The organism is Vibrio paracholerae, assembly GCF_037672085.1.
Classification (GTDB): domain Bacteria; phylum Pseudomonadota; class Gammaproteobacteria; order Enterobacterales; family Vibrionaceae; genus Vibrio; species Vibrio cholerae.
In genome coordinates, this window is record NZ_JBBHLM010000002.1 from 1,394,402 (window position 1) to 1,509,744 (window position 115,343).

Below are 115,343 nucleotides of genomic sequence, written 5' to 3' on the forward strand. Positions count from 1 at the left end.
GGTGTTGAGCTAGAGCCTATCCCTTGGGATAAAGTGAATAAAGTCTACTCGAGATATGAGATTAAAACGCTTGATTAATAAAGGTGAGTTACTGGTAAGCGCAAGGCAAAAAATAGCCTTGTTATTGTCAGTGCTTTTACTTAACTCATGTTCTACTAATGCTGCGTATCAAACCGAGCAGCCATGGACTTGGCGAGTTGGTGTAACAATGCCTTCATTTTACCCAGTAAAAATTACCCAAATCTATGGTGTTAATGAAAAAGAAAACTGGACTGTATTAATTCATAATATTATCCCCCGTATGAGTGATAGCGATATTGAATATATACGTAATAGATTTCCAGAGTATGACGGATTTGGGCTTCCACATGCATTAGGTATTACAAGCAGAAACCAAATTGGTATTGGTACTAATCATCTTCCTGATACGCTCTACGTACATTGGGTTTCTTTATTTGATAATAAGTTTTATGTTACTAAATATGATATTCCTGACAACGTAAAACAGTTGAGTGCGACAGAGGTCAGTTACACTCGAAGCGATGGAGCTGTCTTTGAATCTTGTTATCGTACCCGATTTGTCTTTGGTTTACTGCCCAATGGGCGAGCGAAGGTATGGTTGAGTGATTGCGGAGAGACTATTTATCTTACGGAGTTAGCTCCTGACCAAACTCCTGATCGTGATAGCAATGGGTTTAAAGCCGATACATATAAAGAATCTTCTTATCTTAGAAATATCCAACAACGCGCTAAGGATGCAGGTGTTGAGCTAGAGCCTATCCCTTGGGATAAAGTAAATAAAGTCTATTCCATCAATGAGATTAAAACGCTTGGCGAGTAACTTAGCGTGAGTTGAAAAATCTTCATAAGACACATGAGAGGCTTTGCGGTATAAGAAAGGCTTGCTGATTTTCCTTCAAGGATTGATATGGTTATCCAGAATTTCGAGGCTTTTCTTATCGCTATTACTATTTTGACCTTAACACCGGGGCTAGATACTGCTTTGGTGATCCGTAACACTTCGCGGGCTGGGTTTGCCGATGGATGCACGACCAGCTTGGGTATCTGTTTTGGCTTATTCGTTCACGCCACTTTTTCTGCTATTGGTATCTCTGCGATTCTTGCTCAATCGGCTGAGCTATTTCAAATCGTTAAAATGGTAGGAGCGGCTTATCTGATTTGGTTGGGTATTTCGAGCTTACGATCATTAATGAAAACAGGGCAGGGCATTGAGGTTGCGAGCCTAGCTCATGCACAATTTCGTTTAACCCGATCGCTGCGTGAAGGTTTCCTCTCGAATGTGCTGAATCCGAAAACTGCCGTCTTTTACTTAGCTTTTCTGCCTCAATTTATTAATCCTGACTATTCACCGTTAGCGCAATCTTTGCTGATGGCGTTGATTCATTTTGCGATCGCGATGGTATGGCAATGTGGTTTAGCCGGTGCTTTGAGCAGCGCTAAAAACCTTCTGAAAAACGCTTCTTTTATGCGTTGGATGGAAGGTACAACGGGTGTTGTTTTGGTCGCATTAGGTATCAAACTTCTCTTAGAGAAACCTCAAGCCTAGCTTTTAATAAAGGTTTAAAAGTAGAAAAAGCGCCGTTGGGCGCTTTTTCTTTGTGCTTAGGCCGACTAGGTGTTATTGCACTTGGGCTTCGGCTTCGGTGTATTGATAACGCGCGGCAAAATATTGCTTCGTTTCTTCCACAACCACATGACGTAAGGCTACAAGGCCAATAAGGTTCGGAATGGCCATTAAACCATTTACAATGTCGGCGATAATCCAAATCAAATCGAGGTGTAGGAATGCGCCTGAGGCAATCAAACCAATAAAGACGATTTTATAAGGCAATACCGCTTTGGTACCGAATAAGAACACCATGCAGCGTTCGCCGTAGTAGTTCCAACCCAGAATGGTCGTAAAGGCAAAGAACATCAAACCAATCGAAACCAGCATCGGGCCGATAGTTTGTGCATTTAAGCCTGTGGCAAAGGCGTAGGTGGTCATCGCAGCACCGGAAAGGTCGCTTTGCCAAGCGCCCGTTAGAATGAGAGCCAAGCCAGTCATGGTACAGATGATGATGGTATCGAAGAAGGTCCCCGTCATAGAGATAAGGCCTTGCTCAACGCAGGAGTCAGTTTTCGCCGCCGCCGCCGCCATAGGCGCACTGCCTAAGCCAGATTCATTGGAAAACACGCCGCGAGCAATACCCGATTGAATCGCGAGCATAATGCTCGCACCTAAGAAGCCACCAGTTGCAGCAGTTGAGGTGAACGCAGATACCAGCACCAATTCCACGGCGTCTACGAGTTTGTCTGCATTGGTAACAATCACACTTAAGCAGGCGACGATATAAAACAGCGCCATCGCAGGAACCACTTTTCCTGCCACTTTAGCGATGGATTGAATACCACCGATAGTGACAATGGCAACCAGTACGGTCAGTACCACCGCAGAGGCTTCACGAGGGACGCCAAAAGATATTTGAGTGGCATCTAAGATCGCGTTCACCTGCGGGAAAGTACCAATCCCGAAGCAGGCAACCCCGACGGCAAACACAGCAAATAATACTGCCAGTGTTTTTGAACCCACACCATCACGCAGGTAGTACATTGGCCCGCCGACCATTTGTCCTTTGTCATCGATTTGGCGATATTTCACCGCGAGTAAGCATTCTGCGTATTTGGTTGCCATGCCAAACAGGGCGGCGAGCCACATCCAGAACAGGGCACCTGGGCCGCCGAGCTTGATTGCGGTCGCAACACCTACGATGTTTCCAGTACCAATGGTGGCAGAAAGAGCAGTACACAATGCGGCGAAGCTTGATACATCACCTTGTTTGTCTGAAGATTTGTCGCGGCCAAATACCATAGCTAAAGCCGTCGGCAGGCGTCGAAATTGCAGTAAGCCCAAGCGGAAGGTGAAATAGACACCAGTGCCGACCAGAAGAATTAACAGTGGTGGACCCCACACTAAACTATCAACAGTTTGCAGAAAAGATTGCAGGTTATTCATGATTTCCCCTTAAAAAATAAACATAAGGAGAAGAGAGAAAGGATGCAAAAATGCACAGCAGAGCTCTAGCGAGCTCACTAAAAGATTGGCCTTTCACTCCTCTGTCCTTTTGCCTGAGAGTTTCACTCTGCGTATGCGCAGAGCTTGCTCCTTCGGCGACCGATTAAACGGTTCTCTCCAGAGGTTCCTCCAACTACAGTCCTCGCCTATTCGTTGCCAATAAATGGCTAAGAATAATGCACCTGAAAGATTTACTTCTTCGGCGGGTTATTTGGCTCAGATGTTAAAATCTGGTTAACAACCACTCTCCTGCAGTCTTCAACGGAACAATCGTCTTGAATAAAACGATTTGCAAGGCGGATACTAGCGAAAAGAAAATGTGATGTCACCAACAAAAGAAATCAACTGATGAAATGTTGCGCAAGTCTTTTATGAATCCACTTTTCTCTGACGTTAAACTACGTATAAGTGTTATAAGATAATCACGCTTGGAGGCGGGAGATGGTGAGATTAATTGCAATAGCCTTACTAATAGCATTAGCGTTTCTGTTGATTCGCTACCGTACCAATGAAAAATTGCAGAAGGGGGTCGTTATCGTCATTTTGGCGACCTTTGTCACCTATACGGCCTTCTTGATGATTTCTGAACTGATTCGCTGATGCAAGAGGAGCGAGCGTGAATAAACATAATGAGTTTGACGACAACGAAGAAGTTGTTGTTATCGAACGAAGAGATAAACAGGGCTATATCTATATCGCGATTGCTACGGTATTAGGTATTGCCTTGGGCGGTCTGATTGGTTCTTCTGTCACAACCAGTCGTTGGGAGGCGTCTTACCAAGCGCTACAAAACCAGATTGAACAACTCAATAATGCGAAAACAGAAGTGTCTAAAGCGGCTGAAATCTCTGAGCAGAATCAAGAGGAAGCATGGCAGCATAAAATGGAACAAGCCCTTGAGAAGCAAAGAGAAGAGTGGCAGGCAGAAGCGGTACAGCGTGATAAATACGTTGCTGAACTCGAAAAGCGAAACCTGAATTTAGAACAGCAACTGAATGAGCAAAAAATGGCATTGGAACTGGCCAATGCACAAAACAATCAGCTTAATCGTCAAGCTGACATGCAAGTGACCATGCTTGAGCGTTCTCGAGAGTTGTTCCAGCGTGAGCTAAAAATCAAACAAGAACTTGAGGGATTACAAAAAGAACGCGATTCTTTGGTTCCTAAACTTAAAGTGCTAAAAAAAGAGTGTGATATTTATCTTGAAGGAAAATCTTGGGATGCACAGTCAGATGCTTGTGATAAACAGGATGAGGCGAATTCACGGGTAAGCCAAATCGATCAGATGATCCGTGTGCATCAAATGGATCTGGAAGAAATTAAGGCGCTCTCAGAAGAGATAGGTTTATAAGTGATTGAATCTATCAGGCTGAATTAAATAGATTTTTTGTCACATGACTTGAGCGTTCGCTTTTTCACTCTCTAGAGTGAATCACAGTCTGAAGATACAAAAAAAGCCACCGTCGTCGGTGGCTTTTTAATGGGTGTTAGAAACGGCTTAATCGTTCACTTTTAGCTTTTGGAAATACTCATCGTAAAGAATGCTAGCTTCTCCAACTTCATCTTGCCACTCGCCGTTGTCGATCACCGATTGTGGTGGGTAGATACTTGGGTCATTAGCAAACTCTTTGGGCAGTAGGTCATGCGCAGTTTTGACTGGTGTTGGATAGCCGATTTCTAAGGCGATTTTTGCAGCATTTTCTGGACGCAGTAAGAAATCAATCATCTTGTGAGCAGCTTCTATATTTTTCGCACCAGTAGGAATCGAGATGCTATCCATCCAAAAAATGGTGCCTTTTTCAGGCCAGATAATCTGAATTGGTGCGCCTTCTTGGCGGGCCATATACGCTGAGCCATTCCATAACATACCTAGTGACACTTCACCTGCGAGATAAGGATTTGCAGGGAAATCAGAGTTAAACACTAAGACATTTGGCATCAGCTTTTTCAGTTCACGGTAAGCGGCTTTAATCTCTTTGGGATTGGTCGTATTAGGCGAGTATCCCAGCTTACTTAGGGCTATATGAAAGACTTCACGAGAGTCATCCATCAGCATTAATTGACCTGCCCACTTGGCATCCCACAGATCGCCCCAGTTTTTGAGTGATTTTTTATCCAGCATATCGGTGTTAATGCCGATACCCGTCGCTCCCCAGATATAAGGGATAGAGAATTTATTGCCGGGATCAAAAGGCTTATTGAGATAATTTGGATCCAAGTCTTTGAAATGTGAAAGTTTTGAATGGTCAATTTCTTGCAGCATACCTTCTTTGCGCATCTTAGAGACAAAATAAGTGGAAGGAACCACAAGATCATAACCAGCGCCTTGCGTTTTGAGCTTGGCATACATGCTTTCATTGGATTCGTAGGTAGAGTAGATAACCTTGATTCCGGTTTCTTTGGTAAAGTCTTCTAGGACTTCGCTCGGGATATATTCAGACCAGTTGTAGAAATAGAGTTCTTGGTCTTTAGCCATTGCATTGGTGGTGAACAATGCTGCTGCGCACAGAGCACTCGCAAACAGTTTATTTTTCATTACGTTCCCATAGTGTATAGAAAGAACCTAACTAGGCGTTGGAGAGAGGGAGTATAACAAGATAAAAAAAAATAGGCAGCAATCGCTGCCTATTTGATGCTTTTCTTAGACCTTATTGGCCAGCTTTCAACTTCATAAAGTACTCTTCGTACTTCACTGTCTTATCGCCAACGGCAGATTGCCATTCAACACGGTCCAGATCTTCTTGAGATGGGAACAGTGGAGCGACATCTTGGAATTTGTCGTTTGAAGCTTTAACGCCAGTCAGGTAGCCTGTATCACGTGAAATTTGCTCTGCAATTTCAGGACGTAACAAGAAATCGATCATCTTATGTGCTGCATCGACGTTTTTGGCACCAGAAGAGATGGCGAAGTTATCAACCCAACCGATACCGCCTTCTTTCGGGAAGACCAGCTTGATTGGTAAACCTTCTTTCTGTGCCGCCGCTGCTGAGCCGTTCCACAGCATGCCAAGACCTACTTCACCTGAAAGGTAAGGAGCAGCAGGGTTATCAGAGTTGAAAACCAGTACGTTTGGCATCAGCTTTTGTAGCTCGGCATACGCTTCATCAATCTGCTTGTCGTTCGTTGAGTTACCTGAGTAACCTAGTTTGCGCAGAGCGATATGGAATACTTCACGCGTATCATCCATCAACATCAGTTGACCTTTTAGCTCAGGCTTCCATAGGTCGCCCCAGCTTTGGAAGTCATTAGGATCATACATGTCGGTATTAACCGCGAGACCGGTAATCGCTACAACGTGTGGAATTGAGTAGTCGTTGTTTGGGTCGTAAGGTTTATCTAGGTAGTTGGAATCTAGGTTTTTGAAGTTGCTCAGCTTAGATTTGTCAATCTTTTGCAGCATCCCTTCATCACGCATTTTTGCCACGAAGTAGGTAGAGGGAACTACCAAATCATAACCTTTATTGTGCGTTTTGAGTTTTGCATACAAAGTTTCATTTGACTCATAAGTTGAGTAAATCACTTTGATTCCCGTTTCCTTGGTGAACTGCTCTAGGATGCCGCTATTGATATACGGTCCCCAGTTCATAAACACCAGTTCCTTATCTTCCGCTGCCGCTGTGCCAGACAACAGAGAAAGCGCACATGCGCTACCTGCTAAAAGAGTAGCCAGTTTTTTCATCGACGTTAGCTCCAAACTAAACGTTGCCCTTTTGGGCGTTGCAAAGAAAAACAGAATGACTTCCGTCATTCTGTTTCGCGTGTTTCCAAACGGACGTGGATTTTACTTCACTTTTTCTCTTGCTAACAACTGTGAAGCGACAACAAGTACCAAAGAAACCACAAGCATGACGGTCGCCAGTGCGTTTACTTCAGGTGAAATACCCACTTTCACCATTGAGTATATCTTCAATGGCAGAATTTCGTAGGTTGGCCCTGTCACAAATGAACTGATGATCACATCATCCAGAGATAGGGTAAAGCTCAGTAACCAACCTGCGGCAACCGCAGGTTTCGCCAGTGGCAGGATAATTTTCTTTAAAATCACCCATTCGCCAGCGCCGAGATCTTTTGCTGCTTCAAGCATCTTAACGTCAAAGCCGTTGAGTCGAGTGTAAACCGTCACCACAACGAAAGGCAGACAGAAAGTGATGTGCGCAATCAACAGAGTGAAGAAGCCCAGTTTCGCCCCCATCACTAAGAATAGAGCAAGCAGCGAAATAGCCATCACGATATCGGGTGACATCATCACGACAAACAGCATGCCACTCACCACTTTCTTACCTTTAAATTGGTAGCGGAAGAGGGCAACCGCCGTCAAACTACCGATCAAGGTTGCTGCAGTAGCAGAAAACACTGCTACGTTGATGGAGTGCCAAGCGGCTTGCATTAAGCTGTCGTTATTCATCAAAGCGTGGTACCACTTGGTGGTAAAACCGCCCCATTTGATACCAAACTTGTTTTCGTTAAATGAGTTTGCAATCAGAACGATGATCGGTAAGTACAAAAATAAGTACACCAAACTCATAAAGCTAAATCTAATTGAACGTCCCATTAGTCTAGCTCCACCTTCTTATTCAAAAGTTTACCTGCACGATAGTAGGCGTACAGCATGATCGCCATGGCCAGAGTCAGTGCAATACTGGTTGCGGCACCAAATGGCCAGTCACGGGCGTTGAGTACTTGGCTCTTAATCACGTTACCGATCAGTAGGTTTTTCGCACCGCCAAGTAGGTCAGCGATGTAGAACATACCGAGGGCAGGGAGCAGAACCAGCAAACAACCACCAATAATGCCAGGCATAGTCAGGGGTAAAATCACGCGAACCAAAGTTTGAAACTTGTTGGCACCGAGATCGCGCGCTGCTTCAATATAAGTGCCATCCAACTTTTCGATAGCCGAATAGAGCGGAAGGATCATAAATGGCAACAAAATGTAAACTAGACCGATCATGACGGCTGTTTCGGTAAACATAATGCGCAGTGGTGCATCAATCAGACCCAGTGACATTAGCGCTTGATTAAGGATACCTTGCGTACCGAGTACGATTTTTAAACCATAGGTGCGAATTAGCGAGTTGGTCCAGAAAGGAACAATAATCAAAAACAGCATAAATGGACGCCATTTTTCAGGCATTTTCGCCACGATGTACGCAAAAGGATAGCCAATCACTAGACAGATTAATGTTGCAACAATCGCCATGTAGAACGAGTGCAGCATCACTTTTCCGTATAGTGGATCAAGCAGACGCGTATAGTTTTCAAAGGTGAATGCAAACTTAATCAGGTTTGCTTCATCACGAGTCAGAAAACTGGTACCAATAATCATCAGGTTGGGGATCAGTACAAACAGCACTAACCAACCTACGATTAAGGTAACAATCGCATTTTGTAGATTAAGCTTTTTGCTCATCATTGAGGACTACCTCCCAGCTTTCAACCCAAGTGACGGCAACTTTCTGTCCGATAGAGTGATCGACATCTGGATCATCTTCGTTAAAGAATTCGCTAACCATCACACACATACCGGATTCCAGTTCTACCACTGATTCCAGAGTCATGCCTTTGTAAGTACGGTCAGTCACGTGACCTACAATGCCTTTTTCTTCTGACTCTTTAATTTCTTCGATACGTAAGTCTTCAGGACGGAGGAGCACTTGCAGCTTGTCACCAGCCTTCACTTCATCTTCATAGTAAACAATCGACTCGATACCTTCGATGTCAACGCGGATGCGTTTTTCATCGATACGATCGATAGTCGTTGCTTGGAAGACGTTGATTTCGCCGATAAAACGAGCAACAAAGAGATTTTTTGGATCTTCGTAGATTTCACGAGGAGAGCCGTCTTGTTCAATTTTGCCTGAACGCATAACGATGATGCGATCTGACATAGACAGTGCTTCTTCTTGATCATGAGTAACGAAGATAAAGGTAATGCCTAATTGACGTTGCAGTTGTTTGAGCTCGCTCTGCATTTGTTTACGTAATTTGTAATCCAAAGCAGAGAGCGATTCGTCGAGTAGCAGTACTTTAGGTTTGTTAACCACCGCGCGCGCAATAGCAATACGTTGCTGCTGGCCACCAGAAAGTTGATGCGGTTTACGCTGTGCCATTTCGGCAAGGCGTACCATGCGTAAAGCTTCCATAACACGAGGTTCGATATCGCTTTGAGGCACTTTTTGCATGCGCAAACCAAAAGCAACGTTTTCGAACACCGTCATATGAGGGAAGAGAGCATAGCTTTGGAAGACCGTATTGACGTGTCGTTGTTCAGCAGGAACTTGAGTAACGTCTTGATCATCTAGCAGAATCTGACCTTGATCTGCAGTTTCAAAACCAGCAATCATTCTTAACACCGTCGTTTTACCACAGCCCGATGGACCTAGGATGGTTAAGAACTCGCCATGATTCACATCAAGATTTAGGTTACCAATGATTTCCTTACCATCGAAACTTTTGCTAATGCCAGATAAACGAATGACTGGCTTTCCTACTGAATGTTGTTCGTTCAACGTCTGTATTTCTCCCACCTCGGCCTGTAGGTAATCCTACTTGTTGGACCTGTAGTTAAACAAAAATAAGGGGCGCATCATAAACACCAAGAGCACGATTTCAAAGTGTTTTTCTTACCTTGAAACAGAAAATTTTTTGCCAGTTTTAATGAAGTTTGTCTAGCATACTGATTTTGCTTAACTCTTAATGCTATCAAGCGGTTAATTATCAATCATATCGACAATAAAGCAAGATGATATTGGTAATCAGATTTTAGCCTGCGCTGCATTTCAGTATAATGAATACAATTTTCACGTTGAAGCGTGACGTTATCCGCGCATTCGACCGAACTAGGGAATTTTATGAATAACGATATCGAAAGAGAGTTCAATCTTGGCGGCTCGATAGAGAAAGCATTATCGGGAAGTTATGAATTAAAAGTGGGAGATGTGCTCAAGGAAGCTTGGGGCATCACAGTCAAGCACTTTATTAATTTCACGCCCGCCATTTTTGCGCTGATTTTGGTGCAATTGGTGATCTTTTATTTTGCGTTCAAATTGCAGATCGGCGATCTCTCCGTGATTCTGTCTGTGTTTCAGGAGGGGGGCGCGCTCCCCGAAGGCCTTGTCCAAGCCATGTTTATCGCTAACTTTAGCTATGAAGTGATCAGCGCGCCGATTTATGCAGGGATCAGTTTAATGGCGATGAGTCACGCTGCAGGGCTAAAAACCCAAACTCGGCATATCACGAAAGGATTACAGTTTACAATTCCTGTTATCCTCGCCACTCTGTTCAGTTTATTGTTACAAGGTGTGGCAGGGATGATTTTGCCATTCCTTTCTATGTATTTATCTGTCGCTTTTAGTAACGCACTACTACTGATTTGTGAAAAGAAAGTTCCTCCTATGCAATCTTTGTTATTGTCATTACGAGCAGTGAATAAAAAGATTTTCCCGTTAATCGCTATCTATTCGATCTTAATGGTGCTGTTCATGATGGCCGTACTTCTGTACGGTATTGGGTTAGTGCTGTTCTTACCTTTCTTCTTTCATGTCAAAGGTATTATTTATCGCAATATGTTTGGCATTCGCTTGAAAATCATCGCAACGGATCAAGCTAAGTCTGACCAACCAGATAGCAATAACTCTTCTGGAATTTTTGATGCATAAGCGAATAAGCATTACCCTAGTTTGGTTAATCATTGTCATGATTGCCATCTTTGGTGTGTATCAATTCGAGAAACCTAAGAGGTTTAAATTACCTCTGCTTAGAGGTGAAGTGGTAGGTTCTGCCCCTGATTTTTCTGCAATTCGCGATATTTCTGAGCGGAAAGAGGCTTTTTTTAACTACCTAAAACCTGGGGTGATGTATGAAAATTCGCGAATTATTCAAGAGCGAACTATTTTGAAGCGGATAAAAAAGGATTTTTCCGACGGCCAACTCTCATCTCACAATCTGGCACAAGCACAACGTTTGGCTAACGCGTATTCGGTCGCGCTCACTGAAAACAACGTTGATACCACATGGTTAAAGGAAATGTTTCATCGCGTTGATGTGATACCTGAAGCCTTAGTCTTAACTCAAGCTGCGAATGAATCGGCATGGGGAACCTCAAGGTTTGCCAAAGAAGCCAACAACTATTTTGGTCAATGGTGCTATAGCGCAGGATGTGGCTTAGTACCGTTAGCGAGAGCGGAGGGAGCATTTCATGAAGTGGCTAAATTTGACAGCGTTCAAGACTCAATTCAAAGCTATTTTATGAATGTCAATCGTAATCCGGCTTATCGAGAATTACGTGAAATACGCTTCCAGCTTCGTCAGCAGAAAATCAATCCCAACAGCGATGAAAGTGCTAAAGCGATGAGCAATGGCCTTTTAAAATATTCCGAGCGTGGTGAAGCCTATGTGCGTGATTTACAAGCCATGATGTTAGCGAATCAAGAATATTGGAACGATAATTAAAATGAAATCAAAATCTTACCTCCTACTTGCTCCTTTGTTTTTAAGCCTAAGTGCTCCAGCTTCGGCGCAGCAATATATGTTTACCTACAGCAAGTTGTTCTCTCAAATGAAAAGCAACACGAAAGAAGACCATCCTGATGTAAAAATGGGGATTTTCTTTGTTGATGCACAGAGTAAGCAAAACTGCGTGATAGAAAAAGCGTGGATGGAAAAGGAAGCACACTACGAAGAGTTACCTATTGGCCCTAGTAATGAGCTGGTGATCCCACTCGATAATAATCTGAGACAGGCGAATCCATTAGTTTTTGTGAATACACCTCAAGATAAACGCTGTGATTATTCTATGGTGGTGATGGCGAAAGAGTCGTTTGAGGGTAAAGTGACTTATCAGGAAGTCGAGATCTTGTTGCCGCAGATGCAGGTAATGCTTGAACAGCTTGGCGGTATGTTCGCCAGTTGGTTTACGCCCGCGGTTGAAGGCGTTACCTTAGAATTCGCCCCAGAGACAGAGGGCATGATTACGTTCAGTAATGGCCAATCCATTGCTATTGTGAATCACAAGGCACAAGTTGCGTTAACGCAAATTGGTAAAGAAGGGTGGATGCAACTGCCCGCTCCAGCTTTGCGAGTTTTACCTTACTTACCTTCTGCAAAAAAGTAAGCTTTAGCGATTGAAAGACATAAAACAAAGGCTGTCAGTATACAGCCTTTGTTTGTTTTTATTCTTTTGAAGCCACTTAGATATTAGTGACATTGAGTTGGAGTGATGGGTCAAACTCCATCACTAAGTCTTCATCTTCCACGACTTGCGGTGCAATTTCTTCTTTATCAAAGCCAATATCGCCACCATTAATGACGCCAGAGTTTTTATCAATCGATTTAAAATCGAACAAAGAGAAGTCTGCTAGGTGGCTTGGCACCACGTTTTGCATGGCTCTAAACATGGTTTCAATGCGGCCTGGGAAGCGTTTATCCCAGTCATTGAGCATCTGTTTTACCGCTTGGCGCTGTAAGTTAGGCTGTGAGCCACACAAGTTACATGGAATGATCGGGTAGCCGCGCATATCTGAATATTTGATGATGTCTTTCTCACGGCAGTAGGCCAGCGGGCGAATAACCACATGTTCGCCGTTGTCTGATACTAGCTTAGGTGGCATACCTTTCATTTTGCCGCCGTAGAACATATTCAGGAACAGAGTTTCTAAGATGTCATCACGATGGTGACCCAAAGCAATCTTGGTTGCTCCTAATTCTTTGGCGGTACGGTATAAGATACCGCGACGCAGGCGAGAGCACAGTGCGCAGGTAGTTTTGCCTTCAGGCACTTTATCTTGCACGATGGAGTAGGTATCTTCTTCAACGATCTTGTACTCAACCCCCAAACTCTCTAGGTATTCAGGCAAGACATGCTCAGGAAATCCCGGTTGTTTTTGATCGAGATTAACAGCAACCAATTCAAAAGAGATAGGCGCACTTTTTTGCAGGCTCATCAAAATATCCAGCATGGTAAAGCTGTCTTTACCGCCAGATAGACATACCATAATCCGGTCGCCATCTTCGATCATATTAAAGTCTGCAATTGCTTGACCAGTATTACGACGAATACGTTTTTGCAACTTATTGAAATTGTATTGTTGGGCTTTGGTCAACTCTTGAGTTTGCGCTGTCATTGCTTGCTATCTTAAATCTCAGAACAAAATGAAGTGCGTATGATACGGATAAATAGAAGAGATACCAGATCTATAGTGTGAAGAGATAAAAAATCCCTGCCATACGGCAGGGACTGCTGAGAAGTATTAAATGCTTGTCTGTGGATCGAGAGGGCTTACGTAGCCATTGGGTTTGAGGGCAAGAACATCACAGTTAATTTTATCGATGACATGTTCTGCAGTGTTGCCGATAAATACCGCCGAAAGTCCCGTTCTACCTGTCGTGCCCAAAATCACCATGGCAGCATTAAGCTGCTTGGCCGCTTCTGGGATCACATCTTCGGGCAATCCTTGCTGGACAAGCGTTTGCTCTTCACTTAAACCATGCTTTTGGCGAAGAGCCTTCATCGCCGTAAGGTGATGTCCTCGAACCGCATCGGTATAGGTGGTTGGGTCAAACTCCGGCAGCTCAATAGTGATGTTGGCTGGAGTGACTGGATAAGCGTTGACAAGATAAGGGCTCGCTCCTAAGCGTTTGCTCAAATTAAGGAGCTGTTCGACCATACGATCATTCAAATCGATATGGGTATCTAGCTCAGAGCCAACATGCACAGAGGCAATGATATTGGCATTTTCTGGCCAGTTAGCATTTTTGACTAACAAGACCGGTGTCGGGCATTTACGCATCAAGTGCCAATCGGTTGGAGTGAAAATAACGGACTCTAGCATGTCGTGTTTGCGGGTCGCTTTGATCAGGATATCGTGTTCACCCGCAAATATTTCACCAATAATCGCTTCGTAAGGGCGGTTGTGCCACACCACTTTAATGTCAAACTGAACGGATTTATCTAGGTAAGGCTCTGCAATAGAGCGCATCCACTGTTCTCGTTGATGGATCACCCCTTTGCGCATGGCATCACGCTCTTCGAGAGAAAGCATGGAGGTCATGTCATAAGAAAAATCGTAAATCGATAGGAAAAAAGTGATATGGCTGACGGAGGTGCTTTTTTGCGCCAGTTGCATTGCCCGAGCCAAAGCAGGTTGTTCATCATGGTTGATATCAGCCACGACAAGAATTTTACTGTAAATGCTCATGAGAAACTCCTTGTTCAGTGAGGAGGTTTGTTAGCTTCACTTTAGCTTAGTTATGAGCAGAGTTTTAGTAAAAATAAGAGGTATTTGGAAGAAATATGATGCATATCCGTCCTACTTGAAGCTGCAGCGGTGTTGGCTACGTTCGTTCACCCCAATCACATAGTCTGTCTATGCTCATGGGGATTCACTCACTTGCCGCCTACCTGCAACTCCAAGTAGTTTGGGTATAGCTCATTAAGAGCTACATCATTGAAGTTATTTAGATTCTTTAGAGACGCCAGCCAATTCCATCAATTCTGCATGGTTGAGAATAGTGATGTATTTGCCTTTAACACTTAGGATTTCTGATTTTTGGAAACGACCTAGCAAGCGGCTGATGGTTTCAACAGTAAGGCCAAGGTAGTTACCAATATCACCACGTGTCATGGTGAGACGAAACTCTCTTGGGCTAAAACCGCGTTGAGAGAAACGAGTAGAAAGGTTGTACAAGAAGGCCGCTAAACGTTCTTCAGCGTTCTTCTTTGAAAGCAGCAGGATCATCTCCTGATCGCCTTTAATTTCGTTACTCATCAAACGCATGATTTGTTGACGTAGTTTCGGCATTTTACCAGACAGATCATCTAAGATTTCATACGGGATTTCGCAAACCATTGAAGTTTCAAGTGCTTGAGCAAAGCTGGGATGTTGATCATCGGTTATTGCATCAAAACCAACCAAATCGCCCGCTAAGTGGAAGGCTGTGATTTGCTCATCACCTTGTTCGGTGATGGTGTAGCTTTTGATCGTACCAGAACGAATTGCGTAAAGAGATCTCAGTTCGTCACCTGCTTTAAACAGTTCCTGACCTTTCTGAATGGGTTTTTTACGCTCGATGATCTGGTCAAGCTGGTCAAGCTCAGACTCATTCAAGGTAAAGGGGATACAGAGTTGACTAATGCTGCAATCTTGACAGTGAATAGCACAACCACCCGATTGAATGCGCTTCGCAGCAGGCTTTTCAGAAATCATAACAACCTTCACTAATTGATGTACGTCAATATTTTAGCATTGCTTAACCCCAAAGGGTAGTCAAAATAAATCATCAATGATTGAGCATCAGCTCATATTGCACATTAATTTTACGGCATCGTAAGCAGTATACAAACCGTAAGTAATGATCAGTAATGCAGCACCACGGCGAACAAAAATCGATTTTTGCCAATAGGTTATTTTAGTAACCCCCCAACCAGTAGCGAGCATGGCTGGCAGTGTACCAAGACCAAAAGCGAGCATTATAGCGGCGCCTTGAGAAAAACTTCCCGCGACCGCAGCCCAAGTCAACATCGAGTACACTAAACCGCAAGGTAGCCAGCCCCAAATAAGGCCAAAAGGTAAGGCATGCCACTGTTTTTTTAATGGCAAAAACGATTTGCCAAGTGGAGAGATCAACGGCCAAATTTTTTGTCCGATTTTTTCCAGCCATAATAGGCCAAACCACCAACGGCCTATATATAAACCGAGCACCACCATAAGCAGTGCGGCTAGTATTCTTAGCCAAGTCAGCGCTGATTGAATATCGATCAATGCGGTTAATGAAGAGGTGAGGCCTCCGACAATGCCGCCTATTATGGCATAGCTCAGCAAACGGCCGAGGTTATAGTAAAGTAATAATCTTGGCGAACGATGAGGTTGATTGAGTGAAAGAAGGCCACTGATCCCACCACACATACCCAGGCAATGACCTGCGCCCAGTAATCCAACCACCCAAGCACCGATATAATCAGGGGTCACTCTTTATCCTTGTTAGGCTTTTCATCATCATCAAATAAAATGTTATGTCCTTGCCGCTCAAGGTCTTCAAACTGATCTTTTTTGACTGCCCAAATAAATATTACGCAGGCTAAAGCGGTAAAGAGTATCGCGGCAGGCACAAGTATAAAAAAACTATCCATGGTATTTAAGTAACCTCATTGAGTTGGCAATCACAACCACAGAGCTGAGAGACATACCGAGTGATGCGATATAAGGGGGAACATAACCCATGATCGCTAGTGGTAAAATCAATATGTTGTAAAAAAAGGACAACCACAAATTTTCTTTGATTACACTTCGTGTTTTAAAGGCTAATTCTCTTGCTTTTAATAAGTTCATCAACTTGTCATTGAGTAAAACCATATCTGCTGAAGCCTTTGCGATATCTGTACCACCGCCCATAGCGACTGATAGGTGAGCGCCGGATAATGTGGGAGCATCGTTGATGCCGTCACCGACCATTAGAGTGATATCCGATTTTGGTAAGTTGCTGACGTACTCCAGTTTTTGCTCGGGACTGACTTGAGCAACCACCTGGGAGATCCCAAGCTGCTGCGCGACCTGCTCAACATTAGCAAGGTTATCACCAGAAAGGAGTGTGATCTTAATCCCTGACTTTTTGAGATGAGTGATCAGATCTAAGCTGTCTTTACGGATTGGATCTTGATAGAAAAAAGTCGCCAGAGGCTGTCCATTACGGCTCAAATAAACGCAATCTGTTGTGGCCAAATCAATGTCACTGTGCTGAGTGTTAAGAGCATACTGCGCTGAACCCAAACGGAGTTGCTGGCCTTGCCATAGCCCTTCAATTCCAGATCCTATTACATTCGTTACATGACTGACTTGGATTGAACTGTCGAAAAAGCGTCTAAAAGCGTGTGCGATAGGATGGTTAGCATGCTGTTCTAGACTTGCTGCAATTTTCAGACAGAGTTCAGCATCAAAGGCTTTCTCGTGAATAACCGTATTAGTAATTTCAACACGCCCCTCAGTTAAGGTGCCAGTTTTATCCATTATGATATGGTTAACTTTACATAAAGTTTCAAAAATATGCCCTTTACGAAGCAGTAGACCAAAGTGACTCAGCCGAGAAGTGGCACAAGTAATCGCCGTTGGAGTGGCAAGAGCTAACGCACACGGGCATGTGGCGACCAACACGGACAGCATGATCCAAAATGCATCTTCAGGGCGATAAAAATGCCAAAATAGCCAGGTTCCAGCACCAACGACTAAAGTGGCGATGACAAAATACTGTGAAACTTGATCAGCAATTCTAGCGATTTTGGGTTTATTAATTTGCGCATTATTTTGGATACGGACAATATTTGAAATCATCGAATTGAGTTTGCTTTTTTCCACGCGCATGATGAAGGCTTCATCCCCATTGACTGTACCCGCATACACATGATCACCCACTCCTTTCGTAATGGGTATGGATTCTCCCGTGAGCATGGCTTCATTCAAATAACTCGCTCCTGAGGTGATGACTCCATCGGCGGGGATTGCGTCACCGGGTAACACTCTGACCGAGTCACCCACATTAAGGTGCTTCACTGCAACTTGGGTACCATCTTCTAAATGGGCAAAATGAGGTACAAGTTTGAGTAAGTTGGCACTGTGTGCGGTGGCCTCTCGGCGAGCTTTCATTTCAAAATAGCGACCTAACAACAAGAAGAATGCAAACATGGTGACGGCTTCATAGAACACTTCGCCGGACTGATTGATTGTTGCCACAATACTGGCCACATAAGCTAGGATCATAGCAATAGAAACGGGTACATCCATACTTGGTGCTTTAGCTTTTAAACTACGCCACGCACTTTGATAAAATGGCCAGGCAGAATAAAGCATGACAGGAGTTGCAAAAAATAGGCTGACAATTCGGAAGTAGTGTTTAAAGGCGTCATCAAGATCAGAAAACACTTCGAGATAAAGAGCGACGGCGACCATCATGACTTGCATGGAAGCAATACCCGCAATACCTATGCGGTATAAATATTGACGAGTGGCTTGATGATAAGCTTGCTCTTGTTCATCTTGTTCAAAAGGTGAGACTTTGTAACCTAATTTATGAATTTGAGTAATAAGCTGACTCAATTTTGTTTTAGTCGGATCCCACACTAATCTTGCTCGGTGGGTAAGAGTATTCACATTAACCTCACACACGCCGGATTGCTTGACCATATGTTTTTCAATCAGCCAAGCACATGCGGCACATGAGACTCCATCAATACTTAACGTAACTTCGTTATTGTTTTGATTTTTTAAAACAAAATCTTCTTGAATCGCTTCATCATCATAGCGATGGAGGTTTTGCAGCTCGTCTGGAACTAGGTCGTACTTTTCAGCTTTCTTTTGGCGAAACTGATAATAAGACTCTAGGTTATTTGCCACAATCATTTTAGCTACAGCATGACAGCCTGGGCAGCACATATCTCGGCTTTCACCAAGGATATCAACGCGGTAGTTCGTGTTGACTGGTACATCTTCACCACAGTGATAACACGTTTTGTCCATGAGCTTAGTTCATTAACGCAGTTGAAGAAGAGGGAAAGGTGACGCGACCTTGAACAAGCCATTGACCATCATGAGGGGCAAGTTCAATAAACCAAGGTCCTTGCAGTTCATTATCAAGAGTTAATCGATAAATCCCTTTTGCATCTGCTGTAATAAGTTGGGAAAAATCGCGATCAGGCAGTGTGCGATGAGCAAACATGGCTTGAATAGCAGGGAAGTGAGCAAGTTGACCTTTGTCGAATTCAATGATGACCGTACTACCCTCAGAGTGAACGGTAGCATTCAATCCCAACTCTTTGGCGACATTGATTTTGGTGAGATCAATATTAATGCCTTTGCCTTTTTTATAGTAATCCTCAGTGACTAATGAAACGGAGTTATTTGCAAAGACAATAACGGTGATGACCGTCCAGATCACTACGGTAAGAGGTAGTATGATCAGGAACCAAGGCCAAAATTGTTTATACCAAGGCTTTACCATAATAAAGTTCTCTACAACGAAAAGAGGTTAAAAAATATAAGGAAGACAGCCCCTTGGAAAGGGGCTGTTATTAGAATGTTACTTATTCTCTGAGTTGCTTAAACTCCATACGTAGGCTGCGACCAATTGCACTTTGTCTTCACCTAAAATGTCGTTCCATGCTGGCATTACCCCAGAGCGGCCATTCATCACCACATCTGTTACTTCTGCGCGTGAATCGCCAAATAACCAGTCATTATCCGTTAGGTTTGGCGCACCAAAGGCTGGGTTACCTTTACCGTCAGTACCATGACACGCAGAGCAAACTGCAAAACGAGCTTTACCTGCTTCTGCCTCTTTAGCATTCACAGAACGACCCGATAGGCTTAAGGTGTAACTAACGACTTCCTTCACACCTTGTTCGCCTAAAATATCTTTCCATGCTGGCATTTGGCCAATACGACCATGGCGAATGGTGGTCACAATCGCTTGTGGTTCACCACCGTACAGCCATGCATCATCAGTCAAGTTAGGAAAGCCTTTTTGACCACGAGCATCGGAGCCGTGACATTGAGAGCAGTTCTGTAAAAACAGGCGTTGACCCACTTTTAATGCATCACTATCGGCAGCGATATCGGGGATTTCGCGTAAGTTAGTGGTGCCTTCTTGATAAGCCAAACGTTTAAAAGCTTCACCGTAGTAAGTTTCAGCATCGTCCAGTTCTTTTGAATACTGAACCAGTTGCTTGTTTTGCTGTGCAGCAGCAATAGAAGCTCGTGATTCTTCAATAGAACGTACGGTTTGATCCGAACTTTGCCAGCCTAGAACGCCTTTAAAGCTGCCTAAGCCTGGGTAAAGAGTTAAATATATGGCAGCAAAAATGAACGTTCCGATAAATAGGTATGTCCACCACTTAGGTAAAGGGTTGTTCAGTTCACGAATACCATCATATTCGTGTCCCATATCAATGCCTTCCTCGACACCCATTTTGTCTTTCAAGCACCAAATGAGCAGAATTGCGCAACCTAACAAAGTACCAACGGTTATGACAATAATCCAAAGACTCCAGAATGTAGTCATGACTTGGTTACTCCTTTTTGATCCTGTTGTGCTGGATGTTCATCAGCGAAAATAGAATTTGCTGCCTCATCGAAACGCGATTTGCGTTTTTTACTGTAAGCCCAAATCACAATGCCAATAAAACTTATGAACAGCACAACAGTGTAAATACTGTGAATTATGCCGAAATCCATAGATAACTCCCTGTTATTTCATTGCATGGCCAAGTGATTGCAGATAAGCAATGATGGCATCCATCTCTGTTTTACCTTCAACATCTTTAGCTGCATTAGCAATCTGTTCATCCGTATACGGGACGCCAAATTGATTGCGGAACAGGTCGAGTTTCTTCTGGGTTAACTGGCCATCTAACACATTTTTTTCAAGCCATGGAAAACCTGGCATGTTCGATTCAGGAACCAGCTCTCTAGGATTGATTAAGTGAACACGATGCCATTCATCAGAATAACGACCGCCGACACGTGCTAAGTCAGGGCCTGTACGCTTAGAACCCCAAAGGAATGGATGCTCCCAAACGCCTTCACCTGCTACTGAATAATGACCATAGCGTTCCGTTTCTGAGCGGAATGGGCGAATCATTTGGCTGTGACACACATTACAGCCTTCGCGGATGTAGATATCACGACCTTCCATTTCAAGAGCCGTATAGGGGCGTAGATTGCTCACAGGTTCAGTGGTTTGCTTTTGGAAAATCAAAGGCGTGATTTCGACCAAAGCCCCCCAACTGATTGCGAACACAATAAAGATAACCAACAGACCGACATTACGTTCAATAATCTCATGGCGATTATTAGAATTAGAACTCATTGCTTCATTCTCCTTATGCCGGTTGAGGGATAGCTTTCAAGCTATCTTTAGGTGCTGCAATCGTCTTATAAGCGTTGTACGCCATTAAGAACATGCCGATCAAAAAGATGAAGCCACCGATGAAGCGCACGGTATAGAACGGATATGACGCTTGCACTGACTCGACAAAGCTATAGGTTAATGTGCCGTCAGAGTTGACTGCACGCCACATCAGACCTTGCATTACACCGGAAATCCACATCGAGACGATATACAGAACCGTACCGATAGTTGCTAACCAGAAGTGAGCATTGATCAGACTGACAGAGTACATGCGCTCTTGTCCAAAAAGACGTGGGATAAGATGGTAAACAGAACCGATCGATACCATAGCTACCCAACCAAGAGCACCAGAGTGAACGTGACCAATCGTCCAGTCGGTGTAGTGGGATAGTGCATTGACGGTCTTGATTGACATCATCGGGCCTTCAAACGTAGACATGCCGTAGAAGGACAGAGAAACGATCAAGAAACGGAGAATCGGATCATAGCGCAGCTTATGCCATGCACCAGAAAGAGTCATGATACCGTTGATCATTCCACCCCAAGAGGGGGCGAACAGCACGAGAGACATTACCATGCCCAAAGACTGAGTCCAGTCAGGTAGTGCGGTGTAATGCAAATGGTGCGGACCTGCCCAAATATAGAGAGAAATCAGAGCCCAAAAGTGAACGATAGACAGACGGTAAGAGTAGACTGGGCGTTCAGCTTGTTTAGGAACAAAGTAGTACATCATGCCTAGGAAGCCAGCCGTGAGCAGGAAACCTACAGCGTTGTGACCATACCACCATTGCACCATGGCATCGACGGCACCTGCGTAGATTGAGTAAGACTTACCCATCGAAACGGGGAGGGCCATACTGTTTACAATGTGCAATACCGCAACGGTAATAATAAAGGCACCGAAGAACCAGTTAGCCACGTAAATATGAGATGTTTTACGTTTTACTAGGGTTCCAAAGAACACAACCGCATAAGCGACCCAAACCGCTGCGATGGCGATGTCGATTGGCCATTCCAGTTCTGCGTACTCTTTACCTGAGGTATAACCCAAAGGTAAGGTGATTGCAGCGGAAACGATAATCGCTTGCCATCCCCAAAAGGTAAAGGGAACTAACGGTCCACCGAACAGACGAGTTTGGCAAGTACGCTGTACAACATAATATGATGTTGCAAACAGGGCGCTTGTACCAAACGCAAAAATTACCGCATTAGTATGCAGAGGACGTAAGCGACTGTACGTCAACCACGGCGTATCAAAGTTTAGCTGTGGCCAAACTAATTGAGCGGCAATCAAAACCCCTACAGCCATACCGACGATACCCCAGAGAATTGTTACCAGGGTAAATTGGCGGACCACGGTATAGTTGTAGTTTTGTTCAAGCTGCTTTTCTTGGCTCATTTGCATGCTTCCAATGTTTAATTAACTACACTTTTACTTCCAACACGACTTTCGTCGTAACACCACCCAAATCCACAACAAAAACAATGACATCTAAACTGTTAATTCTTGTTGCTGACTTTATGAAAAAGTGGCATTTTCAACGTCCAACTATACTTCAATTAACAATTCAATGACAGTGTAGTAACCTTACACTCCATCAGGTTTTGGCCTTTTATTTCAAAAATTTGAAGTTTGTTACACGAGGAACCCGCGTTCATGGCAGCCGAAAAACTCACAAAAGCCCGACTTGTTCAAATCCTAGTCACCTTGCTGGTTTTGATTAGTGCTTTTCTATGGCGAACCTTCTCACATGAAAGTGTTACACTCATCACCTGTGGAATGGAAAAGCCTTGTCAATTTGATATAGAGGGGAAGCGGGTGACTGTCTCTCAACTCGTGTCACAAGATGTCCCCAAGTTCTCCATTGAGCCATGGGATGAGCAATGGTCAATCGACGTAAATGGTTCGACGGAATACCAGTCTGGAGTGCTATTCTTTTCCCCAAAAGCTCAAAACAACATCGAACTTAAAATTAACCATGGCATCACACTAAAACTGCGTTACCTACCGTAGAATCATCAGTCAAAGCCTAAACCATAGATTGGCGCTATTTAAACACTTCAATATATCAGGTATAAATAGTGCCTTCTCCCATATGAAAAACTCGTTCAATGCGGCTAAAGACAACCGTTTCTACTCAAGTTGATGTCTATTCTTGCATCCATGAACTACAACAGTCTATGGATAGCAATGGCTTATCGAATTTAATCTGCTATTTCACCGAAGAATATGATGCGCAACTTTTATCTTCAGCGTTAAAGACTGCATTTCCCAGCATTCCAATTATCGGATGCTCTTCTTGTCGTGGCGTGATGACACAGGATGGCTATTTCCCCAACCCAGTAGTGGGAATTATGGGGATGTATGATAGTCCTCAGGCCGCTTACGGCACGGCATTGATCTCTCTCAGTGATAATGGCTCCATCCCTGAATTAATTGATCAAGCGATTGATAGTGCACTAGAAAGTGCCGATAGAACGGGAGAGTTACCTAGCCTTGTGCTTTTGCATGCCACCCCCGGTATTGAAGAAGTTTTGATTGAAGGAATCGATAACAAGTTTGGCTCTCAAGTCCCCATTATTGGCGGGAGTGCTGCGGATAATTTCATCAGTCAAAATTGGTCTATCTTCACGCAGGAAGGTGCTACCGATAAAGGTATTGCATTGCAACTGATGTTTCCATCGCAGTCGGTTTTTGGTGGATTCAGCGCTGGATATTCTCCAACCGAATTTTCTGGTGTGATCACGAAAGCCAAAGGTCGAGTGATTGAGGAAATCGATAACGAATCGGCCAGTGGACTCTATAAAGAGTGGATTGGGGATCACTCAGGAATTCAAATCACGGAACAGTACCTTTTCGAACATGTGACTCGGTTTCCTTTAGGAAGAGTGGTGGGAAAGGAGGAGAGCTGTTCACCGCAATATAAGCTTACTCACCCCGTGAGAAGGACTGAAAATGGCGGGCTAGAAATGTTTGCGAATGTGGAAGTCGGAGAGCAAGTAAGCTTGATGACGGGATCGCAAAGTCAGCTTATTGAACGTGTGACGCGCGTTATTCAGGAAGCGAGTTATAAAAGTTACCAAGATCGGGCGTTATTTGGTTCTTTAACTATATTCTGTGCTGGTTCCATGTTGAGGCTTGGTCAAGATATACATAAGGTTCAACAGAAAATAATGGAGCAGCTCAATGGTTGCGCTTTTATTTGTCCCTTCACTTTTGGAGAGCAAGGCCGTTTTATTAATGGTGAAAATGCGCACGGTAACTTAATGATTTCTTCTGTTGTATTTTATGAGGCATGAAAATGGATTCTGAATACACAGAGAAAGTCAATGAATTGACTCTTGAGTTACAAAGAAGTATTGAACGAGGAAAACAGCTTGCAGAAGAGAATAGGGTAATTCTTGCTGCTATCTCTGCATTCAGTGTTGCTACCAACAAAAATCATATCTTTGAGGAATTAAAAACATTATTGAATCGATATATTCAGTTTGATGATTTTATTGTTATTTCCAAAGATAAAAACGGTCACCAGTTTCGTACGGCGATTGCCTCAAACGCCTCATTTAATGATGTTGTTTGGCCAAACGGAGTTAAATTTCAGCGTGTGCTGAATGGTGAGTGCATTCTGTTATTTGAACCTTGTAAGTTAGATGAGTTTGCCTGCTTAATGGGGACGATTGAGAAGCCGATTTATTCCGCTTTGATTACTGGGATTCAAGCTCAAATCAGCGATTCCGTCCTCATCTTATTAGGACAGAATAAAGGTCAGTTTTCTCTCGAAGCAAAGGAGACGTTGTCACGTTTTAGGCCGCTGTTAGAAAGAGCTATCTCAGATATTGAACATAAAGAAGAGTTACAAAAACTCGTAGAAATAAGAACGCGTGAGTTGCGTTTGGCGCAAAAACTGGCAGAGCAAGCTAACCAATCTAAGTCCAACTTCCTCGCGATGATGAGCCATGAGCTCAGAACCCCGTTGAATGCGGTGCTTGGGTTGATTGATATTTTGCGTGGAGAGTCAACGAGTTACCAAGTTGAGTTGCTTGAGCAGATGGAAAATTCTGCCGAGCTTCTTCTCATTATCATCAATGATATTTTAGATTTGAGCCGAATCGAGTCCGGGCACTTTTCATTACACTGTCACTGGTTGGATCTGGAAAAGAAACTCGCCCAATCTTTGGTTTATCACAGACAGATTGCGCAAGATAAAGGTGTGCATTTTTATGTTCAATCGAATAAGAATCCAACATTAGAGTACTACACCGATTCGGCAAGACTCACGCAGATACTCTTTAATATTGTTGGTAACGCCATCAAGTTCACTAAACAAGGTCAAGTGGATGTAGTATTAGACTACACCAAGGATGGCGTCGTATTTCGAGTCAAAGATACAGGAATTGGGATTGAAAAGAATCGGGTAGAACAATTATTTACTCCCTTTATTCAGGCGGATAATTCAATTACAAGAAATTATGGTGGTACAGGGTTAGGCCTTGCGATTACCAAACATTTGGTTGAATTGATGGGAGGCACAATCCAAGTTGAAAGCGAGTTCGGTATAGGCACAACCTTTACTCTATATATTCCACTTCAATCTCGCTTGAAAAATATTAAACAGAGTACGTCCTCATCCCAACAAATCGTAAATGTAAAAAATCATCACATTCTTGTTGTGGAAGACACAAAGACCAATCAAATGGTCATTCAATTACTACTGAATAAGTTGGGCTATGATGTCACGATTGCAGAAAATGGGCTGCAAGCGGTGGAGCTTTTAGAAAGAAAACACGCATTTGATCTGGTGCTAATGGATATTTCCATGCCGATTATGGATGGTATTGCTGCAACCAAAATACTCCGAGAGAAACATATTGATATCCCCATTATCGCACTCACTGCTCACACCGCCGGAAGTGACAAACAAAACTGTATTGATGCGGGAATGAATGACATTGTACTAAAACCGATCCGCAGCAAAGACATCATGGAGGTTGTAAAGCGTTTCCTTAATCCATAGCTAGATTGCTAGACAAAAACCTGCATTAACCTGCGGATTCTCTACCGAATTCTTAACCTGCTATTCTCCCACTTGTTGCCTCCAAAGTTTGGCGTACAGCCCTTGTTGGGCAAGCAGTTCCTCATGTGTACCGCTTTCGGCAACTTGTCCTTCATCCAAGACAAAGATGTTGTCAGCATGGCGGATGGTATTGAGGCGATGAGCAATACTGATCACCGTTCGACCACGACATATTTCATCCATATTGCTCATGATTGCCGCTTCAGAATTGTAGTCGAGAGCGGAGGTCGCTTCATCCAGAAGTAAGATTCTGGGATTGACCAGCAAGGCTCTCGCTAAGGCGATACGTTGCCTTTGACCTCCCGAAAGCGCCGCACCTTTTTCCCCAACCGGCTGGTTAAAACCGTGGGGAAGTCCTTCAATAAATGCTAACGCACCTGCTAATTGAGCGGCATGACGGATTTCTTCATCGCTGGCTTGCGGTTTACATAAACGAATATTGTCCGCCACACTTCCGGAAAAAAGAATGCTCTCTTGTAGTACCACACTCATATTGCGGCGCAGAGACACGGGATCCGCAATCGCAAGATCCATTCCATCCACCAGCACTTGGCCATGTTGCGGAACGTACAAGCGTTGCAGCAGGCGAGTGAGTGTGCTTTTGCCTGAACCTGATGGTCCAGTAACGCCGATAAATTGCCCCGGTTTGATCTTGAGTGATAGATTGGCCAGTACCTCAGGGGTATCTTGGTGGTAACGAAAGCGAATGTTACTAAACTCAATGCCACCATCGAGTTCAGGCACGGACGCTAAGCCTTGTTTACTGTTTTCTCTCGGTTCATCGAGAATATCGCCAACCCTTCTCAGTGCGATAAGAGTGTGCTGAAAATCCTGCCAAATTTGTGCCAGTCGCAGAACGGGCTGAGTCACATGGCCTGCGAGCATATTGAAGGCCACTAGCTGACCGGGAGTGATTTCACCTTTGAGTACCGCGCTCACGCCCCACCAAAGCAGCAGTGCCGCCGTCAGCTTCTGCACCAGAGCGATAGCTTGCCCAGCGATGAGCCCCGATTTTTGTGCATCAAAGCTACGGTTTAGTTGCTGGCTAAGAATGCGTTGCCACTGCTTGAGAAAGCGATGCTCCGTTGCGGTCGTTTTGATGGTTTCAATACCGGTAACGGCTTCGGTCAAAAATGTCGTGGCATTAGCGTCGGACTCGTATTCAGATTCCACTTTTTTGCGGATCAGCGGTCCTGCAATCAACCACAACACAAAATAAATCACAAGCGAGCCAATCACTAACCAAGTCAGTGTACTGGCGTAATGGAACATGACAGCGAGAAAAACCGTCACAAAAATCAGATCCAGCAATAGCATCAAAGTCGAACCCGTCAGAAACTGACGGATTTGCGCCATTTCACGCACTCGCGCAATGATTTGCCCAGTTTGGCGCTGCTTGAAATAGGTTAATGGCAGACCGACTAAGTGACGATAGAGTCGGCCTGAAAGCTCGGCATTTACTTGGCTTGCAAGATGGCCAAATACGGTATTGCGTAAATAGCTGTATGCTGGCTCAGCTATCGCTAACGCTAACATCGCCAGCGCTAGCACATGCAAGCTTGATAGGCTTCGTCCCACGAGCACTTTATCGATAACATTTTCAAACAGCATCGGGCTAACCAGCGCAAATATCTGTAGCGCGATGGCGTAAAGAAACACATCTCGCAGTTGGCTTTTTTGACGAAGAATGGAAGGGGCGAACCAGCTTAAACCAAATTTGACCTCTTTGACGCTCAGAGACTCATCCGCAATCAGCATGACTTTGTGATGCGCGTTGGATTCAGCCGATGTGAACGAGAGTGTGTGCAGAGAGGCGGTTGCAGGATCGTAGGCCGTCCAACCGTTATCATCGGTTTGGATCATCACTTTCCAGCCACCCTGATATTCGATAAGAGCGGGGAGTGGCAGCGTATTGAACTCTGGAATACTGAGCTTTGTTATTTGGCTTTTCAGGCCAATATAGTCGGCGGCCTCTCTCATTTCCATATCAGTGAGATTGGCGTGGCTTACCCCTAGCGCGTGTTTCAGTTGAGAGCTGGTCGTTTTTTTGTGAAATTGCTGACCTGCGTAGACCACAGCTTCGATACCCCAATTAGTTCTTGGAGACCCTTGTGGTAACGTTTGTTCAGCAAGCCTGTGAGCGTCGGTTGTAAAACGGGTGTTCATTGCTATCTCTCCCTCAACGCTTCAGCTTGGTATTCCTGAATAGGGCTAAGCAGATAGTCAATCACACGTCGTTTATCGGTTTTGATTTCCGCGATGACCGACATACCGGGAGTGAGTTCGACCGTTTGTCCATCAATCATAATATGGTTGGTTTTTAGCTGAATTTGAGCAGGGAATACCAGCCCTAACTGTTCATCTGTTGTTGAGTCTCGCGAGATACTGAGTAGCTCTGCGTCGATTGTGCCGTATCGTGTATAGGGAAAGGCATCGACTTTGACCGTGACCGATTGGCCTGGGTACACGAAACCGACATCTTTATTAAGAATTTGCACTTCTGCCTGTTGCACACGGTTCTCAGGCACAATGATCATCAAGTTTTGTGCCGGTTGCAGTACTGCCCCAAGGGTATAGACACTCAACTGTTGCACGGTGCCGTCAACGGGCGAGCGGATGATTTCGAGTTGCTCACGCTCACGAACCTTAGAAAGCTCTTGATTTAAAGAGGCCAATTGCAATCTGGCCTGTCTGCGCTTTTCCAACCACTCTCGCTGCTTTTGCGCTTTGAAGCCTGTTAGCCGCTCTTCAAGGCTTTCGTATTGCGATTTAAGCACTTCCAGCTCGGCTCGCTGTTGGGCCACTTGGCGCTGCACTTCGAGCAGCTCTTTTTCTTGTTCAAGGTACTCGACATGGCCGATCACTTTGACCTGGTTAAGTTTTTTGCGGGCTGCAAGGCGCTGACTGATGTTTTCTGTGAGCTGCAACAACGCATGGATATCGCTTTGGCGCGCGGCTTGCGAGGTGCGGTTCACCTTCATCTCAGCGGTGATGCTTGCCAGCGTTGAGTCGAATTCGTTTTTTTCGCTGAGATAGTTTTCATGGATCAAAGCTTGTTGCTCGGCTGGCAGAGCGGTAAACATTGGGTCTTGAGACAAGAGCTGGCCATTAAGTAAGGTGCGATAGCGGATCAACTCATTCGTTTGAAACTCCGCTTGGCTGACCAAACGCGTAATGTCTTGATTGACGCCCAAGGTATCAAGAGTCAGTAATGGGGCGCCTTTTTCAACTCGTTGACCGTCTCTGACGTGGATGCTTAACAGTCGGCTTTGCTCATAAGACTGGATCACTTGCGAACGCCCAGATACAACAAGGCGGCCAGTGGCGGTGGCCTGTACATCTAATTTCCCCCAATACGCCCAGAGTAAGGCTGCAAGCACACCTAAGCTGAGCGTAAGCGCAGTGACGCGAGCAAAAGGCGAGGGTGGACGCTGAGCCAAAGCAAGATGTGCGGGCAAAAACTCATAGTGATGCTCCGTGGGTTGATGCGGTGACTTTTGACCTAAGAAACGCTTCATGATGGTGTTCATGCGGAGGCTTCCTCTTGTTTGAGCTCTTGCTGAAGCTGCCATAACTGTTTGTATTGTTTGCCGTAGGCGAGTAATTGTTGGTGTGAGCCTTGCTCAACAATCGTGCCCTGATGAAGCACTATGATGCGATCGCAATCACGCACTGTAGACAAGCGATGAGCAATCGTGATCACCGTACGGCCTCTGGCAATGCTGGCCATATTGGCTTGAATGACGGCTTGAGATTCGTCATCCAGCGCACTGGTTGCTTCATCCAAAATCAGCACTTTCGGATCTGATAAAAGGGTGCGTGCAATCGCGAGACGCTGCCGTTGACCACCTGAAAGCGATTGACCACCTTCCGCTAATACCGTGTCGTAACCCATGGGGAGTTTGAGGATGAAGTCATGTGCGCCCGAGAGTTTTGCGGCCTCAATGATCTCCTCCAAACTTACCTCAGGCTTAGATTGGGCAATATTTTCACTCACGCTTTTGTGAAATAAAAAGTTCTCTTGCAATACCACACCCACTCGCTGTCTGAGTTGTTGAACATTGATGTGATTGAGTGGAATGCCGTCAATGGTAATACTGCCTTGCTCAGGGCTATAAAGTCGCAACAACAGACGGGCGAGGGTGCTTTTGCCTGAGCCCGAGGTGCCGACAACCCCCAATTTTTCACCTGCACGGATGTCTAGCGACAAATCATTAATGGTAGGAGGAATATCCGGTTGATAACGAAAGAGGATGTTTTTGAAACTGATAGCGCCGCTTATAGTGACATTGTCACTCCCTGTGTGTTGTTCTACCGGCAGGTTAAGCATATCGCCGAGCTTCTCGATGGCGACCCGAGTTTGAATAAATTGTCCCCACAGCTCTACCATCCGCGCTAAGGGCTGCGCAATGTGGTTGGTCATCATGTTGAAAGCGATCAGTTGACCAATGGTCATCTCAAGTGAGAGCACTTCCGTCGCCCCCAACCATAAAATGGCGACGCTGGTGATTTTTTGCAGCAACTGCACTAAATGGTTAGAGCGGTTATTAAGCTGCTGGACGTCATAACCCGTTGTGACCATTTTTTCGGTTTGTTCGTCCCAGCGTCGGATAAATCGCGGCTCAACCGCCAAACTTTTCAGCGTTTCACTACCGGCTACGGATTCAGTGAGAAATGAGGTATTTGCCGCAGCATGTGAAAACTGCTTTTCAATCGCCGCCTGCATTCTTGGTGTGAGCCACCAAGCGAGAAGGACATAACAGGGCACAGTAGCAATAAATAGCCCTGTGAGCGGAGCAGAAAGTAAGCTCATGACGTAAAGAAAGACGAACATAAACAGTAGCTCGACCGTTAAGGTAAACATAGAGCCAGTCAAAAACTCGCGAATGGTGTCGAGCTCGCGCACACGCGTGACAATCGCGCCGACTTGGCGTGATTTAAAAAACATGAGCGGCAGTCCAAACAGATGCTGCACCAGTTTAAGTCCAAGCTGTATGTCAATTCGGTTGGCGGTATGGGCATACTGATATTCGCGCAATCCGCGTAACACCACTTCGATCACCCCTGTAATCACTAGACCAAATACCAGTACATCCAACGTCGACCAAGCTTGGTGGACCAGCACTTTATCCATCACCACTTGAAAAAATAGAGGTGAGATCAGAGCCAGAATTTGCAGTACGAACGAAAATAAAAGAATTTCGCTCAGCACTCTTTTATGCTGGAGGAATTCAGGAATGAACCAAGTGATATCAAAGCGCGATTGTGCTTGCTGTATTACTAACGATTTTTTATTCCAAGTAGAATTAAGTTCGTGAGAAGAGATAACTTCGGGAGTTTCTTTATTAGGTCTTTGTATTAAACATTTATCTTTATTAGTTTTTGCTAGAATAAATGGTAAGTCGTGCTGATCAAATAAAATTTCAGGTGTTTTTAGTGATTCGATGTTTTTAAATTGTGAAATTTTTGTGCGTATTTTAACTTTGTGTTCTTTCTGTATTTTATCCAGTTCTTCTTTGAAGTTTTCAGTGTCAGTTAAATGACTTTCGTCTTTTGTTTTTTCTCGATTACCGCTGATGATACTTAAATAAAAATGAATGCATATCAGCGTGAGTCTTTCATTGTTGGATATCATTAAATTATTTCGCCGATGTATTACAGCATTTTTGAAAGGGCGGCATCCTATCACCGCTTGTTAACATGTTCAATCCTCAATCACCGTCAGCGTTGTATGATAAATGTTGAAATAGTCTATTTTGCGGTCGATTTTGATATAAATTAATGATATGAGTCACGTTAATGTGCAATTTGTCTGATGTTTGCATCCGTGTGAGATTGAGTGAATACCGCACTGTTAAATTAGAATATATACTCTAATTTAATGTGTTTAAGTCGGTTGATAGCCATGGTTTAACGATGTAATATCCCGCCTTCAAATAAATAATACAATAATAACCCTAGGTTTGATTTGTTATATTTGCCCTTTGGGCTTGCTGGGGAAGATTGGTTCATAGAAACCATCTTTTCATATCTGTGTAGAATAAATGGGGAAATTTATAATGGAGAAGTTCGTTCAGACAGTCTCGAGTGTTAACTACAATAAAGGTGTGTTTTCTCTTTATTTCGTAGGTCAGGATCAAAAAAATATGGCGCACGGCGTTATGGCTGAAAGCGATAATGGTCTTGAATTAAAGCAAGTTGTTCATATGCCTGCATCAGGCTTTATGTATATGGTCTCTATGATCAAGAATATGCTTGAAGATCCTCGTATGGAAGCTGAATTTAATAAGCTTGTTGCTGCTGGATTTCTGCCAGCAGGTGATGCCACCGCAAATTCAGCAGAAGACGCCGCCGCGGAAGAGAAAACCGCAGCGAAGAAACGTCCTACTCAGGTGAAAAAGTAACCTCGCATCGGTTGATACTGGGCACATGTCTATTACACATCAACCTGCAAATCTCACATTAGCGCAAATACAACAGATGATAGGTGGTGTGATGCTGCTCAGCCAGCATTCGCCGCTTCATCGTCGTTATGTGGTTGCAGAATGGCTGCAACGCATTCTGCCTGCGTTTGAGCTAAACCAGTTTTGCTATTACGAAGATGAGCATGGGCGTCCAATAGCCTTTTGTAATTGGGCGTTTGTCTCTGAGCAGATCCGAGATGAGCTGCTCTCTGGTGTGCGCGAAATATCTCCATCCGACTGGCGTTCGGGCCAGCAAATCTACATTCCAGAGATGATTGCTCCATTCGGGCATGGTCGTGAGGTCGTCAATGATCTTCGTCGTCGTGTATTTCTTCCGTGGCAGGGGCAGAAAGTCTGTACTGTCCGCGGCAAGGTGGATGTTCAAAATGACCGCTGTATCCGAAAGGTGCAGTGGTTTTCTATTTAATCCCTAAAAGAAGAGTTTGGCTTATGGGAAAACCATTTTGGAGAAGTGTTGAATACTTCTTCACAGGAAACTATTCCGCCGACGATGGAAACAACAACATTGTAGCCATTGGTTTTGGGGGACAAATTCATGCCTACGGCGGTGACGACCATGTCACTGTTGGATCGATTGGTGCAACGGTGTACACCGGTAGCGGCAACGATACGGTCGTGGGCGGCTCTGCCTATCTCAAAGTGGAAGATTCCACTGGCCACCTGACTGTAAAAGGCGCGGCTGGGTATGCAGACATTAATAAAAGTGGCGATGGCAATGTGTCATTCGCTGGTGCCGCCGGTGGTGTGTCGATTGACCACTTAGGCAATCATGGTGATGTCAGTTACGGCGGTGCCGCGGCTTATAATGGCATTACCCGTAAAGGGTTGAGCGGCAATGTCACCTTTGCAGGCGCGGGGGGATACAATGCCCTCTTGCATGAAACCAACCAAGGGAACCTGTCTTTTACAGGAGCAGGCGCAGGTAATAAATTAGACCGTACTTGGTCTAACCGTTATCAAGGCTCGCATGGCGATGTGACCTTTGATGGTGCTGGTGCCGCGAACAGCATCAGTTCACGCGTTGAGACAGGTAACATCACCTTCCGTGGCGCAGGTGCGGATAACCATTTAGTCCGTAAAGGCAAAGTGGGCGATATTACTCTGCAAGGTGCTGGGGCTTCAAACCGCATTGAGCGGACACATCAGGCCGAAGATGTCTACACGCAAACCCGCGGCAATATTCGTTTTGAAGGTGTGGGTGGTTACAACAGTCTTTACTCTGATGTGGCTCATGGTGACATTCATTTCTCGGGTGGCGGTGCGTACAACACCATTATTCGTAAAGGTTCTGGAAATGACTTTGCGAAAGAAGGCATGACCAATGCTAAGGCTGATGAGATTGTATTAACTAAGGCCGTGATGAGTGGCTCATGGATAGGGCAAGATCATCATGTCACAGCGGTGAAATCGGCTAGCGAGCCTAATACATATCTTTTTGCTTTCGCAGACTCTACGTATACCAAAATTAACAAAGTACAGTTACGCAATGATCCTCAAACCGGAGAACTGAAATATTACTCTACGGCTTGGTATAAAGAGGGTAACCATCTAAGGAACTTAGCGAATCAAGACATTTCCGACAACGGTGGTTTCACAGCCGTTAATATCAATGGCGCCTACACGCTATCTGACCTCAAAGTTGAACATCAGCAATCCGTCACCGTCCATGCGGTTGAAAAAAGCCTGACTGAATATGAGTGGGTGACTTACGCCAATGGTGCGGTGATTGATGCGAAAGAGGTGTCATTGTCGGATGCCAAAATGGGCGGTCATGCGATTTATGCTGATGGCACTAAGGTGGATGTCAAAGCGGTAAAATCCAACCGCCAACCCAACACTTACATTTATGCCAAAGTGCTTGGGCCTTACACAAAAATTGTGGTGGTGGAACTGGCAAACGATCCCGAAACCGGGGCACTGAAATATCAAGCTCGCTCTTGGTATAAAGAAGGTGATCACACGGCCAATATAGCCAACCAAGATATTTCATCTGCAACTGGGTATAACCCAATGGGCAAAGGTGGCTACTCGCTCAGTGACTTGCACTACAGCGTAAACGCCGTTAGAAGTACCAGCGAAACCGTAGCGGATATCGAAGAATACACAGATCAAACGTTGTTTAAACCTGCAAACGATAGCGGTGAAAGCTCAGGTGATGTTCGTTTCAACGGTGCCGGTGGCGGTAACGTCATCAAATCAAACGTGACGCGTGGTAATGTGCATTTCAACGGTGGCGGTATTGCCAATGTGATTTTGCATAGCTCCCAATTTGGCAATACCGAATTTAACGGTGGTGGTGCGGCGAACGTCATTGTCAAAAGTGGCGAAGAAGGGGAGCTCACCTTCCGCGGCGCAGGTTTGGCGAATGTCTTGGTACACCAAAGCCAACAAGGCAAGATGGATGTGTACGCGGAAGGTGCGGTAAACGTGTTGGTTCGCCTTGGCGATGGGCAATATCTCGCGCATTTACTGGCTTACGGTAACATTTCAGTCCAAAAAGGCAGCGGTGATAGTCGCGTCGTGATGCTCGGTGGCTACAACACCCATACCCAAATCGGCTCTGGCAACGGATTATGGTTGGCCGCGGGCGGTTTCAACGTGATGACGCAAGTCGGCAAAGGTGATGTTGCTGCGGTACTCGCTGGCGGTGCAAACGTACTGACCAAAATGGGTGAGGGTGAACTCACTTCGGGTATGCTGGGTGGCGCGAACGTAATAACCCACATCAGCAATGATGATCAATTATCGAATACCACGGCTGTGGCACTTGGCGGTGCCAACATTCTCACCAAAAAAGGCAAAGGGAATGCCCTTGCGGTGATGGGCGGTGGCGCAAACGTGCTTACCCATGTTGGTGATGGCACCACAACGGGTGTCATGGTCGGCGGCGCGAACATCCTAACGAAAATCGGGAATGGCGACACGACCGGCATTATGCTTGGCGTTGGCAACGTGCTGACGCATGTGGGTGATGGGCAAACCCTTGGCGTAATGGGCGCGGCGGGTAACATCTTCACCAAAGTGGGTGATGGAACCTCTATTGCAGTCATGATTGGCGCGGGCAACATCTTTACTCATGTAGGAGAAGGGAATGCTTGGGCGCTGATGGGCGGCTTGGGTAACGTCTTTACCAAAGTAGGCAACGGTGATGCTCTCGCGTTAATGGTGGCCGAAGCCAACGTCTTCACTCACATTGGTGATGGCATGTCGGTGGCACTGATGTTAGCCAAAGGCAACGTTGCGACAAAAGTGGGTAATGGAGCCACATTCGCTGCAATGGTTGGTAACGCCAATATCTTCACTCACGTAGGCAGTGGCAGCACGTTTGCTGCAATGATCGGCCAAGCCAACATCATGACCAAAGTGGGCAATGATCTCACCGCGGCACTGATGGTCGGCAAAGCGAACATCATGACCCATGTTGGCGATGGCACCAGCCTAGGGCTGTTTGCTGGCGAAGTGAACGTGATGACTAAGGTTGGTAACGGCACTACGCTAGCGGCGATGTTCGGTAAAGCCAACATCATGACCCATGTCGGTGATGGCTTAACCGGTGTACTCGCACTGGGTGAAGCCAATATCGTTACCAAAGTGGGTGATGATTTCATGGGGGTGGTGGCCGCGGCTAAAGCCAACGTTGTGACTCATGTTGGTGATGCTACCACCGCAGCCGTATTGGCGGGTAAAGGCAATATCCTCACCAAGGTGGGTGAAGGTACCACGGTAGGGTTGTTGATTTCCGATGTCGGCAACGTGATGACCCACGTTGGTGACGGCACCACCATTGGTATTGCCAAAGGTAAGGCCAACCTCATTACCAAAGTCGGTGATGGTTTAGGTGTTAATGTCGCTTGGGGGCAAGCTAACGTGTTTACCCAAGTAGGCGACGGTGATCGCTATAACTTTGCCAAAGGTGAAGCCAACCTCATCACCAAGGTGGGTGATGGCCAAGAACTCTCCGTGGTGCAAGGTCAAGCCAACATCATTACTCATGTGGGCAATGGCGACGACTACACCGGTGCTTGGGGTAAAGCGAACGTCATTACCAAAGTAGGTCATGGCCAAAACGTGGTGCTAGCCAAAGGTGAAGCCAACATTGTTACTCAAGTGGGTGATGGCGACAGCTTTAACGCACTTTGGAGCAAAGGCAACATAGTTACCAAAGTGGGCGATGGTATGCAGGTGACGGCGGCAAAAGGCCAAGCCAATATCACCACCACCGTGGGTAACGGTTTAAGTGTCACTGCTGCCTACGGCGATACTAATATCAACACCAAAGTCGGTGATGGGGTATCCGTCAACGTCGCTTGGGGCAAATATAACATCAACACGAAAGTGGGTGATGGCCTGAATGTCGCTGTGATGAAGGGCAAAGCTAACGCCAATATTCACGTTGGGGATGGCCTCAACATCAATGCCTCCTACGCTCAAAACAACGTTGCCATCAAAGTCGGTAACGGCGATTTCTACAGTTTGGCGGTGGCATCGAGCAATACCAGCAGCAACAAGCTCTCTGCCTTGTTTGATAACATCAAACAAACCGTACTCGGTGTCGGTGGCAGCCAAGCCATCAACTACTTAGTGCAAGGCGATGAAGCCTCCTCATCCGGCACGCATAAAGGTCGTGGTGCGATTGCAACACCTGAAATCACCAAACTGGATGGTTTCCACATGGACGCCATTAAGGAAGTCGGTTCTGACCTCGGTGATAGTCTCACGGGCAGCGTGACTAAGGTAGATACTCCTGATCTCAACAAGATGCAACATGCACTCAATGTTGATGATTCTTCCGCGCAAGCTCCAAATCTGATTGTGAATGGTGATTTTGAGCAGGGCGAACATGGTTGGCAATCTACCCATGGGGTTGAAGCCTCTTATGCAGGCAGTGTATATGGCGTAGAGGGTGAAGGTCACGGCGCACGTGTGACCGAGCTCGATACTTATACCAACACCAGTCTTTATCAAGATCTGGCTAATCTAGCGCAAGGTGAAGTCATTGCGGTGAGCTTTGATTTTGCAAAACGCGCGGGCCTCTCTAATAACGAAGGCATTGACGTTCTCTGGAACGGCGAAGTGGTTTTCTCATCGTCTGGTGACGAATCTGCTTGGCAGCAAAAAACCTTAAAGCTGACCGCGCAGGCTGGCAGTAATCGTATCGAATTTAAAGGCACAGGCCACAATGATGGGCTGGGCTACATCCTAGATAATGTGGTGGCGACATCAGAGTCATCGCAACAAGCTAATGCAATCCGTGAGCATGCAACGCAAAACCCAGCGGCGCAGAATGCTCTATCCGATAAAGAGCGCGCAGAAGCGGATCGCCAACGTCTAGAACAAGAAAAGCAGAAACAACTCGATGCTGTCGCAGGTTCACAAAATCAGTTGGAAGCGACCGACCAACAAGCCTTAGGAAATAACGGTCAAGCTCAACGTGATGCGGTACAAGAAGAATCAGAAGCTATCACGGCTGAGTTGACAAAATTGGCGCAAGGTCTTGATGTGCTTGATGGCCAAGCAACGCATACTGGCGAGTCAGGCGACCAATGGCGTAACGAGTTTGCTAGCGGTCTGCTGGCTGGCGTTCAAACTCAACTCGATGATGCCAAGCAGCTCGCGAATGATAAGATTGCTGAGGCGAAGCAGACGCACGCGGACAATCAAAATAAAGTCAAAGATGCGGTTGCGAAGTCTGAAGCGGGAGTCGCCAAAGGCGAGCAAAATCGAGCGGGAGCAGAGCAAGATATTGCCGATGCTCAAGCCGATGCTGAAAAACGTAAAGCCGATGCTTTAGCAAAAGGTAAGGATGCGCAACAAGCGGAATCTGATGCACATCATTCGGTAAATAACGCTCAATCACGCGGCGATCGTGATGTGCAAATGGCGGAAAGCAAAGCTAACCAAGCGCAAGCTGACGCTCAAGGTGCTAAACAAAACGAAGGTGATCGTCCTGATCGTCAAGGCGTGACTGGTAGTGGCCTTTCGGGTAACGCTCATAGCGTAGAAGGCGCTGGCGAAACAGACAGTCATGTCAACACCGACAGCCAAACCAATGCCGATGGTCGATTTAGCCAAGGCTTGACCGAACAAGAGCAAGAAGCGCTGGAAGGTGCGACCAACGCAGTGAACCGTCTGCAAATTAACGCAGGTATTCGAGCGAAAAACAGCGTTAGCACAATCACCTCAATGTTCACAGAAGCAAACACCGACAGCATTGTGGTGCCAACGACGACGTCTCAGGATGTGGTTCGAAAAGAGATCCGCATTTCAGGGGTGAACTTAGAAGGGCTTGGTGAAGCTTCGCATGACTCTGCTGTATCGCTTGTGGCTGCTCGCGCTGAAAAAGTGGCGAATCTTTATCGTTGGTTGGATAGCGATCATCCGCGGGCAACCGAACAGTATATTCCTGTACCCGGTTTTGAACGCGTCGATGTCAATGTGTCTGATGAAACTAAGCAACGTTTGACCCAATTCGTTAGTGGGTATATCGAGCATACAGATAACCAAGTACCGAAGGATCAAGCGCAAGCGCTAGCGACCTTGTTCGTTGAAGCCACACTCAACTATGACTGGGATAAACGGGTTGAGTTTCTCACCAAGCTTGAGAGTTACGGTTATAGCTTTGAAGCGCCACATGGAGAGAATAGTCTCGTTTCTTTTTGGTCGGGCAGAAACTTTAAGGAATACCGAAACGTCCTTGATAACGCCCAACCGGATGGCAAAAAAGTGGTTTATGACATTGATGTTCAAGGAAATGCCTTCGCTCTCAAGCTGAATAAGCAGTTGATGCGTTGGGGGGATATGTTCCTTGATTTAGATAATGCAGCTCAGAACCACTTGCAATCATCGATTGAGGCAGCGGCTTACAGCAATACTGGTTTCTGGAGTTCAGTCTATGCAACAGGCGCGAAAGACGATGTTTATGTTATCGCTGAAGGTGGAATGCGGCTTGGAAACTATTTCTGGAACGTTGAACTGCCTTTGCTACGTCAATTGCAACGTGAAGGACTGGTCGGTGAAATACGCCTACTTGATAAGCCTGTTTCAGAATACAAAGATGTGCCAGTCAACGAGATTGGGCACAAACTGACCGATGCTGGTGTCGGTGTTAAAGTCCGTTTTGATGCACTAAGTGCAGCGCAACAAGCAGAGCTTTTGGCGATAAATCCAAAAGGTTACAAGGCTGATTCTCTGGTAGAGCTCGATGTGAAATTAAGCGCTATTGACAGCATGCTGCGTGACGCCTTGCCATTTTATTCACTGCGTACCGAACGAAATCTACTGGTGCAGGAAGGAGATGAAGGCTTCAAAGTGCGTGCTTGGCCAGGAAATGATGACAAGAGTAAGACCATTGTTCTGGATAATCCGGAAGATGCCACTCAACAAAAAACCATCGAACGCTTCATTTTAGCTAATTTCCAGAATTTCGAACAAATGCCTGATGAGCTCTTCTTAGTGGATAACAAAGTGATCTCACATGATAAAGGCATTACTCATGTTTTGGCGCAAAAGGTCGATGGCGTTTGGCTTTACAACGCTAAAGTGGATCTGATGTCAGTCACTGAGCTGCTTGATGCGGCGAATGTTACAGGCAAGATCCGCGGTGAAAGCTATCAGCAAGTGATTGACGCATTATCCGAATACCACTCTAGCGTCACTGAATTCTCTGATTACGAGCAGGAATCAATAGAAAAATTACTCAGTCTGCGTAAAAAAATTGAAGGCTATGTACTCGGACACCCAGACTCAGGCCGTGTTGAAGCGATGAATTCACTGTTAAATCAGGTGAATACGCGTCTAGAGGAAGTCTCTGTTCTTGCCGTATCTGAGCCAAATATCAAAGCACAAGACAGCTTTAGCCGATTATATGATCAGCTTGAAACCGCCAATCTGAAAGGGACCAAACACCTTTATTTGGATCAAAATGGAGAGTTTGTTACCAAAGGCAAAGGTCATCTTGTCAATATCGATCTGTTGGGTAACAGCGAAGCTGTAATTGAAAAAGTGAAGTTGGCAGTGAGTAACGAATACGGCCAAACCATTGCAGATACGATTTTTGCTGGATTAACTGCCCACGATCTTGCCAAAGACGGTAAGGGGATTGATATCGCTGGCCTTAAAAAAGTGCATTTAGCGATTGAGCAACACTTATCACCCGTCAGCGCAACACTCTTTCTTTGGAAACCGAGTGATCATAGTGCCCTTGGACATGCCGCGCTGCAAATTGGTCAGGGCCGTAATCAAATCAACACAGATCAAGCACTAGCATATAACCAGAGTAATTATGTTAGCTGGTGGCCAATGGGGAGTAAGTCATCGAGTTTAAATCATCTATTTGATGTGTCATCAGAAGCTATGCCAGATCTTAAACTGCGCTGGAAAGATTTTAGTCAACCCGCCGCGCAGGGGGAATCTTTAGCGTTTGATATGCAGTCGGAAGAAAATGATGATTTCGGGTTAAAAAGCGCTGAGGATAAATTGAAGGATTTTATCAAGCAGGTGGCTTCAGCTTCTGGGGTTGATGAAAAATTCAAAGATATCTCAGAAGCGTTTACCATGATGGCATTAATGAATCCAGATATTTTGGAATCGGCCAATATTCCTGAGCATATTTCTAAACCGTTTGTTGATCAATGGAATGACACTAGCTACGACATGCAAGATGTCGCGCAGCGCTTTGCGAAAGAGCTGCAAGAACAAGCGAAAGTCGCGGTTAACTCGGAACAAATGGAACAGCAGATATCCGAAGTTGTGCGACGGTTTGCACAGGATGAACTGGATAAAATTCAAACTTTTAAAGAGACGCAGGCTGACCAAGGTCGAGTATTTCGCATTAACCTTGAAGGTCTCGATGTAGCGGCAATGCAAGCAGAATGGCATCGTCTAAGCAACGATCCGGATGCTCGCTATCAATTGCTGAACAAAAACTGCTCAAGTATAGTCGCGAAGGTTTTGAAAGCGGGTGGGGCAGATAAACTGATTGGGCACACATGGCGACCTAAGTTTGGTGTTTGGACACCGACCGAGTTGTTTAACTTTGCTCAAGATTTGCAAGACGCTCAATTGGTAAGCTATACCAAGAAAGACAAGCAACATATTGATACAGACTCTCTCCAATCAACGGATCGCGTTTTAGAAAGCCTCGGTGAAAGTAAGCAAACAACACTCGATTTATCATCAGTGTTTACTAAAAATGAGCTGAAAGATGAAGCGAAAGTTTTTGCTAAGCCTATTGGTGATTCATATCAAAAGATCCTAGACCAATTGGATTTTCTGCATGCCACGCAAGGTGATAAGCAGCTAGAAGCAGCATTAAGACTGAATAACTTAGTTGATGACTATGTATCAAGCCATGAAAAATCAGGCCGTAATACCGCTTTACTAAGCCTCAAAAACCGCGTAACGGAAAGTCTTTATTCTAACGTTGCGCAAGAATCGAGAGTCGAGATCGCAAAATTGTCTGCTGATCGCATTGATTTAGCGGTAGATCTATTGCATCGATTGCGCTCTAGCACCAATGAGGTGTCTTCTGTTGTCGATATTAAATCTCTTGCTGATGGAACAAAATATAATAGTCAAGAGAGTTTAGCTGTGCTTTCGAAGCAAGAGGTTCCTTTTAATAAAGATCTGCAAGACCAACAGCTAGTACAAGGAAGAGTGACTGGTGAAGCGGTACTTAACAAGGTACAACTCTCGGATGACGAGATAAAAGGGATTAAATGGTATACCAGTGAAGGCTTCCAATATGTAAATGAAGCTTTAAGGAAAGAAGAGAAGCTGGCCTATTTTGTCAAAGACAATGCCGTTAACGCTGTCAAAGGTTTAAGTAAGCTTGAGACATTTGAAGGCACTGTTTATAGAGCTTTTATGCCCGGAGTAAGCTTGAACGATCTTGCTTCACATGTGACTCCTGGCCAGCTGTTTAGCGATCAAGGCTTTACTTCAACATCAACCAGTACTGAATTAGCTAAAAGTTTCCGTGGTGGGAAAGGTACAGTTATTCTGACCATTCTTGATGCTAAAGGAACTAACGTTGCTGGGCTTGCACAGTTAAATCAAGCGGAAGTCTTACTCAAGCCAGGTGCTCATCTCCGCATCGAAGCGGTGAAAGAAACAGATCAAAATTTACACATCGTTGCAAAGTACACTGAAGAGTTCCGTGCAGGTGAAATAGTACGTAATTTATTTGATGGTAAAACGATTGGTATAGCTATTAATCAAAATACTTCAACGATTAATGAAAGTGTGGTTACTTCGTTTGATCACGATGAGATTACCGCGATGCTAAAACCTAAGCCCTTATTGGAAGAAAATAAATTGGGTGTAGGTCAGCAAGTTCAAAATCGTAATGTTCAAAACTGGTACACAGCTGATGTTACGGTCATTGATGGTGGTGATACTCGCTTTGATGGTCAAGTGATCGTGCAAATGGAAAACGACCCAGTAGTAGCAAAAGCGGCAGCCAGCTTAGCAGGTAAACATGCTGAAAACAGTGTGATTGTTCAGCTAGATGCTGATGGCAATTATCGTGTGGTGTATGGCGAACCGTCAAAACTGGATGGAAAGCTACGTTGGCAGTTGGTGGGGCATGGCCGCGATCACTCAGAGCACAATAACACGTACTTAAGTGGTCATAGTGCCGATGAGCTGGCCGTGAAACTAGCGAAGTTTCAGCAGACGTTTAATCAAGCGGAAAATATCAGCAGCAAGCCAGACCATATCAGTATTGTCGGTTGTTCCTTAGTGAGTAATGACAAGCAGAAGGGCTTTGGTCATCAGTTCATCAACGCGATGGATGCCAATGGTCTTCGTGTCGATGTCTCTGTTCGTAGTTCTGAACTGGCCGTAGACGAGGCGGGACGTAAGCATACCAAGGACGCGAATGGCGATTGGGTTCAAAAGGCAGAAAACAACAAAGTTTCGCTAAGCTGGGACGCGCAAGGTGAAGTTGTTACCAAGGATCAACGTATCCGCAATGGCATTGCGGAAGGCGACATCGATTTATCTCGCATTGGTGTCAGCGATGTCGATGAACCTGCTCGTGGCGCGATCGGTGACAATAGTGACGTGTTTGATGCGCCAGAAAAACGCAAGCCAGAAACGGAAGTGATTGCCAATTCTAGCAGCAGTAATCAACTCAGCTACTCAGGTAACATTCAAGTTAACGTGGGCGAAGGGGAGTTTACGGCGGTGAACTGGGGGACATCAAATGTGGGCATTAAAGTCGGTACTGGTGGCTTTAAATCGCTGGCCTTTGGTGACAATAACGTTATGGTTCATTTGGGGAATGGCGACAGTAGACACAGTGCTAATATTGCGGGTTATCAAGCGTTTGAAGGTGCTCAAATGTTTGTGGGTAACCGTAATGTGAGCTTCAATATGGGACGAAGCAATGATCTGCTGGTGATGATGGAAAAATCCATCCCGACTCCGCCACTGGTCAATCCATTCGACGGTGCTGCGCGTATTTCTGGTGTACTACAAAACATTGCAACTTCAGGGCAAGGAGAGGGTTGGCTTGCCGCTCAAGAGCAGCAATGGACTCTCTCTGGTGCGAAAAAGTTCGTCAAAGATCTGTCTGGTTTGGATCAAAGCAGCAGTGTGGATTACACCACATTAGTTAAATTGGATTCACAAAATGAACGTGATAGCCGAGGCTTGAAGCACGATGCAGAAGCGACACTGAATAAACAATACAATCAGTGGCTAAGCGGTAACGGTAATAGTGGCACGAGTCAGCTCAGCCGCGCTGACAAGCTTCGTCAAGCCAATGAAAAGCTGGCGTTTAACTTTGCCGTAGGAGGACAAGGGGCGGATATTCAAGTTACGACAGGTAACTGGAACTTTATGTTCGGCGATAACATTCAGTCGATTTTGGATACTAACCTAGGCTCACTGTTTGGCCTTATGACACAGCAGTTCACAGCAACGGGGCAAGCTAAAACCACCTTCACTTATACGCCACAGGATCTGCCGCGTCAGCTCAAGAATAAGCTACTTGGTAAACTAGCTGGTGTAGGCGCGGAAACCACATTGGCCGATATTTTCGGTGTCGATTATACCGCATCTGGTCAAATTGTTTCGCGTAATGGTGAAGCCGTCGATGGTGTTGCGATCCTCAAAGAGATGCTGGAAGTCATTGGTGAGTTCAGTGGTGACCAGCTGCAAGCCTTTATCGACCCCGCTAAGTTGCTAGATAACCTGAAAGCGGGTATCGACATGGGAGCAGATGGTATTAAGTCTTTTGCTGAAACTCATGGTTTGAAAGAGAAAGCGCCAGAAGAGGAAAAGGACAACTCTTCGGTTTCTGTCAATGGTGCGAGCGCGAACAGTACGCAAGGTGCGGCTGATGGCAACGCCGAAATAACAGAAACACAAGATCGTGCCTTTGGCTTTAACTCGCTTAACCTGCCTAACTTGTTTGCGACTATCTTCAGTCAAGATAAGCAGCAGGAAATGAAGTCACTGGTCGAGAATCTTAAACAGAATCTCACTGCCGATTTGCTGAACATGAAGGAGAAAACGTTTGATTTCCTTCGTAATAGTGGTCATCTCCAAGGAGATGGCGATATCAATATCTCTCTAGGAAACTACAACTTCAACTGGGGTGGTGATGGTAAAGATCTCGGTGCGTATCTCGGAGATAACAACAACTTCTGGGGTGGCCGAGGGGATGATGTGTTCTACGCAACAGGCACATCAAACATCTTCACTGGCGGTGAAGGAAATGACATGGGCGTTCTGATGGGACGTGAAAATATGATGTTTGGAGGCGAGGGTAACGATACAGCGGTAGTGGCCGGACGAATTAACCATGTCTTCCTTGGTGCGGGTGATGATCAATCATTCGTCTTCGGTGAAGGTAGTGAAATTGACACAGGAACCGGTCGTGATTATGTGGTTACCTCTGGCAACTTCAACCGAGTCGATACCGGTGACGATCAAGATTATTCTGTGACGATTGGTAACAACAACCAAGTAGAGTTAGGGGCAGGTGATGACTTTGCCAATGTCTTTGGTAACTACAACCGTATTAATGCTGGTACTGGTAACGATGTGGTTAAACTGATGGGTTACCATGCTGTACTCAATGGTGGTGACGGTGATGATCATCTGATTGCAGCTGCAATCTCTAAGTTCAGCCATTTTGACGGTGGTGACGGTCGTGATTTGATGGTGCTTGGTGGTTACCAAAATACCTTCAAAGGTGGCACAGATGTCGATAGCTTTGTCGTAAGTGGCGATGTTATCGACAACCTTGTGGAAGACATCCGCAGCGAAGACAATATTGTCTTCAATGGCATCGATTGGCAGAAACTGTGGTTCGAACGCAGCGGATATGACCTGAAATTGTCGATTTTGCGCGATCCGTCAAACGACAGCGACCAAGCCAAGTTTGAGCATATTGGTTCGGTGACGTTTAGCGATTACTTCAATGGCAATCGTGCTCAAGTGGTGATCGCTATGAGTGAGAAAGACCTGTCGGGTGAACGTGAATACACCATGTTATCGGATAGTGCGATTGACGCTCTGGTTCAAGCGATGAGTGGTTTTGAACCGCAAGCGGGTGACAATGGCTTTATCGACAGTCTAGAGAGTAAATCTCAAGCAGCGATCGGTATGGCGTGGTCAGACGTGGTACACAAAAAAGGATTGATGGTGTAATCACGTAGCCCAAATTTAAGCAGAAAAACAAGCTGCCAAAATATCCAAGAACTCCGCCTTAGTGTGGAGTTCTTTTTTAGCGAAGCAAACCTAAACACATTTGAAAGTGTTGGTAACAGGTTTTCAAATCAAAGGATTACACAAACACTTTGGCACACACAATTGGCGCAAGCACAGTGACAATGTCACTAATAATCATACTTAACATTGAAAATGATAAATATGATTATTAGGTATTTTATGGTAAATGCAGTTATGTTTAATGCTGGATTAAGAATAGGGAGCAGATTAGGGTTTGCGACCTGCTTTCACGCTTCAAATTTAACATAATATACCTAATGCGCACTAAGGTGTTTTGGTTTATGGATGATTTTTGTAACGGATTTCATTTCGAAACCACTTGAACTCTTATGTATCTCTCTGGCCAATCATAAGCATATTTGTTGCCTACATTAATGGTTTTCTTTGCGATGAAGCAAAGCTCGTTGTCACCTAATGTGGAAACTTTCTTTACGACAGCGTTTTTCGGATGTGTGTAATCTAAATCAACAAAAACATCACAGTAACCTTCAAGTGTTTTTTTGCTCTTTTTGATCGACTTTTCAATTTGAGTCTTGATTTTCTTTGCCACTCGATTCAATTCCGCATCGTCCGCAAGCGTCGATTGACTAAAAATTGTGAGGAAAATGCTCAACATTACTCGCCTCAAAAACTTCATCAAATTCACCTCACCAAGATTAAGCTAGGAGGAAAATGTAACCGAAATATCTTCTTGGCGAGTTTGAACTTGTGCTGTTTGGAGCTTAACCTGCTTTTTCTTGCAATGACGATGTCGAGCAAGGATTATTAATACGCTTAGCGACCTTTCTTTAATGTCGAGCTTTGGCGTGTAAAGCCTTGGTGTGGGAATACGTTGCGGATTCTTTGCTGGATCTTTTTCGGGACTTGCTTCGAAAACGCCAGTTTGGCTCCAGTCCTTTGTTGATACACTTTAATTTCCCCTGAAAAAGGTTCATGTTGAGCAATATCGATAAGGTTATGTTTGAATGTTGGTGGAAAGTGTCCCTTGCTACGAACAAGATGACCATCTTTGAAGCTGACCACCAAGATGGGTCTATCGACCGCGACTAACCAGAAGATAATTATCGCCGCAACAAGTATTACATACAGCATATCCATAAGAGATATCTCCTTATTCTGCTAATAACCGACTGAGATCTTCTTTTAAACTGTTGACGGTTTTGCTTGCCTTTTCACTTCTTGAAGCCTCGCTGAGTAGATATTCAATCGCATCGGATAATGTACAACCTAACTCATTGGCTTTTAGGGATAACTTTTCCCAAACTCGGTAATCTAAATCAATAGATTTCTTGCGTGTATGGATTTGTTCTGCATTAAAGTGGCGCTTACGCTTGGCTCTGATCGCTTGTTTAAGTTTGTTATCGAGCTCGGAAGACATATGTTCTTCAATCCAAGACAAGACATGGGTCGGTTCATGTTCTATCGCCTTGAGCTTCTGTACCGCAGCTTCAATTTCACTTTTATCAATATAGCGAGTAACGGGCTCCCCATCCTTCCATTTATTGATGAGATACTGCCATTTCCAACCACATTCTAAATTTTCAAGTTGTTGATATTTCATCTTCGACCACTTTCCATTGTTATACAGTGACAGCGTAACCCACTGTCTGCAGACTTGCAATTCTCCCTATCAAAAAAGCGAGAAAGATCATCGTCGACTTTCACTGTTCGCTGCTCGGCTTTTTCTATATAATTTGGCTCTTTTCAATCAGTTCGATATCTCAATGACCCAAAGCATCTGGCGCAGTGTAACGCCTCAATTTGAGCAGTTTAACAAAGTCTTTGAAAACTACCCTAACCTAGCTCCCATTTCACTGATCGAGATTCAGCCTCGTTTAACCAGTGCGCTTGAACAGTTTGTTCACCTTAAAGGGTTTAGTCGAATCCTCTTGATTAATGCTCCCGATAACTCGATTTATCGCTCTCTCTTTAAAGACGCATTACTTGAGCAGGATCTTGATGTTCCTGTCGTGAGTACAGAGACGTTAGATATTTCAGAGATTCTAGGCCAAGTCAAAGTTGAGCATGGTGGTCTAGTTCATAAAACGTCAGGATATCTCGAACAAGCGAGTGGCGGTTATTTGATTGTTTCAGCGAATTTATTGCTGGCTAATCCACGCTATTGGCCAACAGTAAAAGCCGCCGTTTTGGGTGAAACTGTCTCTCCTATCAATTGCGATCCAAAGTCTCCGCTCCCTAATCGTTTGGGTTCAAGTTACGACGTTAAACTCATTGTTGTCGGTGATCGCACGCAGCTTGGCGATCTGGATTTTTTAGATGCTGATATTCATTCAGGTTTGTGTTTGTTTTCAGAGCTCGAATTAGATCTCAAGATAGAAGAAGAAACGATTGAAGATTACCTCGGCTACCTACGCTGGTTGTGTGAACAGTACAATTTACCTTCATTAACCTGCTCAGCCATCCAGTCTCTGATGACGGCCGGTGCTCGTTATACTGAAGATCAACATTATGCTCCCCTTTGTTTAATGTGGCACCGAGCGTTACTTGAAGAAGCTCGCCTTGAGTCTGAAGGGGCGTTAATTGACGCGGAACATATTGAAATAGCTCTAGATAAACGCTATCTGCGCGAGTCTTATTTACCCGAAAGAGCTCTAGACGACATTCTTGACGGTCAAGTGATCATCGAAACCCAGGGTGAACAAGTCGGGCAAGTTAATGGCTTGACAGTCATCGAAGTCACTGGGCACCCAATGCCTTACGGTGAGCCTGCTCGTATTTCCTGCGTGATCCATTTTGGTGATGGTGACATTGCGGATGTAGAGAGAAAAGTTGAGCTAGGCGGCAACCTGCATGCTAAAGGCATGATGATTATGCAAGCTTTTGTGAGTAGCGCCTTGAATCTTGATGGTTCTCTGCCCTTTTCTGCTTCGATTGTTTTTGAGCAGTCTTATAGTGAAGTTGACGGTGATAGCGCTTCACTGGCGGAATTATGCTCATTAGTGAGTGCACTTTCTGAGTATCCGATTGACCAACAAATTGCCGTTACTGGCGCTGTTGACCAATTTGGCCGAGTTCAAGCGGTCGGTGGTCTGAATGAAAAAATTGAAGGATTTTATCGTGTCTGTTGTCACCAAGGTTTAACTGGAGAACAGGGTGTGATTTTGCCAAGTTCGAACCTGAAACACTTGGCGCTTCATAAATCAGTTGTAGAAAGCATTAAGAATGGTGAATTCAACATCTGGCCTGTTTCGACGGTGGATGAAGCGATTCCTCTTCTCATGGGTAAACCTTTCCGTGGAGAAGATGAAGACAGCGTGATCGCAAAGATCGCTGAAAGAATTGATAATTTTGAAAAACTTGTGCAACCGCACGGAATTGTGGAACGGATCAAAAACTGGCTTAGCTGGCACTGATCGGAGTTGTTTGGCGTACACGTGTTCACTAACATGCACCCAACAAAAAATGGAGTAATCAATAATGCAGAACAAACGTGATTCGTATAATCGAGAAGATCTTTTAGCGTCAAGCCAAGGTGCGTTGTTTGGTGAGGGCTATCCTCAACTTCCAGCGCCAAATATGTTGATGATGGATCGCATTACCAAGATGTCAGAAACTGAAGGTGAATTTGGTAAAGGTTTGATCTTAGCTGAGCTCGATATCACGCCTGATTTATGGTTTTTTGATTGCCATTTCCCAGGAGACCCAGTGATGCCGGGATGCTTGGGCTTAGATGCCATGTGGCAACTGGTGGGTTTTTTCCTTGGCTGGGTTGGCGGTAAAGGTAAAGGTCGTGCACTTGGAGTTGGCGAAGTGAAATTTACAGGACAAATTTTACCAACCGCTAAAAAAGTCACCTACGAAATTAACATGAAGCGTGTGGTGAACCGTAAGTTAGTGATGGGTTTAGCTGATGGTCGCGTACTTGTTGATGGCAAAGAAATCTACGTAGCTAAAGATCTGAAAGTCGGTCTGTTCCAAGATACGTCTGCGTTTTAAAAATAGAATTTCTAAACGAATAACAGCCCGTTTCGGGCTGTTTTCCTAGCGATAAGCCTTTTCAAGCTTTGTTGTATGGGAAATTATTTGCAGAGACCAGAAAGTTTATCGTTTCTAGCATCACGCCAACCACCTAACCAATAAGAGCGTACTTCCGTCTGTTGATAGGGACATTCGTCATGGGATCGACCGTTTAGACCGGCTTTGTATCCTTGCGATTGAGCTCTTTCTAGGCGATCACGCTTTTGTCTCTTCATAGTTCTGTCCTCATACGGTAACTTTGGTATAACGTACAACTATTAAACTTGTGTGGATCTTTTATGACCACACCAATACAGAATCGATCAATTATTCGCCTTTCTCAAGCAATAAAAAAGGCACAAACCCAAATCTGTGAGCTTGTGCCCTTCCTGACAAAAATCCCTATTTTCTACGGAACCCTAGTACACCAAGCACCATCAAAAGCCCTAATCCGAAGCCACCACCTTTACGATCAGCGGCTTGCTCTTCAGTCGAACGTGCTTGAATGTTGGAACTTGTTGCGCCGGTAATTGGAATCAACTTCACAGCTACTACGGTTTCTTCGCGGTTACTACACAATGAATTATGTGCCGTCGTATCGTATCCACCTGAACATTTCAGCGCAGTTGCAGAGATAACGCCTGCATCATTTATATCCGTGGCATCAATAACACGGAACTGGTTGTTGTTGCCTGTTGCGGCATTGTCATTGGTGAGGTCATCTAACCACCAAGCCTTATTAGCAAAAATAGCCATGCGGCTTGGATCACTGCCATTGGCACTGTATGGATAAATAAACCCTCTTTTACGGCGCGGTTTGCCATCGTTCTCTCGGGTCTCGTCTGCATCAACTTGACCGACAATCTCGTTATAGCTGTTAATTGCCCCAGCCTTGCCGCCTGCACCATTAAAGAAAATACCACCCGTTAAGAAAGTAGCTGCTGGCTGAGTAGCTGACACATCATTGATCACAAACAAACGATTTGCTGCTGATCCATTCTCTGGTCGGCTGCCTGCGCGTTTAGCTGAGCCTAACGCGACGAGGTTTTTGTTTACATCGGTGACTACCGAATTACTGTGAATGTAATCGCCACCAATTCTAGATTCCGCGCCTGAAACGGCTTTGGTTGTCCAACTTGCTGCATTAGAAAAATTACTGGTGTTATCTAGTTCGAAAACCGAGGCCTGCATGTAGTTATTGTCGGCATCAAAAGAACTATAACCAACAGCATATAGCTTGCCACCACTTTCAATCACATCTCGGATGCTACCTTGTGCTAAACGGTTATTGGTACTTTCACGCGTGCTTGGCCAATTTAGTTCAACTGTAGTAGTAGTGCTGCCATCTTTTTTCCATATTGCAGGCTTGGAATAAAAATAGGCACCCTCGTTATTGTTTGAGCTTCGTGAAATACTGCCAACGGTGTAAACACCATCTGTTTTCCATGCACGGGTATATAAGGCATCAGTAACAGTTGGTGCGACGGTTGAACGGGCTTGAATGGCATTAGCGTTTCTACGATACGTTGTCACGTCACCAGTTTTTACATTGATCCCGATCGGCGTAGCATTACTCGTTAGGCTATTAACAATCACGTTTTGCGCTTCATCAACATCAACAGGCGCGCCTGTTGTTCCAGTACCAATAAAAGCAATTGAGTTAGCAACTTGCGTACTATTGATCTCTGCTTGCCAGCGATTCCAATGGGGATCTGCCCAGGTATTACACGTCGAATACAAAAGCTCTCTGTAGCAGTAGCGTTCAAAGTCATTGCGTTCTTGTACATAAACGAACGCATTATCAATCCCGAAAGCCACTTCATCACGGTAACTTAAACCATCGACTGCTTTACCTGTGCTGGCTTTTTCAATGCGAGTTTCACCTGCTAAAGCAAAGTCTGTACATGCAATTGTACCAGTAGAAGGAGAACCAATATCAATTGACGAGCTCGTGAAGCAGTTTGCAATAGTATCAGGGTTACTTGCTTGGATCGCCACACCCCATGCACTACCGTAGCTTTGCCCTGTGCTTGGGGTCACTTCCATCACTTGGTAGAGTGCCGCGTTGGCCGTTTGGGTAGCAAGCAATACGGCGCTGGCTAAAATCGAACGTTTAAAAGTAATACGACTCATGTTTTCTATTCACTTTCCTGTTGCATCGCTTCAAGCTCTTCCCAACGCTCAAAAGCAATTTCGAGTTCCTGCTCTGTTGCAGTTAACTTGTCTAAAATGGGTTGTGTTTTATCGACAGGCTGACCAAAAAAATCCGGACTATTGACGATGTCTTGTAGCGCTGCGATCTCAACTTCCAGCTCTTCTAATCTTTGCGGAAGAGCTTCAAGTTCGCGTTGCAGTTTATAAGATAACTTCTTCTGCTTAGTTTTCGATGGTGCGGATTTGGGAGACTCCTCAACCACTTTTTCTTTTTTGACAATATTTTCAGCAGCTCTGCTTTGTAAAACTTGGGCACGCTGTTGCTGAGCGTCATGGTAGCCACCGACAAATTCTTCAATCTTACCATCGCCTTCAAAAATCCAACTTGAGGTGACGGTGTTATCGACAAATTCACGATCGTGGCTGACCAGCAATAAAGTGCCTTGGTAATTGGCAAGCAATTCTTCCAAAAGTTCCAAAGTTTCGATATCTAAATCGTTGGTTGGTTCATCAAGCACTAATAGGTTATTGGCTTTAAGCAAAATGCGCGCAAGCAGCAAACGGTTCTTTTCTCCGCCAGATAACGCTTTTACTGGGGTTCTTGCCCGCTTGGGTGAGAACAAAAAGTCCTGTAGATAACTTAACGCGTGGCGAAGACGCCCGCCTACCATCACTTCTTGTTTACCATCCGCTAAGTTATCGATAACGGTTTTTTCAGGATCAAGTAACTCGCGGTATTGATCAAAGTAGGCGACCTCAAGCTTAGTACCGCAGTGTACTTTGCCGTTATCGGGCTGTAAGTCACCCAGCAAAATTTTGAGTAAGGTACTTTTGCCACAACCATTAGGGCCAATTAACGCAATTCGGTCACCGCGCATAATGTTGAAGCTGAAACCATCAATAATGGTTTTGCCACCGATCGAGTAATGAAGATTTTCGGCTTCAAAAACGATTTTCCCTGAGCGGTTGGAATCATCGATTTGCAGGTTCACTTTACCCTGCACTTCTCGACGTTCACTACGTTCTTGACGAAGACGTTTTAGTGCCCGAACTCGTCCTTCATTACGAGTTCTTCGTGCTTTAATACCTTGACGGATCCAAACCTCTTCTTGAGCGAGCTTTTTATCAAACTCGGCATTTTGCAGATCTTCAACCCGCAGCATCTCTTCTTTTTCAGTAAGATAATTTTCATAATCTCCTGGGAAAGAGCTGAGTTGACCGCGATCGAGATCCACAATGCGGGTCGCCATAGACTTAATAAAGGCACGGTCATGGGAAATGAAGATGATAGAACCTCGGAAGTCTTTCAGAAAACCTTCTAACCATTCAATCGTTGTTACATCGAGGTGGTTGGTTGGTTCGTCAAGAAGCAGGACATCGGGATCACACGCCAGTGCACGTGCTAATGCAGCTTTACGCTGCCAACCACCAGACAGGTCGGTTAATTTGGTGTGGCCATCAAGTTTTAAGGAACCCAGCACATTTTTGATTCGATCTTCAAAGCGCCAAGCGCCAGAAACTTCAAGCAGCTCTTGAATATGTGCAAGCTTATTAATGTTGGATTCGCTTGGGTCTGTTGCCACGAGATCTAATTGATCTTGATAGATCTTGAGTTGTTCGCCAATGCCTTGCAGACCACCTGAAACATAATCAAATACAGTACCCGCTTGATTGCGAGGCGGATCTTGCTCTAAACGGGATACAACGACATCTTGCATGACTTGCATCTTGCCATCATCCAGCAGAATCTCGCCTGCGAGTACTTTCATCAGCGTGGATTTTCCGGCGCCATTACGCCCAACCAGACACACTCTTTCATTTTCTTGTAAGGCGAAATCAGCGTGATCCAGTAATGGGTGATCGCCAAAGGCCAGCAAACCGTTATGGATGGTAATTAATGCCATTATGTTTTAACCACTCTATTAATTCTTGTATGTCAAAAGGCCAATTCAGTTCATTACCTTGGTAAGCGACAACCGGTATAGTGACCGCGTAACGAGAGAATAGCTCGTCATTAAAGGCAATCTCTACCACGTCAACTTGTTCGGTGAGCCCTACTTCATTGAGTAATGCATAGGCCATCTCACAGAGATGGCATCCTTCAGTGCTGTACAAGGTTATCATTGAATTTCCTAACTCTGATGGGTGATCAGCCAGCAGTTATGAATTTGTTTATTTCGCTCAAAATCCAGCGGTAAGGTTTGATGCGAGATATTTTGAGCGTTGAGCCCCAAAGCGTGTAGCGCTTCCATATCCATCTTGAAATGGCGCTTGTTATTAGAGAAAACAATCGTCCCTTCTGGGCGCAGCAATCGTTTAAGATTGGTCATAAGCGTGACATGGTCACGTTGCACATCAAAAGTTTGATCCATACGTTTAGAATTGGAAAACGTTGGCGGATCAATAAAGATAAGATCGTACTGGCTTTGGGCATTCGCGAGCCACTGTAGACAGTCGGCCTGAACGTACTGGTGCTGACGCCCAACCTGCCCGTTTAGCTGCATATTCTCTTTGGCCCATTCAAGATAAGTTTTCGACATATCGACGGTCGTCGTCGATTTTGCACCGCCACAAGCAGCATGTACTGTCGCAGAGCCGGTATAGGCAAACAAATTGAGAAAATCTTTGCCTTGTGCCATTTGCCCTAAACGACGACGAGTAATTTTGTGGTCAAGGAACAAACCAGTATCGAGATAATCGTATAGGTTGACGATCAACTTCACGCCATACTCGGTAATTTGCATGGTCTGTGCTTGCTGGCCGAGTTTCTCGTATTGCGACGTGCCTTTTTGTCTTTCACGAACTTTGAGCACGACGTTATTCGCATCGACATCCAACACTTGAATGGCTGCGCGAATAATATCGGTCAAACGACGCTTCGCTTTCTCTTCCGGAATATCCTTTGGCGCTGCGTACTCTTGGATCATGAGATGATCTTGGTAGACATCAATAGCCACATTGTATTCGGGAAGATCCGCATCATAGAGGCGGAAGCAATCGAGCCCCTCACGCTTAGCCCACTTGCCAATCTTGTTGAAGTTTTTCTTCAAACGGTTGGCAAAATCTGGGGCAATGAGGATTTCTTGAGTACCTTCATTGCTGACGCTGTTTTGCTCTCGCATGGCTATGGTGTAATTTTTTTGGTGACATGGTAACGCACCATTATTCAGCTTGAACTGTTTGTCCGCACGCATGCGCAAACAACTGAGTAATTCGTCAGAACTCGAGAAAATAGAAGCGTGGCAGCCACCAAACTCAGCTTTAAGTTGTGCACCAAATGCAGTGTACAGAGCGATCAAACCGGGATGAGTGCCTAAACGCTCACCGTACGGTGGGTTACAAATCACAATACCTTCAGCGAAGTTTTCTGGGCGTTTTACCTTTGCCGCATCGCCCAAGGTAAAGCTGATTAACTCTTCTACTCCGGCACGACGGGCGTTATCTTTAGCCGTCTGCAATACGCGGTTATCGTTATCTACACCGTAGAAATGAGTTTCTACCTTTTTGACTCCACGTTTACCTTGCACGCTGGCTTCTGATTTCACACTTGCCCAGAGTTCTGGTTCGAAATCTTCTAATGCTTCGAAGCCCCACTTTTTACGTTGTAAGCCTGGCGCAATATTGGCAGCCATCATCGCCGCTTCAATCAGTAAGGTACCAGAGCCACACATAGGATCGAGAAGCGGTTTACTGGCATCCCAACCACTGCGCAGAATGATTGCGGCGGCTAATGTTTCACGTAATGGTGCTTTACCTGCCTCAGTTCGGTAGCCGCGCGCATGCAAGCCAGAACCCACCATATCGATACCAAGCAGAGCATTCTCTTTGTGTAAGCGGACATGGATATGAAGATCTGCAAGATCTTTGCTGATCGAGGGACGCGGAAGATTTTTCTTAGTGAAGCAATCTACGATGGCGTCTTTGACTTTCATCGCACCGTATTGGCTATTACGAATTTCTCGGTTCGTGCCATTGAAATCAACAACGAGCTTTTTAGAACTGTGGAAATAGTTGACCCAGTTGACTGAAGTTGTTGAAAGATAGAGATCTAAGTCATTCTGACACTTAAATTCAGCCACAATACGAACAAATCTTGATGCGAGACGACTCCATAGACAGCAACGATAGATCTGTTCATTGGTTGCTTTAAATTTAACCCCGGCCTGAACGGGTTTGGCATCGTTAATACCCAGTTGGGTTAATTCTTCAACTAGTAGATTCTCAAGGCCGTTAGACGTCACCGCTAGATACTGATTCATAGTGTTCTTTTGCTGATAAAAATGGTCTCAGATTATAACTGACAATGTGAACCATACCTAAAGCTAACTCATCACCAAGCCAAAAAATCTCTCTTTTACCCATTCGATCCTTTCTATGCCGATCATATCGGTCAGTGTGTGCACACTCCTGTTCCATCGCTTGCTAACTAAGCATTTATGCTTGTTGGTGACTACTTATTCATGCTTATTTTGGACTATACCAGATGTGTTTTTACAGTGTAAATAAGTTACAAAAGGTCATAAAACGGGAATTTTCGCTTTAAAAAGACAAAGTGAATGCCCTGTTTCGTTGTGTTTAAGTAAAAAATAGATGTCTAAATTTTGTACCGATCTCACATTGCGTAACGGGTTAGCTCGATTTAAAGGCAAAAAAAATCGGCTTACGCCGATAAGAAATGAAGGAACGAAATAGGAAAGGAACGAATATTGAATAAAAAATTAACTGACCATGGCCATTTGGGGTGTATACAAAAGTGTATTCACATCCGACATTCTGTCGTGCATCACTTTAATCACTTGACCAAATTCCAGTGTTTTGCTGCCGTTTAAAGCAAAAGAAACCAAATCACTGTACGCGCAAAGAGTGGCGTTCTCCCCCACTTCTAACGCAATAAAAATACCGCTGTTAAGGGAGTTTCGTAGAGATATCAGCTGACCTTGTTGTGGGGTATAATCGGTTCCCTGAACATCAAAAAACCAGCTTTTAGGCTGTACGGGTTTGTGGAAGCGTTTTGCGGCCACACAGTACAGCGCCAACTCCGCTTTACGAGGCTCACTCAGAGGTAGACAGGCAATGTGTTCTTTGTACAACTGAAAATCAGAAGCGTCATCTACGGTGAAGGGGTTCTCGATGAATGCACAATCCACCAAAAGATTGCGACTGAGATTGGTACGAAACAGCATATCGTCACCAAGGTTGAGCATCAGATAACCTTCGCTATCTGAGAAGTACCAACTCCATTTGTCACTTGGTTTAAGCATTGTTCCACTCTCAACGATACATTTGGGAGGATGAGGTAAGCCATGTGACCTACCCTTGCCTATGAATATCAGTAATTCTATGAAGGTGCAGAGAAAAAAAAAGAGGAAATGCGTTAGACATTTCCTCAGTAATTCTGCAGATAAATCGGGGAACTTACAGGTTCTTGACGATATCAGCGACCAGCCCCGGCCCTTGATAAATAAAGCCGCTATAGACCTGAACTAATTTTGCTCCGGCTAAGAGCTTTTCTTTGGCGGAGATATAGGAATCGATACCACCGACACCGATGATTGGAATTTCTTCACCGAGTTCTTTATACAGACACTTAATGACTTCTGTGCTACGTGTTTGTAACGGGCGTCCACTGAGGCCGCCGGCTTCAGTGGCAAACTTCATACCTTCAACTAACGAACGGTCTAGGGTGGTGTTTGTTGCGATGACACCGTCGATTTTGTTTTTCAAAAGCGATTGGCAGATTTGCTGAATTTCATCGTCACTTAAATCTGGCGCAATCTTAAGTGCAAGCGGGACATATTTATCGTGTTTCGCTGCCAATTCAGCTTGGCGAGTTTTCAATGCAGCAAGCAGTTCATCCAGCGCTTCACCGTATTGTAGAGAACGAAGTCCTGGGGTGTTCGGAGAAGAGATATTTACGGCGATGTAACCTGCGTAAGGATAAACTTTATCCATACAAATCAAATAGTCCTCTGCCCCTTTCTCAATCGGTGTATCTTTGTTTTTACCGATGTTGATCCCGATGATCCCATCGTATTTGGCTCGCTTAACATTCTCAACCAAGTGATCAACACCCAGATTGTTAAAGCCCATTCGATTGATGATGCCTTCAGCATGCACTAAACGAAACAGGCGTGGTTTGTCGTTACCTGCTTGTGGTCTTGGTGTGACCGTGCCTACTTCAACAAATCCGAAGCCCATCGCGCCAAACGCTTCGATGCACTCGCCGTTTTTGTCGAGCCCTGCTGCTAAACCGACTGGATTTTTAAAGGTTAAGCCCATGCATTGAACTGGACGATGAGGAAGTTGTTGACGATAGAAGAGATCGAAAGGAGTGCCAGTGAAACGTTTGAAATTAGAGATGGCCAGATCGTGTGCCTTTTCGGCATCCAATTGGAAAAAGCCAGCTCTGGCTAAGCGGTAAAGCATAATGCCTCCGAAAGAAAAAAGCCCCGAATAAACGGGGCGTTATTATTGACTCATTCGTCAGGCAATTCAATGCTTATTCTACAGTGAGACAATTTAAGTTGAGCAAGGTCAACTCTCGCAATGCCACTGAGAATTTGGCAAATTCATGAACGGTACCGACTTTAAACTCGCTGAGGATGTTCTCCCAACGGCTTATTGAGACTTGGTTACGCTCTAGCCATTTATCAAGTGCCAGTTCAATTTCCTGTTGAGCATCACTCAAATTGCTACTGAGCACTTGAGCAGTCAACTGGCGTTGCTGCCAATCGAGATCCTCACGGAAAGAGGCTCTTGCTAATGCTTGCCAATGGTTATCAACGGCTTGGTGATTGATTTGCTTCAAGAACCAGTGCAGAGATAAACGATCGCCGAGATGGAAATAAAGCTTCGCCGTTTGAGTGACTGCGATGCCTTTCTCTTTCGCCACGGCCGAGATATCCAGTACAGAGTAAAGGCTAGAAAGACGCGCCACATAATGCGCAAGTTCTTTCTCGATGCCCTTCTCTATCCAGTTTTCAGCCATGGAATTATGCTCAACAATTTCCTCTTTCACCAAAACCTTATCCAATTGTTCGGTGATAGCTTTGACATCCTCTTGATAGCGTTCGACCATTGCTATCACGGATGGCTTACCTGTACGGTTGCGCAGTAACCAGCGAGTCAGGCGACGCAAAGTGCGACGCACGAGGAACATCACATCATATTGGGCGCTACTTTGCGCTATGTTGTCCAGTTTGCGTACTTTTTCGAGCACGGTGCCTAAACCGTAAATCTCACGCGCGGCCGCATACGCATTCGCAATATCGACCACGCTAGAGCCGGTCTCTTCTTGTAAACGGGTAACGAAGTTGCAGCCCATTTCGTTAACCAATTGGTTTGCTAAGGCTGTCGCGATGATTTCTACTCGTAGCGGATGGTTCACCATCTGCTGTGCATAGTGACCGCGTAACTCAGTTGGGAAGTAGTTAACCAGTTGTTTGGCATGGAATTCATCTTGCGCAATCTCTTCACTGGCCAGCTCTTCTTTCAACGCCATTTTGCCGTAGGCCGTCAACACCGAAAGTTCAGGACGTGTTAATCCCATGCCCTGTCTTTCACGCTCAAGTAGAGTTTCATCATCCGGAATATGCTCTAAAGCACGATCCAAATACCCCGCTTTTTCCATGTGATGGATAAAGCGGATCTGCTCTTTCATGAGTGATACGCCCTGCGCTTCGGTCACGGAAATCGATTCAGATTGTCCATAAGCATCTTCAATCACGATGCTTCCTACTTCATCTTTCATCGACTCAAGGATCTGGTTGCGCTGTTTGAGTGTCAAATCACCATTGGCCACCAAGCCATTGAGGAAGATCTTGATGTTAACTTCGTTATCGGAACAGTCTACGCCACCGACGTTATCCACAAAGTCTGTGTTAACGCGTCCACCTTTGAGTGCAAACTCGATACGACCGCGCTGGGTCATACCAAGGTTACCGCCTTCGCCGATGATTTTAGCGTGCACTTCACGTCCATCGACACGTAATCCGTCATTGGCTCGGTCACCGACATCGGTATGTGTTTCAATGGATGATTTCACATAGGTACCGATACCACCATTCCAGAGGAGATCGACTTCCATTTTCAGGATCATCTTGATCAACTCATTGGGTGCCAACGTGGTTTTTTTAGTGTTGAGCATCTTCTGAATTTCAGGTGTCAGCGTAATTGCTTTTGCTTTACGCGAGAAGACGCCACCACCTTTAGAAATCAGCTTCGGATTGTAATCTTCCCAACTTGAACGAGGCAGATTAAACAAGCGGTTACGCTCTTCCCAACTGCTCGCAGAATCCGGGGTTGGGTCAATGAAGATATGAATATGGTTAAAGGCCGCCAGTAAGCGAATATGTTTTGATAGCAACATACCATTACCAAACACGTCGCCGGCCATGTCACCGATGCCAATCGCGGTAAAATCGGTGGTTTGACAATCAATGCCCATTTCACGGAAATGACGTTTTACCGATTCCCAACCCCCTTTGGCGGTAATGCCCATCGCTTTGTGGTCATAACCGTTTGATCCCCCTGAAGCAAAAGCATCACCGAGCCAGAATTGGTATTCTGCTGACACTGAGTTTGCTAAATCAGAGAAGGTTGCGGTGCCTTTATCCGCAGCCACCACCAAATAAGGGTCATCTTCATCATGACGAACCACGTTCTTCGGCGGAACCACTTGCCCTTCAATAATGTTATCCGTTACGTCGAGTAAAGCGCGAATAAAGCGTTTGTAGCAGCGTTGACCTTCTGCAAAAATCTCATCGCGTGTGGTGTAGAGATACTGTTTCTTACAAACAAAGCCACCTTTTGCACCAACAGGCACGATGACCGTATTCTTCACTTGTTGTGCTTTGACTAAGCCTAAAATTTCAGTACGGAAATCTTCTTGGCGATCAGACCAACGCAGCCCACCACGAGCGACTTTACCACCGCGCAAATGCACACCTTCAATGTCTGGGGCATAGACGAAGATTTCGAACGCAGGCACTGGTGCAGGAATTTCTGGGATCTCACTTGGCTTCATTTTGAGAGATAGCCAAGGTTTGTTCTGCTTGTTCTCATCCAACTGATAGTAGTTGGTGCGCAGCGTCGCGTTGATCATCTCCATATAGCGACGGATAATTCGATCGTCGTCGAGACTCTGTACTTGATCTAATTGCTCCGTTAGAGATTTGATGATCTCAGCTTGGCCCTTTTCTCCGCCTTTGTATTTCGGATCGAAACGACGCACGAAAAGATCCACCAATCCTTGTGCAAGATCGGGATGGTGGCTGAGTGTATCTTCAATATAGTGCTGGCTAAATGGGAAGCCGACTTGACGCATATAACGCGCATAAGCACGCAGGATCGAAACTTCACGACCGGATAGTGATGCACCTAAAATCAAACGGTTAAAGCCATCACTTTCCAGCTCTCCTGCCCAGATAGCGGCAAACGCTTGTTGGAATCGGTCGCGAGCTTCACGCAGATCCACCTGCTTATCGCTCTTATGTAGCATAGAGAAATCCAGGATCCAGTATACTTGGCCATTGGCTTTCACTACTTCATAAGGCGATTCACCAATCACGCGTAAACCGAGGTTTTCTAGCATCGGCATAACGTCTGATAGATGGATGGGTTCGTCTTTGTGATACAGCTTTAAGCGCACCGCTTTGGAGTCTTTGGCTGTCTCTTGTAAACGGTAGAACAGCATGCCCAGTTTATTATGCTCATCTAACGCTTCAAGGTGCTCGATATCTGCCAGTGCAGAGCCCGACATCACATCTTCTTTGTAAGAACGTGGGAAGGCACGTTGATACTCTTTTGACAGCGGTAATCCACGACTTTCACCGAAATTGGCGACAATGGCTTCAGCGAGACGATCATCCCACGAGGTTGAGGCTTCCATTAAATTCTGCTCTATCTTTTTCACATCTACGTTGATGTTGTTATTGTCGACACGCACAATGTAGTGAGTTCTCGCCAGTGGGCTTTCTGAGAAATAAGTCGTAAATTCAACATCTTGCTCACAGCCAAAATACTGTTTGAACACTTGTTGTGTTTTACGGCGCAGCTCAGTGTTGTAACGCTCTTTGGTCACATACACCATGCAACTGAAGAAACGTCCGAATGGGTCTTTACGTACAAACAGTCGCAGTAAATCACGATCTTGCATCTGTACAACGCCCATGCCTACTTCAAGTAGCTCTTCTTCTCGGGCTTGTAACAGCTCATCGCGTGGGTAGTTTTCAAGAATATTGTGCAGGGCTTTGTAGGCGTAAGAGCCTTGGCGGTAGCCGCTTGCCGCAAGAATGCGCCCTACTTTTTCGCGGATCAGCGGGATCCCTTCAACACTTTGGTTGTACACTGCGGAAGTGTATAACCCAGTAAAGCGATGCTCACCGATCACCTTGCCTTTCGCGTCAAACTTTTTGATCCCGATATAGTCGGTATAAGCAGGACGATGGATACGCGATTGCTTGTTGCCTTTCGTTAAGATCAACAGGAAAGGCTTTTTGGCTTCGAGCCTAGCTGAATCTGGGAATTGAGAGAGTTTTACGCTTCGTACTCGCTCGTTGTCAGAGAATAAGCCAAGTCCGGTGTCTTTGGTCGGCGTCAGTTCGGTATCGCCATTTTTCTCTACCAAATCGAACTCTTTGTAACCCATAAAGGTAAAGTTATGGTTACCTAGCCAGCGTAAAAACTGAATGGTTTCTTGTAGGCGTTCGGCTTCTAAAGGGATCTGTTTTTTATCCGCTTCCAGCTGATTGATCACTTGTTCAAGCTTGGTCGCCATCGGCTTCCAATCTTTCACAACCAGAGCGGTGTCATGCAGGATATCCAGCAATTCGTTTTTCAGCTCTGTCATCTCTTCCTTGCTGCTTAGGCGATCGACTTCAATGTGGAACATTGAGATCAGTTGCCCTTCTCCTTGATTAATGCTTTTGATCGAGCCATCGTCGTGACGTGCAATATGAGCAGGTCCGTTGAGCATTAAGTGCGATGCCAATCCTAGGCGGCTTAATGCCATTTTGATCGAATCAACCAGAAAGGGACTATCTGGTAGAACAATCTCAACAATGGTGTGGGTCGATTGCCAACCTTGGCGACTTACCGTTGGGTTAAATACACGTACTGAGCGTTCATCGGCTTTTTTCTCATTGATGTGGTGCCATAAACTGAGCACTGCACCATAAAGATCCGATTCGTTACGCTCCACTAGGTCGTCTTGTGAAATGTTACTGAACAGGTGTTGTCCAAGTTGAGTCACTAAGGGTTGTTGAGCAAGCTCTAGTTTGTCTTGAATCAGTTGATAGACTTTTTCAAGCAAAACCGGCATCAAAGTTTCACGCGCAGTCATGGTCGACTCCAGAATTTGATTCTTATTTTTGTAGGGGGTGTGCAGTAAGCATAGCGCTTACTGATGGTAATGCAGGGCGTATTGTAAGAGTTTTATTTATAAATAGTTAATTGTTTTGGGGGTGTTATGGGGTAAAAGTGTGAGATTGTGACTAAAGTACCTATTTAAACCACTACAAAATAATGTTTTTACAGAACTTCTAACTTAACGAAACGATTATTTTGGTCAGTTGTTAATCGAAATCGACCTTTTACTCCAATTTGGCTTAAAAATGGACGCAAACGTGTTGCTGGGAGTTGTAAACGCAAACCTTGCTCGGTGGTGACCATGACATGACTTGCTACGCCTGAGTAATGCGTAACAAAGGTTTGATAAGAAATGTTTAGCGAGAAAAAATAATAGTTCATTGGAAAATAAAGGTGGCACAGAGTGCCACCGAGTTTACCTGTTGAGTTTAGTTTATGCTTCCAGCGCTTTGCTGACTTTTTCAAACAGATCACGCGCGAGGTTATCCATCGCTTTTAATTGCTCCAGCTCTTGTTTAATCAGTGCTTGGCGCTGTTCATCGTAGAGTCGGAATTTAAGTAATGGGTCAATCAAACGTGAAGCCACTTGTGGGTTGCTACTGTTAAGTTCACGCAGAATGTGTCCAGCGAAGCGATAGCCTTCCCCTGTTTTCGCGTGGAAATTGACTGGATTGGCATTTAAAAATGCTCCAATCAGACTGCGAGTACGGTTCGGGTTTTTCAAGCTAAACGCTTCATGTTGCATGGCTTGCTGGATCACATCCAATACTTGTGGTGATGGGTTTGAGCCTTGCAGCGTGAACCATTTATCCATTACCAAGCCATCGTGTTTCCATTTCTCGCTGTAGTCTTGCATCAAGCTTTCACGACACACCAACTGAGCTTGGTTAGCCGCCGTCATGGCCGCAATGGTGTCGGTCATGTTGTTCGCTTGAGCGTACTGTTTTTGTACCAACGCGTTACCTTGAGCAGTGTAGGCAAGGTAGCTCAAACACACGTTGCGCAGCGTACGTTTACCAATCGCCGCATGTTCAATCGAGTAAGTGTCTTGTTTTAACGTATGGTAGGTTGCACTAAGCTCATCTTCTAGCTCGGTCGCCAAAATGGTTTTGAGTGAGGTGAGCACCTGGGCAATCGCATCAACATCCACACGCTTATACCAGCCTGACACTTCGTTATGGCTTGGTAACGAGAGCATCTCGGCCACAAATTCAGCGTCAAGGTTGTCACTGAGTAACACGCCGCGGAACGCGTCAATCACCGACTCTGCCAATTCGACAGGTTGACCTTGTTGGACTCGTTCTACGTTGGTACGAATGTATTTAGCAAGCAGCATCTGCCCTGCATCCCAACGTGCAAATTCGTTACGAGCATGCACCATCAGGAAAATCAGCTCTTCATCACTGTAGGCGTATTCCAATTTCACAGGCGCAGAAAACTCACGCAACAGTGACGGAATCGGCGGCTGTTTGACCTGCTCAAAGAGGAAGGTTTGCTTAGCTTGTTTCACATCCAACACGTTAGAAACAGCTTTCCCGTTACACTGTAGCGCAATCACATCACCGTTTGGCGCATACAGTTCAATATCCAGCGGGATATGCAGTGGTTGTTTTTCTTTCTGCTCGTGAGTGGGCTCGGTATGTTGTTCTACGGTTAACTCATAAGTTTGGCTTGCGGCATGGTAAGTACTACTGACTTTAAGCGTCGGAGTACCGGACTGGCTGTACCATAAACGGAACTGTTGTAAGTCGATGCCAGAAGCTTCTTCCATGGCGGCCACGAAATCTTCGCAAGTGGCTGCGGTGCCATCATGACGTTTAAAGTACAGCTTCATGCCACGTTGGAATTTTTCTTCACCTAACAAGGTGTGCATCATTCGAATCACTTCGCTACCCTTTTCATAAACGGTCAGGGTATAGAAGTTATTCATTTCAATCACTTTATCCGGACGGATTGGGTGCGACATTGGGCTAGCATCTTCAGCAAATTGTGGGCCTCGAATGATGCGCACATTTCCAATTCGGTTGACGGCTCGTGAGCCTAAGTCTGAAGAGAACTCTTGATCGCGGAATACGGTTAAGCCCTCTTTCAAGCTTAATTGAAACCAATCACGGCATGTCACACGGTTACCCGTCCAGTTATGGAAGTATTCGTGACCAATCACGGCTTCAATCCCGAGATAATCGGTGTCGGTGGCGGTTTTCTCATTGGCTAGCACAAACTTGGAGTTAAAAATGTTCAACCCTTTGTTTTCCATGGCACCCATATTGAAGAAATCCACTGCCACGATCATGTAAATGTCGAGGTCATATTCAAGGCCAAAGCGTTGCTCGTCCCAACGCATAGAGTTGATGAGTGATGTCATGGCATGACCAGCGCGATCCAAATTGCCTTTATCGACAAAAATTTCTAGCGCAACTTGGCGGCCCGATTGTGTGACGTACTGATCGCGCAGCACATCAAAATCCCCAGCCACCAAAGCAAATAGATACGCAGGTTTGGGATGAGGATCTTGCCATTTCACCCAATGACGTCCTGCTTCCTGCTCGCCTTGCGCAATCTTGTTACCATTGCTCAGTAAATAGGGATATTGCGCTTTATCGGCAATAACGGTTGTAGTGTAACGCGCCAGAACATCAGGACGATCCAAATAATAAGTAATGCGGCGAAAGCCTTCGGCTTCACACTGGGTACAAAATGCACCCCCTGATTTGTAGAGGCCTTCCAAAGCAGTGTTGGCTTGCGGATTGATTTTCGTCACGACGGTGAGAGTAAACTCACTCGGCAAACCCCGAATTTCAAGGGAAGCTTCCCCTACGCTGTAGTCTTGCCAATCCTGGCCATTCACTTTGAGCGCTCTGAGTTCAAGTGTTTCACCATCAAGAATTAAGGTATTGCTCTCCTGCTGCTGTTTTACTTGAGAGACAGCGGTGACCAGAGTCGCATCATCGTATAGATCAAACACCAAATCGATATCGGTGATGGTGTGTGAAGGCGGTTGGTAATCAAGGCGGTATTTGGCTTGAGGAGTGTGAGCCATTGTCGTAATCCTTTTGACTTTATGTTCTGTGACGTTAATAAATACAGGAATAAAAGCGTTATTGAAGCAAGATCTTAGGCCGCAGTGAATGAATAACAAGCCCTAAACGCAAAAAAACAGGGAGTTTATCTGTAAACTCCCTGCCACTTTTTGCTTTTTCTACTGACCGCCCAACATCAAAACAGGCGGTATACCGCAAGTGTTATTGCACGCGGTTCATGACGACCGTCATGCTGTCATCAATTTCCAAGGTAAGCCGATTTTGGTCGAGCACATAACGAGTATCGTGCTCACCTTCAGAATAGAGCAATACTAAGCGATTCCCTTCAGTGTAATAGACGCCGCGATGTGTGGCTTCGTTACCATCTTGATTAGTGATGTGGAAAGAGAAGATAAAATCTGGCTGTAACGTCAATTTGATAAGGCTTTGGTCAAGGCTTTCTCCATCAAGATCTTTGATGTGTGCGCTGCTCCAGCTACCGGCCAAGGTATTGGGTAAACCTTTAGTAAAGGTTACACCATTCAATGTCAGCAAATGATGATTATTTTCATACTGGTAAGTCTGGGGATCTGAGCTATCCAGTCCGAGAATAAGAGTTTTCTCATCTGCAGAATAGGCGCCATTCCAGTGATCAACACTGAAATCTTTCTTTTGGATATCTATCGAGAAATGGTAGTCAGAAGCAAAGCTGAGCTTAATGACTCGAAAGTTTTCGTTAGACCGTTCTGGGTTGGGATTGAGCAAATACCAGTCGCCGAGCAGTAAAGGTTGATCAAATTGAGTTAAGTCGGCACGGCTAAGATTATTCGCACTGAGAAACGGTGATGAAGCGGTAAAAAGCAGGCTCATCACGCAAGTAAATATCCATTTCATAGCACTTCTCCTTACATTTTTTGTAAGCGTAGGCACTGAGTGCATGAAATGCGAAATTATTTGATGTTTGTCACATTAATTTTAGTGGTTAAAAAAGTGTAAAAAAACGGACCATAAGGTCCGTTTTGATTAAAAGTATACTAAATCAATGAATTATCGCGATATCATATCAAGCATAATGTTAACTGATTCATCAAGATAAGCATCCGGCGCTTCATAATCTTTCGGTATATCTTGCAAGCTCGCATAGGTCGATTTACCCAACGCTTTTTGGCGTTGATTAATGCGAGCTAGACGCTCTGCATCAGCCTTGGCACTTTCCTCCTTGCGTACTTTTTCATTCAGCGAAAGTAGATTGTCCTCTTTCTCTGCACGGTATTTCGCAATATCTTGCTCGATAAAACCAAATTCCAAATCATTCGCGACACGTTGTTGGTGTTTAGCTTCCACGCTAGCAATGATGGCGTTGAAGTTATTCAAACGCTCATATTTTGCTTTATCAATGCTGTCCCAAGGTAGTGCGTTATCTTCAACACTTTCCCCTGTTTCGGAAGGGTCAATCGCGGTTGGATACGCGATATCAGGAACGACGCCTTTGTTTTGGGTGCTACCACCATCAATACGGTAGAATTTTTGAATCGTGTATTGCACATAGCCCAGCTCTTTATCAAACAAATCATAGATATGATTGAGAGAGCGATGCTGCTGCACAGTACCTTTGCCAAACGAGTTTTCACCGAGAATAATGGCGCGGCCATAGTCTTGCATCGCGGCGGCGAAGATTTCTGAAGCCGATGCACTGTAGCGGTTAATCAGTACGGTCATTGGACCACTATAACTGATGCTACCATCAGTATCCGAGTTAACATTCACACGACCATAGCTATCACGGACTTGCACTACAGGACCACTGGTAATGAACAAACCAGAAAGCGCGGTGGCTTCGGTTAATGCACCACCACCGTTGTTGCGTAAATCAACAATAATGCCGTCGACTTTCTTTGCTTTCAGCTCCGCCAGTAGTTTTTCTGTGTCTTGAGCTAAGCCAACATAGAAACTCGGCACTTCAAGCACACCAATTTTTTTTCCAGCTTTCTCAATCACTTCAGATTTTACGGCACGATCTTCTAAGCGAATTTTGTCGCGCACAATGGTGACAACGTGACTTTTTGCATCTTTGCCTTCAGGTAACACGAGCAATTTCACCTTGCTACCTTTAGGTCCTTTAATCAGTTGAACAACATCGTCTAAGCGCCAACCGACTACATCAACCACGTCTTCGCCTTCTTGCCCAACACCAATAATGCGGTCACCCTCACCCAATTGTTTGCTTAGTGCCGCTGGGCCACCTGCAACCAATGAGCGGATGATGGTGTAATCGTCGGTCATTTGTAACACTGCCCCAATCCCTTCCAACGAGAGATTCATTTCAGATTGGAATTGTTCTGCGTTACGCGGTGACAAATAGCTGGTATGCGGATCAACTTCACGAGCAAACGCATTCATATAAGTTTGAAATACATCTTCACTTTTTGTCTGTGTGAGGCGCTTGATGGCATTGTTGTAGCGTTTATCGAGCGTTTCTTTGATTTCTGACCACTCTTTACCTGCCAGTTTCAAGCTTAACGCATCGTATTTGACTCTTTGTCTCCACAGCTCGTTAATCTCTTTAAGATCTTTCGGCCAAGGCGATTTCGTGCGATCGAGCTCAATAGACTCATCACTATCAAACGTCATCTCTTGATCAAGCAGAGAAAGTGCGTATTGAAAGCGCTCAAAACGCTTTTCCATAGACAGGTTATACAGATCGTAAGCGATTTGATTATCACCCGCTTTTAATTGGTCATCCAATTGCAAAGACCAAGCTTTGAAGCTGTCTATGTCCGCTTGAGTAAAGATATTTCGACTGTAATCTAGCATCTCAAGGTAGCGTTCAAACATGGCTTGAGAAAACTGATCGTCTAAATTGAATTGTTTGTAATGAGAACGGGTAAAACGTGAGGTAACACGTTTCGCTGCCGTTGCGTGTTGAGCTTCAGGAACAAGAAGAGGGAGATCTTCTGGTTTGAGTTTGGCTTCTAGAGCCTGAGCTGAAAAGGCTGCCAGCCATAGGCTAGCAGCAATCAGAGATATTTTTGAACGGCATTTCATGCGTAGGAGTATCTCCTTTATGCGCGCAAGTGCTCCGCTTTCACAACCATTTGTAGGCCGTTGGCAAGTTGAACACGCACATCTTCCTTATTGACTTCAACGATGGTCGCAGCCATGTTGCCTTTACCCATATTCACATTGACTTGATTGCCAACGTTAAGCTCAGACGCAGCCAGTGCGCGAGTTTCTACAGGCTTTTTCTCCACTTTCGGTGCATTTTGCGGCCGGCGAGCTTGCTGTGGTTTTTTCGCCTTTGGCTTGCTAGCCTTCGCTTCTTCACGCACTTTCTTTACTTGTTCTTTACGACGAGCTTCTACGCGAGCTTTGCTCTCAGCCAGTGCAGCTTGTGCGTGCTCTACATGTTGCTCTTCCAGCTCACCACAAGGGTTGCCGTCCAGATCAACACGAGTTGCGCCAGGTTTTACACCATGTAAATAACGCCAAGAAGAGGTGTATTGTCTTAACGCGGCACGAAGCTGAGTTTTGCTTACTTTAGGGTCGTCATTCAAGCGATCAGCAAGATCCTGAAAAATACCAATTTTCAGAGGCTTTGCTTCACCTTCTAAAGTAAAGCAGTTAGGGAAACATTCAGCAATGTACGCGATCACTTCTTTGCTGTTTTTTAACTTTTCAGTGTTTTCCATGAGGATTCCTGGTTATTGCGGCTGCCCGCCAAACATTGATGTATAAATATGTGCGGTATTATAAAGACCTGCAGAGGAAAAACCACATCAAAAGGCCAATTTATGCCTTATTAGCCTGTGAATTGAGCAGCTTTTCTACTTCGCTCATTAAATAGGTTAGGCCTTGCTCGTCGATTTCACTGAAACGACCAATGTTTGGACTGTCAATGTCCAACACTCCTGCGACTTTTCCGTTAATCGAGAATGGGATAACGATTTCTGAGTTACTCGCGGCATCACAAGCGATATGACCTTCGAATTGGTGAACGTCGTACACACGTTGAACCTTATTTTCTGCAACTGCAGTACCACAAACTCCCCTGCCTACGGGAATGCGCACGCAAGCGGGTTTGCCCTGAAATGGGCCCAATACCAACTCGTTCTCTTGCATTAAATAAAAACCCACCCAGTTGAGCTCGGTGAGTTCCATATTCAGTAACGCACTTAAGTTGGCAAGATTTGCGATGAGATTGGTTTCACCTTCTAATAAAGCGACCGCTTGCTTGGTGAGGCGTTGGTACTGTTCTAGGTTCATAATAACTTCCATTTGAAAAATAAAGACTTCACTTCGCGAACTACGTACAATGCGCATCACTAAAATAGGATGCATTCTCATTAATATGACGTATTTCAACGACACTATTAGCCGCTCTTGGCTGATAACTCAAGTAAAAAAACATCGCGCCAAACTGTTGTTTGCTAACTTTATTGCCGTCGTCGCGACGCTAATCAGTGTTCCTATCCCACTGCTCATGCCGTTAATGGTGGATGAAGTGCTGCTCAATCATCCGGCAAAAGGTGTGGAGGTGATGAACCAGTTCCTGCCACAAGGGTGGCAGACCGCAACGGGTTACATCATGCTGACTTTGCTGATGGTGGTGGTGATGCGTATTGCCAGTCAGTTGTTGAATATCCTACAAAGTCGTCAGTTTACTTTGGTTTCCAAAACCATCACTTACGAAATGCGCCGTAAGATGATTGAAAAGCTGGGGCGGATCAGTATTCGTCAGTATGAAACGCGCGGCAGTGGCGGGATTAACGCTCACCTCATCACAGACATTGAAACCATCGACCAGTTTATTGGCTCGACACTGAGTAAGTTTTTGATTTCTTTGCTTACTGTGATTGGCACAGCCATTGTATTGCTTTGGTTGGAGTGGCGACTTGGCCTGTTTATTCTGTTAGTGAACCCGATTGTTATCTACTTTTCTCGGATGCTGGGCAGCCAAGTTAAACATTTGAAAAAACGCGAAAACCAAGCGTTTGAGCGTTTTCAAAACCGCTTAGTGGAAACGTTAGATGGTATCTATCAGTTGCGTGCCGCAAACAAGGAGCGCGAGTTCCTCAACCGCCTCATCAGCGATGCGGACGCAGTACGCGAAAATGCTGACAAATACGCATGGCAATCTGAAGCCGCTGGTCGCCTCTCCTTCTTACTGTTTTTACTCGGTTTTGAGCTGTTTCGTGCCGTTGCCATGTTAATGGTGGTATTCAGTGATCTCACTATTGGCCAGATTTTCGCGGTATTTGGCTACTTGTGGTTTATGCTCAGCCCGGTGCAAGAGCTGTTGGGTATTCAGTTTTCTTGGTATGCCGCTAAGGCCGCTTTAAAAAGAATCAACAGCTTATTAGAGCTAGAAGAAGAGTTCCGCCCCATCAGCAAAGTTAATCCCTTTAATCAGCCGGGAGAAGTCGATATTGAGATCAAAAATGTCCATTTCTCATACGATGGTGAAAGCCAAGTACTGAATGATTTGTCACTCCATATCCCTGCGGGTAAAAAGGTGGCGTTAGTCGGAACCAGTGGCGGAGGAAAATCGACGCTGATCCAACTATTAATTGGTGTTTATCGAGCGCAAAGTGGCACGATCTGCTTTAATGGGCAACACTGTGATGACATTAGCTTTGATGTGATTCGTGATCAAATTGCCGTTGTTTTACAACAACCTATACTGTTTAATGACACTTTGCGGCATAATCTGACCCTCGGAGGTCAATTTAGTGATGATGCCTTGTGGCAAGCCTTAGAGATTGCCCAGCTGCAAGATGTGATCACCAAACTCGACCAAGGGTTAGAGAGCCAGATTGGTCGTAATGGTATTCGATTGTCAGGCGGACAAAGACAGCGGCTAGCGATTGCGCGTATGGTGCTGAGTGATCCGAAATTCGTTATTTTGGACGAAGCTACTTCCGCCTTGGATACGGCTACTGAAGCCGCATTGCACCTTGCTTTGTCAAAGTTTTTGCATGGTCGAACGACCTTGATTGTTGCCCATCGCCTCTCAGCGGTGAAACAAGCGGACTTAATTTATGTATTGGAAGATGGACATGTCAGCCAGTCAGGAACTCACCACGAGTTACTCGAACAAGAAGGCTTGTACCAAACCCTTTATGGGAGTGTTCAGTCGCAGCACTAATGGTGTTACTGATGGTGTTAATGGCGGCTCCTGTGGTGTTGTCCGCCTATGACACCGTCATCCCCTTTATCTCATCATACATCGCAGTCGGGTCAAGTTCGTTTGTGCCCCGGCTGCGAACTGCCTATTGATGCCGTTAAGGTTGACCAAGCCCACAGCGCTCATTGCCCCCGCTGTGGTACGTTACTTTATCGTGGTGGCAGTGCTTCTCTCTCCGGCGATCTTGCTCTTGCGGTCACCTGTTTGCTGCTGTTTATTCCTTCTCACTTTTTCAGTTACATCGATATTCGACTGTTTGGTGTGATGATCCCAGCCACGTTGTCGCAAGGCGTATTCGCCTTGTGGAATGAAGGTTACATTGTCTTGGCGTTATTGGTGCTGTTTTGCAGCTCAATTGCGCCACTGGTTTTATGTTTGAGTGTGGTCAGTGCTCATCTCGCTCTTCGTTTTCGCTACTTTCAGACGCTGAGTTACTCATTGCTCCTTATTCATCATCTCAAAGTCTGGGTCATGATCGATGTGTTTCTGGTTAGCGTGGCCGTTTCCTGCTTTAAGCTAAAAGATTACTCAGATATTTTTATCGGCCCCGGATTATTAGGGTTGGTGCTTCTGCAACTGTTTACGGTTTTACTGCTCAGTCGTATTAGTACTCGCCGCTATTGGGAAACCTGGCAAGCTGAAACGGAATATGATTTGCCCATCAAACAGGTGCATTGCCATAATTGCCACCTTTCACAGCCAGAAAATGGACACTGCGTTCGCTGCGGACACCCTCTACATCATAGAAAACCCCATTCAATCGAGCGAACATGGGCTTATGTTTTAGCGGCGACAGTGGCGATTTTCCCCGCTAACTTGATCCCCATTTCCATTTTGATCACCAATGGCCGACGTATAGAGGATACCATTTTTTCTGGTGTGGCTTCGCTTGTGAAAAATGGCATGTGGGGCATTGCGCTGATCATTTTTGTTGCCAGTATTGTGGTTCCCGTGATCAAAATTATTGGCCTCGCCTATCTCTTAATGGCCATCAAACTGAAACGCCACGTGCATCAGCGCCAACGTATGATGATTTATCGTGGCATCAAATGGATTGGCAAATGGTCGGTGATGGATCTGTTTGTCATCTCTATCATGCTGACATTGGTTGACCGAGGTCAGATCCTCGATTTTACTCCCGGTTACGGGGCTGTCGCTTTTGGTATGGTCGTGGTGCTCACCATGTTAGCCGCGGAAAGTTTAGATCCGCGCTTACTGTGGGATGAGCCCGACTCCACTCGTACTCAACAATAGGTTGTTTGAATGAGTCAAGAAAATACAACGCAAACGTCATACACACCGGAAATCCGCAAACGTCGGGGCATCTCTCCGTTGTGGTTCTTACCCATAGTGACCATGATTTTAGCGGGTTGGCTGGTGTTTAAAGCGGTGCATGATGCTGGAGTACGGATTCAAATTCATTTTGAAAACGCGCAAGGCTTAATCGCAGGTCGAACCACCATTCGCTATCAAGGATTGGAAGTGGGGATGGTGCGCGACATCAAACTCTCTGAAGGATTGGATAGCATCTACGTTGAGGCGGATATTTATCCTGAAGCCACTAAGCTTCTCTCCAATCAAACGCGTTTTTGGATGGTCAAACCGACGGCGAGTTTATCCGGCGTTTCTGGGCTAGATGCGCTTGTGTCAGGAAACTATATTGCGATCCAACCGGGTTCAACGCATCAAGAGGATTATCCAACACAATATCAAGCGCTGGACTCAGCCCCCTCGGATCTACTTGCACAACGCGGCTTGACCATTTCTCTCAAAGCTCGCGATTTAGGTGGCATCTCGGTCGGCTCACAGATTGTGTATAAAAAAATCCCGATTGGTGAAGTGTTTAGCTATCAGTTGGATGACGATGCGCAGTCGGTGACTATCCAAGCCTCGATCAAAGAGGAGTACCAACACATCATTAATACGGAAAGCCGCTTTTGGAACGTGAGTGGTATTGGTGCCAGTATCGGCTTTGAAGGGGTCGATGTACGTCTGGAAAGCTTAAGCGCACTGATTGGCGGCTCGATTGCTGTCGACTCGCCTGATAAAGGTAAACCTGTAGAACAAAACGCGCAGTTTCGTCTCTATCGCGATTTAAAAACCGCGGGGCGCGGTATTGCGGTGTCGATCACCTTACCGGATGACAACAACATCTCGGCGTCCGGTGCTCCCATCATGTATCGTGGTATTGAGATTGGCCAAATTACTGATTTGCAGCTGGCCGAAAACCGCAAAAGTATCGTGGCCTCTGCTGCGATTCAGCCTGCGTTTAGCGATATGCTGAATCGCGGCAGCCAGTTTGTCCTTGAAGAAGCAAAAGTCTCATTAACTGGGGTGGAGAACCTGACCAATCTCGTGAAGGGCAACTACCTCACCCTGATCCCCGGAGCCGGAGAGCGCACGCGTAACTTTCAGGCCGTACGCAAAAATGAGTTTAAGTATGCGCGATCCAACAGCATCAGTTTCAATCTTGTGGCAGATAACTCATTCGGTTTAGAAGCAGGAACCCCGATTTTGTATCGCGGCGTGGCCGTAGGTAGCGTCACTGCCGTGAATCTCAAACTCGATTATGTTGAGTTTAACGTATTGATTGATGAGCAATATGGCGCGTTGATCCGCTCCCAAAACCGTTTCTACGTCACTGGTAGCGCGGCGGCTGAGCTTACGGAATCGGGGCTTTCCGTTTCTATACCACCTGCGAAACAACTGTTGCTTGGGTCGATAAGTTTTGCCAGTGAAGGCAGTAGCAAGCCACTTGAACAGTATCGACTCTACTCGAGTCAGTCTCTGGCTGAGTTGGCGAAATATAATCAGTCAGGCTCTCGTTCATTAACCCTGTTTGCGCATGAACTGCCTTCAATCAATGCCGGCTCTCCCCTTTTGTATCGCAATTTGAAAGTCGGCAGTATCTCGGGCTTTACTCTTACGCCTAAAGGCGTACAGATTGAAGCGACCATCGAAAAGCAATATCAGCACTTATTGACTCCAGATACAGTATTCTGGAACCGCTCTGGTGTAGAAATCAAAGCGTCGATGGATGGCTTGGATGTAAAAGCCGCACCATTACAGACTCTGCTCCGTGGGGGTATTGCCTTTGATAACCTGCCCGGCATTGAAAACAAAGTCGGCTCAATGTGGAAACTCTACAGCGACTACGATCATGCGCGTCGCTATGGTGAGAAAATCACACTGACCGCACTTGGCACATTGGGAGTCAAAGTGGGTACGCCAGTGCAATACCAAGGGGTACAAATTGGCGAGGTATTTGAAATCATTCCTGATTTTGAATCCGATTTCGTCAAGCTCGCCGCGCGTATCGAACCACAATATGCTTCGAAAATCGCCAAACAGAATTCACAATTCTGGCTCTCTCAAGCCAAATTTGGTTTAAGCGGTATCGAAAATATGCAAAACCTGTTGGGACAGAGTATTGAAGTGCAACCGGGCAATGGTGAAAGTCGTTTTGAGTTTGAACTGCACAAAGAAGCGCGCCATGGAGGTGCTGGCAATACTTACACTTTGCAGAGTGAAAAACGCGGTTCGGTGAATGTGGGTACTCCAATTCTGTATCGCGATATTGAAGTGGGCAAAGTGATTGATGTGCGTTTAGGTGAATTTGCCGACCGCGTGATCACCACCATTCGTATTGCTCCGCAGTACACCTATTTGCTGCGTCAAAACAGCGTATTCTGGAATGTCTCTGGGCTCGATATGTCAATTGGTCTTACTGGTGCAAATGTGAAAGCCGGTACTTTTGACAGCATGTTGCGTGGCGGGATCACCTTCGCAACACCAGAGCAAAAACAATTAACACCGGCTGCGCCTGAAGGGCATACTTTCTACCTTCACCCTCAAGCCCAGGAGCAATGGACCAAGTGGCGTACGCCTATCCCTAAGCCTTAATCTCAAAAAATATACCCGTCTTACTTGAAGCTGCAGCGGTGTTGGCTACGTTCGTTCACCCCAATCACATAGTCTGTCTATGCTCGTGGGGATTCACTCACTTGCCGCCTATCTGCAATTCCAAGTCGTTTGGGTATAACGTGAAGAAAAGCAGCCTTGTGCTGCTTTTCTACTTTTCAGCTAACCTTTATGTCACCGCTTTATCTGGTTATAATCGCCGCCCTTATTCATCTACGGAATTTGCTTGTGCATCCGAACATTTCCCTTCCCGAACCATTCATCGCGTCGATGGCGAAAATACTGCCAGATCCCACTCAGCTTGCTGATTTTATTGCAGCTTGCCAAAGGCCTCTGCGCAAAAGTATTCGAGTCAATACACTCAAAATTTCTGTTGCAGAATTTTCTCAGCGCGCCGCTGAGAAAGAGTGGCAACTGACGCCTGTACCTTGGTGTGACAATGGGTTTTGGATTGATGCCGATGAAAGCTTAGTCCCGCTGGGTAATACCGCTGAGCATATGGCTGGGCTGTTTTATATCCAAGAAGCCAGTTCGATGATGCCTGTTTCTGCCCTATTTATGGGGAATGCACACTATGACTCTGTGTTGGATATGGCGGCGGCTCCGGGATCGAAAACCACGCAAATAGCAGCCTTGATGGACAACCAAGGCGTGTTGGTTGCCAATGAGTTTTCCGCAAGCCGAGTGAAAGTACTGCACGCCAACATTGAGCGCTGTGGGATTCGTAATACCGCACTGAGTAATTTTGATGGTTGTGTGTTTGGCGGCTGGTTGCCTGAGCGTTTTGATGCGGTGTTGATCGACGCGCCCTGCTCTGGTGAAGGTACAATTCGCAAAGATCCTGATGCGATGAAAAACTGGAGCCTTGAGTCGATTCAAAGCATTGCCAACACTCAAAAAGCCTTAATTGAAAGCGCATTTCAGGCGCTCAAAGTGGGCGGCACGCTGGTGTATTCAACCTGTACCTTGAGCCGTGAAGAAAATCAGCAAGTGTGCTGGCACTTAAAGCAGACATATGGTGATGCGGTTAGCTTTGAATCACTGGGGAATTTGTTTGAGCACGCATCGCTCGCCCTTACTGAAGAAGGCTTCCTGCACATTTTTCCGCAAATGTACGATTGTGAAGGCTTTTTTGTCGCGAAAATTCGTAAACTGGCCTCCGTGACAACGCCAGAGGTCAACAAGCGATTAGGCAAGTTTCCGTTTAACAAAGCGAGCCATAAGCAGCAAGCGGAGATTGCTCAGCAACTTCACAAGTCTCTTGGCGTAGAGCTGCCCTCAGATTCACAGGTCTGGCTGCGAGATAATGATGTGTGGCTATTCCCCGAAGCTTTAGAGCCCTTATTGGGTGAGCTGCGCTTTTCTCGTATGGGAATCAAAATTGCTGAAGCACATAAGTCCGGTTATCGATGGCAGCATCAAGTGGCGACTTGTCTTGCATCCTCAAGTGCGAGTCACAGTGTCGAACTGGATACCACGCAAGCACGAGAATGGTTTATGGGCAGAGATGTCAGACCAGAAGGACAAAGTGGTCAAGGTGAAGTGATCGTACGTTACGCTAACGATGTGATTGGGTTAGGAAAATGGGTAGGCAATCGCGTGAAGAATGGACTGCCAAGAGAGCTAGTTAGAGACAAAAATCTATTTTGATTGGCTGAACTATAGTATGAAATTCTAAAAACCTGTCGCTAATTTCAGTATCTGTACTAGGCTTAGAACTAAGCAACTGACTAGATTTTCCATTAGCGCAGGCTCTTTGGAGCCATTCCCCTAGGCCCTAAAACCTTACGTTTTGGGCCTTTTTTTTCGGGTTCTTTTTACGAAAGATAGGGTTAGGCTAAACGAATTCCATCATTTTCAATGACGATTTTGCCTTGCTTATATAAACCGCCGATGGTCTTTTTGAACGTGCCTTTACTGGTGCGAAAAGTGGCAAAAATGGCTTCAGGTGTCGATTTATCGCTCAGCGGTAAGAAACCTCCTTTCTTCTCTAAGGTTTCTAAGATCTTAGTACTGAGCTCATCCATTTTTTCTACCCCTACTTTTTGCAGGGACAGGTCGATTTTGCCATCTTCGCGTACACTCTTGATGTAGCCCTTGAGCTTCTTACCGATGAACAGCTTGCCAAAGACATCTGAGGAGAAGATCATGCCCCAGTGTGTGCCATTCACAATCGCTTTGAAGCCAAGTTCAGAACGTTCCGCAATCAGTAAATCAACTTGTTGGTTTGGCGTGTATTTCGCTGGTGTTTTATCAAGCCACTTGTTGAACTTGGTTGTGCCGACAATACGCCCCGATGCTTTATCGGTGTAGACATACACTAAGACGGTTTGGCCAGGCGTAAAGCGGGCACGTTGCTCACTGTATGGAATGAGCAGATCTTTGTTTTTGATGCCCCAGTTGGCAAACGCTCCAGTGCTATTTACGCCCTCGATCTTCATTAAGCCCCACTCGCCGACTTGGGCGAGTGGCGTTTCAGTCGTGGCAGCGAGTTGGTTTTCAGAGTCAAAATACAAGAAAACGTCAATAAACTGCCCAATTTCAGTACCTTCTGGCACGAAACGCTTAGGCAGCAAGGTAGTGCCGTATTCTCCTGCATCCAAAAAAACACCAAATTCGGCGAATTTCACCACTTCTAAACTATTAATTTGACCAATGTTAATCATATAAAACTGTCTCACAGCAAATTTGCAGAGATTATACGTTATCTCTGTTATGCTTTCTCGCATTCGAGCAATAAATCGGGCAATTTTTACAGGAGTTTTCGTTGATTACCGTACAGCAGCAAGATGCGGCAACCTTGACGATTGTCAGCCAGATGACGGGCAGTAAAGAGCTCGATCTTAATTTTTATCTCTTTATTCCTGGTGAGCTGGATATTTCACCCGAAGTGATTTCGGAGTCGGAGTTTTTCTACAGTTCAATCCACCAGCAACGTGCCTATTACAGCGACCAGATCCTTTTACCTCTGGTTCACAGCCGCCTTGCCCAACGTGGCCATCTCTCCACAACCCAATATCGGGTGAGCTTGAGCTTGTTTGCTTATCAGTATGTGATTGCGTTGGATAAAGCGGTTTCTCAGCTCAACAACACCAGCGATACGGTGACGGCAGAAGAAGTCGATAGCGTGATTGAGCTATCGCTGGATATTTTGCGTCGCCTGCGCCGTAGTATTCCTTACGAAGAGCAACTCAAGCGTTACTACGCCAACATTGATAACTACCTCTCTTGGTACACTGAGCAGAGCTTCTTATCCATGATTGCGCACATGACCCGTGATAATGAATACAAAACCATTAAAGACCGATTAATCACGCTGGTTGAGAAAGAGCAAGCACATCGCACCCTTAACCAGTACAACTCAGATAAGGCCAACCAAGATATTACTCGTCTCAGTAATAAAATGCGGTTACTGCGCCGCCTGATTGAGCACCCGGTCATCCTCAATGAAAAAGTGTCATCGCTGGGGAATAACACCAAACGTGCGGTGAAAGGTTTAGCCACAGGCTTAGTGATGGTGGCAGTGACCATTACCGCCATTTCCGCACGTGACTACTGGGGAGAAATTACCGCCTCATTCATCATTGCTATGTCCTTTATCTATGCTCTGCGGGAAATCTTTAAAGACGACCTGCGCGATATGCTGTGGCGCTGGATAAGCAAAGGCAAAGCAAAATGGCGACGTCACTACTTCGATCCGACGACCGGTAAGCAAGTGGGTGATAAAGAAGAGTGGCTGGATTACAAAAAGCTGAGTGAGCTGCCGGATCGCATTCAAGCGATTCGGAAAAAACGTATTGTGCAGCGTGAAGAGCAGATCCTGCATTATCGTTCTCATACGGAAATGTCGACATCCCGTTTTATGAGTGGCTATGAAGAGACACGAGAAACCATGATGATTGATTTGCGCGCCATCATGCGCCAGATGGATAAAGGCTCAAATCATATTTATCAGCTCAACAACGGACAAGTCAGTCGCGAATCGGTGGAAAAACGCCATCTGTTAAATCTGATCGTGCAAGAAAAACACCATAAAGGTGAGCCGACTTACTACCGCTGGAAAATCGTGTTGAACCGTAGTCGAATTGTCGATATCGAGTCCATCCCACTTACTTAGCAATTTTCAGTGAAAGGGTTAACCAAAACTCCGCCATTGGCTCATCACCATGCAGCGTAGGACAGGTCGCAATAATGTGTACTTCTTGGTTAACCCGCTCTCCGGTACGCGCAGTTTCGTCTAGCATGCGATCAATCTTCTCACCTTCTACACAATGAAAATGCACCGCCGCTTCTGGGCGTTTGTGAAATTCGCCTCTCACCGATTTGAACGCCAAGGAAACCGATTTTCCGCGTTGATTGGCTTTGTGCATCGCCATATAGCCACCAGCCACATCCGCTCCTACCGCCAAAACACCAAAATACATACTATTGAGGTGATTTTTATTGCGTCTTTTCAGAGGGATACGAACCTCAACCGCTTGATCGTTTAGCGAAAGAATTTTCGGACGACACGCCCAAATCAACGGGACTTTGAAAAAGCCGAACAGATTAAGATAGAGATTGGCTTTTGCTAAGGGTGACAGCATAAAAACTCCGCAATAGTAAGTTGTCCGACCACTTCAATCGATCGCTGAATAAATGTCAAACAAATGTTAACAAAATGCAGAGCCACGACGCTTTCTGAGCAAAGTGAAGAGATAAGTCTGCTTGGTTGTGATGGGGTTACGCAGGCGGTTTGGTCAAATGCTCGGTTTTTACTCCAATTTACACCCCTTTCCTCAGCTGTTTTCGGCGTAATGGTTTATTCTCGTTGACAAATTCGTTATCTTTAGCGCTTCGCAATAAAAGGACAGGCGCTCCTATGCCACTGAAAACCGATGAATTAAGAACCCAAGCATTGGGACCTATGCCTACTCCGGCAGAATTAAGTCACGCACATCCTATCACTGATGAAGTTGCGCTAAGGATCGCGCAGTCTCGTCGCCAAATTGAAAGCATTCTTACCGGTGAAGATGATCGCCTATTAGTGATAGTGGGGCCTTGTTCGGTGCACGATACCGATGCCGCACTCGACTACGCTCACCGCCTTGCTGCGCTACAAGAAAACTATACTGATGAGCTTTTTGTCGTGATGCGAACCTATTTCGAAAAACCACGTACTGTGGTCGGTTGGAAAGGACTGGTCACCGATCCAAACTTAGATGGCTCTTACGCTTTAGAAACCGGTCTCAATAAAGCGCGAAAATTGCTGCTTGATGTAAACAAGCTCGGATTGGCTACCGCGACCGAGTTTCTTGATATGATCACAGGCCAATACATCGCAGACCTTATCACGTGGGGCGCAATTGGCGCACGTACCACTGAGTCGCAAATTCACCGTGAGATGGCCTCTGCGCTCTCCTGCCCTGTGGGTTTTAAAAATGGCACTAACGGCAATGTGAAAATCGCCATTGATGCGATCCGCGCGGCCAAAGCGTCACATTACTTCTATTCGCCAGATAAGAATGGTCGTATGACGGTTTACCGTACCAGTGGTAACCCATTTGGTCATATTATTCTGCGTGGTGGTGATAGCGGACCGAACTTTGATGCGGCTTCGATTAATGAAGCTTGCCAGCAGTTGGCGCAATTCAACTTACCAGAGCGTTTAGTGGTGGATTTCAGCCACGCGAACTGTCAAAAACAACACCGTAAACAAGTGGATGTCGCGCGCGATATTTGCCAGCAAATTGAAGCTGGCAGCCACAAAATTGCGGGCATCATGGCGGAAAGCTTCCTTGTGGAAGGCAATCAGCCAATGCACGATCTCAATAATCTGACTTATGGTCTGTCTATAACCGATCCTTGTTTAGGATGGGAAGATACCGCCACCATGCTTGATATGCTGGCTCAATCGATCAAAGTCCGTCGTTCTCGTCACTAAGGAAATACCTCATGCCTTCTTTTGATATTGTTTCAGAAATTGATGCGGTTGAGCTGCGTAACGCAGTCGAAAACTCAACGCGTGAACTCGCTAGCCGATTTGATTTTCGTAACGTAGATGCGAGCTTTGAGCTGAAAGAAGAGACCGTAAAACTGGCCGCCGAAGATGATTTCCAACTCGGTCAGATGATGGACATTTTGCGTGGTAACCTCGCCAAACGCGGTGTGGATGCTCGTGCGATGAAAGCCAAGGATTCTGTGCATATCGGTAAAAACTGGTACAAAGAAGCAGAATTCAAGCAAGGTTTGGAAGCGCTACTGGCGAAGAAAATCGTCAAACTGATCAAAGATGCCAAAATCAAAGTGCAAGCTTCGATCCAAGGCGATAAAGTACGCGTCACGGGCAAAAAGCGCGATGATTTGCAAGAAGTGATGGCGATGCTGCGCGAGGCCAACCTTGAGCAACCGCTGCAATACAATAACTTCCGCGAATAGTTTGAGATATACCCTTCCTACTTGAAGCTGCAGCGGTGTTGGCTACGTTCGCTCACCCCAATCACATAGTTTATCTATGCTCATGGGGATTCACTCTCTTGCCGCCTACCTGCAACTCCAAGTAGTTTTGGTATAAAGCACGTGTATTGAAGTACACAGTTTCGCTTTAAACAAACGCCCCAAAAACGGGGCGTTTGTCGTGGCTGCGAGCTAAATGCAAGTATTCTTGCTCAAGTCATCACATAAATAACCAGCGGCACTTAAGCTGCACTCTCTTTCGCTCGCGCCTGAGCGGCTAAGATTTCTTCCACTAACCTTGGCACTTCAATACTGGCTTTACCATAGCGCTTCTCAGCAAACTCGCTTTCCACTGCACTTGGCTCCAAATTGATCTCTATGGTGTGCGCGCCATGCATACGTGCGTCATGCACAAACCCCGCCGCAGGATAAACCACCCCAGAGGTGCCAATAGACACAAACAGATCTGCTTGTTCAAGCGCGGCGTAAATATCGCCCATGCGTAGCGGCATTTCACCAAACCAGACAATGTGTGGGCGCATCTGTGCAGGCATTTGGCAGCAGTGGCACAGATCGCCATGACGGATATCCTCTTTTTGCTCGACCGTTTGATTGGACTCAGGACAGCGCGCTTTCAGCAGCTCTCCATGCATATGAATAATGTTCTGGCTGCCGCCACGTTCGTGCAAGTTATCAATATTCTGGGTAATCACAGTGACACTGCCCTGCAACTCTTTTTCCAGTTTGCCAAGAGCAAGGTGTGCAGGGTTAGGCTGAATAGCGTCAGAGAGTAGCTTACGGCGGCGCTGGTTATAAAACTCCAGCACCATATCGGGATCACGCTGAAACCCTTCTGGTGTCGCCACATCTTCGATTCGATGGTTTTCCCACAGCCCATCCTGAGCACGGAAAGTTTGAATACCAGACTCAGCAGAGATGCCTGCTCCAGTCAGTATCACAACATGTCGATACGGTAAGCTCATAACCCATTCCTTTTCTCGGCTTTTGTTTAAGCTTAACACCGAAGCGTTATCAACCCTAGAAAGCAGGGATTAGACCATAGTAGTAACAAGGATAAAAACACCCAGCGAGTGCTGGGTGTTGAACGGTAAACATGTATTACAAATTCGGCCCTTTGGAGGGAGAATGCGGTAAGTTATTTTGATACTGCTGCATACCTTGGATCATCCGCCAGATCCAAATTGAAATGGCTCCTACAGCAATGATTGCGCCCACATAAGGAATGCCATGTCCGAGCTTGGCAAGCCAATGTTCAGGCATCCAGTAACGATTCACGCCCATGATGATGCCGTTCGTGGTCGCCACCGTCACAATCAGTACCACAAAGAACGTCAGATAAAGGAAGAAGCTACGGATTAAGCCATAGTAATGGGAATTCGCTATCTCACCATCTTGGTTCTTATCCAATCGGTAACCCGCATAGATAATGCCAATAACGCCTGATAGCAAGCAGGTGAATGGCGTCAGTAAGCTTGCAATGTAGACAAACCACACTGACTTGTGCGCTCTATCTTGATTCATGGCTCACCTCTCCTTTCGTTTGATTGAATGAGGCGGGTTGAGATTCCGTACTTGCTTCTTCAATTTCACCGCGGCGTTTTACTTCTTCATACCAAAGGTCGTGATGCTCTTTCGCCCACGTTTCATCCACTTTACCGGTCACCATACCTTCTAATGCGCCCTCCATACCAAACAAGCCAATGTAGATATGGAAGATAAAGCCACAGATTAAGATCAATGCTGAGAACATATGAATAAGGTTCGACAGTTCCATATCACGGCGAGTTTGACCGAAAATAGGAAAATCGAGCACTAGACCACTTAAAGCCGCCACCAGTCCAAACACAATTAACAACCAGTAAATCGCCTTTTCCCCAGCGTTAGAGAATCCCGCCGAGGGATGCGTCCCTTTGTATTTACCGACCATACCACCGAGTTTCATAAACCACTGCACATCCACTTTATTGAAGATGGATTTACGCCACCACTTGAGCAGCACAAACATCAGCAGAATGAAAAACAGTGGCCCCATATAGTTGTGATACTGCTTTGCGGCATAGATGATCCAGCCCCACAACTCGGTCGGGATATACGGTTTTAAGAAGTGCTTACCGTACACCAGCATCAAGCCACTGAACGCCAAGGTCAGGAAGGTAAACGCCATGCTCCAGTGCAGCGCCCTATCTGAGCGTGACCAACGCTTGAGCTTACGTCCAGTGCGCGGCTTACTCAGCATCAGCGGACCCACTGCGATATACGCCAGCACCACCATCGCAATGCTACCAAAAATCGCCACCGCACCTGCCGGAGACATCCATTTCTCTTTGAGGATAAACCAAGTTTCACCCGGTTTACTGATCAACACGCCATGTTCAGGCGACTGAGACGTGGTGTACCCCGCTTCGCCTTGTCGTACCTGACGCCAAAAGTCTCCGCCTGCCAGTTGGGTCATCTCTTTTTGTACCACATCCGGTTTTGCGTTCTCTTCTGCCATCACGGGTTGAGCCAACCAGCACAGCAGTGCTGCCAATAAAGGCAGCACAAAACGAGTGGCGCGAGAAAGTTGTTGTCTCATAGCCACTTAACTCCGAGTTGCGTCATAGGCGAGATCTTCACCATTGGTCCAACCTGCACCTTTCGCACCGCGTTCAACCACACGCTGACGGAAAATATCGGAGATTTTCTCCGCATCCCCCGCTAGCAGTGCTTTGGTTGAACAGAGAGAAGCGCACATCGGCAGTTTGCCTTCCGCAATACGGTTGGCTCCGTATTTGCGGCGCTCCTCTTCTGACCCCGGCTTTGTTTCAGGGCCGCCAGCACAGAAGGTACATTTGTCCATCTTACCGCGCTCACCAAACGCCGCCTGTTTCGGAAACTGCGGCGCACCAAACGGACAAGCAAACAAGCAGTAACCGCAGCCGATGCAGAGATCTTTGTTGTGCAGCACAATGCCATCTTCAGTATGCACAAAGCAGTCTGCCGGACACACCGCCATACAAGGTGCATCGGTACAGTGCATGCAAGCCACGGAAATCGAGTTTTCACCCGGTTCACCATCGTTGAGGGTAACTACGCGGCGACGTTGAATGCCCCATTCCAGCGCATCATCGTTTTCATTTTTACAGGCCGTGACACAGCCGTTACATTCGATACAGCGTTTGGTGTCACACAGGAATTTCATTCTTGCCATGGGTAAGCTCCTTACGCTTTACGAATGTTACAGAGGGTGACTTTGGTTTCCTGCATCAAGGTGACAGGATCGTAGCCGTAGGTCGTGGCGGTGTTTGCGGCCTCCCCAACCACATAAGGCTGTGTCCCTTCTGGGTATTTCGGACGTAGATCTTCCCCTTGGAACTTGCCACCAAAGTGGAATGGTAAGAAAGCCATGCCCGGTTTCACCCGACGTGTCACCATAGCTTTGACTTTGATGCGCCCTTTCTCTGCACCTTCAACCCAAACCATATCGCCATCCATAAAGCCTAAATCGTTGGCATCTTTCGGGTTCACTTCAACAAACATCTCTTGTTGCAGTTCAGCCAGCCAAGGGTTAGAACGGGTTTCTTCACCGCCGCCCTCATACTCCACCAAACGGCCTGAGGTAAGAATGATCGGGTATTCCACTGATTTATCTTGCGCTTGAATCGATTTGTACAGGGTTGGCACACGGAAAATGAACGCTTGATCGTCCCACGTCGGGTAATCGGCCAGCAGATCACGGCGTGGTGTATACAGCGGTTCACGGTGCAGCGGTACGCGATCTGGGAATGTCCACACAATCGCACGCGCTTTCGCGTTACCAAATGGAATGCAGCCGTGTTTGATCGCGACACGCTGAATACCGCCAGAAAGATCCGTTTTCCAGTTTTTACCTTCTGCAGCCGCTTTCTCTTCCGCGGTTAAATCATCCCACCATCCGAGTTGTTTCAGCAGCTTATCGCTAAATTCTGGATAGCCGTCTTGCAGCTCACACCCTTTTGAGTAGCTGTCTTCAGCCAGCAAACTTTTACCTTCAAACTCCACCCCAAAACGGGTACGGAAGTTACCGCCACCTTCGGCTACGGTTTTCGAGGTATCGTAAAGTATGTGCGTGCCGGGGTGTTTCATCTCTGGCGTTCCCCAACATGGCCAAGGCATACCGTAAGTATCGCCATGCGCGGGGCCGCCTTCGGCAGCTAACGTAGTTTTGTGGAAGGTGTGCCAGTTTTGTTGGTGCGTTTTCAAACGCTCTGGGCTTTGTCCGGTGTAACCAATCGTCCACATACCGCGGTTAAATTCGCGCGTAATGTCTTCAATCAGTGGCTGATTGTTCTCAACCCGAATGTGTTTACACAACTGATCTGCAATCCCCAGTTTTTGACTGAGCAGATACATGATTTCGTGGTCAGGTTTGGATTCAAACAGCGGCTCAATCACCTGATCACGCCACTGAATAGAGCGGTTTGACGCTGTTACACTGCCGTAGGTTTCAAACTGAGTGGTCGCAGGAAGTAAATACACTCCATCGGTGCGATCGTTCATCACCGCGGCAACCGTTGGGTATGGATCCACAATCACCATCATATCCAGCTTTTGCATCGCCTTTTTCATTTCCACGCCGCGGGTTTGCGAGTTGACCGCATGACCCCAATAGAACATGGCGCGAATGTTTTCACGTTGCTGTAGGTTGTCTTTGTTTTCCAGTACCCCATCGATCCAACGAGAGACAGGGATCCCCGGCGTTTCCATTGGCAACGCGCCATTGTAGGTGCCTTGGTCAAAGCGGTTTTTGATCCACTGATAATCGACATCCCAAACCGATGCCCAGTGTTGCCATGAGCCTTCGGTTAAACCGTAGTATCCAGGCAAACTATCCGAAAGAACCCCAAAATCAGTGGCACCTTGCACGTTATCGTGACCACGGAAAATGTTGGCACCGCCGCCTGATTTACCGATGTTACCGAGCGCCAATTCTAATACACAGTAGGCACGAGTATTGTTGTTACCTGTGGTGTGTTGAGTCCCGCCCATACACCAAACCACACAACCCGGACGGTTTTCCGCTAGGATCTTCGCCGTGTTATAGACTTCTTCTTCGCTTACGCCAGTGACACGCTCAACTTCGGCTGGTGTCCATTTGGCCACTTCCGCGCGGATTTCATCCATACCGAACACACGTTGCCGGATGTACTCTTTATCTTCCCAATTATTTTTGAACACGTGCCACAGTACACCCCAAATAAAGGCCACATCAGTGCCTGGCCGTAGGGAAACAAAGTAATCGGCTTTTGCTGCGGTACGGGTACGACGCGGATCGGCAACCACAATTTTGCAGCTGTTTTTCTCTTTCGCGATCAAAATGTGCTGCATCGCAACTGGGTGAGCTTCGGCAGGGTTCGAACCAATGAACAGCATCGACTTACAGTTGTGCATGTCATTGAATGAGTTGGTCATAGCACCGTAGCCCCAAGTGTTTGCGACACCCGCAACCGTGGTGGAGTGACAAATACGCGCTTGGTGATCAACGTTATTACTACCCCATAAAGAAACCATTTTACGAAACAGGTAGGCTTGCTCGTTGCTGTGCTTAGCACTGCCGAGGAAGTAAACCGAATCTGGACCTGATTCGTCACGGATCTTCAATATTTGGTCACCAATTTCATTGATGGCTTGCTGCCAAGAGATCTTCTTCCACTTGCCGCCTTCGAGCTTCATTGGGTATTTCAGGCGACGTTCACCGTGGCCGTGTTCACGCAGTGCGGCGCCTTTCGCACAGTGGCCGCCTGCGTTGAATGGGTGATCAAAAGCCGGCTCTTGACCAGTCCAGACTCCATTTTGCACTTCAGCGTAGACGCCACAACCGACTGAGCAGTGTGAACAGATGGTACGCTTCACTTCCGTTTTTGCGCTGCGATCCACTTCGCTGGCCTGAGCTTTACGGATCATGCCCGGTGTAAACAGAGAGGCACCTACCGCCGCTCCACCCGCTGCCAGTGACGTGTTTTTCATAAAGGCACGACGACTAATACCGAGCTGATTTTGCTCTTTGGTCACGCTGTCTGAACGTTTGATGAGTCTCATCGGGTTGGCTCCTATAGCGTGTTGTAGTAATCACGAATGTGTTGAGTTTCGTGATAGCCTTTTTTCAGCGGCTCTTTGCTCTCGGTGTTTGCTTCACTGGCGACCGTTTGAGTACTGACCCCCGCGACCACAGCGCCAGCGACAGCCGCTGTGCCTAACCCTTTAAGCAGATCGCGTCTGCTTTGGTTTACTTGGTTCTCTTTTTTCATCGATTGCTTCCTTATTGCTTAAGTTTTAGCAACTTAGCTGTGCGTCTTAAGACGTCTGTTTTCTAATTCCGGTTTGTTCACTGCTCGGCTTTATCGGTCAAGTTTTTCACCTCGATCCGATAACGATTCTTGCGACTGCTTGGTGCTTGTGTCATCGCCACTTGTTCTAAACTCAAAAAAGCGTCCAGAAGCTGCGCGACGGCTAAATAAAATTGCGCATGAGGAGCCTGACGAATTTGGCCAACCAGCTTGCCAAACCACGGTGCGATATGACGGTTGAAAAACGCTTGTTGCGTCTGCGCATCCGCATTTTCGTCATCACCTTGCTCACATAAATAAGCCATGGTTTCGCACAGTGCCGAAATGTGATCTTCTGGCTCACGCACTTGCTCATCCCGCTCCAGCCCCAAGCGGCTCAAATCATCACGAATCTCAGCCAGCGGCTTTTCCATCAATGAACCAGTTAGATGCCATGAGGCAAAAGGCACCACTTCACCACGACCGATACCAATAAACAGCTCTTGATACTCGTCAGCCAAAGAGTCCGATTGAGCGTTTTGTGCGGCGGCGGATATCGCCTGCCACGCTTTCGCCATTTCGGTGCCATTGGCCTCAAATTCCAATTCGGCTAGAAAGGTGCACAGCTCTGCTGAAGGCACATCACGCAGCAGTGTGGCGAGCAGCAGGTAGATGTCTGAACGCATTGACTGTGAATGTGTTGACTGTGAACGCATAGATTGCTCTTGCATGGCTTTCTCCTTAATACTTGAGCTGCTGCTCAGGGTCATGTGCCATGGCTTCAAACATGTCGACTACCCGACAGTCTTCGCACATCGCAATCCGATTGAGCGCTTCCGGCGTGGCGAAATGAGAGTGACCGCGTAACTTGGTTTGCAACATGGTAATCATGGATTGTGGCGCGAAAGGCTTATGGCAGCGCAGGCACTTAGCGGGTTCTTCTTGATGCAAAGTCACCACACCTTGGCGTGCCGCTTTGTTCCAGTTGAGTTGTGGCGTCGCGCTAAGCGCTTGTTCAGGGCAAGCTTTGACACACAAGCCGCACTGCACACAGTCTTGTTCAATAAAGCGTAGTGCTGGGCTATCTCCCGCCGGATGCAGTGCACGCGTTGGGCAAACCGCAACACAGCTCATGCATAAAGTACAATCGCTTGTTTGGCATTCAATGGTGCCGTAAGGCGCGCTAATACTGAGTGGTTGAACGTTCGGATGTGCATTGAGTGTTTCCGCTAACGCATCCAGCGCGGTAAACAGACGTTCGCGCTTATTACCGATTAAGTCACCCAACTTAAGCCCAAGCGGCTGTTCACACAGTACCGGCATCCCCTCGCGCAGCGATTCGAGATAAAGAATATCAATCGTCTCTTTGGGCAAACCCAAGTGAGTCAGTAAGCTCTGCGCCATACTCACTTCTTGGTTGAGAATACGCTGGATAGTGGGCGGCATGTGCCGACTCGCGGCAAACAATACTTGGGTGGCACCGTTAACTAAAGCGGCAAACCAACTGTCTATGCCGACGGAAGGCAGCTCTTCTACCACCACAGGAATCACGTTATCTGGCAATACGTTAAGTGCCATGACGTTGTAACTTCCATGGCGAGAGCTGCAAATCAGCACGATCGGTTTTTCACCGCCGGCTTGGTGATAATTCGCCAGTAAACGCTCAATAAATTTTTGCGTATCGGTAGGATTAGGCAGTGCGTAGTGAATCGCTTCCGTCGGGCAAGCCGTCGCGCAGGTTCCGACGCCCTGACACAGATAAGGGTTAATTTGAATGCGATGGCCTGTTTGATCAGAGCCTTCACTGGACAGTGCGCCAGCAGGACACGCATCCACACAGCGTTCACACCCTTTCACACCACGTGAACTGTGCGCACACAAATCGGGATCCAAGCGAAAATACTTAGGTTTATCGAAGGTACCTATCAGAGTTGGGATCTCTTCCAGTGCATCCGCTAGCTTTGGATAACCGCGTCCTACCGGAAAATAACCGGGCACAGGGACTTCTTCACTCATTAAACCGTTGAGTGACATGTCCAATACGATATCAAAGGTGTTTCCACCTATCGCGGCTTGCGCCAAATTGACTCGTTTACCGTGGTTTTCTACGTTCACCGAGAAGGCGCCGAGGAAACCGCTGATTTCAACCGTATCGGCGTAGTACAAATTGCTTTGTGTGCCAGGCTCACCATCTACAGAAAGGAGCGTGATTGAAGCCATACTGCTCAGTTGCTCGGTAATACGCTCAATGAGCATCGTGGGCCCAATAATTAAGGTATGGCCGCCACTTTCGTAACTTACGGTAGGAGGAATAAGATTGGTCAACTCAACCGTATGCTCAATCGCATACTGTCTCGCCCGACCGTTTGGAGACGTCGCTTGTTGTAATAGGTTGTTTAACATTGCTTGCTTCCGCTTATAAGAATCACGAGCGTGTTGGCTCGTTTTACATAGGCTAAAGCAAATAGCGTTCCAAATTTATTTTATTGAAAGATCAGAGAATTTATCGATAACGGGGATGAGAAATGAAAAGCCACAATAAGAGTGAGACATTATGTCTCACTCTACCTATTGAGGAGTAAGTCAAAATGTCCCTAATCTCTATGCGGTATATTTTGTCTCACTGTTCAGTGTGTCAGATGCTGCTGTATCGTAAGAGGAAAGCGTATTGTGATCAGAAAGTCGCGCAGAATCCACCGCGAATTCGGGCGCAGAAGCTGTCGTTTCATCAGGCATACTTTGATCAGGCATCGTTTGGTCAGGCACATCAGACATAGCTTTTTCCGGTATAGCTTGTTCAGACTGAACCTCTGGCGTCGTTTCTAGCTCATTACACCATTGGCGTAAGGTTTGTGCGACTTGCGTGGTGAGTGTCGCCGTGTTGCTGTAATCCGCGTTGTAATCATCCAGCATACACACTTCGCTAAACTCGCCGCTTAAAAACAGCTTACGCAGTGCAGCTTTCTTCAGTTCTTGCGAAGCATCGGATACCAACAAACTCGCTACGCTGGGTTCTTCATTCTCTGCTGAATGAGGTTGTTCGAGCGAGTGGCTCTCCAACCCACTTTCCGTTTCTACAGCGGACTCACTTTCTATCGGCTCCTCTTGCACAGGCTGTGAGTCCAAACTCTTTTGGGTATCAAGCAGTTGGTCTGATTCTGCGGTTAATTTACGTTGTGACCAACGAGAGAAAAACGTGTTTTCAGTTGCCACAAGACCTCCCCGCGCCTTCACGTTTCTTGCGGCGAATTTCCAGTAGCTCACCGTGACGACCAATATAGGCTTCTATCCACGCCTGAACAGGTAGTGGCATATCGGCCGACAGCACCAGATAATCGCTGTCCATATAACGGCTGGCGACGGCTTGCGATGCGGTCAATTGCACGATTTTAAGTGGCTGATCTTCAATTGGGTCTTCGGCAACCAAGAACAGCTTTGGTGCTTGTGAACTGAGGTTAAAGCGATAGTCAGTACGCTCATCACGGTACAAGTGCAAGGTTGCGACATATTGACTCTGCACCTCTGGCGTTAAACTGAAACCGTGCAACATCCACTGCGTGGTTTGCCAACGGCCACGTGAGACCAAACGCGGCTCAAGGTTGCAAGCGAGCGGCCAAGCGCTGTCGGTTTTGCTACGAGCAGCATCCGTTAAGGATTCAGGAGAAGTTTGTTCAGTCATAACCCATACTAAATTAACAATCAGAGTTGAAATTAAAGCAATAATTGCGCCATTGGGTACCAGTACCTTGCTTTAAGTAGAGCGACATCATCACTTTTGTTCAGTTTGTTTTTGATTCGGCACCCTTTTTGCTACATTGACGGCACTTTTTCTTATTCGCTGTACCGCAAGATTTGCACTGACAGATCGGCGGTGAATAAAGCGAGCAGCACACAGGAATCCAGCGTGGCTAAACCTTCCATCATCAAAACCAGCGAAAATCCTCTGCAAACCATTGAGGTTGAAGTGTATGACGAATACGGCGAAAAACTGGTGAAATCTATAGCTTGCGAACGCCCTCTCACTGTCCTGCTCAACTGGAAAGAGATTGTGACCTTGATGACGCTCGGTTCACGGCCAGAAGCTTTAGTGCTGGGTTATTTGAAAAACCAAAGTTTTATTTCCGATCCGGAAGCGCTCGATTCCATCATCATCGATTGGGAAACTCATTCGGCCGCGGTGGTCACCCGTGAAAACATTGACCATTTAGAGCCTGCGCTGAAGAAAAAAACCGTCACCTCCGGCTGTGGCCAAGGCACCATGTATGGCAACGTGATGAAGCAGCTTGAAAATTATCAAGTACCACAGCAGCCAATTAAACAATCACAAATTTACGCTGCTCTGGAAGCATTGACTCACTACAACGATACCTACAAAAAAGCCGGCGCGGTGCATGGCTGCGCAATTTGCCAAGAGGATCGGGTGATCTCTTTTGTGGAAGATGTCGGTCGCCACAATGCGGTGGATACTTTGGCTGGTGAAATGTGGCTCAATGGCATGCGTGGGGATGACAAAATTTTTTACACCACAGGTCGTTTAACCTCCGAGATGGTGATTAAAGTGGCGCAGATGGGGATTCCTGTACTGCTATCGCGCTCGGGTGTGACTCAAATGGGACTTGAGCTGGCGCAACGTTTTGGCATTACCACGATTGCTCGCGCTTCCGGTCGTCGCTTCCATGTGTACAGTGGCGCAGACAAAGTGGTGTTTGATGTGAAAGGCCACAGTGAAGAGGCATAGCAACATTTTCGCACGATAAAAGGGTTGAACGTTTTTCGGATAGCAAAAGAGCCTCACATAGAGGCTCTTAGTATTATTTAGCATGGAAAATATTGGCTTAGTTAGGAAACTTAACCCTCAACACCACGTGAACGCAGGAACTCAGCGTAAGTGCCTTTGAAGTCAGTGATTTTGCCATCACGAATTTCGATGATGCGGGTTGCCAATGAGTCTACGAATACACGGTCATGCGATACGAAGAACAGCGTGCCTTTGTATTGCTCTAGGGCGTTGTTCAAAGACTCGATCGATTCCATATCCATGTGGTTGGTTGGCTCATCGAGCAGCAGCATGTTTGGCTTGTGCATCATCAGTTTGCCAAGCAACATACGACCTTGCTCACCACCCGACAGCACCTTCACGGATTTCTTGATGTCATCTTGACCAAACAGCATACGACCCAAGAAGCTACGCACCACTTGCTCGTCATCGCCTTCTTGACGCCACTGACCCATCCACTCCATCAAGTTCAGATCTTCGGCGAACTCATGAGCGTGATCTTGCGCGTAGTAACCAATATTGGCATTTTCAGACCATTTGTAGCTGCCGCTGCGCGGCTCAAGTACACCCGCTAGAGTATTGAGCAGTGTCGTTTTACCCGCACCGTTCTCACCGATAATAGCGACACGCTCACCCACTTCAAAAATCGCGTTGAAGTTGCTGAACAGGTCATGATCAAAACCTTGGCTGAGGTTTTCCACAATCAGGGCGTTACGGAACAGCTCTTTCGATTGTTCAAAACGAATGAATGGGTTTTGACGGCTAGATGCCTTCACTTCATCCAGTTTGATCTTATCAATCTGTCTTGCGCGAGAAGTCGCTTGTTTTGCTTTCGATGCGTTCGCCGAGAAGCGCGCTACGAAGGTTTGCAGTTCAGCAATTTGCGCTTTCTTCTTCGCGTTATCAGACAACAGACGCTCACGCGCTTGAGTGGCCGCGGTCATATATTCGTCGTAGTTGCCTGGGTAAATACGCAGCTCGCCGTAATCCAAATCCGCCATGTGGGTACACACTGAGTTTAAGAAGTGGCGGTCATGCGAGATGATGATCATGGTGCAGTTACGCGCATTCAGCGTATCTTCCAACCAGCGAATGGTGTCGATGTCCAAGTTGTTGGTCGGTTCGTCAAGCAGCATGATATCAGGGTCTGCAAACAGGATTTGCGCCAGCAGCACACGCAGTTTCCAACCCGGAGCCACACTGCTCATCAGGCCGTAATGTTGCTCAAGAGGAATACCTACCGCGAGAAGTAGTTCACCCGCTTTGGACTCTGCCATGTAGCCGTCCATCTCAGCGAATTCCACTTCAAGATCGGCAACACGCATACCGTCTTCTTCGGTCATTTCTGGCAGCGCGTAAATACGATCGCGCTCTTGTTTTACCTTCCACAACTCTTTGTGACCCATGATAACGGTGTCGATTACCGTGAACTCTTCGTAGGCAAACTGATCCTGATTCAGTTTGGCGACACGTTCATTCGGATCGTAGCTCACGTTACCGCCACTTGGCTCTAGCTCACCACTGAGGATTTTCATGAAGGTGGATTTACCACAACCATTGGCTCCGATGAGACCGTAGCGATTACCTTCGCCAAACTTAACTGAAATGTTTTCAAAAAGTGGCTTAGCGCCAAATTGTTGAGTGATATTCGCTGTAGAAATCAAAGCTTTTACCTTAGTGCGTTAACATGCCCTCTGCTCAAAACAACTCATAAAGCTGACTGATTTAAGCAGACGGGGATCACAAATAGAAAAATCTGCGCAACGGTACTTGTTCAGAGCCAAGACTACAAGCTCTGTTTTACATAACAAGGATAAAAGTTAGCTTAACGAGTGAGTTGATGTACAAAAAACCATATCCCCTTCCTACTTGAAGCTGCCGCGGTGTTGGCTACGTTCGTTCACCCCAATCACAGAGTTCATCTATGCTCATGGGGATTCACTCTCTTGTCGCCTACTTGCAACTCCAAGCTGTTTGGTTATTACATGGTTGCCGTTTATTGAAGAAGCAGATTACCCCGCCATTTTGCTTCATTTTTGCAAGAGAGATAAACGCTAAAAATACTCCCCACGCCCCACTCGGAACAGACTTTAATTTCTCCGCCAGACTGGCTAAGCAGACTTTGTGATACGGAAAGCCCAAGCCCCGTCCCCTCACGTTTGGTGGTGTAAAACGGATCGAAAATACGCTTGAGGTTTTCTGGCTTAATGCCACAACCTTGATCTTGAATGTGGATGACCGCACCGCGGTTTTGCCCCTCTTCAATCCAATCTTCACTGCGAATCGTAATGCGCCCCTTACCTTGCATGGCATGAATCGCGTTCATCTGCAAATTAACCAACACTTGCAGTAATTGATGACGATTCACTTCCACTGAATTGTGCGCTTGCAGATCGAGTACAAATTCAATGTCGCGCTTTTTCGAACCGGTTTTGACTAAGGTAATACTTTCATCAATGATCGGATTAACGTGTTGCCACGTGATTTCGTCCTGCACTCCGCCTTGGCGACTGTATTGCAACAAGCTGCGGGTGATGTTTCGGATCCGCTCGATTTGCAGCAAGATCGCATCAATTTCCTCTTCGACTCTGCTCGCGTCTGCACCAAGCTCAAAACGAATCAATTCCGTATTACCGAGAATCACCGCGGTAGGGTTATTGATTTCATGGGCAATCCCCGCAGTTAGCTCACCTAGGGCCGCGAGTTTTTCATGCACCACCAACTGATTACGGGTCTGGTTCAGTAAGGTAATATGGTGTTCAAGCTGCGCGGTTTTCTCTTGCAAACTGGCGGTACGCGATTGCACCTTGGCTTCTAACTCATGCGCGGCTTGTACAATCTCTTCATTACGCTGCTGTAACTGATCCAGCATGTTGTCGAACTGCTTTGCTAGCTGGGCAAGTTCATGCTTATCATCAAGTCCAAGCTGACCAATACGCTGATTTTTGCCAAGCTGTACCATTTTCACCACACGGTGGATTCGCTCAATCGGGCGCAGCAGATCCCGAGAAGCGCGATAGACTAACCAACCAGAGAGAATTAATAGGGTAAATGTAATAACGGCAACTTCTAAAATATTGGTCAGGTACGCTTTTAAAAACGGCCACATTAAGTAACCGGTGTACAGCATGCCAATTTCGTTGTGGTATTGATCGCGAATCGGCTGATACGCAGTGATGTACCAAGCATCATACACATACGCCAGATTAACCCACTGCTGACCACCTTTGAGCACTTGATTAAACACTTCAGATGACACCCGCGTGCCTATCGCGCGACCTGCGTGAATTGTGCTATCTAGTGGCACGTTAGTGCTGACGCGTAAGTCATCCAAAAACAGAGTTAAAGTGCCCGTTGGGCGAAGCTGGTCTTGATGGCTTGGGTAGATGAGATCTCGAATTTGATCGACTAATGTTGTGCTGTTGTTGAGCAGCAAACCGCCATCCAAAAAACCTATGATGTCGCCGAAGTTGTTGCGCACTGGAATCACAGTACGACTGACTAATCCCCGAGTTTCGATCTGTTGAGAATTAAGGATCGGGATTTGCGCTTGCTTGGCTAAATCGGGATCGAGCTTTTCTAGCTCATCGGCACTAAGTACATCAAAGAAGGATTCACGCTTGGTGAGATCGAGATAGCGAAACTTCTGCTCTAAGCTATCCACACGCTCAAAACTTAAGAAATCTAAGCCATAGCGATTTTTTTGATTTTGCACCCAACGTGGCAAAGTACTGAGCGTTTCCGCCTCTTGCAGACGCTTGCGAAAATCGAACGATTCCGCAAAGGCGCGCACGTGATTGGCTTGTTTCTGTTGCAGCAGAGTTACACTGTTTTGCGCCACGCCTAGCCGCTCAGACACATCAATTAAGGCGCTGTTCCAAGTGTAGTGAAGTGACCAGTAAATGGTGATCGCAATCAGCGCCAGCAATGTGAGAAAAATTGGCGCTGAGGTCAAAATCAGTAAGCGATAGCGCACGGTGGTTTGAAAACGGTGTCGCCATTTTTGCCACCAAGCCCATTTAGCTTTCATGGTTGAGACCCTCGCTTTCCCACTCTTTGTATTTACGCTCCAACGTTTTACGTGCCACGCCTAAATCGCGGGCGGCGGCCGATTTATTGCCCTCATACAGCGCCACAATTTGTTGAATATGCGCTTTTTCCACCGCACGCAGAGGCCAATCGTTGGGATATCCCAAACTGGATTGAGTGACATTGTCACTAGAGGAAGCTTTGGTACTGATATCTGGTGACATTGTCACCTCGGGTTCAACATGAATAGGCAGACCATTGAGCTCTCGCCAATAATGCGCAGGCGGTTTACCCAATAACAAGCAGCGCTCAATCAAGTTTTTCAGCTCGCGAATATTGCCAGGCCAATCATAATCTTGCATCGAAGAGATATCTTCATACGCCCATTTAGGCATTGGCATCCCCAGCTCCGCACAGAGCATTTTGGTGAAAAAAGGCAGCAGTTCATGCAGATCTTGCTTGCGCTCACGCAGTGGACTCACTTCGATTTTCAGCACATTAAGCCGGTAGTAAAGATCGCCGCGGAAACGCCCATTTTCGACTTCTTGTTGCAAATTGCGGTTGGTGGCAGCCACCACTCGCACGTCCACACTCACCTCTTTTTCCGAACCCACTGGGCGCACCGCGCGTTGTTCTAAAACTCGCAATAGCGAGGCTTGCATAGTAAGTGGCATTTCTCCGATTTCATCTAAAAACAGAGTGCCGCCGTTGGCCACGCGAAATAGCCCTTCACGACTCTTTTTCGCGCCGGTAAATGCCCCAGAGGTGTGCCCAAACAGTTCACTTTCCAGCAGTTCTGGCGCAATCGCGCCGCAGTTGATCGGCACAAAGGGGCCTTGTCGACCACTCGCTTCATGGATGCCCCGTGCGACCAGCTCTTTGCCCGTCCCCGATTCCCCTTCAATCAGCACCGAAGCGCGTGACGGAGCAAACTGAACAATCCTCTGCTTGAGTAATTCGGTTTGTACTGAGCTGCCAATGATTTGTGTTGTGCAGTGACGCTGAAAATCACGCTGTAAGGCGTACTGCAAACGCTCATTGAGGCGCTTATTCATACAGCGTTGCACCGCTTGCAGCATTTGTTCGAGGTTAAATGGCTTGAGGATAAAATCGCTTGCCCCCAGTTTGAGAGCACTGATGGCGGTCTCAAGATCCGCGTATCCGGTCATAAAAATCACATCCGCGCGGTGATCTGGATCGGTAAACGCTTCTTCCCATTCAATCCCTGAGCGTCCCGGTAGGTTGATGTCTAAAATCAGCAAGTCGTAATGATGCTCACCACGCAGCACCTCGGCCTCTTCAATGCTGCTGGCTAAATCGACGCGCGAAAACCATTTACTCAGTGCTTTTTTCAGCACCAGTTGCATACCGACTTCGTCATCGACAACTAAAACAGAGAAGGCTTGATATAAATGGGTTTGATTGAGATCCAAAACTGGTGGCATAGAGGGATTCCATAACGTATTGAGACAGAACGACTCAATTAACCTTACATTGGCTAGGCGTAATTTGCGACATTTTGTCCCACACGGTTTAAAGTGTCACTATCTTTAGGCCAGATTTGCCACAAATCACCGACTTTTTGCAGGGAAAATAGCCCTCAATGAGTAAGAATGATGTTGGCATCCCATTTGCTATACCTCTGTTTCGTATAAACTCATCAGCAATTGATTTTATTCTGTAATATCAGTTTATTAAGCGATATATCTTGCTGACTTAACCTCCAACGTACCGTCATGGAATTCATAATGAAAAAAACAGCCTTCACCCTCGCGGCAGCTTCGCTCATTTTAGTCAGTTACTCTGCTTCCAGTGCCGATGACACTCGTATTCGTCTTGCGACCACCACCAGTACCAATGATTCAGGACTGCTCGACTACCTGTTACCAAGGTTTGAGCAAGATACGGGTTATAAAGTGGATGTGATCGCAACAGGTACAGGTAAAGCGCTGAAAATGGGCGAAAACGGCGATGTAGATTTGGTGATGACCCATGCACCGGATGCTGAAGCCAGTTTTGTAGAAGCGGCTTTCGGTGTTCTACCACGTAAACTGATGTACAACGACTTTGTGGTGGTTGGCCCAGAAAGTGATCCGGCTAAAATTGCTGATGAAAAGAACATCGCAAAAGTATTTGAAAATATTGCTAAAAGTGGCGCTGTATTTATCTCACGTGGTGATGATTCCGGCACACACAAGAAAGAGCTCGGCATTTGGTCACAAAACAAGATTGAACCGAATTTCGGTGGCTACCGTTCTATTGGTCAAGGCATGGGTCCAACACTGAATATGGCATCAGAAATGCAGGCTTATACCCTGACCGACCGCGGGACTTGGCTAGCTTACAACAATAAGTTGGCTCTCAAGATTCTGTTTGAAGGTGATGAGCAACTGTTTAACCCTTACCAAGTGATTATTGTCAATCCTGAGCGTTACCCAACCACCCAATATCAAGCAGCTAAAGTGTTTAGTGATTGGCTGGTGAACCCTAAAGGCCAGCAGTTGATTAACGAGTTTAAAGTCAATGGTCAACAACTCTTTGTCGCCAATGCGGACAAGCAGTAATCCTCGATGAGTCTTTGGCAAACAACCCTAGATGCGTTGCATCTGTTGGTGAGTCTAGATCCTAAGCTATGGGAGATCGTCGCGGTCTCCTTTAGTGTTTCGCTAACGGCCATTGCTCTGGTGCTCATCCCCTCTGTGGTGCTCTCTTTTGTGCTGGCGTACACCAACTTTCGCGGTAAATGGACTCTGCTGTCGCTGATCAATACCTTGCAAGCGGTTCCGACTGTGGTGATCGGCTTGTTGTTGTATATGTTGCTCTCACGCGCAGGCCCGCTGGGTGATTGGCAGATGCTGTTTACTCAGCAAGCCATGATTTTAGGCCAAGCACTGATCTGTTTTCCGATTCTGGTTGCCATGATGCATGGCGCGTTACAATCCACCGATCGCCGCTCGCTAGAAACCTCGATGACCCTAGGAGCTACCGTACCTAGGCTCTTTGCAACCTTAGTCTGGGAAGCGCGCTTTCCTTTAATGGCCGCCACCATCGCCGGTTTTTCCCGTATCGTGACCGAAGTCGGCTGCTCAATGATGGTCGGTGGCAATATCATGGGCTTGACCCGCAATATCCCAACGGCCATTTCATTGGAAAGCAATAAAGGCGCTTTTGCGCAGGGTGTGGCGCTGGGTATGGTGCTGCTTGCCTTAGCGCTAGGGCTAAACTTTCTGCTCTCTTCCCTACGGGGCAAAGGCTATTTAAGGACATGAGGCCAATCATGACGATCAAACTTACCGCACAGCAGCTTTCCATGCGTTTTAAAGATCGCGTGTTATTTCATATTCCAGAGATCTCTATTGGCCCTAATGATGCCATTTACCTTAAAGGCGACAATGGTGTGGGTAAAACCACCTTATTGAAAATTCTCGCGGGCTTGTTAGAGCCGAGCAATGGTAGAGTGCTTGGCCGTAAACCTTGGTGGCAGCGTCTGTTTTTGACCTCTGCGACGTCTGAAGTTGTCTATCTTCATCAAAGCCCCTATCTGTTTGATGACACGGTTTACCAAAATGTGCTGTACGGCATTCGTTTCAGTGGGTTATCTGCGCATGAAAAACGTGCGCAAGTGATCACGGCCTTGCGTATGGTCGGGCTAGAAACGCTAGCCGATGAGCATATTTCTGTGCTTTCCGGCGGAGAAAAACAGCGCGTGGCGATGGCGCGAGCGTGGATCCTCAAACCTTCTATTTTGTTGATGGATGAGCCGAGTGCGTCATTGGATCAAGAATCTATCGAGAGATTGGTTATAATGGCGCGAGATTTATTAGAGCGCGGCTCCAGTCTTGTCATCACTAGCCACCAAACCAACGCCCTCACGGCGCTGTGTAAAAAACAATGGTGGATTAAAGATCGTCAACTCATTGAGTCGCCTTTGCTGCAAATTGTGAAAGAAAACAATGATAACCACGCAAACACTTCCCATTCTTCAAGCTTCCGACACTAGCTGGGTGATTCTGGCTGGCGGACAAGCCAGCCGCATGGGAGGACAAGACAAAGGCCTGATCCAGTTGAATGGTCAGCCCCTGATTCAACATGTGATCGATAAGTTGGCCCCACAAACGCCGACGTTGCTCATCAACGCCAATCGCAACCAAGGCCAATACCAACAATTTGCGCCGGTGATCAGTGATGAGTTTCCTGATTATCCGGGACCTTTAGGCGGCATTCATGCTGGTTTAAGTCATGCTCCGACCGATTGGGTCGGCTTTGTCCCTTGTGATAGCCCGTTAATTTGCGATGATTTGGTTGCCCGTTTCTGTCAGGCTGTCAAACCCGAGAGCGATATCTTAGTGGCCCATGATGGCCAGCATCAGCAACCTGTGTTTACCCTATTTCATAAACGCGTGCTCCCCAAACTCAGCGCCTTTTTAGCCCGCGGCGATCGCAAAATCATCTTGCTTTACGATGAATGCCATACTTCTTACGTCGATTTTAGCGATGCACCGAGCTGCTTTTTTAATTTGAATACGCCACAAGAGTTGGCGCAATTTGGAGCGTTACATCCATGATTGCTTCTGCACACCAGAATCCTCAACGCCCTAACCTGCCATTACTCGGTTTCGCCGCCTATTCTGGCACCGGAAAAACCACGTTACTAGAAGCCCTGCTGCCTAAGCTGACGGCGGCTGGTTTGCGCATTGGCCTACTGAAACATGCGCACCACGATTTTGATGTCGATAAGCCAGGCAAAGACAGTTATCGCTTACGTAAAGCGGGAGCGTCTCAAATGCTGATTGCGTCGCGTAACCGTCATGCGCTGATGACCGAAACCCCCGATGCTGAAGCGAAGTTTGATTATCTGCTGACTCGATTTGATGCTGAAAAGCTCGATGTGATTTTGGTTGAAGGCTGTAAAAATATCGCTTTTCCAAAAATTGAACTGCACCGCGCGGAAGTCGGTAAGCCTTGGCTTTACCCTCACGATGAAAACATCATGGCGATTGCTGCGGATGAGATGGTCGAAACGGATCTGCCGCAAATGCACATTAATGATCTCGATGCGATCGCTGATTTCGTTTTGGATTATGTCAATAAGTGGCGCGCGCAGCAGATTCAACCACACACAGTGTCAGATTCAAAAAACAGTGCCGCGGCATGCTGCGACACTTTATCCCCTGCTTTTCTTTCAGTAGAGCAAGGCCGCGAGAAGATCCTCTCGCTCATCTCACCTTTGGCAGAGACAGAATCGGTCGCGATTCAAGAGTGCTACCAACGAGTTTTGGCGCGTGAAGTTTCCTCTCCGATCAATGTACCCGCCTATCGCAACTCAGCGATGGATGGTTATGCGCTGCGCAGTGATGATCTTGAACGCGATAGCTACCGTGTAGTGGCGGAAGTGCTCGCCGGCAGTCATTATCCGAAAACGGTTGAACTCGGCGAAGCGGTGAAGATTATGACTGGCGCGCCCATGCCACTCGGTGCCGATACAGTAGTAATGCGTGAGCAAGCCATGCAAAACGGCGAACTGGTCAGTTTTACTGGTGTCAAAATCAAAGCAGGACAAAACGTGCGCCAAGCAGGTGAAGACTTGGCGCAAGGCCAAGCTGTGTTTCACTCTGGCCAGCGTTTGCTTTCTCCAGAAATGGGCATGTTGGCGTCACTGGGTTTCGCGCACGCGGACGTATTTCACTCGCTTAAAGTCGCAATTTTCTCGACCGGTGATGAGGTACAAGCGCCGGGCGGTGACATTGAGCCCAACTCAATTTTTGATTCCAACCGCTTTACTCTGACGGGGTTACTCAAGCAGCTCGGTTGCCAAGTGATCGACCTTGGCATCATTGAAGATGACGAAGCCAAAATGATGCAAGTGCTTGAGCAAGCGGCAAAACAAGCCGATGTGATGATCACTTCCGGTGGTGTTTCTGTAGGCGATGCCGATTTCATCAAATCCGCGCTAGAAAAACTGGGGCACATTGATTTTTGGCGGATCAATATGCGTCCGGGCCGCCCACTGGCGTTTGGTCAGATTGCAGGAAAACCTTTCTTCGGGCTACCGGGCAACCCTGTCGCGGTAATGGTTTCTTTCATCAATTTTGTGGAACCTGCCCTGCGTAAAATGCAAGGTGAACAAGGTTGGCAACCACTGAAAGTCAATGCGATTGCGTTGGAAGATCTTCGCTCTCGCCAAGGCAGAACTGAGTTCAGCCGTGGGGTTTACGCTTTTAATACGCAAGGACAACTGACAGTACGTACCACGGGCAAACAAGGTTCGGGGATTTTGCGCTCAATGAGTGAAGCCAACTGCTTAATTGAAATTGCTCCGGCGATTGATACGGTAAAAGTCGGTGAAAGCGTGACAATCATCCCACTTCAAGGCAGAATCTAGCCCGTTTATTTAGCGTTGAGAGAGAAACATGGCTCGTACCATCATCTACACCTACAAAAACCAAGAGAAAACGCTGACTTTCTCATACGAAAAACATCACAACATTCATGAAGCGGTAGCCGAAGCGGAAGGCATTGATTTGACCGAATTTCTGAAGATGGAGATGCAACTGGAAGCGATTTCAGATACCAAATCGGTACGCAACTTCCGTGATAACCACTTTAAAAAGCTCGGTTTTGGCATCATCACGCTACAGCCGAAAGAGAATCTTGGTGTAGGTAAAAAACCAAAAACGACTCGCTAAGCCAATATGCTTTAGCGGTAATTTTAAAATACCAAGACCCAAACGACTTGGAGTTGCAGGTAGTCGGCAAGCGAGTGAATCCCCATCAGCATAGACAAACAATGTGATTGGGGTGAATGAACGCAGCCAACACCGCTGCAACTTTAAGTAGGAAAAGGAAAAGGGCTTGCAGTGCAAGCCCTTAATTTATTCTGTTTACCTTCAACTTATCTAATGTTGAGGAAAGCCGCTCCGCGCACGCCGCCGGAGTCGCCATGTTTGGCTTTAACGATTTTCGGGCATTTCGCAACAGAGAGCAGATGCTTGGGCACCCGCTTTGGCATCTCTTCATAAATCAGATCGTAGTTTGATAATCCACCGCCTAACACCACCACATGTGGATCGTTGGCAGTAAAAATATTGGCGAAACAGATCGCCAGCAGTTCCATAAAGCGCTCAACGTGCTCAACTGCTTTGGCTTCACCCTCTTTCTGTGCTGTGATGATCTCAATCGCTTTTTTCTTTTCGCCGTAATAGTGCTCGTACAACAGCTCAAAGCCACGACCAGAGAGATAGTTGTCCATACAACCTTTATTGCCGCAGCCACAGCCCAGTAATGGCGCTTTTTCACCAAGATGGAACCAGGCATCAATCGGTAAGCGCATGTGACCAATTTCACCCGCTACGTGGTTACGACCTGAGAACACTTTACCCTCGTAGACCAGTCCGCCACCAAAACCGGTACCTAGAATCAAGCCCATCACCGAAGCCGCTTCTTTTAGCTCATCATCCCAAGCTTCAGAGAGCGCAAAACAGTTCGCATCATTTTCCACTTTCACTGCGCGGCCGAGTTTTGCTTCCAGATCGGCACGCAGCGGTTTACCTTTGGCTGCAGGCACGTTAACGGTCAATACGCAGCCATTATCGGCATCTTCCATGCCCGGAATACCCAGACCAACCGTACCTTCGACGCCAAATTGCGCATCGTATTTATGCACTAACCCTGCGATAGTCTCCACCAATTTGGCATAGTCATCGGTTGGTGTCGCGACGCGTTCCGTGGCAACGCGCTCTAACTGTGCATTGAACGCTCCAAATTCAATTTTGGTTCCGCCCACATCAAAGCCGTAATACATGGCCTTCTCTCCTCAATTTCCTATCCCAGCCTTGGGGAAAAAATAAAAACACAAAAGTGAGGCGTATTATCCACAAGGCGGTGTCTATAGTCCGTGACAAAACACGTATTTATCTGGCCAATGACATCGATTGCGCAATAAGCGACCAAAACCCTATCCAAGTTTAGAGGCAGTTCGCGTTTTGTTGATGCGCTATCCAGCGTTGCAATGCGGGTTTAGCAATACTCGGTTTATTGCGCGATTTGCAAGTCAGGTAAGTTTCTTTAAATGCTTCGAACCACAGCGATAACGTACTTGCTGAGTGTCGATCACCGAACATGTCCAAAACTAAGCTAGCCACTTCTGCGGTAGCTAAGTGCTGTTCGTTTTCCGATTTACGCATCATGTATTGCGATAAGCGTTCTGGCTCCACCGATACCAAAGGTAATTTGGCTAGATATGGCGATCTACGGAATATACGTTTTGCTTCACGCCAACTACCATCAATCAGGACCAACAGCGGTTTTTTACCTGCAAACTCAGTCGGGATTGGGCTTAACACGCGAGTTTTATCCTCTTCCGTTTCCGCTGGGAAAATCAGCACCGGATAATAGGCAGGGTTGCAGAGTAACGCGAGCATCTCTGGGTTTGGCTCAGTACGACTCCATTGATATACATGGGTCTCTTTCACCGTGTCTGCAATTAAGCGCCCAGTGTTGCTTGGTTTAAATACTTCGTTTTCAGAGACGATCAGCAGTACCGCCACTTGGCTTTCAATATCGGGCTGATGGGCACACAAGCAGTGCGTCAACTCAACCAGACAGTACAAGCAGCGTTTAATCTTGCCACCCCGCGCCAAAAATGGCTTGGTTGAACGTTCTAGGCGATATTGATATAAGTGATGGAAAGCGTGAATTCTCATGGCTCGGACTACTGGCGGAAAAATGGCTGCGATTTTACTGACCACAGGGCTTTTACGCCAGTAAAGATTCTCGACGTGGCCTAAATCTAGGAGAACCCAATGAGTGAACAAATTGAGCTGATCCGCTTAGCGATTTTTTTCTCTGTATTAGTGATTTGTGCCTTATGGGAATCGAATCGTCCACGCAAAACCTTGTCGCAAAGTAAGCGGGTTCGCTGGCTGAATAACCTCGGATTGGTTGGCTTTAATAGTCTTTTGATCACCGCGCTGATGCCAATTTTAGCCTTCAGTGCCGCGCAATGGGCGCAAAGCCAACAGTTTGGCTTGCTGTATTGGTTGGAGATCCCACCTTTCATCGCGCTCTTCGTTGCGGTGGTATTACTGGATGCGGTGATTTATTGGCAGCACCTGTTGTTTCACCGTATTCCTTTGTTGTGGCGGCTACACCGCATGCACCATGCGGATCAAGATATTGATGTCACCACTGGCAGTCGCTTTCATCCGCTCGAAATAATGATTTCTGCGTGGATAAAAATCGGTGCAGTGACGTTATTGGGCGCATCACCTCTGGCCGTCGTGGTGTTTGAAATTTTGCTCAATGCCAGCGCTATGTTTAATCACAGCAATGCTAAGCTGCCCTATAAAATCGACCAGTGGCTGCGTTTACTGGTCGTAACGCCGGACATGCACCGAGTCCACCACTCCGTTTTAGTGCACGAGACCCACTCCAACTTCGGCTTTTTTCTTTCGATATGGGACAAGATGTTTCACACCTATATTGCGCAGCCAGAAATGGGCCATGAGCGAATGAAGATTGGCTTGTCACTGTTTCGTCAAGCACGAGAACAGTGGCTGGATAAAATGCTGACTCAACCGTTTCGCGAACGTTAAATCAGTTCAACTCATACTTATGCAACATCGCTTGTTGATGGCCGGCAATCTCTGCGACTTGTTCAGCGCTTTCCAACATGGCATCCAACTGACGTTTGGTTTCTTGCCCTTGTTCGGAAATTTGCGCTACCGCTTTGTTTACATCTGCCGTGGCTCGTTTTTGTTCTTCGGTCGCTTGATTGAGCTCTTGCTCAGATTGGCTACGAGTGCCATAACCCAAGTACTTCACTTGTTCGAGAAAATTTTGCGTTAACGCTGCATTATTCAGCGCAAAGGGCAAAGCTTGCTCAGACAGTTGATTAAACTGAGCGCCAACCCGCTCTATGCCACGTAAACTGGTGACAGATAAGCTAATCATCAGTATGGTTATGCATAGAAACACTGCACCGAGTGTTTGGGTTAAGGATAAATTTTTTGTCAAAGCCATGTAAGTGCGTCTTAAGTTTGAGAGTCAACGCCATGGTAGGTAGTGGCTGTTGCAGTTTTATTTCATTTTTTTGTCAATAAGGTGACTCATGTTGACGGTTAAGCAAACGTTTTCTCTGCTTCTTTTAGGATTCCTTGTAGGGTGCTCAACCAATCCCTCTTCAGAGCCTGATACCTCTGTATCTGAGCCTAATTCAAACAACCTGCCATTGGCGAATTTTTCGAACGTATTCACAGAGTGGCGCGGTGTACCCTATCGATTAGGCGGAAATAATAAAAACGGCATTGATTGCTCAGCCTTTGTACAAGTCGCTTATCGAGATGCATGGCAAAGAGATTTACCGCGCACCACCCAATCTCAAGCCCAAACAGGTCAAAAGATCGCGTATGAACACGCTCAATACGGAGATTTGGTATTTTTTAAGACATCTCGCACCAATATTCATGTCGGTGTCTATTTGGGCAATAAGCAGTTTATGCACGCTTCAACGTCGAAAGGCGTGATCATTTCGAGAATTGATAACCCTTACTGGGCTTCAAAATTTTGGCATTTTAGGCGGATTGAGAATCCGCCTTTGTTATCAAACTAGTCAATGGGGATTAGTCGTATTTCGCAACGGCAGAGTCAAACAGGTTTTTCACTAAAGCTATGTATTCATCCAAGAAGGCGATCTGCTCGTTAGTCGCTGGGCGATACCAAACCCCCGCGAGCACTTCGCCTAAGTCTTCGACCACCGAATCGGCTTCTTTCAGTAATTGGAAGCGAACACTAGAATGAAGCTCAGGGTTTTGTTCAAAAATAGACATGATGTTGCTTGCCACCATATCTGTGATGACATCTTCAACACTTTCAGTTCCCGTATCCCCTTCCTGAGTGAAAACATCCATATTGAATGATAGATGCTCAATCAGGGCCAGATATCCATCGGTTTCTACAACCACATTCTTTCTCCGCTTTACTGCTGCTGTTCGCCAGTTAGTTTGTATCTTGTTTAATACTAAGACATGAATAGCCATTTTCACAGATGGCAAATGCTAGTTGCTGCACTTTCCACCAAGAGTCCGACTAATTCGCCTAGCACTACTTAATTATGAGCTAAAACTGACTGGCTGAGATGAGTTTTAGCTCATTATTTGAAAAATTGTTTGCAGTGCCATCTCATGACGCACACTGCGCACGATACTATGGGAGTAAACATAATGATTTTATGAGTTAAATCACACTTAGATGTTTCTACTTCTGCAATTTTTACTCAAGTTAGATTTATGTGCACTCATAAACTTTCATATTGGTGATCTTGGCATAAACTATACCCAAACTACTTGGAGTTGCAGGTAGGCGGCAAGTGAGTTCATCCCCATGTGCATAGATAAACACTGTGATTGGTGTGAACGAACGTAGCCGACACTGCTGCAGATTCAAGTAGGAAGAGATAGCCAGTAAGCAGATAAATAACCGAGAGCTTTAATTATGTGGCCAGCAATTATTCAACAATTGTCCGAGCAATTGGGCAAAGATTTTCACCTAGTTGAAAAAGAAAAAGTGCATGGAGGTGACATTAATGAATGCTTTATGGTGAGCGATGGAATAGATCGCTATTTTGTGAAAACGAACCAACGCGAGTATCTGACCAAATTTACCGCCGAAGTAGAAAACCTACGTGTGATGCGCGAGTCCAACACCGTTCAAGTCCCTGAATACATTTTACACGGTACGAGCAAAACGCATGCTTATCTGGTACTTAACTATTTAGTCACTAAGCCGCTAGATGATGCAGAGCGAAGTTACGAGTTTGGAGTACAACTGGCCAACCTACATCGTTGGGGAGAGCAAAAAGAGTTCGGTTTCGATCTTGATAATTACATCGGAACGACAGTTCAACCTAATCCTTGGCACAAAAAGTGGGCGTTATTTTTTGCAGAGCAGCGTATCGGTTGGCAGCTACAGCTAATGCAAGAAAAAGGGGTCAACCTCACCAACATCAATGAGTTTGTTGAGATGGTCAAAACTCGTTTGGCCAACCACTCTCCGCGCCCTTCTTTACTGCATGGCGATCTCTGGTTTGGCAATGTTGCCAACACCGTTAATGGACCTTTATGCTTTGATCCTGCTTGTTATTGGGGAGATCGAGAATGTGATATTGCTCTTGCAGAATGGTTTGGTGGCTTTCAACCGGAGTTCTTCCAAGGCTATGAAAGCGTATGGCCACTCGAATGGGGATATCAAGAACGAAAAGATATCTATAACCTTTATCATGTACTAAACCACTATAACCAGTTTGGTGGGCATTATTTGGATGAGGCACAGAAATTGATTGAGAAGATATTGTCTTACTGAATGATTTAACTGTTAATCATTGATTTTTCTTGGATCATTGCTGACAAACTTAATTGTTGATTTTATGTTGACCTTCAAACTTTAGACTTAATTTTACTCTTTAAGAAACTTCCCTGCTTAGTATTACTGTATCTCAAAGGACGTAAGGAAGAGAGATATGAGAAACTTCACGGAAAAGTCTGTAGTTTGCCCACATTGTGGTCATGGTATTCGTCTGACTTTAGATGCTTCTAACGGAAGTCAGGAGTTTTATGATGACTGCCCGGCCTGCTGTCATGCAATCCATCTCAATATGATGGTTGATGAGCTACACGATACTATTGAACTGTATGTCGATGCAGACGATGAACAAATATTCTAATGGATCCGATTTTGTATAGAGCGCCCATCGTGGCGCTCTTTTTACAAGCTTGTATACCCAAACTACTTAAAACCAAAAGCCCCTACTCTAGTCCTCATCGTCTTATCATCAATCCCCCGACAATCTGTGATTTAAATCAGTTTTTCATGGAGCTTAATGCGACATTTCATTATCATGCCATCCATTGCCATAAGTTGAGTATCCCGCGACTCACTGTTTAGGCTCCTCTTTGCTTGTCCCCCTTTGGAGAACTCTGTGCATCGTTATAAAAAAGAAGCATCAAATTTAATTAAACTCGCGACACCCGTACTGATTGCCTCAGTCGCGCAAACGGGTATGGGCTTTGTCGATACGATTATGGCTGGCGGTGTCAGTGCGATAGATATGGCTGCGGTATCGATCGCAGCCAGTATTTGGCTACCTTCCATTTTGTTTGGCGTGGGACTTCTAATGGCTTTAGTGCCTGTCGTTGCCCAGCTTAATGGCGCGGGTCGCCAACACAAGATTCCGTTTGAAGTGCATCAAGGCTTGATCCTCGCGTTATTGGTTTCGATCCCGATTATTGCAGTACTCTTTCAAACCCAATTCATTATTCGGTTTATGGATGTAGAAGAGGTAATGGCGACCAAAACCGTCGGTTATATGCACGCCGTGATTTTTGCGGTACCCGCTTACTTACTGTTTCAGGCACTGCGCAGTTTTACCGATGGTATGTCACTGACCAAACCTGCGATGGTGATTGGTTTTATTGGTTTGTTGCTCAATATTCCTCTCAACTGGATTTTCGTTTACGGGAAATTTGGCGCACCAGAGCTAGGCGGTGTGGGTTGTGGCGTTGCAACCGCGATTGTTTATTGGATCATGTTGCTGCTGCTATTGTTTTACATCGTGACGTCTAAGCGTCTGGCACATGTAAAAGTGTTTGAGACTTTCCATAAACCACAGCCAAAAGAGTTGATACGTCTATTTCGCTTAGGTTTTCCTGTTGCAGCCGCCCTCTTTTTTGAAGTGACTCTTTTTGCTGTGGTCGCACTTTTAGTAGCACCGTTAGGGTCAACTGTTGTGGCTGCGCATCAAGTGGCGCTCAATTTCTCTTCTTTGGTGTTTATGTTCCCCATGAGTATTGGTGCCGCGGTCTCCATTCGTGTTGGCCATAAGTTAGGCGAGCAAGACACGAAAGGCGCTGCAATTGCAGCCAATGTGGGTTTAATGACTGGTCTTGCCACTGCGTGTATTACTGCATTGCTTACTGTGTTGTTTCGTGAACAGATCGCGCTACTGTATACCGGAAACCAAGTGGTGGTGGCGTTGGCGATGCAGCTCTTACTGTTTGCGGCAATCTATCAATGTATGGATGCAGTACAAGTTGTCGCCGCAGGATCACTGCGTGGCTATAAAGATATGACAGCGATTTTCCACCGTACATTTATCTCCTACTGGGTACTTGGCTTACCCACAGGTTATATCCTAGGTATGACCAACTGGCTGACGGAGCAACCATTAGGTGCTAAAGGTTTCTGGATCGGATTTATCATCGGCCTCTCGGCGGCCGCACTGATGCTAGGACAGCGTTTGTACTGGCTGCAAAAACAGAGTGATGACGTACAGTTACACCTTGCAGCAAAATAATCGATAGAAAATCCCATCAAGGCCAGCCAATCTATGCTGGCCTTTTTATTGATTAAGAAGAACCATAAACGCAGTATTACGTATATCTAAAGAACTTGGCGTTATAGGTAGACAGTCTGTGACTGACAAATTATCCCCTACCTACTTCAAGCTGCAGTTTCGATTATGAAGGGAAAAGTAAAAGGACCCATTGAGAGGAAATTATGCGTTTAAGCGTTGTATTGGCTGCACTTCTGCTGCTTACTGGATGCGAACCACGTCTAGCTATCGACGCGGATTTTGATCGCTACTTATCGCGTATCGCTAATGTTCAGCAGCGCGAGGCCTTATCACCACCGGCGATGGTCGCTCAATCGCTTCCCGAAAAACGTGAGTTGTTGATAGCTATAGCCCCCGTAACCATTAGCTTGCTCGACAGTTACGAACTGCGTCAATGCGGCTTATTTGAGCTGATTGCCGAGCGTAATTCGATTTTAGGTAAAGTGCAGGACGAATTTCGCGAGTGGGATTACCAGATTGCTTTATTAAATGGCATTCAAGGCTGCTTAACCTCACCGCAACTTAGCCAATCCTTGAAAGCACAGCTGCTCGATATACAAAAAATCAAACAGCAGGAGTTGGCTTCGCGTTGGAATAACTTGCTTTACACCAGTGATACCATGCGTACTCAACTTAGTGGTTCGCAGTGGTACGATGAACAATGGAGTCACAGTGAGCTGCTATTGGCATTAGAGCAACTCAATCATATTCAACGCCACCTAAACTCCGAACAGCCCATATCTTCTGAACCATTAGCGGCTCAACAAGAAGTGTTAGAAAAACAACGCTTATTAGGGAACCTAAAATTCTCATTGGATCGCGCGAGCGTCTGGCTAAAGGTGGTGACAGAGCAGTTAGAGAACAATGATGATGTGATTGTCTGTGGGCCTCATCGTGATAAGACCAAACTCAACTACTTACGCAATGTATTTCAAAACCAATACGTTGAAAAAGTACAACCTTATCTCGCTGCACTGGATCGAACCTACTACCAGTTATCAGCACAACTTGGTCTGTTTGAGCAACCTCACTCACCGTTTCCGATTCAAGCCAGCCACCAAACTTTCCGTCTTGCGACTGAGCAGCATGCCCAATATTGGCAGTGGCTGTTTGCGCGTTGTCATATTACGGTTGGGCAAGCTCAGTAGCTTGCCTCAATAGTTTTCTCTGACCCGAACAAAACGGGCAAACCTTGGTTTGCCTTCCGTTGTGAGTCCGTTGTAACGGTAGGTGATAACACTACCAATCTTGGGCGGCTCGGCGCGCTCGACATCACTAAACCCACTGCCGATATAAAACTCCAGCCCATCGGAGGTACGCACAAGTATGGACCCCATTTTACCTTTGTATTTTCCCATCCCGAGTCGATAACCAATCACAGTGGCTTCAGCATCCTGATGCTTTTTCATCTTCAATAAATCGTTGCTTCGTCCAGCTTGATAGCGAGCATTTATTTTGCGCAGCATTACCCCCTCTCCCGACTTCTCATTGATGTTATCAAGGTAGGAAAGGAGTTCCGCCTCAGATTTTATCGGGGTGTGTTCAATATATCGGATGTGCTTGAGATCAAGGCTATTCACCAAATGGATGAGGTTGTAATAGCGCTTACTGTAATCCCCCGCCGCATCAGGCATATCGAACAACATCAAGCTGATTTTGCGCCATGCGGACTCGGTCGGTTGGCTATCTAAAACCGTTTGCTGTACCAGTGAAAAGTTGCCGCGCCCTGCCCACAATTCACCTTCGAGTGAATAAGAGGGTAACGACTCGGTAAACCAAGCGGGGGCTGAGATAGGATTGCCGTTACGCGTGACCAGTTGTTTCCCTGTCCAAATCGCGCGGATACCGTCAAGCTTCTCACTTTTCCAGTAATCGAAAATATCAATGCCGTGTTGGTAGTTGTTGGCGTAGGTAATTGGAATAAAAGCCAGCGGCCCGTCATTGGCTAGCGTCTGCTGAGTCAGCATAATAGCAGCGGCGGTGAGCGTCAGTCGTATCAGCATGGTCACGTCCCTAATGAGAATGCGCGAACATTGTCATAAGGGACACGGATGTGTGGAAGAGTGAAACATTCACGATGCGAAGCAGTTCATTAAATCTCGTTATTGAGAAAACAGAGAATTACATAGCAAAGTTGACTGCATCACCCGTTTTTTGCCTCTATACCCAAACGACTTGGAGTTGCAGGTAGGCGGCAAGTCAGTGAGTCCCCATGAGCATAGGCAAGCTATGTGATTGGGGTGAACCAACGTGGCCAACACCGCAGCAACTTCAAGTAGGAAGGGTATATATCGAACTCTAGAACATCGCTACGAGTCTTGGGTGGATTGAGTTTGACGCTGCTGCGACAAATATTTGATCCACTGTTTGGCGCTCTCTGATGATTGGAGGCTGTCTGCTCGTTTAGCTTGTACCAATGCGGCCTCAAATTGATTGAGCTTATACAACGCACGCGTTTTCGCTAAAGCGACTTGTGCTTGTTTATCAGGCTCTTTGACTTGATCAAGCTCGGCTAA

General features: G+C 46.1%; 93 protein-coding genes and 1 riboswitch (2 of these 94 running past the window's edge). Of the genes, 35 read left to right on the plus strand and 58 right to left on the minus strand.

What is annotated here, in order from left to right; all coding sequences use genetic code 11:
* The 3 genes from R4537_RS11650 to R4537_RS11660 all read left to right on the plus strand — a co-directional run.
* A protein-coding gene (locus R4537_RS11650) for a DUF2931 family protein (RefSeq protein WP_071177912.1) crosses the window boundary here: on the plus strand, positions 1-78 show its end. 702 nt of this gene lie to the left of the window's left edge; 78 of the gene's 780 nt are visible here — the last part of the coding sequence; the start codon falls outside the window, past its left edge; its stop codon occupies positions 76-78.
* Positions 56-841, plus strand: a complete 786-nt coding sequence (locus tag R4537_RS11655) for a DUF2931 family protein (protein ID WP_071177913.1) — start codon at positions 56-58, stop codon at positions 839-841. Before R4537_RS11650 ends, R4537_RS11655 begins: the two co-directional genes overlap by 23 nt.
* Positions 842-928: 87 nt before the next feature.
* Entirely contained in the window at positions 929-1,567 is a 639-nt protein-coding gene (locus R4537_RS11660; protein ID WP_000236673.1) for a LysE family translocator, read from the plus strand.
* A 72-nt stretch (positions 1,568-1,639) separates the two neighbouring features.
* On the opposite strand, the gene R4537_RS11665 is transcribed toward R4537_RS11660, so the two are convergent.
* Positions 1,640-3,016: an alanine/glycine:cation symporter family protein gene (locus R4537_RS11665; RefSeq protein ID WP_071177914.1), complete on the minus strand. Its 1,377-nt coding sequence runs from the start codon at positions 3,014-3,016 to the stop codon at positions 1,640-1,642.
* 91 nt (positions 3,017-3,107) lie between these two features.
* A riboswitch (glycine riboswitch) is annotated at positions 3,108-3,207 on the minus strand.
* Positions 3,208-3,692: 485 nt separating this feature from the next.
* Here R4537_RS11665 and R4537_RS11670 point away from each other — a divergent pair.
* Positions 3,693-4,427 carry a chromosome partitioning protein ParA gene (locus tag R4537_RS11670; protein WP_071177916.1) on the plus strand — a complete coding sequence of 245 codons (735 nt, stop codon included), beginning with the start codon at positions 3,693-3,695 and terminating at the stop codon, positions 4,425-4,427.
* A 147-nt stretch (positions 4,428-4,574) separates the two neighbouring features.
* On the opposite strand, the gene R4537_RS11675 is transcribed toward R4537_RS11670, so the two are convergent.
* From R4537_RS11675 to potA, 5 genes are all read right to left on the minus strand, one after another.
* Positions 4,575-5,612, minus strand: coding sequence for an extracellular solute-binding protein (locus R4537_RS11675; RefSeq protein WP_029627489.1), 1,038 nt, complete (start codon positions 5,610-5,612; stop codon positions 4,575-4,577).
* A 112-nt stretch (positions 5,613-5,724) separates the two neighbouring features.
* Positions 5,725-6,756: an extracellular solute-binding protein gene (locus R4537_RS11680; protein ID WP_071177917.1), complete on the minus strand. Its 1,032-nt coding sequence runs from the start codon at positions 6,754-6,756 to the stop codon at positions 5,725-5,727.
* 102 nt (positions 6,757-6,858) lie between these two features.
* The gene (gene potC, locus R4537_RS11685; RefSeq protein WP_000533748.1) at positions 6,859-7,629 is read right to left on the minus strand and encodes a spermidine/putrescine ABC transporter permease PotC; all 771 of its coding nucleotides are present in this window, start codon (positions 7,627-7,629) and stop codon (positions 6,859-6,861) included.
* Complete coding sequence (gene potB, locus R4537_RS11690; protein WP_001911544.1) at positions 7,629-8,486, minus strand: spermidine/putrescine ABC transporter permease PotB; 858 nt, start codon at positions 8,484-8,486, stop codon at positions 7,629-7,631. Before potB ends, potC begins: the two co-directional genes overlap by 1 nt.
* Positions 8,470-9,603: a spermidine/putrescine ABC transporter ATP-binding protein PotA gene (gene potA / locus R4537_RS11695; protein WP_080483216.1), complete on the minus strand. Its 1,134-nt coding sequence runs from the start codon at positions 9,601-9,603 to the stop codon at positions 8,470-8,472. Before potA ends, potB begins: the two co-directional genes overlap by 17 nt.
* A 324-nt stretch (positions 9,604-9,927) precedes the next feature.
* Between potA and R4537_RS11700 the strand changes: the two genes are divergently transcribed.
* The 3 genes from R4537_RS11700 to R4537_RS11710 are packed head-to-tail and all read left to right on the plus strand — an operon-like array spanning position 9,928 to position 12,188.
* On the plus strand, positions 9,928-10,734 hold the full coding sequence (locus tag R4537_RS11700) for a DUF2189 domain-containing protein (protein WP_001058043.1): 807 nt from the start codon (positions 9,928-9,930) through the stop codon (positions 10,732-10,734).
* Positions 10,727-11,527 (plus strand): glucosaminidase domain-containing protein, encoded by an 801-nt coding sequence (locus R4537_RS11705; RefSeq protein WP_071177919.1) that lies wholly within the window; start codon positions 10,727-10,729, stop codon positions 11,525-11,527. The genes R4537_RS11700 and R4537_RS11705 overlap by 8 nt, the downstream gene beginning before the upstream one ends.
* Position 11,528: 1 nt before the next feature.
* The gene (locus R4537_RS11710) at positions 11,529-12,188 is read left to right on the plus strand and encodes a DUF2987 domain-containing protein (protein WP_071177920.1); all 660 of its coding nucleotides are present in this window, start codon (positions 11,529-11,531) and stop codon (positions 12,186-12,188) included.
* A gap of 76 nt (positions 12,189-12,264) precedes the next feature.
* On the opposite strand, the gene ttcA is transcribed toward R4537_RS11710, so the two are convergent.
* From ttcA to ccoN, 11 genes are all read right to left on the minus strand, one after another.
* A complete protein-coding gene (ttcA, locus tag R4537_RS11715; protein WP_000126827.1) occupies positions 12,265-13,197 on the minus strand; it encodes a tRNA 2-thiocytidine(32) synthetase TtcA in 933 nt (310 codons plus the stop codon).
* Positions 13,198-13,323: 126 nt separating this feature from the next.
* Positions 13,324-14,271 (minus strand): universal stress protein UspE, encoded by a 948-nt coding sequence (gene uspE, locus R4537_RS11720; protein ID WP_000029917.1) that lies wholly within the window; start codon positions 14,269-14,271, stop codon positions 13,324-13,326.
* Between the two features lie 255 nt (positions 14,272-14,526).
* Positions 14,527-15,279 carry an FNR family transcription factor gene (locus R4537_RS11725; protein ID WP_000622573.1) on the minus strand — a complete coding sequence of 251 codons (753 nt, stop codon included), beginning with the start codon at positions 15,277-15,279 and terminating at the stop codon, positions 14,527-14,529.
* 87 nt (positions 15,280-15,366) lie between these two features.
* Complete coding sequence (locus tag R4537_RS11730; protein WP_071177921.1) at positions 15,367-16,041, minus strand: sulfite exporter TauE/SafE family protein; 675 nt, start codon at positions 16,039-16,041, stop codon at positions 15,367-15,369.
* The gene (ccoS, locus tag R4537_RS11735) at positions 16,038-16,202 is read right to left on the minus strand and encodes a cbb3-type cytochrome oxidase assembly protein CcoS (RefSeq protein ID WP_071177922.1); all 165 of its coding nucleotides are present in this window, start codon (positions 16,200-16,202) and stop codon (positions 16,038-16,040) included. Before ccoS ends, R4537_RS11730 begins: the two co-directional genes overlap by 4 nt.
* Positions 16,195-18,579: a heavy metal translocating P-type ATPase gene (locus R4537_RS11740; RefSeq protein ID WP_071177923.1), complete on the minus strand. Its 2,385-nt coding sequence runs from the start codon at positions 18,577-18,579 to the stop codon at positions 16,195-16,197. The genes ccoS and R4537_RS11740 overlap by 8 nt, the downstream gene beginning before the upstream one ends.
* Before the next feature lie 4 nt (positions 18,580-18,583).
* The gene (locus R4537_RS11745; RefSeq protein WP_000240590.1) at positions 18,584-19,060 is read right to left on the minus strand and encodes a FixH family protein; all 477 of its coding nucleotides are present in this window, start codon (positions 19,058-19,060) and stop codon (positions 18,584-18,586) included.
* 78 nt (positions 19,061-19,138) lie between these two features.
* Entirely contained in the window at positions 19,139-20,119 is a 981-nt protein-coding gene (ccoP, locus tag R4537_RS11750; RefSeq protein ID WP_071177924.1) for a cytochrome-c oxidase, cbb3-type subunit III, read from the minus strand.
* Positions 20,116-20,292 (minus strand): cbb3-type cytochrome oxidase subunit 3, encoded by a 177-nt coding sequence (locus tag R4537_RS11755; protein ID WP_000345478.1) that lies wholly within the window; start codon positions 20,290-20,292, stop codon positions 20,116-20,118. Before R4537_RS11755 ends, ccoP begins: the two co-directional genes overlap by 4 nt.
* 13 nt (positions 20,293-20,305) lie before the next feature.
* Entirely contained in the window at positions 20,306-20,926 is a 621-nt protein-coding gene (gene ccoO, locus R4537_RS11760; protein ID WP_000097775.1) for a cytochrome-c oxidase, cbb3-type subunit II, read from the minus strand.
* Between the two features lie 13 nt (positions 20,927-20,939).
* Positions 20,940-22,367, minus strand: coding sequence for a cytochrome-c oxidase, cbb3-type subunit I (gene ccoN, locus R4537_RS11765; protein ID WP_000076728.1), 1,428 nt, complete (start codon positions 22,365-22,367; stop codon positions 20,940-20,942).
* Between the two features lie 258 nt (positions 22,368-22,625).
* Here ccoN and R4537_RS11770 point away from each other — a divergent pair, with 258 nt between their 5' ends.
* The 3 genes from R4537_RS11770 (at position 22,626) to R4537_RS11780 (ending at position 25,983) form a co-directional block, all read left to right on the plus strand.
* A complete protein-coding gene (locus R4537_RS11770) occupies positions 22,626-22,982 on the plus strand; it encodes a hypothetical protein (protein WP_071177925.1) in 357 nt (118 codons plus the stop codon).
* A gap of 167 nt (positions 22,983-23,149) precedes the next feature.
* Complete coding sequence (locus R4537_RS11775) at positions 23,150-24,268, plus strand: FIST signal transduction protein (protein ID WP_175463823.1); 1,119 nt, start codon at positions 23,150-23,152, stop codon at positions 24,266-24,268.
* 2 nt (positions 24,269-24,270) lie between these two features.
* Positions 24,271-25,983 carry an ATP-binding protein gene (locus tag R4537_RS11780; RefSeq protein ID WP_071177926.1) on the plus strand — a complete coding sequence of 571 codons (1,713 nt, stop codon included), beginning with the start codon at positions 24,271-24,273 and terminating at the stop codon, positions 25,981-25,983.
* Positions 25,984-26,043: 60 nt separating this feature from the next.
* Here R4537_RS11780 and R4537_RS11785 read toward each other — a convergent pair whose 3' ends face one another.
* Genes R4537_RS11785 through rtxB form a run of 3 tightly spaced genes read right to left on the minus strand, consistent with a single transcriptional unit; the run spans position 26,044 to position 31,675 of the window.
* Positions 26,044-28,209 carry a type I secretion system permease/ATPase gene (locus tag R4537_RS11785; RefSeq protein WP_071177927.1) on the minus strand — a complete coding sequence of 722 codons (2,166 nt, stop codon included), beginning with the start codon at positions 28,207-28,209 and terminating at the stop codon, positions 26,044-26,046.
* A gap of 2 nt (positions 28,210-28,211) precedes the next feature.
* Positions 28,212-29,573: an HlyD family type I secretion periplasmic adaptor subunit gene (locus R4537_RS11790; RefSeq protein WP_071177928.1), complete on the minus strand. Its 1,362-nt coding sequence runs from the start codon at positions 29,571-29,573 to the stop codon at positions 28,212-28,214.
* Positions 29,570-31,675 (minus strand): RTX toxin T1SS ABC transporter subunit RtxB, encoded by a 2,106-nt coding sequence (rtxB, locus tag R4537_RS11795; protein ID WP_175463824.1) that lies wholly within the window; start codon positions 31,673-31,675, stop codon positions 29,570-29,572. Before rtxB ends, R4537_RS11790 begins: the two co-directional genes overlap by 4 nt.
* A 424-nt stretch (positions 31,676-32,099) precedes the next feature.
* Between rtxB and rtxH the strand changes: the two genes are divergently transcribed.
* The 3 genes from rtxH to rtxA are packed head-to-tail and all read left to right on the plus strand — an operon-like array spanning position 32,100 to position 46,190.
* Positions 32,100-32,447, plus strand: a complete 348-nt coding sequence (rtxH, locus tag R4537_RS11800) for a protein RtxH (RefSeq protein ID WP_071177975.1) — start codon at positions 32,100-32,102, stop codon at positions 32,445-32,447.
* Between the two features lie 25 nt (positions 32,448-32,472).
* Complete coding sequence (rtxC, locus tag R4537_RS11805; protein ID WP_071177929.1) at positions 32,473-32,934, plus strand: RTX toxin-activating lysine-acyltransferase RtxC; 462 nt, start codon at positions 32,473-32,475, stop codon at positions 32,932-32,934.
* 23 nt (positions 32,935-32,957) lie between these two features.
* The gene (gene rtxA / locus R4537_RS11810; RefSeq protein ID WP_071177930.1) at positions 32,958-46,190 is read left to right on the plus strand and encodes an MARTX multifunctional-autoprocessing repeats-in-toxin holotoxin RtxA; all 13,233 of its coding nucleotides are present in this window, start codon (positions 32,958-32,960) and stop codon (positions 46,188-46,190) included.
* Positions 46,191-46,575: 385 nt separating this feature from the next.
* Here rtxA and R4537_RS11815 read toward each other — a convergent pair whose 3' ends face one another.
* The 3 genes from R4537_RS11815 to matP form a co-directional block, all read right to left on the minus strand.
* On the minus strand, positions 46,576-46,887 hold the full coding sequence (locus tag R4537_RS11815; RefSeq protein ID WP_071177931.1) for a hypothetical protein: 312 nt from the start codon (positions 46,885-46,887) through the stop codon (positions 46,576-46,578).
* Positions 46,888-47,045: 158 nt separating this feature from the next.
* Positions 47,046-47,363, minus strand: coding sequence for a DUF3634 family protein (locus R4537_RS11820; protein ID WP_002020973.1), 318 nt, complete (start codon positions 47,361-47,363; stop codon positions 47,046-47,048).
* Positions 47,364-47,382: 19 nt separating this feature from the next.
* The gene (gene matP, locus R4537_RS11825; RefSeq protein WP_029627503.1) at positions 47,383-47,832 is read right to left on the minus strand and encodes a macrodomain Ter protein MatP; all 450 of its coding nucleotides are present in this window, start codon (positions 47,830-47,832) and stop codon (positions 47,383-47,385) included.
* Between the two features lie 163 nt (positions 47,833-47,995).
* On the opposite strand from matP, the gene R4537_RS11830 reads away from it, so the two are divergent.
* Together R4537_RS11830 and fabA are read left to right on the plus strand one after the other, a co-directional pair.
* Positions 47,996-49,645, plus strand: coding sequence for a S16 family serine protease (locus R4537_RS11830; protein WP_071177932.1), 1,650 nt, complete (start codon positions 47,996-47,998; stop codon positions 49,643-49,645).
* Positions 49,646-49,709: 64 nt separating this feature from the next.
* The gene (gene fabA / locus R4537_RS11835) at positions 49,710-50,228 is read left to right on the plus strand and encodes a bifunctional 3-hydroxydecanoyl-ACP dehydratase/trans-2-decenoyl-ACP isomerase (protein WP_001180249.1); all 519 of its coding nucleotides are present in this window, start codon (positions 49,710-49,712) and stop codon (positions 50,226-50,228) included.
* Positions 50,229-50,311: 83 nt separating this feature from the next.
* On the opposite strand, the gene rmf is transcribed toward fabA, so the two are convergent.
* The 14 genes from rmf to R4537_RS11905 form a co-directional block, all read right to left on the minus strand.
* Positions 50,312-50,485, minus strand: coding sequence for a ribosome modulation factor (gene rmf / locus R4537_RS11840; protein WP_001881287.1), 174 nt, complete (start codon positions 50,483-50,485; stop codon positions 50,312-50,314).
* Between the two features lie 166 nt (positions 50,486-50,651).
* Complete coding sequence (locus R4537_RS11845; RefSeq protein ID WP_071177933.1) at positions 50,652-52,382, minus strand: DUF3466 family protein; 1,731 nt, start codon at positions 52,380-52,382, stop codon at positions 50,652-50,654.
* Between the two features lie 5 nt (positions 52,383-52,387).
* On the minus strand, positions 52,388-54,307 hold the full coding sequence (locus tag R4537_RS11850) for an ABC transporter ATP-binding protein (protein WP_071177934.1): 1,920 nt from the start codon (positions 54,305-54,307) through the stop codon (positions 52,388-52,390).
* The gene (locus R4537_RS11855; RefSeq protein ID WP_080483226.1) at positions 54,285-54,527 is read right to left on the minus strand and encodes a glutaredoxin family protein; all 243 of its coding nucleotides are present in this window, start codon (positions 54,525-54,527) and stop codon (positions 54,285-54,287) included. The genes R4537_RS11850 and R4537_RS11855 overlap by 23 nt, the downstream gene beginning before the upstream one ends.
* A gap of 8 nt (positions 54,528-54,535) precedes the next feature.
* The gene (gene rlmKL, locus R4537_RS11860) at positions 54,536-56,662 is read right to left on the minus strand and encodes a bifunctional 23S rRNA (guanine(2069)-N(7))-methyltransferase RlmK/23S rRNA (guanine(2445)-N(2))-methyltransferase RlmL (protein WP_071177936.1); all 2,127 of its coding nucleotides are present in this window, start codon (positions 56,660-56,662) and stop codon (positions 54,536-54,538) included.
* A 459-nt stretch (positions 56,663-57,121) separates the two neighbouring features.
* On the minus strand, positions 57,122-57,664 hold the full coding sequence (locus R4537_RS11865; protein ID WP_002032387.1) for a cell division protein ZapC: 543 nt from the start codon (positions 57,662-57,664) through the stop codon (positions 57,122-57,124).
* Between the two features lie 154 nt (positions 57,665-57,818).
* Positions 57,819-58,829: a quinone-dependent dihydroorotate dehydrogenase gene (gene pyrD / locus R4537_RS11870; protein WP_000966884.1), complete on the minus strand. Its 1,011-nt coding sequence runs from the start codon at positions 58,827-58,829 to the stop codon at positions 57,819-57,821.
* Positions 58,830-58,902: 73 nt separating this feature from the next.
* Complete coding sequence (locus R4537_RS11875) at positions 58,903-63,744, minus strand: NAD-glutamate dehydrogenase (protein WP_071177937.1); 4,842 nt, start codon at positions 63,742-63,744, stop codon at positions 58,903-58,905.
* Positions 63,745-63,932: 188 nt separating this feature from the next.
* Positions 63,933-64,151: a DUF2835 domain-containing protein gene (locus tag R4537_RS11880; RefSeq protein WP_001110339.1), complete on the minus strand. Its 219-nt coding sequence runs from the start codon at positions 64,149-64,151 to the stop codon at positions 63,933-63,935.
* Positions 64,152-64,203: 52 nt separating this feature from the next.
* Complete coding sequence (gene pepN / locus R4537_RS11885) at positions 64,204-66,810, minus strand: aminopeptidase N (protein WP_071177938.1); 2,607 nt, start codon at positions 66,808-66,810, stop codon at positions 64,204-64,206.
* 202 nt (positions 66,811-67,012) lie between these two features.
* Positions 67,013-67,684, minus strand: a complete 672-nt coding sequence (locus R4537_RS11890) for a hypothetical protein (protein WP_071177939.1) — start codon at positions 67,682-67,684, stop codon at positions 67,013-67,015.
* Between the two features lie 153 nt (positions 67,685-67,837).
* Complete coding sequence (gene prc / locus R4537_RS11895) at positions 67,838-69,835, minus strand: carboxy terminal-processing peptidase (protein ID WP_071177940.1); 1,998 nt, start codon at positions 69,833-69,835, stop codon at positions 67,838-67,840.
* 17 nt (positions 69,836-69,852) lie between these two features.
* Positions 69,853-70,479, minus strand: coding sequence for an RNA chaperone ProQ (proQ, locus tag R4537_RS11900; RefSeq protein ID WP_000432040.1), 627 nt, complete (start codon positions 70,477-70,479; stop codon positions 69,853-69,855).
* A 100-nt stretch (positions 70,480-70,579) separates the two neighbouring features.
* Positions 70,580-71,053, minus strand: coding sequence for a GAF domain-containing protein (locus tag R4537_RS11905; RefSeq protein ID WP_001911403.1), 474 nt, complete (start codon positions 71,051-71,053; stop codon positions 70,580-70,582).
* Between the two features lie 85 nt (positions 71,054-71,138).
* On the opposite strand from R4537_RS11905, the gene R4537_RS11910 reads away from it, so the two are divergent.
* The 4 genes from R4537_RS11910 to rsmF all read left to right on the plus strand — a co-directional run bounded on the left by R4537_RS11910 (position 71,139) and on the right by rsmF (position 78,545).
* A complete protein-coding gene (locus R4537_RS11910) occupies positions 71,139-72,935 on the plus strand; it encodes an ABC transporter ATP-binding protein (protein WP_000220807.1) in 1,797 nt (598 codons plus the stop codon).
* 48 nt (positions 72,936-72,983) lie between these two features.
* Complete coding sequence (locus R4537_RS11915; protein WP_071177941.1) at positions 72,984-74,228, plus strand: paraquat-inducible protein A; 1,245 nt, start codon at positions 72,984-72,986, stop codon at positions 74,226-74,228.
* A gap of 9 nt (positions 74,229-74,237) precedes the next feature.
* Entirely contained in the window at positions 74,238-76,877 is a 2,640-nt protein-coding gene (locus R4537_RS11920; RefSeq protein ID WP_071177942.1) for a PqiB family protein, read from the plus strand.
* Positions 76,878-77,123: 246 nt separating this feature from the next.
* Positions 77,124-78,545 carry a 16S rRNA (cytosine(1407)-C(5))-methyltransferase RsmF gene (rsmF, locus tag R4537_RS11925; RefSeq protein WP_071177943.1) on the plus strand — a complete coding sequence of 474 codons (1,422 nt, stop codon included), beginning with the start codon at positions 77,124-77,126 and terminating at the stop codon, positions 78,543-78,545.
* Positions 78,546-78,727: 182 nt separating this feature from the next.
* Here the strand turns inward: rsmF and R4537_RS11930 are convergent, their stop codons facing one another.
* On the minus strand, positions 78,728-79,561 hold the full coding sequence (locus R4537_RS11930; RefSeq protein WP_071177944.1) for a CvfB family protein: 834 nt from the start codon (positions 79,559-79,561) through the stop codon (positions 78,728-78,730).
* 101 nt (positions 79,562-79,662) lie between these two features.
* Here R4537_RS11930 and R4537_RS11935 point away from each other — a divergent pair, with 101 nt between their 5' ends.
* Entirely contained in the window at positions 79,663-81,012 is a 1,350-nt protein-coding gene (locus R4537_RS11935; protein ID WP_000633840.1) for a hypothetical protein, read from the plus strand.
* Here R4537_RS11935 and R4537_RS11940 read toward each other — a convergent pair.
* Positions 81,005-81,481 (minus strand): PaaI family thioesterase, encoded by a 477-nt coding sequence (locus R4537_RS11940; protein WP_000950847.1) that lies wholly within the window; start codon positions 81,479-81,481, stop codon positions 81,005-81,007. The two genes, R4537_RS11935 and R4537_RS11940, sit on opposite strands and share 8 nt — an antisense overlap.
* Positions 81,482-81,756: 275 nt before the next feature.
* On the opposite strand from R4537_RS11940, the gene R4537_RS11945 reads away from it, so the two are divergent.
* Positions 81,757-82,818 (plus strand): 3-deoxy-7-phosphoheptulonate synthase, encoded by a 1,062-nt coding sequence (locus tag R4537_RS11945; protein ID WP_071177945.1) that lies wholly within the window; start codon positions 81,757-81,759, stop codon positions 82,816-82,818.
* Between the two features lie 11 nt (positions 82,819-82,829).
* On the plus strand, positions 82,830-83,312 hold the full coding sequence (locus R4537_RS11950) for a YajQ family cyclic di-GMP-binding protein (RefSeq protein WP_001138886.1): 483 nt from the start codon (positions 82,830-82,832) through the stop codon (positions 83,310-83,312).
* 260 nt (positions 83,313-83,572) lie between these two features.
* On the opposite strand, the gene cobB is transcribed toward R4537_RS11950, so the two are convergent.
* The 10 genes from cobB to R4537_RS12000 all read right to left on the minus strand — a co-directional run bounded on the left by cobB (position 83,573) and on the right by R4537_RS12000 (position 93,314).
* A complete protein-coding gene (cobB, locus tag R4537_RS11955) occupies positions 83,573-84,313 on the minus strand; it encodes a Sir2 family NAD+-dependent deacetylase (protein WP_000056950.1) in 741 nt (246 codons plus the stop codon).
* A 136-nt stretch (positions 84,314-84,449) separates the two neighbouring features.
* A complete protein-coding gene (locus R4537_RS11960; protein ID WP_001070818.1) occupies positions 84,450-84,872 on the minus strand; it encodes a hypothetical protein in 423 nt (140 codons plus the stop codon).
* On the minus strand, positions 84,859-85,926 hold the full coding sequence (locus R4537_RS11965; RefSeq protein ID WP_071177946.1) for a formate dehydrogenase subunit gamma: 1,068 nt from the start codon (positions 85,924-85,926) through the stop codon (positions 84,859-84,861). Before R4537_RS11965 ends, R4537_RS11960 begins: the two co-directional genes overlap by 14 nt.
* A gap of 6 nt (positions 85,927-85,932) precedes the next feature.
* Positions 85,933-86,541 carry a formate dehydrogenase FDH3 subunit beta gene (gene fdh3B / locus R4537_RS11970; RefSeq protein WP_000113432.1) on the minus strand — a complete coding sequence of 203 codons (609 nt, stop codon included), beginning with the start codon at positions 86,539-86,541 and terminating at the stop codon, positions 85,933-85,935.
* 11 nt (positions 86,542-86,552) lie between these two features.
* Positions 86,553-89,408: a formate dehydrogenase subunit alpha gene (locus R4537_RS11975; protein ID WP_071177947.1), complete on the minus strand. Its 2,856-nt coding sequence runs from the start codon at positions 89,406-89,408 to the stop codon at positions 86,553-86,555.
* 11 nt (positions 89,409-89,419) lie between these two features.
* The gene (locus R4537_RS11980) at positions 89,420-89,617 is read right to left on the minus strand and encodes a twin-arginine translocation signal domain-containing protein (protein WP_000711976.1); all 198 of its coding nucleotides are present in this window, start codon (positions 89,615-89,617) and stop codon (positions 89,420-89,422) included.
* A 77-nt stretch (positions 89,618-89,694) separates the two neighbouring features.
* Positions 89,695-90,351, minus strand: a complete 657-nt coding sequence (locus R4537_RS11985) for a TorD/DmsD family molecular chaperone (protein ID WP_071177976.1) — start codon at positions 90,349-90,351, stop codon at positions 89,695-89,697.
* 25 nt (positions 90,352-90,376) lie between these two features.
* Positions 90,377-92,038 carry a 4Fe-4S dicluster domain-containing protein gene (locus R4537_RS11990; protein WP_071177948.1) on the minus strand — a complete coding sequence of 554 codons (1,662 nt, stop codon included), beginning with the start codon at positions 92,036-92,038 and terminating at the stop codon, positions 90,377-90,379.
* 198 nt (positions 92,039-92,236) lie between these two features.
* On the minus strand, positions 92,237-92,911 hold the full coding sequence (locus R4537_RS11995) for a DUF3306 domain-containing protein (protein WP_080483230.1): 675 nt from the start codon (positions 92,909-92,911) through the stop codon (positions 92,237-92,239).
* On the minus strand, positions 92,838-93,314 hold the full coding sequence (locus tag R4537_RS12000) for a DUF3305 domain-containing protein (RefSeq protein ID WP_071177950.1): 477 nt from the start codon (positions 93,312-93,314) through the stop codon (positions 92,838-92,840). Before R4537_RS12000 ends, R4537_RS11995 begins: the two co-directional genes overlap by 74 nt.
* A gap of 225 nt (positions 93,315-93,539) precedes the next feature.
* Here R4537_RS12000 and fdhD point away from each other — a divergent pair, with 225 nt between their 5' ends.
* Positions 93,540-94,373, plus strand: a complete 834-nt coding sequence (fdhD, locus tag R4537_RS12005; RefSeq protein WP_001118356.1) for a formate dehydrogenase accessory sulfurtransferase FdhD — start codon at positions 93,540-93,542, stop codon at positions 94,371-94,373.
* A 110-nt stretch (positions 94,374-94,483) separates the two neighbouring features.
* Here fdhD and R4537_RS12010 read toward each other — a convergent pair whose 3' ends face one another.
* The 3 genes from R4537_RS12010 to R4537_RS12020 form a co-directional block, all read right to left on the minus strand.
* A complete protein-coding gene (locus R4537_RS12010; RefSeq protein ID WP_071177951.1) occupies positions 94,484-96,076 on the minus strand; it encodes an ABC-F family ATPase in 1,593 nt (530 codons plus the stop codon).
* Positions 96,077-96,408: 332 nt separating this feature from the next.
* Entirely contained in the window at positions 96,409-98,442 is a 2,034-nt protein-coding gene (locus tag R4537_RS12015; protein ID WP_071177952.1) for a sensor histidine kinase, read from the minus strand.
* Positions 98,432-99,886, minus strand: coding sequence for a sigma-54-dependent transcriptional regulator (locus tag R4537_RS12020; RefSeq protein WP_071177953.1), 1,455 nt, complete (start codon positions 99,884-99,886; stop codon positions 98,432-98,434). Before R4537_RS12020 ends, R4537_RS12015 begins: the two co-directional genes overlap by 11 nt.
* Before the next feature lie 303 nt (positions 99,887-100,189).
* Here R4537_RS12020 and R4537_RS12025 point away from each other — a divergent pair, with 303 nt between their 5' ends.
* Genes R4537_RS12025 through R4537_RS12050 form a run of 6 tightly spaced genes read left to right on the plus strand, consistent with a single transcriptional unit; the run spans position 100,190 to position 105,127 of the window.
* Positions 100,190-101,005 (plus strand): ABC transporter substrate-binding protein, encoded by an 816-nt coding sequence (locus tag R4537_RS12025; protein ID WP_071177954.1) that lies wholly within the window; start codon positions 100,190-100,192, stop codon positions 101,003-101,005.
* Positions 101,006-101,011: 6 nt separating this feature from the next.
* Positions 101,012-101,710, plus strand: coding sequence for an ABC transporter permease (locus tag R4537_RS12030; protein WP_071177955.1), 699 nt, complete (start codon positions 101,012-101,014; stop codon positions 101,708-101,710).
* 8 nt (positions 101,711-101,718) lie between these two features.
* The gene (locus R4537_RS12035; RefSeq protein WP_071177956.1) at positions 101,719-102,441 is read left to right on the plus strand and encodes an energy-coupling factor ABC transporter ATP-binding protein; all 723 of its coding nucleotides are present in this window, start codon (positions 101,719-101,721) and stop codon (positions 102,439-102,441) included.
* Positions 102,395-103,006 carry a molybdenum cofactor guanylyltransferase MobA gene (mobA, locus tag R4537_RS12040; RefSeq protein WP_071177957.1) on the plus strand — a complete coding sequence of 204 codons (612 nt, stop codon included), beginning with the start codon at positions 102,395-102,397 and terminating at the stop codon, positions 103,004-103,006. Before R4537_RS12035 ends, mobA begins: the two co-directional genes overlap by 47 nt.
* Positions 103,003-104,823 (plus strand): bifunctional molybdopterin-guanine dinucleotide biosynthesis adaptor protein MobB/molybdopterin molybdotransferase MoeA, encoded by a 1,821-nt coding sequence (locus R4537_RS12045; RefSeq protein WP_071177958.1) that lies wholly within the window; start codon positions 103,003-103,005, stop codon positions 104,821-104,823. Before mobA ends, R4537_RS12045 begins: the two co-directional genes overlap by 4 nt.
* 28 nt (positions 104,824-104,851) lie before the next feature.
* The gene (locus tag R4537_RS12050; RefSeq protein WP_000124577.1) at positions 104,852-105,127 is read left to right on the plus strand and encodes a DUF2960 domain-containing protein; all 276 of its coding nucleotides are present in this window, start codon (positions 104,852-104,854) and stop codon (positions 105,125-105,127) included.
* Positions 105,128-105,333: 206 nt separating this feature from the next.
* Here the strand turns inward: R4537_RS12050 and nagK are convergent, their stop codons facing one another.
* The gene (gene nagK / locus R4537_RS12055) at positions 105,334-106,242 is read right to left on the minus strand and encodes an N-acetylglucosamine kinase (RefSeq protein ID WP_000291344.1); all 909 of its coding nucleotides are present in this window, start codon (positions 106,240-106,242) and stop codon (positions 105,334-105,336) included.
* 163 nt (positions 106,243-106,405) lie between these two features.
* Positions 106,406-107,143 carry a tRNA-uridine aminocarboxypropyltransferase gene (locus R4537_RS12060; RefSeq protein WP_001925604.1) on the minus strand — a complete coding sequence of 246 codons (738 nt, stop codon included), beginning with the start codon at positions 107,141-107,143 and terminating at the stop codon, positions 106,406-106,408.
* A 99-nt stretch (positions 107,144-107,242) separates the two neighbouring features.
* Between R4537_RS12060 and R4537_RS12065 the strand changes: the two genes are divergently transcribed.
* Complete coding sequence (locus R4537_RS12065; protein ID WP_071177959.1) at positions 107,243-108,034, plus strand: sterol desaturase family protein; 792 nt, start codon at positions 107,243-107,245, stop codon at positions 108,032-108,034.
* Position 108,035: 1 nt separating this feature from the next.
* Here the strand turns inward: R4537_RS12065 and R4537_RS12070 are convergent, their stop codons facing one another.
* Positions 108,036-108,461 (minus strand): hypothetical protein, encoded by a 426-nt coding sequence (locus tag R4537_RS12070; protein ID WP_071177960.1) that lies wholly within the window; start codon positions 108,459-108,461, stop codon positions 108,036-108,038.
* 88 nt (positions 108,462-108,549) lie between these two features.
* Here R4537_RS12070 and R4537_RS12075 point away from each other — a divergent pair, with 88 nt between their 5' ends.
* Entirely contained in the window at positions 108,550-109,050 is a 501-nt protein-coding gene (locus R4537_RS12075) for a C40 family peptidase (protein ID WP_071177961.1), read from the plus strand.
* Between the two features lie 10 nt (positions 109,051-109,060).
* Here the strand turns inward: R4537_RS12075 and R4537_RS12080 are convergent, their stop codons facing one another.
* Positions 109,061-109,402, minus strand: a complete 342-nt coding sequence (locus R4537_RS12080; RefSeq protein ID WP_000259895.1) for a DUF3802 family protein — start codon at positions 109,400-109,402, stop codon at positions 109,061-109,063.
* Positions 109,403-109,931: 529 nt separating this feature from the next.
* On the opposite strand from R4537_RS12080, the gene R4537_RS12085 reads away from it, so the two are divergent.
* The 4 genes from R4537_RS12085 to R4537_RS12100 all read left to right on the plus strand — a co-directional run bounded on the left by R4537_RS12085 (position 109,932) and on the right by R4537_RS12100 (position 113,975).
* Positions 109,932-110,798, plus strand: a complete 867-nt coding sequence (locus tag R4537_RS12085; protein ID WP_057644077.1) for a fructosamine kinase family protein — start codon at positions 109,932-109,934, stop codon at positions 110,796-110,798.
* Between the two features lie 157 nt (positions 110,799-110,955).
* On the plus strand, positions 110,956-111,159 hold the full coding sequence (locus tag R4537_RS12090) for a CPXCG motif-containing cysteine-rich protein (protein ID WP_057644074.1): 204 nt from the start codon (positions 110,956-110,958) through the stop codon (positions 111,157-111,159).
* Between the two features lie 255 nt (positions 111,160-111,414).
* Positions 111,415-112,788 (plus strand): sodium-coupled multidrug efflux MATE transporter VcmA, encoded by a 1,374-nt coding sequence (gene vcmA / locus R4537_RS12095; protein WP_071177962.1) that lies wholly within the window; start codon positions 111,415-111,417, stop codon positions 112,786-112,788.
* A gap of 203 nt (positions 112,789-112,991) precedes the next feature.
* Positions 112,992-113,975 (plus strand): DUF3080 domain-containing protein, encoded by a 984-nt coding sequence (locus R4537_RS12100; RefSeq protein WP_071177963.1) that lies wholly within the window; start codon positions 112,992-112,994, stop codon positions 113,973-113,975.
* Positions 113,976-113,981: 6 nt separating this feature from the next.
* Here R4537_RS12100 and R4537_RS12105 read toward each other — a convergent pair whose 3' ends face one another.
* Both R4537_RS12105 and R4537_RS12110 read right to left on the minus strand, forming a co-directional pair.
* Complete coding sequence (locus R4537_RS12105) at positions 113,982-114,830, minus strand: DNA ligase (protein ID WP_000908487.1); 849 nt, start codon at positions 114,828-114,830, stop codon at positions 113,982-113,984.
* Between the two features lie 306 nt (positions 114,831-115,136).
* Positions 115,137-115,343: the final stretch of a tetratricopeptide repeat protein gene (locus R4537_RS12110; RefSeq protein WP_071177964.1), read on the minus strand. Its footprint extends 972 nt past the window's final position; only the last 207 of its 1,179 coding nucleotides appear in the window; its start codon lies off the right edge, out of view; it ends in the stop codon at positions 115,137-115,139.

Excerpts from the sequence above, each read along its gene's own strand:
- R4537_RS11905 (WP_001911403.1), bottom strand. The coding sequence starts at position 71,053 with ATGAACCTAGAACAGTACCAACGCCTCACCAAGCAAGCGGTCGCTTTA.
- nagK (WP_000291344.1), bottom strand. The coding sequence starts at position 106,242 with ATGTATTACGGCTTTGATGTGGGCGGAACCAAAATTGAATTTGGAGCG.
- R4537_RS11880 (WP_001110339.1), bottom strand. The coding sequence starts at position 64,151 with ATGAACTATTATTTTTTCTCGCTAAACATTTCTTATCAAACCTTTGTT.
- potB (WP_001911544.1), bottom strand. The coding sequence starts at position 8,486 with ATGAGCAAAAAGCTTAATCTACAAAATGCGATTGTTACCTTAATCGTA.
- R4537_RS11845 (WP_071177933.1), bottom strand. The coding sequence starts at position 52,382 with ATGAGTCGTATTACTTTTAAACGTTCGATTTTAGCCAGCGCCGTATTG.
- R4537_RS11975 (WP_071177947.1), bottom strand. The coding sequence starts at position 89,408 with ATGAGACTCATCAAACGTTCAGACAGCGTGACCAAAGAGCAAAATCAG.
- R4537_RS11960 (WP_001070818.1), bottom strand. The coding sequence starts at position 84,872 with ATGAATCAAGATAGAGCGCACAAGTCAGTGTGGTTTGTCTACATTGCA.
- R4537_RS12090 (WP_057644074.1), top strand. The coding sequence starts at position 110,956 with ATGAGAAACTTCACGGAAAAGTCTGTAGTTTGCCCACATTGTGGTCAT.
- R4537_RS11985 (WP_071177976.1), bottom strand. The coding sequence starts at position 90,351 with ATGCGTTCACAGTCAACACATTCACAGTCAATGCGTTCAGACATCTAC.
- R4537_RS11785 (WP_071177927.1), bottom strand. The coding sequence starts at position 28,209 with ATGAACACCCGTTTTACAACCGACGCTCACAGGCTTGCTGAACAAACG.
- R4537_RS11755 (WP_000345478.1), bottom strand. The coding sequence starts at position 20,292 with ATGGATTTCGGCATAATTCACAGTATTTACACTGTTGTGCTGTTCATA.
- R4537_RS12070 (WP_071177960.1), bottom strand. The coding sequence starts at position 108,461 with ATGGCTTTGACAAAAAATTTATCCTTAACCCAAACACTCGGTGCAGTG.
- R4537_RS11660 (WP_000236673.1), top strand. The coding sequence starts at position 929 with ATGGTTATCCAGAATTTCGAGGCTTTTCTTATCGCTATTACTATTTTG.
- R4537_RS12045 (WP_071177958.1), top strand. The coding sequence starts at position 103,003 with ATGATTGCTTCTGCACACCAGAATCCTCAACGCCCTAACCTGCCATTA.
- R4537_RS11710 (WP_071177920.1), top strand. The coding sequence starts at position 11,529 with ATGAAATCAAAATCTTACCTCCTACTTGCTCCTTTGTTTTTAAGCCTA.
- R4537_RS11890 (WP_071177939.1), bottom strand. The coding sequence starts at position 67,684 with ATGAAATGGATATTTACTTGCGTGATGAGCCTGCTTTTTACCGCTTCA.
- R4537_RS11820 (WP_002020973.1), bottom strand. The coding sequence starts at position 47,363 with ATGCTGTATGTAATACTTGTTGCGGCGATAATTATCTTCTGGTTAGTC.
- R4537_RS11745 (WP_000240590.1), bottom strand. The coding sequence starts at position 19,060 with ATGGTAAAGCCTTGGTATAAACAATTTTGGCCTTGGTTCCTGATCATA.
- ttcA (WP_000126827.1), bottom strand. The coding sequence starts at position 13,197 with ATGACAGCGCAAACTCAAGAGTTGACCAAAGCCCAACAATACAATTTC.
- fabA (WP_001180249.1), top strand. The coding sequence starts at position 49,710 with ATGCAGAACAAACGTGATTCGTATAATCGAGAAGATCTTTTAGCGTCA.
- R4537_RS11675 (WP_029627489.1), bottom strand. The coding sequence starts at position 5,612 with ATGAAAAATAAACTGTTTGCGAGTGCTCTGTGCGCAGCAGCATTGTTC.
- rmf (WP_001881287.1), bottom strand. The coding sequence starts at position 50,485 with ATGAAGAGACAAAAGCGTGATCGCCTAGAAAGAGCTCAATCGCAAGGA.
- prc (WP_071177940.1), bottom strand. The coding sequence starts at position 69,835 with ATGAAATGCCGTTCAAAAATATCTCTGATTGCTGCTAGCCTATGGCTG.
- R4537_RS11655 (WP_071177913.1), top strand. The coding sequence starts at position 56 with ATGAGATTAAAACGCTTGATTAATAAAGGTGAGTTACTGGTAAGCGCA.
- R4537_RS11770 (WP_071177925.1), top strand. The coding sequence starts at position 22,626 with ATGGCAGCCGAAAAACTCACAAAAGCCCGACTTGTTCAAATCCTAGTC.
- mobA (WP_071177957.1), top strand. The coding sequence starts at position 102,395 with ATGATAACCACGCAAACACTTCCCATTCTTCAAGCTTCCGACACTAGC.
- R4537_RS11910 (WP_000220807.1), top strand. The coding sequence starts at position 71,139 with ATGACGTATTTCAACGACACTATTAGCCGCTCTTGGCTGATAACTCAA.
- R4537_RS12050 (WP_000124577.1), top strand. The coding sequence starts at position 104,852 with ATGGCTCGTACCATCATCTACACCTACAAAAACCAAGAGAAAACGCTG.
- R4537_RS11945 (WP_071177945.1), top strand. The coding sequence starts at position 81,757 with ATGCCACTGAAAACCGATGAATTAAGAACCCAAGCATTGGGACCTATG.
- R4537_RS11665 (WP_071177914.1), bottom strand. The coding sequence starts at position 3,016 with ATGAATAACCTGCAATCTTTTCTGCAAACTGTTGATAGTTTAGTGTGG.
- R4537_RS12060 (WP_001925604.1), bottom strand. The coding sequence starts at position 107,143 with ATGAGAATTCACGCTTTCCATCACTTATATCAATATCGCCTAGAACGT.
- rtxC (WP_071177929.1), top strand. The coding sequence starts at position 32,473 with ATGTCTATTACACATCAACCTGCAAATCTCACATTAGCGCAAATACAA.
- R4537_RS11875 (WP_071177937.1), bottom strand. The coding sequence starts at position 63,744 with ATGACTGCGCGTGAAACTTTGATGCCGGTTTTGCTTGAAAAAGTCTAT.
- ccoO (WP_000097775.1), bottom strand. The coding sequence starts at position 20,926 with ATGAGTTCTAATTCTAATAATCGCCATGAGATTATTGAACGTAATGTC.
- matP (WP_029627503.1), bottom strand. The coding sequence starts at position 47,832 with ATGAAATATCAACAACTTGAAAATTTAGAATGTGGTTGGAAATGGCAG.
- R4537_RS11950 (WP_001138886.1), top strand. The coding sequence starts at position 82,830 with ATGCCTTCTTTTGATATTGTTTCAGAAATTGATGCGGTTGAGCTGCGT.
- R4537_RS12020 (WP_071177953.1), bottom strand. The coding sequence starts at position 99,886 with ATGCCACCAGTTTTGGATCTCAATCAAACCCATTTATATCAAGCCTTC.
- rlmKL (WP_071177936.1), bottom strand. The coding sequence starts at position 56,662 with ATGAATCAGTATCTAGCGGTGACGTCTAACGGCCTTGAGAATCTACTA.
- R4537_RS11780 (WP_071177926.1), top strand. The coding sequence starts at position 24,271 with ATGGATTCTGAATACACAGAGAAAGTCAATGAATTGACTCTTGAGTTA.
- R4537_RS11980 (WP_000711976.1), bottom strand. The coding sequence starts at position 89,617 with ATGAAAAAAGAGAACCAAGTAAACCAAAGCAGACGCGATCTGCTTAAA.
- R4537_RS12030 (WP_071177955.1), top strand. The coding sequence starts at position 101,012 with ATGAGTCTTTGGCAAACAACCCTAGATGCGTTGCATCTGTTGGTGAGT.
- R4537_RS11725 (WP_000622573.1), bottom strand. The coding sequence starts at position 15,279 with ATGATTTCTGAAAAGCCTGCTGCGAAGCGCATTCAATCGGGTGGTTGT.
- potC (WP_000533748.1), bottom strand. The coding sequence starts at position 7,629 with ATGGGACGTTCAATTAGATTTAGCTTTATGAGTTTGGTGTACTTATTT.
- R4537_RS11700 (WP_001058043.1), top strand. The coding sequence starts at position 9,928 with ATGAATAACGATATCGAAAGAGAGTTCAATCTTGGCGGCTCGATAGAG.
- R4537_RS11915 (WP_071177941.1), top strand. The coding sequence starts at position 72,984 with ATGACACCGTCATCCCCTTTATCTCATCATACATCGCAGTCGGGTCAA.
- R4537_RS11990 (WP_071177948.1), bottom strand. The coding sequence starts at position 92,038 with ATGTTAAACAACCTATTACAACAAGCGACGTCTCCAAACGGTCGGGCG.
- R4537_RS11740 (WP_071177923.1), bottom strand. The coding sequence starts at position 18,579 with ATGGACAAAACGTGTTATCACTGTGGTGAAGATGTACCAGTCAACACG.
- ccoP (WP_071177924.1), bottom strand. The coding sequence starts at position 20,119 with ATGACTACATTCTGGAGTCTTTGGATTATTGTCATAACCGTTGGTACT.
- R4537_RS12025 (WP_071177954.1), top strand. The coding sequence starts at position 100,190 with ATGAAAAAAACAGCCTTCACCCTCGCGGCAGCTTCGCTCATTTTAGTC.
- R4537_RS11920 (WP_071177942.1), top strand. The coding sequence starts at position 74,238 with ATGAGTCAAGAAAATACAACGCAAACGTCATACACACCGGAAATCCGC.
- cobB (WP_000056950.1), bottom strand. The coding sequence starts at position 84,313 with ATGAGCTTACCGTATCGACATGTTGTGATACTGACTGGAGCAGGCATC.
- R4537_RS11865 (WP_002032387.1), bottom strand. The coding sequence starts at position 57,664 with ATGCTTAAACCAAGTGACAAATGGAGTTGGTACTTCTCAGATAGCGAA.
- R4537_RS12000 (WP_071177950.1), bottom strand. The coding sequence starts at position 93,314 with ATGACTGAACAAACTTCTCCTGAATCCTTAACGGATGCTGCTCGTAGC.
- R4537_RS12075 (WP_071177961.1), top strand. The coding sequence starts at position 108,550 with ATGTTGACGGTTAAGCAAACGTTTTCTCTGCTTCTTTTAGGATTCCTT.
- rtxA (WP_071177930.1), top strand. The coding sequence starts at position 32,958 with ATGGGAAAACCATTTTGGAGAAGTGTTGAATACTTCTTCACAGGAAAC.
- pyrD (WP_000966884.1), bottom strand. The coding sequence starts at position 58,829 with ATGCTTTACCGCTTAGCCAGAGCTGGCTTTTTCCAATTGGATGCCGAA.
- R4537_RS11775 (WP_175463823.1), top strand. The coding sequence starts at position 23,150 with ATGGATAGCAATGGCTTATCGAATTTAATCTGCTATTTCACCGAAGAA.
- ccoS (WP_071177922.1), bottom strand. The coding sequence starts at position 16,202 with ATGGATAGTTTTTTTATACTTGTGCCTGCCGCGATACTCTTTACCGCT.
- R4537_RS11965 (WP_071177946.1), bottom strand. The coding sequence starts at position 85,926 with ATGAGACAACAACTTTCTCGCGCCACTCGTTTTGTGCTGCCTTTATTG.
- R4537_RS11855 (WP_080483226.1), bottom strand. The coding sequence starts at position 54,527 with ATGATAACCTTGTACAGCACTGAAGGATGCCATCTCTGTGAGATGGCC.
- fdh3B (WP_000113432.1), bottom strand. The coding sequence starts at position 86,541 with ATGGCAAGAATGAAATTCCTGTGTGACACCAAACGCTGTATCGAATGT.
- R4537_RS12085 (WP_057644077.1), top strand. The coding sequence starts at position 109,932 with ATGTGGCCAGCAATTATTCAACAATTGTCCGAGCAATTGGGCAAAGAT.
- ccoN (WP_000076728.1), bottom strand. The coding sequence starts at position 22,367 with ATGAGCCAAGAAAAGCAGCTTGAACAAAACTACAACTATACCGTGGTC.
- R4537_RS12035 (WP_071177956.1), top strand. The coding sequence starts at position 101,719 with ATGACGATCAAACTTACCGCACAGCAGCTTTCCATGCGTTTTAAAGAT.
- R4537_RS11815 (WP_071177931.1), bottom strand. The coding sequence starts at position 46,887 with ATGTTGAGCATTTTCCTCACAATTTTTAGTCAATCGACGCTTGCGGAC.
- pepN (WP_071177938.1), bottom strand. The coding sequence starts at position 66,810 with ATGGCTCACACTCCTCAAGCCAAATACCGCCTTGATTACCAACCGCCT.
- uspE (WP_000029917.1), bottom strand. The coding sequence starts at position 14,271 with ATGAGCATTTACAGTAAAATTCTTGTCGTGGCTGATATCAACCATGAT.
- R4537_RS11930 (WP_071177944.1), bottom strand. The coding sequence starts at position 79,561 with ATGATTAACATTGGTCAAATTAATAGTTTAGAAGTGGTGAAATTCGCC.
- R4537_RS12105 (WP_000908487.1), bottom strand. The coding sequence starts at position 114,830 with ATGCTGATACGACTGACGCTCACCGCCGCTGCTATTATGCTGACTCAG.
- R4537_RS12100 (WP_071177963.1), top strand. The coding sequence starts at position 112,992 with ATGCGTTTAAGCGTTGTATTGGCTGCACTTCTGCTGCTTACTGGATGC.
- R4537_RS11830 (WP_071177932.1), top strand. The coding sequence starts at position 47,996 with ATGACCCAAAGCATCTGGCGCAGTGTAACGCCTCAATTTGAGCAGTTT.
- proQ (WP_000432040.1), bottom strand. The coding sequence starts at position 70,479 with ATGGAAAACACTGAAAAGTTAAAAAACAGCAAAGAAGTGATCGCGTAC.
- R4537_RS11940 (WP_000950847.1), bottom strand. The coding sequence starts at position 81,481 with ATGCTGTCACCCTTAGCAAAAGCCAATCTCTATCTTAATCTGTTCGGC.
- R4537_RS12015 (WP_071177952.1), bottom strand. The coding sequence starts at position 98,442 with ATGAAAGCTAAATGGGCTTGGTGGCAAAAATGGCGACACCGTTTTCAA.
- R4537_RS11680 (WP_071177917.1), bottom strand. The coding sequence starts at position 6,756 with ATGAAAAAACTGGCTACTCTTTTAGCAGGTAGCGCATGTGCGCTTTCT.
- R4537_RS11790 (WP_071177928.1), bottom strand. The coding sequence starts at position 29,573 with ATGAACACCATCATGAAGCGTTTCTTAGGTCAAAAGTCACCGCATCAA.
- R4537_RS11705 (WP_071177919.1), top strand. The coding sequence starts at position 10,727 with ATGCATAAGCGAATAAGCATTACCCTAGTTTGGTTAATCATTGTCATG.
- R4537_RS11850 (WP_071177934.1), bottom strand. The coding sequence starts at position 54,307 with ATGGCATTAATTACCATCCATAACGGTTTGCTGGCCTTTGGCGATCAC.
- R4537_RS12065 (WP_071177959.1), top strand. The coding sequence starts at position 107,243 with ATGAGTGAACAAATTGAGCTGATCCGCTTAGCGATTTTTTTCTCTGTA.